This window comes from Albidovulum salinarum (assembly GCF_025673475.1).
GTDB lineage: Bacteria > Pseudomonadota > Alphaproteobacteria > Rhodobacterales > Rhodobacteraceae > Albidovulum > Albidovulum salinarum.
In genome coordinates this window covers 167,871-279,339 of record NZ_JAOVQO010000001.1, presented here as the reverse complement: position 1 = coordinate 279,339, position 111,469 = coordinate 167,871, and the positions used below count along the sequence as shown (strand labels likewise).

Annotated in this window: 106 protein-coding genes, 1 tRNA gene and 1 pseudogene (2 of these 108 only partly in view); 40 read left to right on the top strand and 68 right to left on the bottom strand. The window is 66.5% G+C overall.

Translation table 11 applies throughout. The features are described from left to right. The 4 genes in view from OEZ60_RS01365 to OEZ60_RS01350 are tightly spaced (at most 5 nt apart) and all read left to right on the top strand, a layout consistent with a single transcriptional unit that may run on beyond the window. Window positions 1-447, top strand: partial view of a dihydrodipicolinate synthase family protein gene (locus OEZ60_RS01365; protein ID WP_263332460.1) — the 3' end only. The gene continues 456 nt to the left of window position 1, outside the view; only the last 447 of its 903 coding nucleotides appear in the window; its start codon lies beyond the left edge, outside the window; its stop codon occupies window positions 445-447. A 5-nt stretch (window positions 448-452) separates the two neighbouring features. Further along, window positions 453-1,952: an aldehyde dehydrogenase gene (locus OEZ60_RS01360; protein WP_263332458.1), complete on the top strand. Its 1,500-nt coding sequence runs from the start codon at window positions 453-455 to the stop codon at window positions 1,950-1,952. Next, window positions 1,952-2,713 (top strand): NAD(P)-binding domain-containing protein, encoded by a 762-nt coding sequence (locus OEZ60_RS01355; protein WP_263332455.1) that lies wholly within the window; start codon window positions 1,952-1,954, stop codon window positions 2,711-2,713. Before OEZ60_RS01360 ends, OEZ60_RS01355 begins: the two co-directional genes overlap by 1 nt. Further along, entirely contained in the window at window positions 2,710-4,050 is a 1,341-nt protein-coding gene (locus OEZ60_RS01350) for an NAD(P)/FAD-dependent oxidoreductase (RefSeq protein ID WP_263332453.1), read from the top strand. Before OEZ60_RS01355 ends, OEZ60_RS01350 begins: the two co-directional genes overlap by 4 nt. Window positions 4,051-4,053: 3 nt before the next feature. Here OEZ60_RS01350 and OEZ60_RS01345 read toward each other — a convergent pair whose 3' ends face one another. The 9 genes from OEZ60_RS01345 to OEZ60_RS01305 all read right to left on the bottom strand — a co-directional run bounded on the left by OEZ60_RS01345 (window position 4,054) and on the right by OEZ60_RS01305 (window position 16,021). After that, entirely contained in the window at window positions 4,054-6,081 is a 2,028-nt protein-coding gene (locus tag OEZ60_RS01345) for an oxidoreductase (RefSeq protein ID WP_263332451.1), read from the bottom strand. A gap of 219 nt (window positions 6,082-6,300) precedes the next feature. After that, complete coding sequence (locus OEZ60_RS01340; protein WP_263332449.1) at window positions 6,301-7,032, bottom strand: SDR family NAD(P)-dependent oxidoreductase; 732 nt, start codon at window positions 7,030-7,032, stop codon at window positions 6,301-6,303. Further along, window positions 7,029-7,760: an SDR family NAD(P)-dependent oxidoreductase gene (locus tag OEZ60_RS01335; RefSeq protein WP_263332447.1), complete on the bottom strand. Its 732-nt coding sequence runs from the start codon at window positions 7,758-7,760 to the stop codon at window positions 7,029-7,031. Before OEZ60_RS01335 ends, OEZ60_RS01340 begins: the two co-directional genes overlap by 4 nt. Window positions 7,761-7,769: 9 nt before the next feature. Beyond that, window positions 7,770-8,876: a mandelate racemase/muconate lactonizing enzyme family protein gene (locus OEZ60_RS01330; RefSeq protein ID WP_263332445.1), complete on the bottom strand. Its 1,107-nt coding sequence runs from the start codon at window positions 8,874-8,876 to the stop codon at window positions 7,770-7,772. 52 nt (window positions 8,877-8,928) lie between these two features. Next, window positions 8,929-10,482, bottom strand: coding sequence for a trimethylamine methyltransferase family protein (locus OEZ60_RS01325; protein WP_263332443.1), 1,554 nt, complete (start codon window positions 10,480-10,482; stop codon window positions 8,929-8,931). Window positions 10,483-10,613: 131 nt separating this feature from the next. Next, a complete protein-coding gene (locus tag OEZ60_RS01320; protein WP_263332441.1) occupies window positions 10,614-12,545 on the bottom strand; it encodes an elongation factor G in 1,932 nt (643 codons plus the stop codon). Between the two features lie 209 nt (window positions 12,546-12,754). Beyond that, on the bottom strand, window positions 12,755-13,531 hold the full coding sequence (locus OEZ60_RS01315; protein ID WP_263332438.1) for an enoyl-CoA hydratase-related protein: 777 nt from the start codon (window positions 13,529-13,531) through the stop codon (window positions 12,755-12,757). Between the two features lie 71 nt (window positions 13,532-13,602). Next, on the bottom strand, window positions 13,603-14,055 hold the full coding sequence (locus tag OEZ60_RS01310) for a cytochrome c-type biogenesis protein (protein ID WP_263332436.1): 453 nt from the start codon (window positions 14,053-14,055) through the stop codon (window positions 13,603-13,605). Window positions 14,056-14,059: 4 nt separating this feature from the next. After that, a complete protein-coding gene (locus OEZ60_RS01305) occupies window positions 14,060-16,021 on the bottom strand; it encodes a heme lyase CcmF/NrfE family subunit (RefSeq protein WP_263332716.1) in 1,962 nt (653 codons plus the stop codon). 215 nt (window positions 16,022-16,236) lie between these two features. On the opposite strand from OEZ60_RS01305, the gene OEZ60_RS01300 reads away from it, so the two are divergent. Beyond that, window positions 16,237-16,695, top strand: coding sequence for a DUF2852 domain-containing protein (locus tag OEZ60_RS01300; protein ID WP_263332434.1), 459 nt, complete (start codon window positions 16,237-16,239; stop codon window positions 16,693-16,695). 162 nt (window positions 16,696-16,857) lie between these two features. Then, window positions 16,858-17,700 (top strand): arginyltransferase, encoded by an 843-nt coding sequence (locus OEZ60_RS01295; protein ID WP_263332432.1) that lies wholly within the window; start codon window positions 16,858-16,860, stop codon window positions 17,698-17,700. A 287-nt stretch (window positions 17,701-17,987) separates the two neighbouring features. Here the strand turns inward: OEZ60_RS01295 and OEZ60_RS01290 are convergent, their stop codons facing one another. From OEZ60_RS01290 to OEZ60_RS01275, 4 genes are all read right to left on the bottom strand, one after another. Next, a complete protein-coding gene (locus OEZ60_RS01290; RefSeq protein ID WP_263332430.1) occupies window positions 17,988-19,220 on the bottom strand; it encodes an HlyD family secretion protein in 1,233 nt (410 codons plus the stop codon). Between the two features lie 12 nt (window positions 19,221-19,232). Next, window positions 19,233-19,640 (bottom strand): hypothetical protein, encoded by a 408-nt coding sequence (locus OEZ60_RS01285; RefSeq protein WP_263332428.1) that lies wholly within the window; start codon window positions 19,638-19,640, stop codon window positions 19,233-19,235. 284 nt (window positions 19,641-19,924) lie between these two features. Then, a complete protein-coding gene (locus OEZ60_RS01280; protein WP_263332426.1) occupies window positions 19,925-20,446 on the bottom strand; it encodes a hypothetical protein in 522 nt (173 codons plus the stop codon). After that, complete coding sequence (locus OEZ60_RS01275) at window positions 20,446-21,183, bottom strand: helix-turn-helix transcriptional regulator (protein WP_263332424.1); 738 nt, start codon at window positions 21,181-21,183, stop codon at window positions 20,446-20,448. The genes OEZ60_RS01280 and OEZ60_RS01275 overlap by 1 nt, the downstream gene beginning before the upstream one ends. 712 nt (window positions 21,184-21,895) lie before the next feature. Between OEZ60_RS01275 and OEZ60_RS01270 the strand changes: the two genes are divergently transcribed. The 4 genes from OEZ60_RS01270 to OEZ60_RS01255 all read left to right on the top strand — a co-directional run bounded on the left by OEZ60_RS01270 (window position 21,896) and on the right by OEZ60_RS01255 (window position 29,547). Then, window positions 21,896-24,031: a hypothetical protein gene (locus OEZ60_RS01270; RefSeq protein ID WP_263332421.1), complete on the top strand. Its 2,136-nt coding sequence runs from the start codon at window positions 21,896-21,898 to the stop codon at window positions 24,029-24,031. A gap of 108 nt (window positions 24,032-24,139) precedes the next feature. Beyond that, window positions 24,140-26,224, top strand: a complete 2,085-nt coding sequence (locus tag OEZ60_RS01265) for a hypothetical protein (RefSeq protein ID WP_263332419.1) — start codon at window positions 24,140-24,142, stop codon at window positions 26,222-26,224. A gap of 32 nt (window positions 26,225-26,256) precedes the next feature. Further along, window positions 26,257-28,176 carry a type I secretion system permease/ATPase gene (locus OEZ60_RS01260; RefSeq protein WP_411709774.1) on the top strand — a complete coding sequence of 640 codons (1,920 nt, stop codon included), beginning with the start codon at window positions 26,257-26,259 and terminating at the stop codon, window positions 28,174-28,176. Between the two features lie 15 nt (window positions 28,177-28,191). Then, window positions 28,192-29,547, top strand: a complete 1,356-nt coding sequence (locus tag OEZ60_RS01255) for an HlyD family type I secretion periplasmic adaptor subunit (RefSeq protein ID WP_263332416.1) — start codon at window positions 28,192-28,194, stop codon at window positions 29,545-29,547. A 14-nt stretch (window positions 29,548-29,561) separates the two neighbouring features. On the opposite strand, the gene OEZ60_RS01250 is transcribed toward OEZ60_RS01255, so the two are convergent. The 3 genes from OEZ60_RS01250 to dksA form a co-directional block, all read right to left on the bottom strand. Next, window positions 29,562-30,974, bottom strand: coding sequence for an efflux transporter outer membrane subunit (locus OEZ60_RS01250; protein WP_263332414.1), 1,413 nt, complete (start codon window positions 30,972-30,974; stop codon window positions 29,562-29,564). 271 nt (window positions 30,975-31,245) lie between these two features. Then, complete coding sequence (locus tag OEZ60_RS01245; protein WP_263332412.1) at window positions 31,246-32,421, bottom strand: FAD-dependent oxidoreductase; 1,176 nt, start codon at window positions 32,419-32,421, stop codon at window positions 31,246-31,248. Between the two features lie 78 nt (window positions 32,422-32,499). After that, window positions 32,500-32,922: an RNA polymerase-binding protein DksA gene (gene dksA, locus OEZ60_RS01240; RefSeq protein ID WP_263332715.1), complete on the bottom strand. Its 423-nt coding sequence runs from the start codon at window positions 32,920-32,922 to the stop codon at window positions 32,500-32,502. Between the two features lie 213 nt (window positions 32,923-33,135). Between dksA and OEZ60_RS01235 the strand changes: the two genes are divergently transcribed. From OEZ60_RS01235 to OEZ60_RS01210, 6 genes are all read left to right on the top strand, one after another. After that, on the top strand, window positions 33,136-33,975 hold the full coding sequence (locus tag OEZ60_RS01235) for an AAA family ATPase (protein WP_263332409.1): 840 nt from the start codon (window positions 33,136-33,138) through the stop codon (window positions 33,973-33,975). Between the two features lie 224 nt (window positions 33,976-34,199). Next, window positions 34,200-35,558 (top strand): DUF2927 domain-containing protein, encoded by a 1,359-nt coding sequence (locus OEZ60_RS01230; protein ID WP_263332407.1) that lies wholly within the window; start codon window positions 34,200-34,202, stop codon window positions 35,556-35,558. Then, the gene (locus OEZ60_RS01225) at window positions 35,555-35,719 is read left to right on the top strand and encodes a hypothetical protein (protein ID WP_263332405.1); all 165 of its coding nucleotides are present in this window, start codon (window positions 35,555-35,557) and stop codon (window positions 35,717-35,719) included. The genes OEZ60_RS01230 and OEZ60_RS01225 overlap by 4 nt, the downstream gene beginning before the upstream one ends. A 6-nt stretch (window positions 35,720-35,725) precedes the next feature. Continuing rightward, complete coding sequence (locus OEZ60_RS01220) at window positions 35,726-36,907, top strand: vWA domain-containing protein (protein WP_263332403.1); 1,182 nt, start codon at window positions 35,726-35,728, stop codon at window positions 36,905-36,907. Window positions 36,908-36,981: 74 nt separating this feature from the next. Further along, window positions 36,982-37,869, top strand: coding sequence for a lipase family alpha/beta hydrolase (locus OEZ60_RS01215; RefSeq protein WP_263332400.1), 888 nt, complete (start codon window positions 36,982-36,984; stop codon window positions 37,867-37,869). Window positions 37,870-37,926: 57 nt separating this feature from the next. Next, on the top strand, window positions 37,927-38,613 hold the full coding sequence (locus tag OEZ60_RS01210; protein WP_263332397.1) for a M48 family metallopeptidase: 687 nt from the start codon (window positions 37,927-37,929) through the stop codon (window positions 38,611-38,613). A 19-nt stretch (window positions 38,614-38,632) separates the two neighbouring features. On the opposite strand, the gene der is transcribed toward OEZ60_RS01210, so the two are convergent. The 4 genes from der to OEZ60_RS01190 all read right to left on the bottom strand — a co-directional run bounded on the left by der (window position 38,633) and on the right by OEZ60_RS01190 (window position 44,241). Next, the gene (gene der, locus OEZ60_RS01205; protein ID WP_263332395.1) at window positions 38,633-40,090 is read right to left on the bottom strand and encodes a ribosome biogenesis GTPase Der; all 1,458 of its coding nucleotides are present in this window, start codon (window positions 40,088-40,090) and stop codon (window positions 38,633-38,635) included. A 47-nt stretch (window positions 40,091-40,137) separates the two neighbouring features. Continuing rightward, window positions 40,138-41,457 (bottom strand): outer membrane protein assembly factor BamB family protein, encoded by a 1,320-nt coding sequence (locus OEZ60_RS01200; protein ID WP_263332713.1) that lies wholly within the window; start codon window positions 41,455-41,457, stop codon window positions 40,138-40,140. Window positions 41,458-41,519: 62 nt separating this feature from the next. Next, entirely contained in the window at window positions 41,520-42,188 is a 669-nt protein-coding gene (locus OEZ60_RS01195; protein ID WP_263332393.1) for a tetratricopeptide repeat protein, read from the bottom strand. Window positions 42,189-42,330: 142 nt separating this feature from the next. After that, a complete protein-coding gene (locus tag OEZ60_RS01190) occupies window positions 42,331-44,241 on the bottom strand; it encodes an ABCB family ABC transporter ATP-binding protein/permease (RefSeq protein WP_263332391.1) in 1,911 nt (636 codons plus the stop codon). 99 nt (window positions 44,242-44,340) lie between these two features. Here OEZ60_RS01190 and OEZ60_RS01185 point away from each other — a divergent pair, with 99 nt between their 5' ends. Then, complete coding sequence (locus tag OEZ60_RS01185) at window positions 44,341-44,685, top strand: ArsR/SmtB family transcription factor (protein WP_263332389.1); 345 nt, start codon at window positions 44,341-44,343, stop codon at window positions 44,683-44,685. Window positions 44,686-44,690: 5 nt separating this feature from the next. Here OEZ60_RS01185 and OEZ60_RS01180 read toward each other — a convergent pair whose 3' ends face one another. Beyond that, the gene (locus OEZ60_RS01180; RefSeq protein WP_263332387.1) at window positions 44,691-45,926 is read right to left on the bottom strand and encodes a LysM peptidoglycan-binding domain-containing protein; all 1,236 of its coding nucleotides are present in this window, start codon (window positions 45,924-45,926) and stop codon (window positions 44,691-44,693) included. Window positions 45,927-46,019: 93 nt separating this feature from the next. On the opposite strand from OEZ60_RS01180, the gene OEZ60_RS01175 reads away from it, so the two are divergent. Continuing rightward, a complete protein-coding gene (locus OEZ60_RS01175; RefSeq protein ID WP_263332385.1) occupies window positions 46,020-46,586 on the top strand; it encodes an LOG family protein in 567 nt (188 codons plus the stop codon). Here the strand turns inward: OEZ60_RS01175 and rarD are convergent. From rarD to OEZ60_RS01135, 8 genes are all read right to left on the bottom strand, one after another. Further along, window positions 46,583-47,488, bottom strand: a complete 906-nt coding sequence (gene rarD, locus OEZ60_RS01170; RefSeq protein ID WP_263332383.1) for an EamA family transporter RarD — start codon at window positions 47,486-47,488, stop codon at window positions 46,583-46,585. The genes OEZ60_RS01175 and rarD overlap by 4 nt on opposite strands. Next, the gene (locus OEZ60_RS01165) at window positions 47,485-48,354 is read right to left on the bottom strand and encodes a metallophosphoesterase (protein ID WP_263332381.1); all 870 of its coding nucleotides are present in this window, start codon (window positions 48,352-48,354) and stop codon (window positions 47,485-47,487) included. Before OEZ60_RS01165 ends, rarD begins: the two co-directional genes overlap by 4 nt. A 22-nt stretch (window positions 48,355-48,376) precedes the next feature. Then, entirely contained in the window at window positions 48,377-48,976 is a 600-nt protein-coding gene (locus OEZ60_RS01160; protein ID WP_263332379.1) for a superoxide dismutase, read from the bottom strand. A 48-nt stretch (window positions 48,977-49,024) separates the two neighbouring features. Further along, window positions 49,025-49,147 (bottom strand): hypothetical protein, encoded by a 123-nt coding sequence (locus OEZ60_RS01155; protein WP_263332377.1) that lies wholly within the window; start codon window positions 49,145-49,147, stop codon window positions 49,025-49,027. A gap of 1 nt (window position 49,148) precedes the next feature. Further along, on the bottom strand, window positions 49,149-49,997 hold the full coding sequence (locus tag OEZ60_RS01150) for a putative rhamnosyl transferase (protein WP_263332375.1): 849 nt from the start codon (window positions 49,995-49,997) through the stop codon (window positions 49,149-49,151). 52 nt (window positions 49,998-50,049) lie between these two features. Further along, on the bottom strand, window positions 50,050-51,027 hold the full coding sequence (locus OEZ60_RS01145) for a glycosyltransferase family 61 protein (protein WP_263332373.1): 978 nt from the start codon (window positions 51,025-51,027) through the stop codon (window positions 50,050-50,052). Between the two features lie 359 nt (window positions 51,028-51,386). Further along, window positions 51,387-52,223, bottom strand: a complete 837-nt coding sequence (locus OEZ60_RS01140; protein WP_263332372.1) for an alkaline phosphatase family protein — start codon at window positions 52,221-52,223, stop codon at window positions 51,387-51,389. A gap of 406 nt (window positions 52,224-52,629) precedes the next feature. Next, window positions 52,630-52,706 (bottom strand) — tRNA-Arg (locus OEZ60_RS01135). Window positions 52,707-52,920: 214 nt separating this feature from the next. Between OEZ60_RS01135 and OEZ60_RS01130 the strand changes: the two genes are divergently transcribed. Next, on the top strand, window positions 52,921-55,104 hold the full coding sequence (locus tag OEZ60_RS01130; protein ID WP_263332370.1) for a S8 family peptidase: 2,184 nt from the start codon (window positions 52,921-52,923) through the stop codon (window positions 55,102-55,104). Window positions 55,105-55,134: 30 nt separating this feature from the next. Here OEZ60_RS01130 and OEZ60_RS01125 read toward each other — a convergent pair whose 3' ends face one another. From OEZ60_RS01125 to iscR, 11 genes are all read right to left on the bottom strand, one after another. Further along, complete coding sequence (locus tag OEZ60_RS01125; protein WP_263332366.1) at window positions 55,135-56,355, bottom strand: cysteine desulfurase; 1,221 nt, start codon at window positions 56,353-56,355, stop codon at window positions 55,135-55,137. Between the two features lie 2 nt (window positions 56,356-56,357). Next, complete coding sequence (locus OEZ60_RS01120; RefSeq protein ID WP_263332364.1) at window positions 56,358-56,954, bottom strand: Yip1 family protein; 597 nt, start codon at window positions 56,952-56,954, stop codon at window positions 56,358-56,360. Then, the gene (locus OEZ60_RS01115; protein WP_263332362.1) at window positions 56,951-57,439 is read right to left on the bottom strand and encodes a YIP1 family protein; all 489 of its coding nucleotides are present in this window, start codon (window positions 57,437-57,439) and stop codon (window positions 56,951-56,953) included. Before OEZ60_RS01115 ends, OEZ60_RS01120 begins: the two co-directional genes overlap by 4 nt. Then, window positions 57,439-58,743: a SufB/SufD family protein gene (locus OEZ60_RS01110; RefSeq protein ID WP_263332358.1), complete on the bottom strand. Its 1,305-nt coding sequence runs from the start codon at window positions 58,741-58,743 to the stop codon at window positions 57,439-57,441. Before OEZ60_RS01110 ends, OEZ60_RS01115 begins: the two co-directional genes overlap by 1 nt. After that, complete coding sequence (gene sufC / locus OEZ60_RS01105) at window positions 58,743-59,498, bottom strand: Fe-S cluster assembly ATPase SufC (protein ID WP_263332356.1); 756 nt, start codon at window positions 59,496-59,498, stop codon at window positions 58,743-58,745. The genes OEZ60_RS01110 and sufC overlap by 1 nt, the downstream gene beginning before the upstream one ends. Window positions 59,499-59,574: 76 nt before the next feature. After that, window positions 59,575-60,090: a hypothetical protein gene (locus tag OEZ60_RS01100; protein WP_263332354.1), complete on the bottom strand. Its 516-nt coding sequence runs from the start codon at window positions 60,088-60,090 to the stop codon at window positions 59,575-59,577. 207 nt (window positions 60,091-60,297) lie between these two features. After that, window positions 60,298-60,618 carry a hypothetical protein gene (locus OEZ60_RS01095; protein ID WP_263332352.1) on the bottom strand — a complete coding sequence of 107 codons (321 nt, stop codon included), beginning with the start codon at window positions 60,616-60,618 and terminating at the stop codon, window positions 60,298-60,300. Then, window positions 60,615-60,791, bottom strand: a complete 177-nt coding sequence (locus OEZ60_RS01090; protein WP_263332350.1) for a YbjQ family protein — start codon at window positions 60,789-60,791, stop codon at window positions 60,615-60,617. The genes OEZ60_RS01095 and OEZ60_RS01090 overlap by 4 nt, the downstream gene beginning before the upstream one ends. 49 nt (window positions 60,792-60,840) lie before the next feature. Beyond that, on the bottom strand, window positions 60,841-62,376 hold the full coding sequence (gene sufB, locus OEZ60_RS01085) for a Fe-S cluster assembly protein SufB (RefSeq protein WP_263332348.1): 1,536 nt from the start codon (window positions 62,374-62,376) through the stop codon (window positions 60,841-60,843). Window positions 62,377-62,417: 41 nt separating this feature from the next. Then, window positions 62,418-63,518 (bottom strand): cysteine desulfurase family protein, encoded by a 1,101-nt coding sequence (locus tag OEZ60_RS01080; RefSeq protein ID WP_263332346.1) that lies wholly within the window; start codon window positions 63,516-63,518, stop codon window positions 62,418-62,420. After that, window positions 63,515-63,973, bottom strand: a complete 459-nt coding sequence (iscR, locus tag OEZ60_RS01075) for a Fe-S cluster assembly transcriptional regulator IscR (protein WP_263332343.1) — start codon at window positions 63,971-63,973, stop codon at window positions 63,515-63,517. Before iscR ends, OEZ60_RS01080 begins: the two co-directional genes overlap by 4 nt. 172 nt (window positions 63,974-64,145) lie before the next feature. On the opposite strand from iscR, the gene OEZ60_RS01070 reads away from it, so the two are divergent. The 8 genes from OEZ60_RS01070 (at window position 64,146) to typA (ending at window position 70,648) form a co-directional block, all read left to right on the top strand. Continuing rightward, a complete protein-coding gene (locus tag OEZ60_RS01070; RefSeq protein ID WP_263332341.1) occupies window positions 64,146-64,805 on the top strand; it encodes an alpha/beta hydrolase in 660 nt (219 codons plus the stop codon). Window positions 64,806-64,809: 4 nt separating this feature from the next. Continuing rightward, window positions 64,810-65,040, top strand: coding sequence for a hypothetical protein (locus OEZ60_RS01065; protein ID WP_263332339.1), 231 nt, complete (start codon window positions 64,810-64,812; stop codon window positions 65,038-65,040). Continuing rightward, window positions 65,037-65,630 (top strand): HD domain-containing protein, encoded by a 594-nt coding sequence (locus tag OEZ60_RS01060; RefSeq protein WP_263332337.1) that lies wholly within the window; start codon window positions 65,037-65,039, stop codon window positions 65,628-65,630. The genes OEZ60_RS01065 and OEZ60_RS01060 overlap by 4 nt, the downstream gene beginning before the upstream one ends. 81 nt (window positions 65,631-65,711) lie before the next feature. Then, window positions 65,712-66,050, top strand: a complete 339-nt coding sequence (locus tag OEZ60_RS01055; protein ID WP_263332335.1) for a hypothetical protein — start codon at window positions 65,712-65,714, stop codon at window positions 66,048-66,050. Between the two features lie 55 nt (window positions 66,051-66,105). Beyond that, a complete protein-coding gene (locus OEZ60_RS01050) occupies window positions 66,106-66,642 on the top strand; it encodes a YcnI family protein (RefSeq protein ID WP_263332332.1) in 537 nt (178 codons plus the stop codon). A 136-nt stretch (window positions 66,643-66,778) separates the two neighbouring features. After that, window positions 66,779-67,990: an NADP-dependent isocitrate dehydrogenase gene (locus OEZ60_RS01045; RefSeq protein WP_263332330.1), complete on the top strand. Its 1,212-nt coding sequence runs from the start codon at window positions 66,779-66,781 to the stop codon at window positions 67,988-67,990. 172 nt (window positions 67,991-68,162) lie between these two features. Further along, entirely contained in the window at window positions 68,163-68,765 is a 603-nt protein-coding gene (locus OEZ60_RS01040; protein ID WP_263332328.1) for a YitT family protein, read from the top strand. Window positions 68,766-68,830: 65 nt separating this feature from the next. Next, window positions 68,831-70,648: a translational GTPase TypA gene (gene typA / locus OEZ60_RS01035; protein WP_263332326.1), complete on the top strand. Its 1,818-nt coding sequence runs from the start codon at window positions 68,831-68,833 to the stop codon at window positions 70,646-70,648. A 159-nt stretch (window positions 70,649-70,807) separates the two neighbouring features. Here the strand turns inward: typA and OEZ60_RS01030 are convergent, their stop codons facing one another. Further along, complete coding sequence (locus OEZ60_RS01030) at window positions 70,808-71,605, bottom strand: helix-turn-helix domain-containing protein (protein WP_263332324.1); 798 nt, start codon at window positions 71,603-71,605, stop codon at window positions 70,808-70,810. A 78-nt stretch (window positions 71,606-71,683) separates the two neighbouring features. Between OEZ60_RS01030 and OEZ60_RS01025 the strand changes: the two genes are divergently transcribed. After that, window positions 71,684-71,998: a hypothetical protein gene (locus OEZ60_RS01025; protein WP_263332321.1), complete on the top strand. Its 315-nt coding sequence runs from the start codon at window positions 71,684-71,686 to the stop codon at window positions 71,996-71,998. A gap of 5 nt (window positions 71,999-72,003) precedes the next feature. Here the strand turns inward: OEZ60_RS01025 and OEZ60_RS01020 are convergent, their stop codons facing one another. Then, complete coding sequence (locus OEZ60_RS01020; RefSeq protein ID WP_263332319.1) at window positions 72,004-72,423, bottom strand: OsmC family protein; 420 nt, start codon at window positions 72,421-72,423, stop codon at window positions 72,004-72,006. Window positions 72,424-72,590: 167 nt separating this feature from the next. On the opposite strand from OEZ60_RS01020, the gene queC reads away from it, so the two are divergent. The 3 genes from queC to queE are packed head-to-tail and all read left to right on the top strand — an operon-like array spanning window position 72,591 to window position 74,358. Then, complete coding sequence (queC, locus tag OEZ60_RS01015; protein WP_263332317.1) at window positions 72,591-73,289, top strand: 7-cyano-7-deazaguanine synthase QueC; 699 nt, start codon at window positions 72,591-72,593, stop codon at window positions 73,287-73,289. After that, complete coding sequence (queD, locus tag OEZ60_RS01010; RefSeq protein ID WP_263332315.1) at window positions 73,289-73,645, top strand: 6-carboxytetrahydropterin synthase QueD; 357 nt, start codon at window positions 73,289-73,291, stop codon at window positions 73,643-73,645. Before queC ends, queD begins: the two co-directional genes overlap by 1 nt. Further along, window positions 73,642-74,358 (top strand): 7-carboxy-7-deazaguanine synthase QueE, encoded by a 717-nt coding sequence (gene queE, locus OEZ60_RS01005; protein ID WP_263332313.1) that lies wholly within the window; start codon window positions 73,642-73,644, stop codon window positions 74,356-74,358. The genes queD and queE overlap by 4 nt, the downstream gene beginning before the upstream one ends. A gap of 289 nt (window positions 74,359-74,647) precedes the next feature. On the opposite strand, the gene OEZ60_RS01000 is transcribed toward queE, so the two are convergent. The 6 genes from OEZ60_RS01000 to OEZ60_RS00975 are packed head-to-tail and all read right to left on the bottom strand — an operon-like array spanning window position 74,648 to window position 82,518. After that, window positions 74,648-75,502, bottom strand: coding sequence for a crotonase/enoyl-CoA hydratase family protein (locus tag OEZ60_RS01000; RefSeq protein ID WP_263332311.1), 855 nt, complete (start codon window positions 75,500-75,502; stop codon window positions 74,648-74,650). Between the two features lie 2 nt (window positions 75,503-75,504). After that, a complete protein-coding gene (locus OEZ60_RS00995; protein ID WP_263332309.1) occupies window positions 75,505-76,938 on the bottom strand; it encodes an aldehyde dehydrogenase family protein in 1,434 nt (477 codons plus the stop codon). Window positions 76,939-76,953: 15 nt separating this feature from the next. Then, a complete protein-coding gene (locus tag OEZ60_RS00990; RefSeq protein WP_263332307.1) occupies window positions 76,954-78,564 on the bottom strand; it encodes a class I adenylate-forming enzyme family protein in 1,611 nt (536 codons plus the stop codon). Then, window positions 78,554-79,345 (bottom strand): crotonase/enoyl-CoA hydratase family protein, encoded by a 792-nt coding sequence (locus tag OEZ60_RS00985; RefSeq protein WP_263332305.1) that lies wholly within the window; start codon window positions 79,343-79,345, stop codon window positions 78,554-78,556. Before OEZ60_RS00985 ends, OEZ60_RS00990 begins: the two co-directional genes overlap by 11 nt. Further along, entirely contained in the window at window positions 79,342-80,955 is a 1,614-nt protein-coding gene (locus OEZ60_RS00980; protein ID WP_263332303.1) for a class I adenylate-forming enzyme family protein, read from the bottom strand. The genes OEZ60_RS00985 and OEZ60_RS00980 overlap by 4 nt, the downstream gene beginning before the upstream one ends. 18 nt (window positions 80,956-80,973) lie before the next feature. Next, window positions 80,974-82,518 (bottom strand): trimethylamine methyltransferase family protein, encoded by a 1,545-nt coding sequence (locus tag OEZ60_RS00975; protein WP_263332300.1) that lies wholly within the window; start codon window positions 82,516-82,518, stop codon window positions 80,974-80,976. A 208-nt stretch (window positions 82,519-82,726) separates the two neighbouring features. Here OEZ60_RS00975 and OEZ60_RS00970 point away from each other — a divergent pair, with 208 nt between their 5' ends. After that, on the top strand, window positions 82,727-83,569 hold the full coding sequence (locus OEZ60_RS00970; protein ID WP_263332298.1) for a LysR substrate-binding domain-containing protein: 843 nt from the start codon (window positions 82,727-82,729) through the stop codon (window positions 83,567-83,569). Window positions 83,570-83,743: 174 nt separating this feature from the next. Here OEZ60_RS00970 and OEZ60_RS00965 read toward each other — a convergent pair. Together OEZ60_RS00965 and OEZ60_RS00960 are read right to left on the bottom strand one after the other, a co-directional pair. After that, window positions 83,744-84,769, bottom strand: a pseudogene (locus OEZ60_RS00965) (IS1595 family transposase). Between the two features lie 201 nt (window positions 84,770-84,970). Continuing rightward, window positions 84,971-85,252 carry an usg protein gene (locus OEZ60_RS00960; protein WP_263332297.1) on the bottom strand — a complete coding sequence of 94 codons (282 nt, stop codon included), beginning with the start codon at window positions 85,250-85,252 and terminating at the stop codon, window positions 84,971-84,973. 201 nt (window positions 85,253-85,453) lie between these two features. Here OEZ60_RS00960 and gyrA point away from each other — a divergent pair, with 201 nt between their 5' ends. The 6 genes from gyrA to gluQRS all read left to right on the top strand — a co-directional run bounded on the left by gyrA (window position 85,454) and on the right by gluQRS (window position 92,324). Further along, a complete protein-coding gene (gyrA, locus tag OEZ60_RS00955; RefSeq protein ID WP_263332295.1) occupies window positions 85,454-88,183 on the top strand; it encodes a DNA gyrase subunit A in 2,730 nt (909 codons plus the stop codon). 192 nt (window positions 88,184-88,375) lie between these two features. Then, window positions 88,376-88,555: a hypothetical protein gene (locus tag OEZ60_RS00950; protein ID WP_263332294.1), complete on the top strand. Its 180-nt coding sequence runs from the start codon at window positions 88,376-88,378 to the stop codon at window positions 88,553-88,555. Between the two features lie 222 nt (window positions 88,556-88,777). Beyond that, window positions 88,778-89,488: a porin gene (locus tag OEZ60_RS00945; RefSeq protein ID WP_263332292.1), complete on the top strand. Its 711-nt coding sequence runs from the start codon at window positions 88,778-88,780 to the stop codon at window positions 89,486-89,488. Window positions 89,489-89,653: 165 nt separating this feature from the next. After that, complete coding sequence (locus OEZ60_RS00940; protein ID WP_263332290.1) at window positions 89,654-90,055, top strand: DoxX family protein; 402 nt, start codon at window positions 89,654-89,656, stop codon at window positions 90,053-90,055. Window positions 90,056-90,135: 80 nt separating this feature from the next. After that, window positions 90,136-91,476 (top strand): methylenetetrahydrofolate--tRNA-(uracil(54)-C(5))-methyltransferase (FADH(2)-oxidizing) TrmFO, encoded by a 1,341-nt coding sequence (gene trmFO / locus OEZ60_RS00935; protein WP_263332288.1) that lies wholly within the window; start codon window positions 90,136-90,138, stop codon window positions 91,474-91,476. Continuing rightward, window positions 91,476-92,324, top strand: a complete 849-nt coding sequence (gene gluQRS / locus OEZ60_RS00930; RefSeq protein WP_263332287.1) for a tRNA glutamyl-Q(34) synthetase GluQRS — start codon at window positions 91,476-91,478, stop codon at window positions 92,322-92,324. Before trmFO ends, gluQRS begins: the two co-directional genes overlap by 1 nt. 59 nt (window positions 92,325-92,383) lie before the next feature. Here gluQRS and hisI read toward each other — a convergent pair whose 3' ends face one another. Next, window positions 92,384-92,743 carry a phosphoribosyl-AMP cyclohydrolase gene (gene hisI / locus OEZ60_RS00925; RefSeq protein WP_263332285.1) on the bottom strand — a complete coding sequence of 120 codons (360 nt, stop codon included), beginning with the start codon at window positions 92,741-92,743 and terminating at the stop codon, window positions 92,384-92,386. Window positions 92,744-92,818: 75 nt separating this feature from the next. On the opposite strand from hisI, the gene OEZ60_RS00920 reads away from it, so the two are divergent. After that, the gene (locus tag OEZ60_RS00920) at window positions 92,819-93,262 is read left to right on the top strand and encodes an iron-sulfur cluster assembly scaffold protein (protein ID WP_263332283.1); all 444 of its coding nucleotides are present in this window, start codon (window positions 92,819-92,821) and stop codon (window positions 93,260-93,262) included. Window positions 93,263-93,427: 165 nt separating this feature from the next. On the opposite strand, the gene OEZ60_RS00915 is transcribed toward OEZ60_RS00920, so the two are convergent. The 5 genes from OEZ60_RS00915 to sciP all read right to left on the bottom strand — a co-directional run bounded on the left by OEZ60_RS00915 (window position 93,428) and on the right by sciP (window position 99,097). After that, window positions 93,428-93,550 (bottom strand): hypothetical protein, encoded by a 123-nt coding sequence (locus OEZ60_RS00915; RefSeq protein WP_263332280.1) that lies wholly within the window; start codon window positions 93,548-93,550, stop codon window positions 93,428-93,430. A gap of 105 nt (window positions 93,551-93,655) precedes the next feature. Next, entirely contained in the window at window positions 93,656-95,743 is a 2,088-nt protein-coding gene (gene recG / locus OEZ60_RS00910) for an ATP-dependent DNA helicase RecG (protein WP_263332278.1), read from the bottom strand. Further along, window positions 95,740-97,908 (bottom strand): NAD-dependent DNA ligase LigA, encoded by a 2,169-nt coding sequence (ligA, locus tag OEZ60_RS00905; protein ID WP_263332276.1) that lies wholly within the window; start codon window positions 97,906-97,908, stop codon window positions 95,740-95,742. Before ligA ends, recG begins: the two co-directional genes overlap by 4 nt. A 102-nt stretch (window positions 97,909-98,010) precedes the next feature. Beyond that, window positions 98,011-98,724 (bottom strand): response regulator transcription factor CtrA, encoded by a 714-nt coding sequence (ctrA, locus tag OEZ60_RS00900; RefSeq protein ID WP_263332274.1) that lies wholly within the window; start codon window positions 98,722-98,724, stop codon window positions 98,011-98,013. Between the two features lie 85 nt (window positions 98,725-98,809). Beyond that, on the bottom strand, window positions 98,810-99,097 hold the full coding sequence (sciP, locus tag OEZ60_RS00895) for a CtrA inhibitor SciP (protein ID WP_263332272.1): 288 nt from the start codon (window positions 99,095-99,097) through the stop codon (window positions 98,810-98,812). Between the two features lie 119 nt (window positions 99,098-99,216). On the opposite strand from sciP, the gene mnmA reads away from it, so the two are divergent. Next, the gene (gene mnmA / locus OEZ60_RS00890; RefSeq protein WP_263332270.1) at window positions 99,217-100,359 is read left to right on the top strand and encodes a tRNA 2-thiouridine(34) synthase MnmA; all 1,143 of its coding nucleotides are present in this window, start codon (window positions 99,217-99,219) and stop codon (window positions 100,357-100,359) included. Between the two features lie 97 nt (window positions 100,360-100,456). Here mnmA and lpxB read toward each other — a convergent pair whose 3' ends face one another. The 12 genes from lpxB to frr all read right to left on the bottom strand — a co-directional run. Beyond that, window positions 100,457-101,599 carry a lipid-A-disaccharide synthase gene (gene lpxB / locus OEZ60_RS00885; RefSeq protein WP_263332268.1) on the bottom strand — a complete coding sequence of 381 codons (1,143 nt, stop codon included), beginning with the start codon at window positions 101,597-101,599 and terminating at the stop codon, window positions 100,457-100,459. After that, window positions 101,596-102,420: an LpxI family protein gene (locus OEZ60_RS00880; RefSeq protein ID WP_263332265.1), complete on the bottom strand. Its 825-nt coding sequence runs from the start codon at window positions 102,418-102,420 to the stop codon at window positions 101,596-101,598. The genes lpxB and OEZ60_RS00880 overlap by 4 nt, the downstream gene beginning before the upstream one ends. Next, window positions 102,417-103,211 (bottom strand): acyl-ACP--UDP-N-acetylglucosamine O-acyltransferase, encoded by a 795-nt coding sequence (lpxA, locus tag OEZ60_RS00875; protein WP_263332263.1) that lies wholly within the window; start codon window positions 103,209-103,211, stop codon window positions 102,417-102,419. The genes OEZ60_RS00880 and lpxA overlap by 4 nt, the downstream gene beginning before the upstream one ends. Before the next feature lies 1 nt (window position 103,212). Further along, a complete protein-coding gene (fabZ, locus tag OEZ60_RS00870) occupies window positions 103,213-103,671 on the bottom strand; it encodes a 3-hydroxyacyl-ACP dehydratase FabZ (protein ID WP_263332261.1) in 459 nt (152 codons plus the stop codon). A gap of 76 nt (window positions 103,672-103,747) precedes the next feature. After that, window positions 103,748-104,344, bottom strand: a complete 597-nt coding sequence (locus OEZ60_RS00865; protein ID WP_263332259.1) for an OmpH/Skp family outer membrane protein — start codon at window positions 104,342-104,344, stop codon at window positions 103,748-103,750. Beyond that, entirely contained in the window at window positions 104,344-106,671 is a 2,328-nt protein-coding gene (bamA, locus tag OEZ60_RS00860) for an outer membrane protein assembly factor BamA (protein ID WP_411709771.1), read from the bottom strand. Before bamA ends, OEZ60_RS00865 begins: the two co-directional genes overlap by 1 nt. Window positions 106,672-106,807: 136 nt before the next feature. Next, window positions 106,808-106,936, bottom strand: a complete 129-nt coding sequence (locus OEZ60_RS00855; RefSeq protein WP_263332255.1) for a hypothetical protein — start codon at window positions 106,934-106,936, stop codon at window positions 106,808-106,810. A gap of 147 nt (window positions 106,937-107,083) precedes the next feature. Then, window positions 107,084-108,421, bottom strand: a complete 1,338-nt coding sequence (gene rseP / locus OEZ60_RS00850; RefSeq protein WP_263332253.1) for an RIP metalloprotease RseP — start codon at window positions 108,419-108,421, stop codon at window positions 107,084-107,086. A gap of 3 nt (window positions 108,422-108,424) precedes the next feature. Next, on the bottom strand, window positions 108,425-109,606 hold the full coding sequence (gene dxr, locus OEZ60_RS00845; protein WP_263332251.1) for a 1-deoxy-D-xylulose-5-phosphate reductoisomerase: 1,182 nt from the start codon (window positions 109,604-109,606) through the stop codon (window positions 108,425-108,427). A 3-nt stretch (window positions 109,607-109,609) separates the two neighbouring features. Next, a complete protein-coding gene (locus tag OEZ60_RS00840) occupies window positions 109,610-110,410 on the bottom strand; it encodes a phosphatidate cytidylyltransferase (RefSeq protein WP_263332249.1) in 801 nt (266 codons plus the stop codon). Continuing rightward, window positions 110,407-111,135, bottom strand: coding sequence for a polyprenyl diphosphate synthase (uppS, locus tag OEZ60_RS00835; RefSeq protein WP_263332247.1), 729 nt, complete (start codon window positions 111,133-111,135; stop codon window positions 110,407-110,409). Before uppS ends, OEZ60_RS00840 begins: the two co-directional genes overlap by 4 nt. A 33-nt stretch (window positions 111,136-111,168) precedes the next feature. After that, on the bottom strand, window positions 111,169-111,469 hold the 3' portion of the coding sequence (frr, locus tag OEZ60_RS00830) for a ribosome recycling factor (RefSeq protein ID WP_263332245.1). The gene runs 263 nt beyond the window's last position; 301 of the gene's 564 nt are visible here — the last part of the coding sequence; the start codon falls outside the window, past its right edge — the gene reads right to left on this strand; the stop codon is at window positions 111,169-111,171.

Below are 111,469 nucleotides of genomic sequence, written 5' to 3'. Positions count from 1 at the left end.
TGCCGCAGCCGCAACATTGTGGCGATCAAGGAAAGCTCGGGCGACATCAACCGGGTCCACCTTCTGGCCCGCGACTATCCGCATATCCAGATGTCCTGCGGCATGGACGACCAGGCGCTGGAATTCTTCGCCTGGGGTGCCAGGAGCTGGGTCTGCGGCGGCTCGAACTTCCTGCCCGCCGAGCACGTCGCGCTATGGCGTGCCTGCGCGGTCGAGGGCGATTTCGACAAGGGCCGCCGGATCATGTCGGCGATGATGCCGCTGATGCGCGTCCTTGAGCAGGGCGGCAAGTTCATCCAGTGCATCAAGCACGGGGTCGAGATGGAAGGCCGCTATGCCGGGCCGCCGCGCCCGCCGCTGAAGGCGCTCAACAAGGATGACAAGCGGCAGTTGGAACAGGTGGTGCGGGTCCTGAAGCGCACCGTGGCCGAGATCGAAGCGGAGTAACAGCGATGAGCGACCTTCTGACCACCGAGGAATACAAGGCCATCGCCGCCGGCCTCACCCTGCCGACGCAGGCCTTCATCGACGGCAGCTTCCGCCCGGCGAAATCCGGCAAGACCTTCGACACCGTGAACCCCGCGACCGGCGCCGTGCTCGCCAAGGTCGCCGCCTGCGATGCGGCGGACGTGGATTTCGCCGTCGAGAAGGCGCGCGACGCCTTCGAGGACGGCCGCTGGTCGCGCCTTCATCCGGGTGAGCGCAAACAGGTTCTCATCCGCCTCGCCAAGCTCATCAAGCGCAACGCGCGGGAGCTGGCGGTGATGGAAAGCCTCGACAGCGGCAAGACCATCTACGACTGCGAGACGGTGGACGTGCCTGAGACGATCCACTGCCTGACCTGGCATGCCGAGCTCATCGACAAGATCTATGACCAGGTCTCGCCCGCCTCGGACAACCACATCGCGATGGTGGTGCGCGAGCCCGTCGGCGTCGTCGGCCTCGTCCTGCCGTGGAACTTTCCGCTCCTGATGCTCGCCTGGAAGATCGGCCCGGCGCTCGCCTCCGGCTGCTCGGTCATCGTGAAACCGGCCGAGGAAACCTCGCTGACCGCGCTCCGAATCGCCGAACTCGCGATGGAGGCGGGGGTGCCGGCGGGCGTTCTCAACGTCGTCCCGGGCAGCGGACCGGAGGTGGGCGAACCCCTCGGCCGGCACATGGACGTGGACGCGCTCTCCTTCACCGGCTCGACCGAGACCGGGCGTCGCTTCCTGCGCTACGCGGCGGAATCGAACCTCAAGGAAGTCACGCTCGAGATGGGCGGCAAGAACCCCGCCGTGGTGCTCGATGATGCCGAGAACCTCGACCGGATCGCCGCGCATGTCGTCAACGGCGCCTTCTGGAACATGGGCGAGAACTGCTCGGCCTCCTCGCGACTGATCGTGCAGAAGGGGGTGAAGGACGCGCTTCTGAAGCGCATCCTCGCCCATGCCCGCGAATGGCCGATGGGCGACCCGCTTGATCCCGTGAACCGGGTCGGCGCGCTGGTCTCGCCCGCGCATTTCGACAAGGTCTGCTCTTACCTCGGCAAGGGGCCAAAGGTGCTGATGGGCGGCAAGGCCGAGGACGGCTTCGTCGAGCCGACGATCCTCGACATCGACGACCGCAGGGCGGTCCAGGTGCGCGAGGAGATCTTCGGGCCGGTCCTTTCCGTCCTCACGGTCGACAGCGCCGACGAGGCGATCGCGCTTGCGAACGACACCGAATACGGGCTCGCCGCCTCGATCTTCACCTCGAACATCAAGCGGGCGCTGCGCGGCGCGCGGGCGATCCGGGCGGGGACGGTGACGGTCAACTCGTTCGGCGAGGGCGATATCTCCACCCCCTTCGGCGGCTTCAAGTCGAGCGGCTTCGGCGGGCGCGACAACGGCATCCAGGCGCATGACCAGTACACCCAAATCAAGACGATCTGGATCGACCTCTCCGACGACCGGGACGAGGCGGTCGACTGATGGCGCGCATCGGTTTCATCGGTACCGGCGAGATCGCGGCCGCGATGGTGCGCGGCCTCGCCGGTCAGGGGCACGAGATCCTCGTCTCCGAACGGAATGCCGACATGGCAGCGCGGCTCGCGACCGAGGTCGCGGGCGTCCGGATCGCCTCAAACGAGGAGGTCGTGGCCGGATCGGACACCGTCTTCCTGTGCCTCCTCGCGCGGGTTGCGGAGACGGTGCTGCCCGGCCTGCGCTTCCGCGAGGATCAGGCGGTGATCTCGGTCATGGTCGACGTGGCCCTCGCCCGACTCAAGGCGCTCTGCGCGCCCGCGACCGAGATCTCGATCACCATCCCCCTGCCCCCGATCGCCACCGGCGGCTGCCCGCTGCCGGTCTATCCCGCCTCGCCCGCGCTCGAGGCGCTTTACGGCGCGCGAAACATGGTCTTTGCGGTCCGCGACGAGACCGCGCTCAACGCCCATTTCGGCGCCACCGCGCTCTGCTCGCCGCTTCTGGAACAGATGCTGACCACCGCGACCTGGCTGGCCGGATTCACTGGCGATGCCGATCGGGCGGAAAAATACGTCAGCGCGGTGATCCGCGGCTATCTGCCGGAGCGGCCCGAGGGCGGGATGCTGGCCGAAGCCCTGCGCAACCTCTCGACCGAGGGAGGGCTCAACGCCACGCTCCGTACGGCGATGGCACCCGCGAATGCCGACCTCAGGTCGGGCCTCGACGGCTTCCGCGCGCGGCTCGGCCTCGACAGGGGCGAGGCATGAGCAAGTTCCACGCGCGGCGGCTGCCGGTTCAGCTCGGCCCGGCCGCCTGGAACGCGATCCTTGGCCAACAAGGTGCCCCCCGGCCGCTCGACGGCGACCGCACCGCCGATTTCGTGGTCGTCGGCGCGGGCTTTGCCGGCCTGTCGGCGGCTCGGCGTCTGACCGAGCTGCAACCCGGCGCGCGGATCGCGATCCTCGAGGCGGGCCGGGTCGCCGAAGGCGCGGCGGGCCGCAATTCCGGCTTCATGATCGACCTGCCGCACGACCTCGCCTCGGACGACTATGCCGGGTCGGGCGACGACCGGGCGATGATCGGCCTCAACCGCCAGGCCATCGCCTTCGCCCGCGCGGCGGTCGAGGATTACGGGATCGACCCCAACTATTTCGACCCCGCCGGCAAGGTGAACGGCGCAGCGAGCCCTGCCGCCGAGGCGCATAACCGCAGCTATGCCGGCCACCTCGCCTCGCTCGGCGAGACGAGCGAGATGCTCGACCCGGCCCAGATGCACGAGCTGACCGGCTCGCGGCACTACCTTTCGGGCCTCTACACGCCGGGCACGGTGATGCTGCAACCGGCGGGCTATATCCGCGGCCTCGCGGCGGGGCTTTCGGCGCGGGGCGTCGATGTCTTCGAGGAAAGCCCGGTCACGGGCTTCGCGCCCGAAGGCGGTGGCTGGCGCGTCAGGACCGCGAAGGGCAGCATCAGCACCCCCCGCGTGATCCTGACCGTCAACGGCCATCTCGAAAGCTTCGGCGTCGAGCGCGGTCGGCTCATGCAGCTCTTCCTCTACGCGGTGATGACGCCGGAACTCGACCGCGCCGCACTCGACCGGCTCGGCGGGCGTCCGCGCTGGGGTGTCACGCCCTCGGACCCGATGGGCACGACCGTCCGCCGGATCGACACCGGCCAGGGCGGCAACCGTATCGTCACCCGCACCTGCGCGACGCTGAGGCCGAACACCGTGCCGCGCCAGTCCGACCTGACCCGCGCGGCGAAGGTCATGCGGCGGAAGTTCGACGAACGCTTCCCGCAACTCGCCGGCCTGCGGATGGAACACGCCTGGGCCGGCCATCTCTGCCTGACGCTGAACGGCGTCGCGGTGATGCGCGAGATCGATCTCGGCGTTTATTCTGGTTGCGTCCAGAACGGACTTGGCGTTGCGCGCGGCACGCTCACGGGGATCGGCGCGGCGGAACTCGCCTGCGGACAGCGGAGCGCGATCACCGATCACTTCACTGCCGAGGCGAGGCCGAAGCGCCTGCCGCCCCGGCCGTTCCAGGAGATCGGCGCCAACGCGGTCCTGCGCTGGAAGGAATGGCGCGCCGCGAAGGAGTGAGGCTCAGAGCTCCTTGCAGACCCGGAGCGCGTCGAGGACGGCGGCATGGATGTTGCGCCCGGCCACCGCATCGCCGATCCGGGCGAGCAGGTAGCGGCCATCGGCATTGACGCGCCGGAACGGATCGGTTCCGGCGATCAGCGCGTCAGGATCGAGCTGGCCGAGATTGGCCGAGCCCGGCTTCAGCGCGTGATAGAGCGCGTCCATCGGGACAAGCCCCTGCTCCACCACCACATGATCGACGAGCCGGGTTTCCGTGGCGCCGGTCAGCACATGGCGCAGCGTCGCGCGCCGCCGCGCCCCCTCGACCTCGACGGCGACAAGCTCGGTGAGGCAGGTGAAGCGCACCCCGTCCTTCGCCAGTTGCCGGAGCGCCACCGCAGAGGTGGTAGGCCCGAGATCGTGGAGCGGCGTCCGGTCGGGCGTCACCCATTCGACCTTGCAACCCGCCTCGGCAAGGTGATCGGCGGTGACGGCGGCCGGATGGTCGCCGGCCTCGTCGGTCATCAGCACCTCGCCCGACGGTCGGATCGCGCCCGAAAGCACGTCCCAGCTCGACACCGTGAGGTCGCCGCCCGGAATCGCGGGCGGTACCGGCCAGCCGCCGGTGGCGACAATGACGGCATTGGGCGCCGCCGCCAGCACGTCCTCGGCCTCGGCGTACGCGTTCAACCGAACATCGACGCCGAGCCGCGTGACCTCGGCGATGAGCCAGTCGGCAATGCCCCAGACCTGCCGTCTGACGCGCCCCTTCGCGGCGAGCGCGAGCTGACCGCCGAGCCGGTCGGCGGCCTCGAAGAGCACCACCTCGTGGCCGCGCGCAGCCGCCACGCGGGCGGCCTCCAAGCCACCCGGCCCGCCGCCGACCACGACGACCTTGCAGGCCGCATCGGCCTTGGCAATGACATGCGGCATCACCGCCTCGCGCCCCGTCGCGGCATTGTGACCGCAGACCGCGGGTTTGCCCTGGTTGACCCGGTCGACGCAGTATCCGAGGCCGACGCAGGGACGGATCCGCTCCTCGTCACCGCGCGCGAGCTTCGCCACCAGATGCGGATCGGCCATATGGGCGCGGGTCATGCCGACGAGATCGACATGGCCCTCGGCCACGGCATGGCGGGCCGTCGCGATATCGGCGATACCGCCCGCGTGGAAGACCGGCAGGCCGGTCGCCTGCCGGATGCGCCCGGCGATCGGCAGATGCGGCGCCGAGGGCATCCCCATCGGCGGCACCCAGCCGGCGAGGCCGAGATCGTCATAGGGCGCGCCCGCGAGCACGTTGATGAAATCGACGGCACCCGCCTCGGCCAGCATCCGCGCGACGGCGACGCAGTCATCGGCCGAAAGGCCCCGCTCGGCAAGCTCGTCGCCGGTCAGGCGGATGCCGAGGATCATCTCCGGCCCGACCTCGGCGCGGATCGCGCCGAGCGCTTCCAGCGTCAGCCGCAGCCGGTTTTCCAAGGGGCCGCCGTAGCGGTCCTCGCGGTCGTTGACCAAAGGCGAGAGGAACTGGCCGAGAAGATGCGAATGCGACAGGATCTCGATCCCGTCGAAGCCGCCCTCCTTGCAGCGCCGTGCGGCGGCGGCGAAGTCGCCGGTGACGCGGACGATGTCCTCGGCCTCCATCACCTTTGGGAAGGCCCGATGCGCCCGCTCGCGCCGCCCCGAGGGGCCGATGACCGGCAGCCAGTTTCCGTCGTCCCAGGCGGTGCGGCGGCCCATATGGGTGATCTGGCACATCACGGCGGCGCCCTGCGCCTTCACGCCAGAGGTCAGGCGCCGGAACCACGGCACGATGCTGTCATCGCCGGCATAGAGCTGACCAAAGACCGAAGGGCTGTCGGGCGCGATATTGGTCGAGCCGCCGATCATCGTCATGCCGATGCCGCCCTTCGCCTTCTCCTCGTGGTAGAGCCGGTAGCGGTCGCGGGGATGGCCGTCCTCGACGAAGTTCGGCGCGTGGGCCGTCGAGATGATCCGGTTGCGGATCGTGAGGTGGCGAAGCCGGTAGGGTTCGAGAAGCGGGTCCATCAGGGTTCCTTGCGGAAAGGGTTGACCGGGATGCCGGGGCACGATCGGACCGGAAGGCACCACGCCGGCGCCGGGCGCCTCCCCTCCCCCTCGTGGGGAGGGGATGGGGGTGTAGGGCGGCTCCGGAGTGGGTTCTTCCGATCCGATCCCGTCTATCCCGCGATGCCCGCCGACGGTGGCCTCTGAGCGACACCGAAAGTCGGGTAGCGCCAGCGGTGATCAAGGCAGACTCAGTTTCGCCATCCGCCCGCCGTCGACGGTCCAGACCTGCCCGGTGACGAAACCCGCCTCGCCCGAAGCGAGCCAGGCGACGATGGCCGCGACCTCCTCGGGGCGGCCGGTGCGGCCGACCGGATGGATGCGGCCGATCTCGCGGCGGAAGGCAGCGGGGTCGGGTATCTTTTCGATGAAATCAACGTTGAGATCGGTATCGATCCAGCCCGGCGCGACCGCGTTGCAGCGGATGCCCTCGGCCCCATGATCCACCGCCACCGCGCGGGTCAGGCCATGCAACCCGGCCTTGGAGGCGCAATAGGCGGCGTGCGTCGGGTTCGACCCCAGCCCCTCAATCGAGCCGATATTGACGATGGCGCCCTTGGCCGCCCTCAGATGCGGCAGCGCCGCCCTGATCATGAGGAAGGGTGCGGTGAGGTTCACGGCCAGCGTGCGCTGCCAGTCGGCGAGCGACATCTCCTCGACGCGGGCCTCCTGCATCACACCGGCATTGTTGACCAGCACGTCGAGCCGCCCGGCCCTCTCGACCACCTCGCCCACGACCCGCGCCGGGCAGGCGGAATCGGCGAAGTCCGCTGCGATCCCTTCGAATTCCGCATCCGGCCCGCGCTGCGCCGTGAAGACCCGCGCGCCCTCCTCAGCCAACCGCCTGGCGATAGCTTGCCCGATCCCGCTGCGCCCCCCGGTGACGAGCGCGACCTTGCCCTGAAACCTCATGCCACGGCCTTCCCGCCGTTCACCTCGACCAGCGCGCCGCACATGTAGCGCGCCGCGTCCGAGGCAAGGAACAGGACCACGTCGGCAATGTCCTCGGGCTCGGCGATGCGGCCCAGGGGCACGGTCTTGCCGAGCTCGGCGACCGCCGTATCGGGGTCGAAGCCGCGCTTGGCGAAGCCGGTGCGCAGCATCGGCGTGTTGACCTCGTTCGGGCAGACCGCGTTGATGCGGATGCCCTGATGGGCGTGGTCCATGCCCATGCATTGCGTCAAGGACGCGATCGCCGCCTTGGTCATGCAATAGACCGCGTGGTTCGGGCCGGGACGCAGCCCCCAGCAGGAGGCGGTGTTGACGATCGCACCGCCCCCCGCTTCCTCCATGATCGGGATCGCGGCGCGGGCGATGCGGAACGGGGCCTCCACATTGACGCCGAGCGAGAGCGTCCAGTCGGCGTCCGTCGTCTCGGTCACCCTGCCGCGGGTGATGACGCCCGCATTGTTCACCACGATGTCGAGCCCGCCGAGCGCCGCCCGCGCGGCCTCCGGCAGCGCGTCGGCATAGGCGGGATCGAGGAGGTCGCCCGGCAGGTGCGCCTCAGCCTCGACGCCCGACACGTCGCGGTCGGCGACGGCGACCTTGGCGCCCTCGGCGCGGAGCGCCCGCACGATGGCGGCACCGATGCCACCGGCCGCCCCGGTCACGAGCGCGCGTCTTCCGTTGAATCTCATGGGTCATCCTCACGTATAGCTGGCGACGGGCGTACCGAAGCGGCTCTCGTCGGGGGTGATGCCAAGACCCGGACCCTCCGGCAGGCGGATATGGCCGCCCTCGATCCGGATGCCATTCGCGGGATCGTAGTGTCCCTCGATGTAGGGTGCCGCGAGCCAGACGCCCTCGCACAGCCGCGGCAGGACGGTCGCGCCGATATGGGTGCAGGCGGCGGCGATGATGTCGCCGCCCCAGGCGTCGTCGCAGGTATGCGGCAGCGACCGCGCCTCGCAGATGTCGCGGAAGGTGGCCATCGCGGACAGCCCGCCGATCCGTGTCACCTTCATCCCGAACCCGTCGCAGAGCCCCTGCCCCACGACACGCAAAACGGTGGCCAGATCCTCGCCGTTCTCGTCGATATAGACGGCGTGGTGCAGCTGGCCCCGGATCGCCGCGATCTCCTCGATCGTGTTGCAGGGCTGCTCCATGATGAAGGGAATGTCGGGGCATTCGCGGCTGAGCCTCAGCGCGTCCCGCGTCGTCAGCCCTCGGTTGCCGTCGACCGCGAGCCGGACCTTGCCGCCGACGCGCTCCCAGACCTTGCGCACGGTCTCGATATCGATCTCGACCGGGCGGCCTCCGATCTTGACCTGAAGCCTCGGATAGCCCTCGGCCACCTTCTCAGCGGCGATGCGGGCGATGTCGTCGGGCGCGCCGACGCCGGTCGCGTAGTAGGAGGGCACCCGCTCGGTCACCGCGCCGCCGAGGAGGTCAGCGACGCGGGCGCCGTAATGCTTGCCCATGAGGTCGTAAGCCGCGATGTCGATCGCCGCCTTGGCATAGCGGTGGCCGTTCAATAGCCCGTCCATCCGGCGGCGGAGCGCGACGGGCGTCAGGGGATCGGCCCCGATCAGGCCCGGCGCCATCTCGGCGAGCGCGGCGCGGGCTCCAAGGGCATGATGCGGCTGGTAGGTCGGGCCGACCGGGCAGGTCTCGCCCCAGCCGATAAGCCCGGTATCGGTCACGAGCTTCACGAGCGTGGTGTCGAGCGCCCAGACCTCGGCATTGGCCATCGTGTAGGGGCCGTTCCGAACCGGCAGGTCGTGCTGATAGACGTGGATTTCGGAGATCTTCATGGATGCCTCGAAAAGAACGGCCGTCGCGGGTGCGACGGCCAGTCAGGGAGCGTCAGTATTCGGTGTTGAGCGCATCTTCCGCCGGGACCTCGCGCTCCCGCCGGGCGATGTAGTCGCGCAAGGCCTCGTCGATGCCGGCGTCGAGCTTCGGCTCCTCGTAGTCGCGCAGGAGCTTCTTTGCGTAGTCGAGCGCTCTTGCGGTGATTTCGACAGACCCTTCCGCCTGCCACTGCTCGATCGAGTTGTTGTCGAAGAGCTTCGGCATGAAGAAGGCGCGCTCAAAGTTTTCGAGCGTATGCGGATGGCCGAGGTAATGGCCGCCGGGACCGACATCGCGCACCGCCTGCAAGGCTTCGTCGAAATCGTCCCAGCGCGGCCCCTCGGCCATGCGGTAGCCCATCGCGCACATCTCGGCATCGACCACGAACTTGGCGACCGAACAGTGCATCCCGGCCTCGTTCCAGCCCGCCGAATGCCAGATGTAGTTGCAGCCCGCATGCAGGACCGCGTTCATCGTCATCGCACTTTCGTAGCCCGCTTGCGCGTCGAAGGTCTTGGCCCCGCCGAGATTGTTCGAGCTCCGCCACGGCACGCCGTAGAACCGCGCCATCTGGCCGATCATGAAGTTCATGAGGCTGATCTCCGGCGTCCCGGCCATCGGCGCGCCCGACTTCATCGACACCGTCGAGAGGTAGTGGCCGTAAATCGCCGGTGCCCCCTTGCGGATCACCTGCGTATAGGCGAGCGCCGACAGGGCCTCGGCATTGAGCTGCGCGACGGCGGGAGCGACCGAGGCCGGCGTGTTCGCGCCGCCGAGGACGAAGGGAGAGCAGAGGACCGGCTGGCGCCGCTTCACGAAGGCGCGCATGGCGCTGAGCATCGTCTCGTCCCAGACGAGCGGCGAGTTGCCGTTGCAGTTGCCGGTGACGACCGGCGTCTCCTCCATCACGTCGCGGCCGAACAGGATCTCGCACATGTCCATCACGTCCTCGGCGTTCTTGCCCGAGGTCGTCATGCCCATGAAGGTCTTGTCGGAATGCTTCATCGACGAATAGGTGATGTGGAGGTGGCGGTGGCTCACCTTCATGTCCATCGGCTCGACGATGTGATGCGCGGTCGAATGCAAGGCGGGCGACATATGCGCGAGCTTGTGGAACATGTTGAGGTCGGCCATCGTCGGCCAGCGCCGCACATCGTCGAGGTCGCGCAGGAACGGCGCCCCGGTCATCGGCACGAAGATCGAATGCTTGCCGCCGAACGGCAGGCTGCGCTCGGGGTTCCGCGCCCGGTAGGTCCAGTCCGAGGGGATCGAGGAGATCAGCTCTCGCACGAGGCCGCGGTCGAGATGCACCCGCTCGCCGCGCACATCGGCACCGGCGCGCTTCCAGTCCTCAAGTGCGATGTCGTCGCGGAAGATGACGCCGACCTCTTCGAGGATCGCCATCGAGGCGTCGTCGATCCGTTCGACCTGGTCCTGATCCATCGGCTCGCAGAGCGGCAGCCCGCGCTTCAGCGCCGGCAGCATCCCGAGATCCGGGGCCGAGCGCAGCGCCTTGCGCGCGCCGCGCCCGCCCGCGCGCGCCTTACGATCGTTGCTGTCAGCCATGCCTGCCCCTCGTGGTGAAACTCTCGGCCACAGAAAGCCCCGGACCGACCCGGATCGGCAGTCACTTATTCGAAGCAATCCCGCCAAAATGCGACGCGGGATGCGGGCGGCGTCCTGGCGCCGCCCCGCGCTCAGGCCTCGGCCGTGGCGTGTTCGCGGCTGATCCGCTCGGCCTCCTTGCCGTAGATCTCCTCGTAGTGGTCGAACTCGGTCTCGTGCCAGGCGGTGCCCTGGGTGGCCGAGCCGAGCGCCATCACCAGATCCTCCTCGGCCGAGGCGGGCAGCAACGCGCGGAAGATGTCCCAGCCGCGGAAATCAGGATCGCCGTCGAACCCGAGCACCTGACCCTTGAGCGAGGAGATCATCGACACCATTGCCCCGGAATAGACCGAGGGCACATGGATCGATACCCGCTCGATCGGCTGCAACAGCACCGGCCCCGCCTTGGTCAGCGCCTCGCGGAGCGCCATCCGGCCCGCGGTGCGGAACGCGAAGTCCGAACTGTCCACCGAATGATGCTTGCCGTCGGTGAGCGTCACCGCGAGATCAGTGACCGGGAACCCAAGCGGCCCCTTGTCGAGCGCCTCGCGCGCGCCCTCCTCGACCGCGGGAATGTAGTTCCTCGGCACCGCGCCGCCCTTCACCACCTCCTCGAACTGGAAGCCGTCGCCGCGCCCCGCGGGCCGCACCGTGATCGCCACGTCGGCGAACTGGCCCGCGCCGCCGGACTGTTTCCGATGTCGGTAATGCTCTTCAGTGCTGGATGAGATTGTTTCCAGATAGCGCGGATCCGGCACCTCGGTCGCCACCTCGATCCCGAAGTCGTCGGCAAGCGTGGCAAGTGTCTGGCGCTCGTGCATCACGCCCTGCAGGTTCAAGAGCGCATGCCCGCTCAACGGATCCTGTCCAAGCCGGAGCATCGGATCGGCTTCGGCGAGCCGCGAGAGCGCCGCCGACAGCCGCACCTCGTCGCGCTCGTGCGCAGGCGTCACGATCCGCGCAAGCGGCGGCGGGCAGCCCTTGGCCCAGTCCGGCACCGGCTCTGCCGCCGCGGCGGTGAAGATGCGCCCGGAATCGAGCTGGTCGGACTTGACCGAGATCCCGACCTCGCCGGGTTCCAGATGGTCGAGCCCGGCCTTGCCGCCGAGCCCGGCGAGCCCGCCAAGACCGTCGCCGCCAAGCTGCTTGCCGGCCGCGACGCCACCGTCGAGCGCGCGCAGCATCACGCATTTGCCGAGATGCTTGCGGATCTGGGCGTGAAAGCCGACCGCGAGCGCCTTGTCCGCGCCGAGCCGGGCCTTCAGGGCCGAGACGTCGGGTGCCTCGTGCCGCAGGGCCTTCATCAGCCGGTGAATGCCGTTCTTGTGGCTCGCCGAGCCGAGGAACGCGGGGATCACGGCGCGGTCCTGGGTCTCGCGCCGGGCAATCTCGAACAGCGCGCCTGTCGCCGGCTCGCGGTCCTCGATCAGTTCCTCCAGAAGCGCGTCGTCGTAATCCGACATCTGCTCCAGAAGTTCCGCCCGCGCCTCATGCTCGCGATCGGCCTCGGATTTCGGCATCTCGATCAGCTGCGAGCTCTGCCCCTCGCGGTAGCGCCAGGCCCGCTCGGAGATGAGGTCGACCGCACCGACGATCTCGCCGCCCTCGCGGATCGGGATCTGGCGCAGGACGATCGGATGGCCTGAGTAGGTCTGCAAGGCCGCGACGATGTCACGGACGCGGCCCTTGGGCGTGTCCATGCGGTTGATGAAAAGAAAGCAGGGCAGATTGGCGGCCTCGACAGCGCGAAGCCAGGGCGCGGCGAGCACCGCCTCGTCGGGATCGGGCGCCACGCAGAGCACCGCGGCATCGGCGGCAAGGAGCGCCGCCCCGCCCATCCGCGCGAATTCCGGACCGCCCGCGACGTCGATCGCGCACCAGTCCTCGCCCATGAAACCAAACCGCGTGAGGTTGAGATGACCGGCCGTCTCGGACCGGGGATGGCCGTCCTCAAGCGCCGCAAGCGCCCGGACTAGCTCGGTTTTCCCCGATTGAGACGGCCCAAGTACCGTGATGCAGCGCATGATGATCCCCTTTCGGCACGCAGGCGGGCGCAATCCGTGACTGGCCCCCGTGCCCTCGGGCCATGCGCCCTGATGGATCAACTCTCGGTCTCTGAACGCGCCGGGTCAAGGTCGGATCGCGCCCGCCCTTTCACCTTGCCGAAAATATCCCCGCCGGAGGCCGGCACGCGCTCTGCCTCCGCGCGACACCGAAAACCGGGTGCCGGGAATCAGCGCCCCCGAAACCGCGCCGGGCGCTTTTCGAGGAAGGCCGCGACGCCCTCGGCGAAATCCGCCGTCCGCCCGCATTCGCCCTGCAGCCGCGCCTCGAGCGCGAGCTGGGCATCGAGATCGTTGCCGAGACTGGCCCTGAGCGCCTGCTTCACCCGGACGAAAGCCTCGGTCGGCCCGGCCGCCAGCGCCTCGGCCCGCGCCTTCCACCGCGCCTCGAACGCGTCGTCAGGAACCGCCTCCCAGATCATGCCCCAGTCGGCCGCCTGCCGCGCGGTGACCTTCTCGGCGAAAAGCGCTGCCCCCATCGCCCGAGCCATCCCGACCAAACGCGGTAGGGCGAAGGTCCCGCCGGCATCGGGAATGAGCCCGATCCGGGTGAAGGCCTGGATGAAGCTCGCGCTTTCCGCCGCGATCACGACGTCGGCCGCGAGCGCGAGATTGGCCCCCGCCCCAGCCGCGGCGCCGTTAACCGCCGCGATCACCGGCACCCGCGCGGCGAGGATCGCACGCAACATCGGCTCGTACTCCTCGGCCAGCGTCCGCTCGAGGTCGAAGTCGCTCCCGGCCGCCCGGTCGCCCAAGTCCTGCCCCGAACAGAAGGCCCGGCCTGAGCCGGTCAGCACGATCACCCGCACCGTCCCGTCCGCCCGCCCCACCGCATCGGTGATCTCGGCCCGCATCGTCGTGTTGAGCGCGTTCATCACCGCGGGCCGGTCGAGCGTGACAACGGCGACGCCGTCCGCCTCAGTGTACCGGATCGTCTGATAGCCCATTGTCCCGCTCCTGCCGCCGCATCCGCCCGCAGCATAGCCCGCTCGCGCGCCGCGCAAAGCGCGACGGCGCGTCACTTGTCGAGGATTTCCTTGAGCCGCTTCTTCTCGGCCTCGCTGAGCGGATCCGGCGCCGCCTCGGCAACGGGCTTGCGGCGGCGCAGATAGACCGCCGCGGTGCCGAGCGCGATGACAAGCATCGCCGGCCCGGCAATCCAGAGGATCAGGTTCTCGCCCGACGCGGTGGGCTGTAGGAGCACGTATTCGCCGTAGCGGTCGACCAGATAGGCGATGACCTCCGCGTCGCTGTCCCCGGCGACGAGCCGCTCGCGCACGAGAAGCCTGAGGTCGCGCGCGAGCCCCGCGTTCGACTCGTCGATGTTCTCGTTGCGGCAGACTAGGCAGCGCAGACCTTGGCTGAGGTCCCGCGCCCGCGCCTCGAGCGCCGGGTCGTCGAGGATCTCGTCGGGCTGGACCGCGAAGACCGGCGTGGCGAGCAACGCGAGAAGAAGCAGGAGCCGGCGCATCACGTCACTCCGCAGGTGCGGCGAGCGCACCGCGTGCCTTCCGCGCCCCGGCCGCGACCCGGTAGCGCCGATCGCTGAGGCTCAGGATGCCGCCGAGCGCCATCAGGATCGCCCCGCCCCAGATCCAGTTTGCGAAGGGCTTGATATAGGTCCGCACCGCCCAGCCGCCGTCCGCCTGCTCGTCGCCGATCACGAGGTAGATGTCGCGCCAGACGCCGTTGGAGATCGCGGCCTCGGTGGTCGGCATCGCCGCGACCGGATAGACCCGCTTCTCGGGGTGGAGCACCGCGACCTGCCGCCCCTCCCGCGAGACGATCATCGTCGCCATGGTCGAGAGGTAGTTCGGCCCCTCGACCTTCTCGACCCGGTCCAGCGCGATGTCGAAGCCGCCGACCGCGAAGCTCTCGCCGACCTTCGCCACCCGGATGTCCTCGACATCCCAGGCCATCAGGCAGGCGATGCCGATGAAGACGATGCCGAGCCCCGAATGCGCCGCGGCCTTGCCCCAGTCAGCCCGCGGCAATCGGCCGAGCCGCGCCACCTGGTGGCCCGCGCGTTGCCAGAGCTCCGCCGCCGCCCCGGCGATCAGCCAGACGCCGAGCGCCACGCCCACCGGCGCGAGGGCGGTGCGTTCGGTCTGAACCGCGAAGGCAAGCGCACCGAGTGCGAGCGCGAGGATCAGCGCCGGGTAGAGCGGCCGCATCGACCGCTCGAGCCGCGCCCGTTTCCACGGCATGATCGCGCCAAGCGGCAACAGGATCGCGAGCACGATCATGAACGGCGTGAAGGCCTGGTTGAAGAACGGCGCGCCGACCGACAGCTTGCGGTCGAAGGCCAGTTCCGCGATCAGCGGCCAGAGCGTGCCGACGAAGACCACGAAGGCCGCGACCGCGAGAAGCACGTTGTTGAGGACGAGCGCCGATTCCCGGCTGACCATCGCGAAGACGCCCTTGGCCTCCATCGCGCCCGCCCGAGCCGCGTAGAGCGTGAGCGCGCCACCGATGAAGACGGCGAGGATCGCGAGGATGAAGATCCCGCGCTCGGGGTCGTTGGCGAAGGCGTGCACGCTCGTGATGATGCCCGAGCGCACGATGAACGTGCCGATGAGCGAGAAGCCGAAGGCGAGGATCGCGAGGAGGATCGTCCAGGCCTTCAGCGTCTCGCGCTTCTCGACCACGATGGCGGAGTGGAGCAACGCGGCCGCGATGAGCCAGGGCATGAAGGACGCGTTCTCGACCGGATCCCAGAACCAGAACCCGCCCCAGCCGAGCTCGTAATAGGCCCACCAAGAGCCGAGCGCGATGCCGATGGTCAGGAACATCCAGGCCGCGAGCGTCCAGGGCCGGACCCAGCGCGCCCAGGCCGCATCGACGCGGCCCTCGATCAGCGCCGCGACCGCGAAGGAGAAGGCCATCGAGAGCCCGACATAGCCGAGATAGAGGAACGGCGGATGGAAGGCCAAGCCCGGATCCTGCAGGAGCGGATTGAGATCCTGGCCGTCGAAGGGCGGCTCGGCGAGCCTCAGGAACGGGTTCGAGGTGAAGAGGATGAAGGCGAGGAAGGCCAAGCCGATCATCGCCTGGACGCTGAGGACCCGCGCTTTCAGCCGTTCGGGCAGCCCGCCGCCGAACCATGCCGCCGTGGCGCCGAACCCCGCAAGGATCAGCACCCAGAGCAGCATCGAGCCCTCGTGGTTGCCCCAGACGCCCGAGACCTTGTAGAGCATCGGCTTCAGCGTGTGGGAATTCTCGACGACAAGGCGAAGCGAGAAGTCCGACGTCACGAAGGCCCAGGTCAGCGCCGCGAACGAGATCGCGATGCAGAGGAACTGCGCCGTAGCCGCCGGTCCCGCCAGCGCCATCCAGCCGCGCCAGTCCTTGTGGGCGCCGACAAGCGGAATCACGACCTGAACGGCCGCCAGCATCAGCGCGAGGATAAGGGTGAAATGGCCAAGCTCGACGATCATGGCGCGGAGCATACCGGCTCGCGCGGGCGGGGCCAATGGGCTGCGCTCCAATGTCGCGGGTATATTCTGCGCCATCGCCGGCGCCCGCCCCGGGCGCAGCGGGGCCACGGGCCGGACAAATGTAAATTTCTTTTACATGGCATCTTGACGCAGCTCCGCCGGGTTCCGATCTAGATCAATGTGAAAGGAATTCACATAACCCGACGGAGGACCCAATGACCACCATCGCCGCCTGGCCCGGACGGGCCGAAGCCTGGCTCGACGAGCGCGGCAAGGGCGCCTGGATCGCCGCCATGGTGCTCGGCTTCATCTTCTTCTGGCCGATCGGCCTCGCCCTTCTCGCCTATATGATCTGGAGCAAGCGCATGTTTTCCAAGTCCTGCGGCTGGAGCCGCCACGACGCCCATTCCCACATGGCCCGCAGCCGGTGCCGCCAGCACGGTTTCCGGTCCTCCGGCAACACCGCGTTCGACGCCTACAAGGCCGACACGCTCGACCGGCTCGAACGCGAGCAGGAGGAGTTCGAAGCCTTCCTCAAGCGCCTGCGCGAAAGCAAGGACAAGGCCGAGTTCGACCAATATCTCGACGAACGCGCCCGCACCGCCAGCGAAGAACGCGACGAGACGGGCGGGAAGGACAGCGGTCAGGAGCCCGAGCGCCCCGGACGCTACTGAGCCCTGCGGACGATGCTTGAAGAGTGGCCCGGAGCGATCCGGGCCACCCCTCTTGTGAATACATGCCACTAGGCAAAACTCGGGGCTTGGCGGAAAAGCCGGTCCTTGTTACCTTCCTGACGTCAACCGATCTTTCAGACCCGCACCGGCGGGGGGTCGATAATGCGCCATACGCTGCCCATCGCGCCCCAGTTCTATGTGACGGCACCCCAGCCCTGCCCCTACCTCGGGGGACGGTCGGAGCGAAAACTGTTCACCGCGCTGCAAGGCGACAATGCCGAGAGACTGAACGACGCTCTGTCGAAACAGGGGTTCCGACGGTCGCAGAACGTGCTCTACCGACCGTCCTGCGCCGAATGCACGGCCTGCCTCTCGGCGCGGATCCGGGTCGCGGATTTCCAGCCCAGCAAGAGCCAGCGCCGGACACTGCGCCGCAACGCCCATCTGCGGCGCGACGCGACGAGCCCCTGGGCGTCCGAGGACCAGTACGCGCTCTTCCGCCGCTATCTCGACAGCCGCCACGCCGATGGCGGCATGGCCGACATGGACATCTTCGAGTTCGCCGCGATGATCGAGGAGACGCCGGTCCGCAGCCGCGTCGTCGAGTATTCGGCGCCGCCAGACGAACCTGGCGACCGGCGCAAGCTCACCGCGGTCTGCCTGACGGACGTGCTCGATGACGGCCTGTCGATGGTCTACAGCTTCTACGATCCGGATCGCGCCGGCGACAGCCTCGGCACCTACATCATTCTCGACCATGTCGAGATCGCCCGCCGGTCCAGCCTGCCCTATGTCTACCTCGGCTACTGGGTCCCCGGCAGCCGAAAGATGGGCTACAAGGCCGGCTTCGGCGCGCTCGAGATCTACAAGAACGGGCGCTGGCAGGATATCGGCGACCCCGCCGATCATACCGGCGAGACCCATCCCCTCGCGGTCGATCCGATCGCCGAGCAGGTTGCCCGGATCGCGTTGCCCGAGGCGCGCACGGCCAAGAGCGGCCTGTAAGCGGCACAACCAACCCCTATAGGAATCGACCTGGTCGCCGGCAGACCGGAGCATCCGCACGGCCTCGGCGCGATGACAGGCTCAGAAGACCTTCCCCGGAATGCATTCCGTCCCGGCAGGCTCCGCCGAGCCTCGGCAATGCGCACCAGATCCTGCTTCTTCCTGCAAACACCAATCCCCGGGGCTTACGGCCCTCAGGCCGCGGCCCGCCACTTCATCGAGGCCGATCTTGGGCGGGCGCTCATACGCGTGTGCCCGGTCCAGCCGGATAATTGGCACCGCCCCCGTCAGTGCCCGGAGAACACCAGAGTTTGCACCGGCACGATCAGCGCCTGGATCCTGAGAACCGCCGCATGCACGACGGCCGTCGCGTCAACGGCGTGGTAGAAGATCCATGTTCCGAAGCCGAGGCCGCCCTCGTCCAGCCGGTCGTGGAAGCTCGTGTAGGCATTGACGATGCACTTGCTGCCCGGCGGCACATCGTCGGCGCTGCCGGGATAGAGCGGCTCCATGGCCACCGTCACCGTTCCCGGCCGCGCGGCTTCCGTCGCGTCCACGAGCCGGTCCGTCGGCCGGAACTGGCCCGAAGCGATGACGTCCTGCACCGAGACCACCACGGTCGGGATGATCGTGAAGGGTTTCGACAAACACAGGATCTCGCCAACCATTCCCGGTTTGATCACCTGTGCCGAGACCTGATCGAAGCCCGCCTGGAACCTGCCCGTGCCCGAAGCCTTCGGCACGAGGATCCCGGCCGGGCGGAGCACTGCGCTGACATAGTCCCCCGGCTGAAGGATGAACTGCTGAACGGTCCCGGACACGCCTGCGGTGACGACCAGCTTGTCGAGCGTCACCTGCGCCTGCGCCAGCGCCGATTCCGCGGTTGCCTTCTGCGCCGGCAGGAGCGTCGATATCTTGGTCTGAACCGACGCACGGCTGGATTCTGCGACCGTCAGGGCCGCCTCTCGGCCGTCCACGAGGTTCTGCTGGCGCTCGATCTCGCGCTCGCTCACGACCGAGGAGTTGCGCGCCTGCAGCTCCAGATTGCGGTTCAGTTCGTCCGTTGCCTGGGTCAGCGCGCTCCGCGCCTGCGCGACGGAGCCTTCGGCGGCGGCGAGTTCCGACTGGGCCATCACCATCGCGGCGTCGATCTCGGCAACCTGCGCCTTCGCGGTCTCGTAGGATGCGCGCGCGAGTTCGTCGTCCAGCCGGAACAGGGGGTCTCCAGCCTCGACCTCCTGCAGGTTCTCGACATAGACCTCGGCAACCCTGCCGCCGGTCTCGGGCAGGATCGTCACCGTGCGGAAGAAGGACGCGCCGTTCGACGTCGTCGGGTGGTAGTAGAAGATCATGGTCAAAAGCGAGATTGTCAGCACGGCACAGGCCGTGATCCCCCAGCGCAGTTCGTACCAGATCGAGAAGAGTGTCAGCTCCCTGCCCCACCTCTTGCCCTGAACCCGGCTGCGGTAGAGGTAGTCGGGAAAAATCGTGACGAGCGAGCAGAGCAGAAACTCGAGCATTCCGGTCTCTCCTCAGGCCTGTTCGGACGCTGCGGCATCGGCGGCCACCGCCGGGGCCTCGGGGGCATTCTTGGCCGCACCCTTCGACAGTTCGCGCAAGGAGCCCGCGATCGAGTTCAGCGGTTCGGTGAAGTTCGGCAACTGGATAGCCGCCAGGAGCAGGGCACCGACCCAGAAGATATGGTTATGAGTGAACAGCGCCAGGAGCGCCATGACCCCGATCAGCTGAAGCTGCGTGCTGTTGGCATGTTCGGCCATCTTTTCGGGCAGCGCGTGCAGCTTGAAGTAGAAGTTGCCGACAAGAAGCACGATCACCACCAGCGAAACGACGATGACGTTGTAAAGAAAGTCCGAACTCCCCGGCGCCGTGATGAAGGGAGGAAGGTGGTGCGGCGCAAGTTCGTGAAGATCCGTACTCATCATTCCTCCGTCAGCTGTTCGCGCGACAGCGAGGCGCGAGGCGCCGCTGCCTGAAAAGAACTAAATCCCATGCGCTTGGGTTTGTCCACTCCGGTGCGACCCGGACGCCGCGCGCCGCCGCCCGGCGCATCCATGGTGTCGTACCTGCAGCCCGCGGCACGGCTGATCCGCACGCCCCGACGCCTTTTGGGCGGCGCTGGAGACGCTGGGCATGGTCGATGCGCCGCCGCGGCGCCGACCCGAACTCCGGGATTTCGATGAAAGCGCCCGTCGGCCGAAGCCGGTCAGATCGGATAGCCGTGCCGCTGCGCGAGCCGCCAGATCTCGCGGTTGAGTTCCGCGATCGCCTCGATCGCGGCATCGACCGTCTCCAGCTCGGCGCTGTTGATCGGATCGGTCTTGCCGTACCGGATCGCGTCCTTGCGATCCGAGATCCGCATCAGGATGGTCTTCGGCGATCCGCCATCCGCATCGAAGGAATAGATGCAGTGATTGTACTTGTTGCGCAGAGCCGAGATCCGGGAGAAGCGCTCTGTGACGCCGAGCACGTCTTTGCGTTCGGCTTCCGGGGTACGCTCCATCTTGGCCAGCCGCCCGACTAGATCGAGCCGCGCCCGTGTCGTGTTGAGCGTGAGGAAGATGATCAGCGCCGTATCCTTGTCGATCCGCGCCAGCCCCGCGATCAGGTGGATGAGTAAGCTCTCGGTGTTGGACCAGGTGTAATTGAGCTTGCCGACCCTGAGCAGTATCTCGTCAAGCTGCGGCGCGTCGGCCGTCGATGCCGGCGTCTGGTGGGGTCCCGCCATCACCGCTGACCGAAGTACCTGGCGACCGCCTCCGTCCGGTTTTGAACCCCCAATTTGGTAATCACATGGTGGATATGCAGCTTGATCGTGTGCTGCGACAGATCGAGCTTGGACGCGATCAGCTTGTTGGGAAGTCCTTTGGCAAGGAGTGTGAGCACCTGTTTCTCGCGCGGGGTCAGGCCAGCGTCGGACGCGGCGCCGGACCGGGCCGCCGTGCCGATCCGGTCATTGGCGACGGCCTCCGCCGGTTCCTCGGCGCGCAGCAATTCGGCGGGGACGTAGCGACCGCCGCTCAGGAGAAGCCGGAGCACGGATATCCAGAGATCGAACCGGATGTCGATCGGCAGATAGCTCTCGATCCAGTCGAAACCGGACGCCAGATCGATTATGCGCCGTGCGGCCTCCTCGGAACGATACGCCAGGACGACAACGGCCGAGCCGAAGCCGCCGCGCTCCCCGAAGGTTGCCCCGTCGTCTTGGGATATCGTGGCTTCGTCAACGACAACCAGACGCACCGCCGCCTTGCGAACCGGAGGCAGCGCATCGAAATCGGCCAGCGTCTCCAGACGCTCGAGCCCGCTGTCGCCTACTTCCATCGACGTTGCGCGAACCAGACATTCCGAAAAGCTGTGTCTGGAACCTATGATGGCCAGTTCGGCCACCGCTTCACTGCCCCGCGCTGGAATATCCCGTTCCACGTTTCCGGAAACGACTGCATCAAATCGATCAATCAACATATTCGTCCCCCTACGTAAAGACACCCGGCAGGGCAAATAACCCAACATTACCAATGCCCTCGACGCCGTGAACGGCATCCGTAGACAAAACGCACACAGTAAATCTGTGACGGCGGCCTCGACTATACGCGCTTGGGGGCCAGAATTAAACCTTAACCATTGGAATATGTGACTAGCTCCAAGGATTTATCCCGGCCCTGTTGGGTATCTCCGTCTATTTCAATGTATTACAGACCGAACCTGATTGCCGTAGCGATCTTTCCGCTTCGACCGGGTAGCTCGGTACCGCTTCGCCGCGTCTGAACCCTGCCCGATCGGCGCCACAAGCATTAGACCCCGCGGTGATTCGATACCTCAGGTTGATTGAGCGACGTAGCGTCCGGCTACGCAAGTCGTTAGAAACACGGCCATTCCGTCTCCCGCGGCACCGCTAGTCCGATTTGCCAGCTACCCCAAAAGTGGTTTTCGCGTGACCATTTTCAGGCATCACTTGGCAATTTCTGCCGATGTGTGCCGGCTCCGGGACGTCGAACGTTCTCCCGGGGGCGATGTTTCGCAGGAACACATTTGAGCCGGTCATTGATGGAAAGGAGAGCACGAGACCACCGGTCCAGGCGTTTCCCTGTCAGCGAAATCCAATAAGGAAACCGTGCCGGACCATACCGCTTGAGAGATGAACGGCGGTGATCCGGCCACCAACCGGAGAATTGTCATGAGCAACAGAAACTGGTGGCCTTTCAACTTCGAGCTTGAGAATGAGGTCGACAACTCCGTCGACTCCGAAGCCGAGAACGACTCCTACCTCGATTCCCGCACCGAGTCGGAGAACGAGGCCTTGGCCGACGCGCAGGCCGATTCCTCGGCCGAGGGTGAGGTCGAAGGCGAGACCGAAGCCGAAGCCGAGGGCGGCGAGGAAGAGGGCGAAGGCGAAGCCGAGGCTACGACCGACGGTCAGGCCCAGGCCGATTCCGCGGCGGATGCCGGTGCGCAGAACGACGCCGAGGCCAAAGCCAAAAGCGACAACTACGCCAACAACGCCGCGACCAATGACACCGACGTCACGACCGATATCACCAACGACGTCGATCTCGCCATCGACTGGAACCAGACCGATGACGACGTGATCGACATCTCCGCCGAAGCTGAAGAGGGCGGGACTGTGGACATCGACGATGTGGCCGCCTTCAACGGCGACATCACGCTCGACAACTTCCTCAACGGTTCGCTTGGTGCCGCGGGCAACGACTCCGCCAATGTGTTCGTCCAGTCGAACAACATGACCGACAACGACCAGCTCGACAACGCCGAGGTTTCGAATTCCGGCGCGTTCTATGCCGGCGGCATGGCGCTTGGCGGTTATGCCACGTCCGGCGACGGCATCAGCACCGAGCCGGAAGGCGGAGACGGCGGCAGCTATGCGCAGGCCGATGGTGGCGGCGGCGGACACGCATTCTCGATCGGTGGTGAAGCCGAGTCTGACGGCGGTGATGGCGGTGATGGCGAAGGCACGACCGCTTCCGCAGCCGAAGCGGCGGGCGGCCAGGCTGACGGCGGCAGCGCCAGTACCGCCAACGACGTCGAAGCCGAAGGCGAGGGCGGAGAGGCGAACGGCGCCTCCGGTACCGGCCTCGGCGTCGGCCTTGGCGTCGGCGCGGGTCTCGGCGGCGACGGCGGCTCCGGCGATGCCGAGAACGCGGTCACGGCCGAAGGCGAAGGCGGCGACGCGAGCGGCGGCGATGCGGCCGGTCTCGGTGTCGGTCTCGGCGGCGGCGAAGGCGGCGAAACCGGTGACAGCAGCGCGGCTGGTCTTGGTGTCGGCCTCGGCGAAGGCGAAGGCGGCGATACCGGCGACAGCAATGCGGCTGGCCTTGGTGCCGGTCTCGGTGGCGGCTTCGGCGGCAACACCGAGGGTGGCGACGCGGCCGGACTGGGCCTTGGCGCCGGTCAGGGCACCGGAACCGGTGGTGACGGCGGTGCCGGCGACGGCGAAGGCGAGATCGAAGCCTCCGGCGGCGAAGGCGAAGTCGAAGACGCCGAAGCCGAGGGCACCGGCACAGGCGGCGACGCCGGTGACGGCGCGGGCCTTGGCGCCGGGCTGGGAGCCGGCTCGGGCACGGGCGGCGATTCCGGCGATGCGAACGGGCTCGGCGCCGGCTTTGGCAGCGGTGACGGCACCTCCGGCGATACCGGCGATGCGAACGCACTCGGTGCCGGCTTTGGCAGCGGTGACGGCACCTCCGGCGATACCGGCGACGCGAACGCGCTCGGCATAGGCCTTGGCGCGGGCAATGGCGAAGCCGGTGACGGCGGCAGCTCCGACGGTGCCGGCCTCGGCCTCGGCTTTGCCCAAGGCGACGGCGGCGACGCGGGCGATGGCGCGGGCCTCGGCCTCGGCGCCGGTAACGGCGAAGGCGAAGGCGGCGACGGCGGGTTCGCGGACGGTCTGGCCGCAGCCTGGGGCGAAGCGGATGCCGAGGGCGGCCATGGCGGCTTCGCCGGCGGCCTCGCGGCGGCCTACGGCGAGACCAACGCTTCCGGCGGCGGCGGCGGCGGTGGCGGCACCGCGACGGTCGGTGACTCCATGGCCAATGGCGGCATGGGCGGCATGGGCGGCATGGCCACGAACGGCGATGGCGGCGTCGCGAACGGCGGCGTCTGGGGGTCCAACAACGGTGACGACGGTTATGTGAACGGGACCTCGTCCGCCTCTGCCGATGCGGCGATCGACACCGCGGCGTTCAACATGGACATCGTCCAGGGCGCCAACATCATGGGTAACTCGATCGACATGACTGTGGTCGGCGGCAACCTGTCTTCGACGTTCATCGGCGACGACGACATGAGCTGATCGCCCGGCGCGACAGACCAGGGCCTGCGCGGATTAGCCGCGCAGGCCCGCCACACGACATAAGGTCAACGCGACGACCGGAAACCACGCTAGACGAGGTCCAGGACGATGCGCTATTTCGACAATGCGACCGAGATCATTTCTCACTTTATTGGTTTGTTTCATTTGAGCGTTGAAGAGGCCCGGCTTCGGGCCGAGTACGATGAATTCCGGGCCCTGAAGAGACTGAACGACGGCCCCGAAGACCTCTCCGTCATCAATCCCAAGATCATCGACGACTTCGAGCCTGACGAGTTCAACGGCAAGATCCGCTTCAAGGCGAAGTCCGAGGATGCGCCGGATACGCGGTCAGCAGTCCCGTCGCCCGACGTCGATGCCGGGTTCGCGGAGCCGGGCTTGCTCTCTCCGCCGGTCTCCGGGTTCGCCTCCCCCCTGCCGGCGGGAGCAAGCCATACTGTCAGCATCAGCTTCGGCGGCGGCGACCGCAGCGGCGGCGGCCCAATCGATGTCGTCTTCAAGATCCCGGCGCCGAGTTCGGTTGCGGTCGTCATCCATCAGTCGAACGTCCTTCACGACAGTGACCAGTGGAATACGGACGCCTTCCAGGGGCCGATCGTCAGCAAGGAAGTTCTCGAGGCAGCACTGGAGAAACTTGTCGATGCCGGCAAGGCCTTGCAGATCTTCAGCCCGGCCGTGCTGCCGGACGGCGAGGTGAGCTACTCCGACATGGCCCATTCGCTGGTCAAGTTCATCGAAGAAGTCGAGGTCCCCGAGGTCGAGGGCGCCCAGATCACTCTCTTGAAAGGCGACGACGCTTACGGCCTGCATGTCAACGGCGAGGAAGTAACAGAGCTTCCCAGTTGGCAGGACCACATTCCCGCCTATCTCGCTCCGCCGCCGGCGGAGGGCGCCGGAGAGGGCGCGGATGCGAACGCGGATGAGAGCCTCGACGAGAACTTGGCGGCGAGCGCGGAGGGAACGACGCCGGTCACCGGCCCGGCCGAGGACGAAGGCCCGGCGCATCAGGCGGTGCATGGCGGCAACCTGCTCGTCAATGAGGTTGTGCTGTCGGCGAGCTGGCTCTACGCGCCGGTGATGCTGGTAGGCGGCGACAGCGTATCGCTTCACATGATCAGCCAGATCAACGTCTGGAACGACGATCACGTCTCCTTCTCGGCGGATGCCGACGAGGCCGGCGACAGCGCGCTCACGACCGCGTGGAACGTCGCCAGCCTGATCCGCGAATCCGCGCCCGCCGAGCAAGATAAGGATCCGGTCGACGCGAAGTTCCCCGAGCACTGGGCGATTACCCGGATCGAGGGCGATGTGATTAACGTGAGTTGGATCAAACAGTTCAACTTCGTCGTCGACAACGACGTGACCGCAATGACCTTCTCGGGTTCGGAGTCGAATTTTGTTTTCGGCGGCAACGAGATCACCAACAGCGTGTCGCTCTACGAACTCGGCTTCCAGTACGACCTGATCGTGGTCGGCGGCCATCTGATCAACCTGGCGATGATCAACCAGATGAACGTGCTTCTCGATACCGACGCCGTCACGCTCGACAATCACGGCGGCGTCGTCGGAAGCGGTGGCAATCTTTTGTGGAACGAGGCAGCAATCTACGAACTCGGCAGCGACACGATCATGCCGCTGGACGCGATGCAGAAGCAGTTCATCACCATGCTCGGCGAGGGGGCCAACGGTGTTCCGGGCTGGCTGTTGAAGAACGAGGCCTTCAGCGGCGACACGATGCTCAGCGTGCTCTACATCGACGGCAACCTGATCAACTCGCAGAGCGTCGAACAGACCAACGTTCTCGGCGACGCCGACCAGGTCGAACTGCTCGCCGGCGAATTGCTCGCTTCGGCAGGTGACGATGGCGTGACGGTGACGACCGGATCGAACGCGCTGCTCAACCTGGCGTCGATCGAGGAATACGGAACCGATTCCACCGTTCATGTCGGGGGCGAGCATTACTCGGACGCCCTGCTCTACCAGGCGGAACTGATCTCGCTCGAGGATCCGATGTCGGGCGAGTCCGACCTTGCGAGCGAAGCTGTCGCGTTCCTCGCCGAAGGTATGATCGAGGACCAGTACGGCAATGACGACGGGCACCCGTCCGATGGCCACGGCAACGGCCACGGCAACGACGCCAGTTCGGCCGATGTCATGCAGACGATGCTTGCCTGAAGTCATTTTCAAAGGATCTGATCGTGAAAGACATTCCAAACGGTCCCGGCGAGGACGACGAAAGCACGGGACATATCCCGAACTTCCAGAGCCGCCGTACGGGCCTCGGCACCACGATCGAAGGCAAGGCGGGGGGTGACCGTTCGGGAGGCACGGTCAACGGCACGGGACAGCCGACGGCCAACGCCGGCGGCGGAGGGATGAACGGGAACAGGTTCCACAAGCGCCTGGGGCCGACCGATTTTTCCAAGAGCCTCGCGGCCGGAAAATGGGCCGTCCGCCGAAACCTCGCGGCTGTCATGCTGTTCACCTGCATGACCAACCTTCTGATCCTCGCGATCCCGGTCTACCTCTTCCAGATTTCCGACAGGGTGCTCACGAGCCGCTCGGTCGACACTCTGATCATGCTGACGGCGGTCATCGTCGGCGCCGTCGTGCTCCAGGCCGTGTTCGACGCCGTGCGGCGGTTCATCCTGATGCGCACGGCGGTGGAGGTCGCGGTGCGCCTTGGCTCGCCGATCCTGGCCGCCGCGGCGCGTGCCTCGCTGCACGGGACCGGACGCGAGTACCAGACCCTCGGCGACCTCCAGCAACTGCGCGGCTTTCTCGTGTCCGGCACGCTCCTGTCTTTTCTCGACATTCCCTTCGCACCGCTCTTCATCCTTGCGATCTTCCTCGTGCATCCGCATCTCGGCGCGATCGTGGTGACGACCGCGCTGATTCTGGTCGTGATCGCCTTGATCAACCAGCGCCTGACCTCGCGCCCCTTCGCCGAGGCGAATGTCGCGCAGAGCAAGGCGAACCAGCATCTCGACTCGATGTCGCGCAACTCGCAGATCATCAATGCGCTTGCGATGATCCCCGAGGCGGTCGAGATCTGGGGCAAGGACACGGCGGCCTCGCTGTCTGCGCAGGTGCGCGCGCAGGACCGCAACGTCATCACCGCCTCGATGTCGCGGGCAGTGCGGCTGCTGACCCAGGTCGGCATGCTAGGCTGGGGCGCCTACCTCGCGATCCAGGGCCACATCACCGGCGGCATGGTGATCGCCGCCTCGATCATCGCCGGCCGCGCATTGGCGCCGATCGAGGGCGCGATCGAGGGCTGGAACAGCTTCCTCCTCTCCCGCGCCGCGTTCGACCGGATCACGGCCCTGCTCAAGTCCTCGCCACTGAACGTCGACCGCCTGCTTCTGCCGAACCCCGAGGGCCGGCTCGACGTCGAGCGGCTGCTCTATGTTCCCGGCGGCACCAAGCGGGTCGTCCTCAACTCGATCAGCTTCTCGCTCGATCCCGGCGGCTCGCTCGCGATTATCGGCAATTCGGGCGCCGGCAAGACCACGCTTGGCAAGATGCTGGTGGGGTCGATCCTGCCCACTTCCGGCAGCGTCCGGCTCGACCTGATGGACCTGCGCAACTGGGACCAGCGCCAGTTCGGCGAGAGCATCGGCTACCTGCCGCAGGACGTGCAGCTCTTTCCCGGCACGATCAAGAACAACATCGCGCGGATGCGCTCGGACGCGACGGACGAGCAGATCTACGAGGCCGCCGTGCTCGCCGATGTGCATGACATGATCGCCACTTTCCCGCAGGGCTACGAGACGGTCGTCTCCGCCGACGGCTCGCCGCTCTCGGGCGGCCAGAAGCAGCGGATCGCGCTTGCCAGGGCGTTCTTCGGCAACCCGCGCCTCGTCGTCCTCGACGAGCCCAACTCCAACCTCGACAACGCCGGCGACAAGGCGCTGGCGCGGGCGATGGACCATGCGCGGCGCAACAGCATCACCGTGGTGGTCGTGACGCAGAAACCCTCGCTCCTGCAATCGGTGGAGAAGGTGATGCTGCTGACCGACGGGCGCGTGAACCTCTTTGGCACCCGCGAGGAGGTCATGCAGGCGATCTCCGCGCGCCGCAACGCCAAGCCCGCGAATCCCACGATCGCGCAGAAACGCCAGTAAGGAGTCGCAACGACCATGGGCACCCAGCTCGTTGTTCCGCAGAACCCCAACTACCACGCGGAGGAATGGTATTCCGAAGTTCCGCGCTCGGTCTCGCGCCACACGATCATCGGGGTCGCGCTGATCATCATCGCGATCGGCGGATTCGGTTTCTGGGCGATCACCGCGCCGCTCGCGGCGGCCGTGATCGCGCAAGGCAGCTTCGTCGCGACCGGCCACAACAAGATCATCCAGCACCTCGAAGGCGGGATCATCGAGGAAATCCTCGTCTCCGAAGGCGACGCGGTCGTCAAGGGGCAGCCCCTGATCCACCTCGAACAGACTGCAGCGCTGGCCAACCAGCGGGAACTGATGCTGCGCCGCGCCCGGCTCGAAGCGGTCAACGCGCGGCTGATGTCCGAATTCAACGGCGCCGAGCGGATCACCTTCCCGTCCTTCTTGCTGGACAAGGGCCAGGATCCCGAAATCATCGAGATCATGGACAACCAGCGCCTCAATTTCCAGACATCGCGCACCAAGCTCGAAAGTGACGTCATCCTGCTCAAGACCAATATTTCGGCACTGGACAGCCGCGTCACCGGCTACGCGACGCACGAGGACGCGCTCCGGCGGCAGCATATTCTCCTGCAGGAGGATTTCGTCGCGAAATCCAGCCTCCTAGAGCAGGGGTTGATCCGCAAGACCGAAGTCAACGCGATCGAGCGCGCGATGATCGATGCCGAAGGCCAGCTCGGCCGGCTCTCGGCCGACCAGGCCGAAACCCAGTCACTCAAGGAGAAGTACGAGCAGCAGATCGACTTGACCTACAACGAGTACCGCCAGGCCGCGCTCGACGAGATGCAGGCGATCCAGGCCGAGCTCGACAGCGTGCGCGAGCAGTCCTACAACGCGGTGGACGTGCTGCGGCGCTCGGTGATCAGCGCACCCGTCTCGGGAACGGTCGTGCGGATGCACTACTTCACTTCCGGCGGCGTCATCGAGGGCGGCAAGGCGATCGCCGAGATCCTGCCCAAGAACGCCCCCCTCATCATTGAGGCGCAGGTGCCGCGCAACGATATCGACGATGTGCGCCTTGGCCAGATGGCAACGGTGCGGCTCGTCTCGCTGAACCAGCGCACGACGCCGGTCCTCAAGGGCGAGGTCTACTATGTTTCGGCGGACTCGCTCCCGGTCGACGCCAGCAACAACCTGCGCGAGGTCTATGTGGCGCGCGTGAAGCTTCCGGCCTCCGAGCTGGAGCGTGTCAAGAGCTTCACGCCGACCCCGGGCATGCCGGCCGAGATCATGATCGAAACCGCCGAGCGGACCTTCTTCGAATACCTGGTGAAGCCCATCGTCGACTCGATGAGCCGCGCGTTCCGCGAACAGTAACTGCCGACGAGGACCTATTCCGAACCTGCGCTGGCAACCACGGTTGGCGAGCCGCTGCCCTGCACCGTTGCCCCCAGGCTCGAATTGAGCGCAACGAAAGCGAGGGCCTGTGCACGCAGGTTCGCCGCCAGCGCAATCTCCGCATCGCTGAGGTTTTCTTCGTCATCGAGCAGCTCGTTCAGCGTCGCCCCATTGAGCGCGATCATGCCACGCGTAAGGTCCACTGCCTCGCCGTAAAGCTCGACGGCATTGCGGGCCTGCTCGGTCGCGGCACGGCTCTGGGCGTAATCGGACAGCGCATCCTCGACTTCGCGGATCGCGTTGATCACCGTGGAAGTCCAGTTTGTATGGGCCTGCCTCGCCCGCGACTCCTGGGCTGCGACGCGGGCGCGCCCGGTCTGCAACGGCAGGGTCGGAAGTGCGATCGCGGGGCCGAAGAAGTACTCCGGTCCCGTATTGCCGCCCACCCGCGCGAGACTGATCGCCCCGCCGAGCGACAGCTTCGGATAGAGATCCGCGCGCGCCACACCGGTTTCGGCCACCGCCGCGTAATAAAGGCGCTCGGCGATCCGGATGTCGGGACGGTTGCGCACCAGATCGGCCGGAATGCCGACCCCGGTCGACATCCGCGGCATCGGTTGGCGGGCCCCGGCGTCCAGATTGACATCGAGCCGGCCGGGCGTCGTGCCGAGCAGGGTCGCGATCTGGTTCTTCTGGCCCTGAATGCGGGCGCGGATCCCCGGCACCGTCGCGCGCGCCTCGGCGAGGCGCGCCTGGGCCCTGACCAGATCGAGCTTGGTGGCGGCATCCTTGTCGAGCAGGGACTCCGTCAGTTCGAGCGTCTCCTCGCGCGATGTGACTTCCTTCTGACGGACGACCAGCGCACGCTGGTTGAATCGAAGATCGACATAGGCGTTGGCGAGGTTGAAGAGCAGCAGCAGCCGCGCCGCATCCACCTCGGCATCGGCCACCTCGACGCGGGCCCGGCTGGCTTCCTTGCGCAGGCGCTGCTCGCCGAAGGGATCGAGCATCCAGCTCAGGCCGAGCGACGCGTCGGCCCGGGTCTCCGGCGTGTCGGCGACCTCCTTCTGCCGGACCACCGAGGCATCGCTGTTCGCCGTCACCTGGGTCGGCACGGCGGCAAGGTCGGCCTTCGCCTCCCGCACCCTCTCGGTGGCGATCGCGAGGCTGAGGCTGCCGGCCAGGGCCCGCTGAACGAGCGAATTGAGGGTCGGATCCTTAAGCCCTTCCCACCAGGCGACGTTGTTCAAAAGGACCGGCGCGGTATCTTTGTGCCCGGTATAGGTCGATGCGAAGAAAAACTTGGGTGCCTGATATGGCGTCTCGACCGAACACCCCGTCAACAACAAGGACGCCACCGCAACCGACGCAACGCAAGATGCGTCCCGCAAGGGCTTGCCTGCCATTTGCTATCCTTTCGATAACTTTTTTTCTTAGACTGCTCTGCTTTTCAGGGAAGTCTGCGGCAGATTATTTCTTTAAACAAGCACAACTGGAGGTTCAGTGCGCGCTGTAACCCGGATGCATCACTGCGCCGGAATGTCGTCAGCCATTTCCGGAACGGGCGGCACATCAGCTTTGGTTTGGCTTCCGGCCGGATTCGCCCGGATGGTTCAGACCCACCTCGGGAGAGCGAAAGGACACGCGCCGATTGCGCGCTGCATCACGCAGCTTTCACTACCGGGGGGCGCCAACCACGTCGTGTCCGTAAAGCCACTCGAACCGGCCAAGCACACGGTCCGGGGCGAACTTGCCGAGCGCCCGCAATCCCAGATGCGCGACATCGCGCCTGAGGCCCGACAGGTGATAGTTCCGCGCGTTGGCATTGGCGGCGTCGACGATGCGGCGGCATCGCCCCTCGCGTGCTCGTTGGTAGTCCGCGAATGCGGTTTCGGGTCCGGCGCCGGCATCCAGCGTCTCGGCGAGAACCCATGCATCCTCCAGCGCCATGTTCGCGCCCTGCGCGAGGAACGGCAGCGTCGGATGGGCGGCATCGCCAAGGATCGCCGCGCCGTGTCCGTGCCAGCGGGCTGCCACCGGGTGGCGGAACAACCCCCAGAGATTGGGCCGCTCGATCCGATCGAGCCAGCCCCGGACTTCGGGCACGAACTCCTCGAAAGCGATCCGCAGCGCCAGCGGGTCGTCGGTCAACGACCAGCTCTCCTCGGCCCAGCGGCGGCGCTCCTCGACCGCGACGATGTTCCGGAGCCGCCCGCCCCGCAAGGGATAGGTCACGAGGTGCCGGCCGGAGCCCATGAAGACCTGCGCGACCGGCGCGATGCCGGGCTCGGCCGGCAGGGTCGCGCGCCACGCCACCTGATGGGTGAAGAAAGGCGCCACCGTTCCGTTGAGCGCCGCCCGGACCTTCGAATGCAACCCGTCCGCGCCGATCAGGATCTCGGCCTCGAACTCCTCCCCGAGCGTGGTCACGAGACGCGGCGGATGCGCACCCAGCCGGACCTCGTCGACCTGTTTCAGGAGCCGGATCGTCACGCCCGCGTCCCGCGCGCCCTCCTGGAGCACATCAATGAGATCGGCCCTGTGCAGGAACAGGAAGTCGTTGCCCGTCCCCGCCCGCGACAGGTCCATCCGCAGCACGACCGCGCCGCTCTCGCCGTCGCGAAGCTCGACCGCCTCAGCGCGCTGCCCGGCCTTTCCGAGCGCCGCGCCAAGGCCGAGCGCGGATATGACCCGCGCGCCGTTCGGGGAAATCTGTAGGCCCGCCCCGACCTCGCGGATCTCCGGCGCCTGTTCGAGCACCGTCACCTCCGCCCCGCGGAGCGCCAGGGCGCGAGCGACGGACAGGCCGGCCACGCCGGCCCCGAGCACCGTGACTTTCCGCCCCTTCAACATACCCGCACCCCCGAAAAAGAACGGCACCGGAGCCTTGCGACCACGGTGCCGGAAATCCCTGCCCCTGCGCGCAGCGGCTCAATCGTCGCGATGCACGCGCTCGCGCCGCTCGTGCTTTTCCTGCGCCTCGAGCGTCATCGTCGCGATCGGCCGCGCGTCAAGTCGCTTCAGCGAGATCGGCTCGCCGGTCATCTCGCAATAGCCGTACTCGCCGCTGTCGATCCGTCGCAGCGCCGAATCGATCTTGGTGACGAGCTTGCGCTGGCGGTCGCGGGTCCGAAGCTCCAGCGCCCGATCGGTCTCCTCGCTGGCGCGGTCGGCGATGTCCGGGACGTTCCGGGCACTGTCCTGAAGACCTTCGAGCGTCTCGGCGGACTGCTCGAGCAGTTCTTCCTTCCACGTCTGCAGTTTCCGGCGGAAATATTCGAGCTGACGCTCGTTCATAAAGGGCTCGTCTTCGGCCGGACGGTAATCGTTGGGAAGAAAGACCTCGGGTTTCATCTCTGCTCCCTTCTGCCGGCCGGAATCTGAATTCGGCTTGTTCATGTGCATCCGGCTCTCCTCGGGCGCTCCCATAACGCAACCGGCGGGGGTTGTCACTAGGCCTAACCCGGCCTTGCGGCAAATTGATGGCGCCGCTAAGACTCCCGGGACACACCTGCTGCAAAATGACGGAAACCCGGGTCAAACCCGCTTCAAAGTGACGGAAATCCAGTGAAATTCGCCGGCACCGAACAATATGTCGCAACCGCCGACCTGACGGTCGCCGTCAATGCCTCGGTGACGCTCGAACGGCCGCTCCTCGTGAAGGGCGAACCCGGCACCGGCAAGACCGAGCTTGCCCGTCAGGTCGCGCTCTCGCTCGGGCTGCCGATCGTCGAATGGCACGTGAAGTCAACGACGAAGGCGGCGCAGGGGCTTTACGAATACGATGCCGTGAGCCGGCTCCGCGACAGCCAACTCGGCGACGAGCGGGTCCATGACGTGAGCAACTACATCCGCAAGGGCAAGCTCTGGCAGGCCTTCGAGGCCGAGACCAAGGTCGTGCTCCTGATTGACGAGATCGACAAGGCGGACATCGAGTTTCCCAACGACCTCCTGCAGGAACTCGACCGGATGGAGTTCCACGTCTACGAGACCGGCGACACGATCCGCGCGAAGCACCGCCCGGTCATCGTCATCACCTCGAACAACGAGAAGGAACTGCCCGACGCGTTCCTCAGGCGCTGCTTCTTCCACTACATCCGCTTCCCCGAGGCCGAGACGCTGAAGCAGATCGTCGAGGTCCACTATCCGGGCATCAAGGAGCACCTGCTCGCGACCGCGCTGACGCAGTTCTACGAGATCCGCGAGACGCCGGGATTGAAAAAGAAGCCCTCGACCTCCGAGGTGCTCGACTGGCTGAAACTGATCCTCGCCGAGGATCTCTCGCCCGAGGACCTCAAGCGGGATCCGGCGAGCCTCTTGCCGAAGCTGCATGGAGCCCTTCTGAAGAACGAGCAGGACGTGCAGCTATTCGAGCGGCTCGCGTTCATGGCGCGGGGACGGAGCTGAGGCGGCGCCCGGGTTTTACCCACGGAGCCGGTCCGAAAAGTTGCCCCTTCCCTCTCGCGCTGTAACGAAGGCTCGGCTAACCTTCTCATGAGAAGCGGAAGGAGCGAGTGGCGATGCCCGACATTCTGACGATCCGGCCGGTCGCGGCCGGCGATGAGCAGGCGCGTCGCGTTCCGCCCCATCGTCGTCCGGCCCCGGCCCTTTCACACGAACGGACCTGAGCGTTGCGCCTCCTGCTTTGCGCCCTGCTTCTGGCCGCAACCGCCTGCACCCCCGTCCCGCCCCCGCCGGTCACGGCCCGCATGGTGCTGCCGGATCTGCCGCCGATGCGCCGCTTCGCCGGCCCCTCCGTGACACCGCCGCGCCGCGCCAATGCGGACATGGCGGAAGATTTCATGGACCTTTCGTTCCGGCTCGAAAGCGGACGCGAGCTTGCCGTCTTCACGCGCTTCGAAGGCCCCGTACGCGTGCGGATGATCGGTGCCGTGCCTCCGAGCGCGCCGGAAGACCTGCGCCGGCTCCTCAGCCGGCTGCGGAACGAGGCCGGGATCGACATCATCCAGTCTGCCGATCCCGACAGCGAGGTCTCGATCGAATTCCTGCCGCTGCGCACGATGCAGCGCATGGTTCCCCAGGCCGCCTGTTTCGTGGCGCCCCGCGTCGGCTCGTCGCGCGAGTACCGCCGCGCCCGGCGTGCCATGATCGACTGGTACACCCTCACCTCGCGTGAACGCGCAGTGATCTTCATCCCGAGCGACACCGCCCCGCAGGAGGTCCGCGACTGCCTGCACGAGGAACTCGCCCAGGCGCTCGGCCCGCTGAACGACCTCTACCGGCTGCCGGACTCCGTCTTCAACGACGACAACATCCACACCGTGCTGACCGGTTTCGACATACTCATGCTGCGCGCCTATTACGCACCCGAACTGCGCAACGGGATGACTGCCCGCGACGTGGCCGTGCGCCTGCCCGCGCTCCTCGCCCGGCTCAACCCGCGCGGCGAGGCCGTGCGGCCGCGGCGCCCTGAAATCACCCCGCGCGCCTATGCCGACGCGATCGAGACCGCGCTCGGCCCCGGCACCTCCGAGTCGCGCCGCCGCTCGGCCGCGGTCACGGCGATGAACATCGCCCGCGCCAACGGCTGGAAGGATGCGCGCGCCGGCTTCACCTGGCTCGCACTCGGCCGGCTGTCGCTCGGTTACGACGCGGAAGTCGCGGAATTCGCCTTCCGTCAGGCCGCCGCGATCTATCACAGCCAACCCGGCCTCGCACTGCACGCCGCCCATGCCGACATGCAGCTTGCCGCCTTCGCCCTCTCGCAGGGCCGCGCGAACGAGACCATCGCGCTCGCGGACGCCTCCATTCCTGCGGTCTCCGCGGCCGAGAACGCCGCCCTCCTCGCCCATTTCCTGATGGTCAAGGCCGAGGCGCTCGACATGCTCGGACGCAGCGGCGAGGCACGGCAGGTCAGGCTCGACAGCCTCGGCTGGGCGCGCTATGGCTTCGCCTCCGATACCGAGGTCTGGGGGAGGCTGATGAACATCGCCGCACTCTCCCCGGTCCAGAGAGCGAGACATCCATGATCTTCTTCGCCGCCACCCTTCTCGGCGCCCTCACCGGCTGGCTGCGCGCGACGCGCCGCGGCGGCGACCGGCTCGACAAGCTGCAGTATGCCGCGGTTCACGCGATCATCTTCGCCATCGCCGGGCTCTTCGTCACCATCGCCGTCCACCGCCTGTCCTGATCCCGCATGTTCCTTCGCTTCTTCGAGACACTCCGCAAGACCGGCATCCCGGTCACCTTGCGCGAGTATCTCGGCTTTCTCGAAGGCATGGCCTCGGGCCTCGTCACCTACGACATCGAAGGCTTCTACTACCTCGCCCGCACCGCGATGGTGAAGGACGAGCGCCATCTCGACCGCTTCGACCGCGCCTTCTCGGAGGCCTTCAAGGGGCTCGAGGCGATCTCGGTCGAACAGGTGCTGGAGGCAATCGACCTTCCGGTCGAATGGCTGGAGAAACTCGCCGAAAAGACGCTGAGTGAAGAAGAGAAGGCGCAGATCGAAGCCCTGGGCGGGTTCGAGAAGCTGATGGAGACGCTGAAGAAGCGGCTCGAGGAACAGAAGGGCCGCCATCAGGGCGGTTCGAAATGGATCGGCACCGCCGGCACCTCTCCCTTCGGCGCCTATGGCTACAACCCCGAAGGCGTCCGGATCGGCCAGAAGGAAAGCCGCCACCAGCGCGCGGTGAAGGTCTGGGACCGGCGCGATTTCCGGAATCTCGACGACACGGTCGAGCTTGGAACCCGCAACATCAAGGTGGCGCTGAAACGGCTCCGCCGCTGGGCGCGCACGGGGGCGGCAGAGGAACTGGACCTCGCGGGCACGATCCGCGCCACCGCCGAACACGGCTACCTCGACGTCAAGACCCGGCCGGAACGGCACAATGCGGTGAAGGTGCTGCTCTTTCTCGATGTCGGCGGCTCGATGGATCCGCATATCCGCGTCGTCGAGGAACTATTCTCGGCCGCCCGCGCCGAGTTCAAGCATCTCGAGTACTACTACTTCCACAACTGCCTCTACGAGGGCGTCTGGCGCGACAACCGCCGCCGCTGGGACCAGCAGACCCCGACCTGGGAGGTGCTTCGGACCTATGGCGGCGACTACAAGGCGATCTTCGTCGGCGACGCCTCGATGTCACCCTACGAGATCGCCTATCCCGGCGGCGCGAACGAGCACTGGAACGCCGAGGCCGGTCAGGTCTGGCTGGCCCGCGCGCGCGAGCACTGGCCCTCCAATGTCTGGCTCAATCCCCTGCCCGAGCGGCACTGGCAATACACCCAGTCGGTCGGCATGGTCCGCCAGATCTTCGAGGGCCGGATGTTCCCGCTGACGCTCGAAGGGATCGGACGGGCGATGAAGGCGATGACCTGACCCGGCCGAGGCGGTCCCGCTTGATCTGAATCGCCCGATGCCGGAGGCTGGACCTCCGTTCCCGATCCGGCGCCATGCTCCTTCGCTTCATCCTTGCCTTCCTCGTGATCACCCTCACCGGCTGCGGCGCCCCCACGCTGCCACCGCGCGGAGCAGAGTCCCCCCTGGCCTACGACCGCGCCGAGGTCGCGCGGGCGCCCAGGCTCGCGATCCTCGTGCCCGGCGCCTTCGCCTCGGTGTCGATCTTCGCCGCTGCCGACCGCTGGCGCGATGCCGGCTACGCGCTCGTCTACTACCGCTTTCCCGGCCTCGACGGCCTGCCGCTCGATCACGCGCTGAGGATCGAGACGGCGGCCGACACCATCGCCGAGTTCGCGCGAGAGCATCCCGGCAAGAAGATCCGGCTTTTCGGCTATTCCGCCGGCGGGCCGATCGTCATCGAGGCGGCCCGCCGCCTTGAGGGCTACGACGTCCGCGCCGCCGCCCTGGCCCCGTCGCCGGATCACGCGGGCGGTATCCGGACCACGCTGCGCGGAACGCTCGACCTGCTCGGCGCTGCGAGACGTGCCGGAACATTCGACCGCGACGCGGTCTGGGAGGAATACTACCGTGTCCTCCTCTTCGGCCGCGCGGGGCTTGCCGATCCCGAGCTTGCCGAACTCTCGCGCAGGATCGCGGCGGAACAGCGCGGAAAGATCCTCGTCCCCGACCGGGAAATGGCGCGCGCACACACCCGCGACCTGCGCCAATGGAGACTAGAGCCGGTGCCGGACTGGCTCCAGCCGCGCGTTCGCATCTATCTCGGCCGCGAGGACCCGATCTTCTCGCTCGACCAGACCCTCGCCGTGGCGCAGAAGGCCGGCGACGGCGGGGTCTACGCCTATCCCCGACAAGGGCATCTGATGTTCCTGACCGGACCCCGCGTTTTCGACGACGTGCTGGCCTTCTTCGAGGATCCCTGAGAAGAGGACACCCTGGCGCCCTTTCCAACCACACCGTCCCGCCCCCATATATAACCCATGCTGAAGCTGACCCCGATCCTCCTTGCGCTGCTTTACGGCGTCGTGATCTACCGCTTCTCCGCCTGGCGGACGGCGCGGACGCTCGACGCGCAATCGACGCCGCTCGCAGATCCGCAGCTTCTCGCCGTGACCGCCCGCCTCGCAACCGCGCTCGGCATCCAGCGCGTCCCGGTCCATCTGTACGAGATCGCGCCTGTGAATGGCCTCGCCGCACCGGACGGCCGCATCTTCCTCACGCGGGGCTTTTACCAGAAGTTCCGCGAGGGCGCGGTTACAGCCGAGGAAATGGCGAGCGTCATCGCCCACGAACTCGGCCATGTAGCACTTGGCCACGCAAGGCGCCGGATGATCGACTTTTCCGGCCAGAACGCGATCCGGGTCGTGCTGGCGACGGTTCTCGGCCGGTTCCTGCCCGGGATCGGCATCTATGTCGCGGGGTTCCTCACCTCGCTGCTCGCCGCTCGGCTGAGCCGTCAAGACGAATACGAAGCCGACGAATGGGCCTCGGCGCTGCTCGTCAAGGCGGGGATCGGCACCGGCCCGCAGAAGTCGCTGTTCTCGAAGCTCGAAACCCTCACCGGCATGGGCGGCAGCGCCCCGGCATGGATGATGAGCCATCCGAAATCCGCCGACCGCATCGCCGCGATCGAGGCCAACGAGGTTAAATGGGGCGTGACGCGCTGAGAGCGCGCCACCTGCGCCATCACTTCTTTACCGGGTTCCCGACGTGCTTTCTCAGCCGCGACGGCGTGTGGAACTTCTTGTCCTTGTAGGGGTTCTTGTCGCCCTGATCGCGGAACGTCAGCCGGACCGGCGTTCCCGGCATGTCAAAATCGGCCCGCAACCCGTTGACAAGATAGCGCGAATAGCTGTCGGGTAGCTGGTCGGCATGGTAGCACATGACGACGAATGCGGGCGGCCGCGTCTTCACCTGGGTCATGTACCTGAGCTTGATCCGACGCCCGCCCGGCGCCGGGGGCGGATGCGCCTCCGTCATCGCGCCGAGCCACTGGTTGAGCTTCGCCGTCGTTATCCGGCGGTTCCAGACGTCATAGGCCTTCAGGATCGCGTTGTGGAGCCGGTCGAGCCCCTTGCCGGTCTTGGCCGAGACCGTGACCAGCGGCGCACCCTTGAGCTGCGGCAAAAGTCGCTCGAACGCCTCGCGCAACTCCTTCAGCTTCTCGGTCTTGTCCTCTTCGAGGTCCCACTTGTTGGCGGCCAGCACCACCGCACGGCCCTCGGTCTCGGCGAAGTCGGCGATCCGCAGGTCCTGCTGCTCGAACGGGATGCCGACGTCGAGGAGCACGACCACGACCTCGGCGAAACGGACGGCGCGGAGACCGTCTGCAACGGAAAGCTTTTCAAGCTTTTCAGTAACTTTCGCTTTCTTCCTCATGCCGGCGGTATCGAAGATCCGCATCGGCGTGCCCATGAAGTCGGCGCTGACCGAGATCGCGTCGCGGGTGATCCCGGCTTCCGGGCCGGTGAGCAGGCGCTCTTCGCCGATGATCTTGTTGATCAGCGTCGACTTGCCGGCGTTCGGCCGCCCGATCACGGCGATCTGCAAGGGTTTCTCGCGGGTCGGCTTGCGCGGGCCCTCGTCGGCCTCGTCGTCGCTGACGTCGACATCGACCTCGGGCGCGTCCACCGCGGCGCGGGCTGCGAACTCCTCGGCCAGCGGACGGAGCATGTGGTAAAGCTCGTCCATCCCCTCGCCATGTTCGGCCGAGAGCCGCAGGGGCTCGCCGAGGCCGAGCGCATAGGCCTCGATCACGCCGGCGTCGGCCGCCCTGCCCTCGGCCTTGTTGGCGGCGAGGATCACATGGGCGTTCTTCTTCCTCAGGATCTCGGCGAAGACCTGGTCGGTCGGCGTGACCCCGGCCCGCGCGTCGATCACGAAGAGGCAGATATCGGCCATCTCGACCGCGCGCTCGGTCAGCCGCCGCATCCGGCCCTGAAGGCTGTCGTCGGCCACGTCCTCGAGCCCGGCGCTGTCGATCGCGATGAAGCGCAGGTCACCGAGCCGCGCCTCGCCCTCGCGCAGATCGCGGGTGACGCCCGGCTGGTCATCGACGAGCGCGAGCTTCTTGCCCACGAGCCGGTTGAACAGCGTGGACTTGCCGACATTGGGGCGCCCGACAATGGCGAGGGTGAAGCTCATATGCGTATCCTTGAGGGCCGAAGCCGCCCTCTTACACAAGCTTTCGCCTAGCGGAAAGCCTGAAGCGTGCCCGATTTGCTCACCACGTAGAGCACGCCGCCAGCCACCGCCGGCGCCGAGGCCGCGCCGCCCGGCAGTTCCACCGTCCGGACAAGCGCCCCCGAGGCGGGATCGAAGCTGCGGATCAAGCCGTCGGAGGAGGCGACGACCAGCCGGCCACCGGCAAGAACCGGGCCGTAATGGGCAACGATGTCACGGCGCCGCTTGTCGCGGTCCTTGGTGAAATAGGGCATGTCGACGCGCCAGACCTCGGCGCCGGTCGCCGCGTCGAGCCGCATCAGCTGATCCTCGTCGTTGACGAAGAAGACAGCGCCCCCGGCGACCGCGACGGGGCTCGTCGCGCCATCGCGGGCCGACCAGAGCGTGAGACCGGTATCGGCATTGACCGCCGCCAGCCGGCCGGCCGAGGTGCCGGCATAGACGACGCCGTCCGCGATCACCGGATCGCCGGTCAGGTCCGCGAACGAGGCATAGGCACGGCCGCGTCTTTGACCCGCGACATTGGCGCTCCAGAGACCGACGCCGCTGTCCTTCGCGGCCGCGACCATCTGACCCGAAGTGAAGGGGAAGATCGCCTGCCGCGCATCGACTGCCGGCGCGGCGGCTCCCAACACGCCGGCATTCGAGGGCGTACCGGGCAGCACCCATTCGACCTTGCCGTCCGACGCGCGCACGGCCCAGGCCGAGGCGTCGCGCGCAACGACGTAGACGCGCCCGTCCGAGACCGCCGGCGCGCCGCCGACCGCGGCGTCGAAACGCTGGCGCCAGACGACCGCGCCGCTCGCCGGATCGAGCGCCAGAAGCTCGCCATAGCCGCTCGTCGCGAAGACCCGACCCTCGCCATAGGCGAGACCGCCGCCCGAGGCGTCGCCGCTCCGCTCGGACGGCGGCGTCAGGTCGGCCTGCCACAGCGTCGCGCCATTGGTGCCGGTCGCGGTCACGGTCGCCCTGGAGTCGAGCGTGAAGATCCGCCCCGCTGCGACGATCGGATCGGCGGTGATGCGGTTCCTGCGGCCGTCGCCCTCACCGACCCGCGCGCTCCAGAACGGCGCCGGCGACGCCGAGAGCGCGACATGCCCGATCCGGTGGGTGGTCGCGCCGCCGCGATGGGTCCACTCCGCGTTCCGCTGCATCGCCGGCAGCGAGATCGGCGCCGCGACGGCCGCTGCCGGCGCAAGCTGCGCGGCATCGGCTCCGATGGCGGCGGCCCGCACGTCCTGACGCTCGCCTTCGAGGATCACCTCGGGGTCCGTGCAGGCCGAAACCAGCACGAGAATGCCTGCCGCACCAATCGCTCGGGAAATCATCACCTGCCTGCCTCTTCGTTCGTTGCATCCCCGGCGGCGCGCGACGGCGCACCGCCCGCCCGTCAGGCCGCTTCGGGATCGCCGCCCAGAATTACAATCAACTGCGTCACGCGCCGGCGCAAGCCCGCGGTCACGTCCGGTTCCTCGAGGATCCGCCGCAGAAGCTCCAACGCCTCGTCGTCCTTCGCGTCGGCCATCAGCACCAGCGCCTGCTGCTCCAGCGCCAGAACCCGGAACGGCGCACCGGGCTGGGCGAGTTCCTCGAGCGCCGCGTCGCGCTCGGCCGCATCCATCTCGGCGCCCGCCAGGATCACCGCCTTGAGCCGGGCGAGATTGCGGTAGCCGGCCGAAACCTCGGGATCTGCCGCCAGCGCCTCGAACCGGTCGCGCGCGCCGTCGCGATCGCCCGACCGCAGCGCCTCGTGCGCGGCGAGGAGGGTCACTATCGCGCGCTGCCCGGCGCCATCGCCGACGCCGTCCGCACCGATCGTCTCCAGCGCCGCGAGCCGCGCCGCGGCATCGTCGGATTCGAGCGCGGCCACGATACTGTCGCCGAAGCCTTGCGCGGCGGTCTTGTGGCGCGCCTTCTGCCACTCGGTATACCCTGCGCCGCCGACGATCAGCACGACGAGCGCGATGCCGATCCAGCCGTATTTGCGCATCAGCGCAAAGAGCTTGTCGCGGCGGACCTCCTCGGTCACCTCGTCGATGAAACTGTCGGTTTCGCTCACGCCGATCTCCCTCGTGCCTAGGCCCGCGACGGGCCCGGTCTGCGGCCCGTCTTACACGCAAGCCCGAGCCCTTGCCAAGCCCGGAGCCGCCGCCGCAACGCCCGCGCGCTGATCCCTGCGCGCGGGTCCAGGAGATCCGGTCTCAGTTCTTCGGCGCGTAGTGCCACTGGCGATCGGGCGGCAAGTCGGTGACAAGCACGTCCTCGGCACCGGCGGCCAGCCTTTCGGCCGGCGCCGCCGCCGCGTCGTCCTCCTCGGCGGACTGGCGCGCCCACATCGCCGCATAGCGGCCGCCCCTGGCGAGCAGGTCGTCGTGCCGCCCGATCTCGGCGATCTCGCCCTTTTCGAGCACCACGATCCGGTCGGCATCGGCAATCGTCGAGAGCCGGTGCGCGATGGTGATCACCGTGCGGCCCCTGCCCATCGCCTTCAGGCTTTCCTGGATGTCGCGTTCGGTCTGGGTGTCGAGGGCCGACGTCGCCTCGTCGAGAAGCAGGATCGGCGGGTTCTTCAGGAGCGTCCGGGCGATCCCGACGCGCTGCTTCTCGCCGCCCGAGAGCTTCAGGCCGCGCTCGCCGACCTTGGTTTCGTAGCCTTCCGGTAGCGACATGATGAAGTCGTGGATCTTCGCGGCCTTTGCCGCCGCGATCAGCTCCTCGCGGCTGGCCTCGGGGCGACCGTAGGCGATGTTGTAAAGGACCGTGTCGTTGAAGAGCACGGTGTCCTGCGGCACGACGCCGATCAGCGCGTGCAGCGAATCCTGGGTGACGTCGCGCAGATCCTGCCCGTCGATCCGGAGCGCCCCGCCGGTGACGTCATAGAACCGGAAGAGGAGCCGCCCGATGGTCGACTTGCCCGAGCCCGACGGCCCGACGATCGCCACGGTCTCGCCGGCCCCGATGGACAGGCTGATGCCCTTGAGGATCGGCCGGGCCGCGTCATAGCCGAACTTCACCCGGTCGAGCGTGACCTCGCCGCCCTTCACCGAAAGCGGCTTTGCGCCGGGCCTGTCGGTGACCTCGGCGGGTTGTTCGAGAAGGTCGAACATCTCGCCCATGTCGACCAGCGCCTGGCGGATCTCGCGGTAGACGGTGCCGAGAAAGTTCAGCGGCATGGTGATCTGGATCATGTAGGCGTTGACCATGACGAAATCGCCCACCGTCAGCGTTCCCGACTGCACCCCGAAGGCGGCCATGACCATCACGATCACCAGCCCCGCGGTGATCAGCAGAGCCTGGCCGAAATTCAGGAGCGAGAGCGACTGACCGGTCTTGATGGCAGCACCTTCATAGCCGCGCATCGCCTCGTCGTAGCGGTGCGCCTCGCGTGCCTCGGCGCCGAAATACTTCACCGTCTCGAAGTTCAGGAGGCTATCGATCGCCTTCTGGTTCGCGTCGGTGTCCTGTTCGTTCATCTTTCGGCGGATCTTCACCCGCCATTCGGTGATCTTGAACGTGTAGGTGACATAGAGCGTGATCGTGACCAGCACGACGGCCGCGTAACGCCAGTCGAACAGCAGCGCGAAGATCACCGTCACCATGCTGAGTTCTAGGATCAGCGGACCGACCGACAGGAGCATGAAGCGCAGCAGGAACTCGACCCCCTTCACGCCGCGCTCGATCACCCGGCTCAGGCCGCCGGTCTTGCGGGTGATGTGGTAGCGCATCGACAGGCGATGGATATGGGTGAAGGTCTCGAGCGCGAGCTTCCTCAGCGCCCTTTGCCCCACGCGCACGAAGATCACGTCCCTGAGCTCGTTGAACCCGATCGTGCCGATCCGCGCCATCCCGTAGGCCACCGTGAGCCCGATCGCCCCCATCGCGAGCAGCCAGGCGTCGCCCCGCCCCTCGCCCGAAAGCGAATCCACGGCCGCCTTGTAGAAGAACGGCGTCAGCACCGAGACGATCTTGGCGACGACCAGCGCGCTCAGCGACAGAACAACGCGCCGCTTCACCCAGAACTGGTCCTCGGGCCAGAGATAGGGCGTCACGCGTTTCAGCGTTCGCGCGCTGCGACGCCAGCCCTCCTTCGTCGTTCCCTGGTTGCCAGCCATCCGGTCACCGCCTCTCGCGCCGCGTGCCTAACCCGGTTGATCGCAACGGCGGTCTCGGGTATCAAGATCATATTTCAACGTTTCATGAGTAGTTGAACAGTGGAGCAGAGTAAAGCCCTGAACGCGCTGTCGGCGCTGGCCAACGGGACCCGGCTGGAACTCGTGCGCGCCCTGATCGGAACGGGTGCCGAGGGGCTCGCGGCAGGCGATATCGCGCGACGCCTCGACGTTTCCGCGTCGCGGCTGTCGTTCCACCTCTCGGCGCTGGAACAGGCCGGGCTGATCACGTCGCGCCGGGAATCGCGCCATGTCTTCTACATGGCGGACGCCGGGGTGATCGGACAGGTCATCGCCTATCTGCTCAACGACTGCTGCTGCGCGCATCCCGAGATCCGCGCCTGCTGCACGCCGGAGACTGAAGGAAGCCTGCCACCGGGTCTCTGAGCAGGCTATTCGGCCGGCGCCGGCACGGTGAATATCTGGCCGGGATAGATGAGGTCCGGATCGCGGATCTGCTCCTTGTTCGCCTCGTAGACCTTCACATAGAGGATACCACTGCCATAGTTCTCGCGCGCGATCCGCCAGAGCGTGAAGCCCGGCTGCACGGTGACGATCGAGGCTTGCGTCGCCGGTGTACGCGGCGCGTCGCCCTCTGTCGCCACGGCGGTCGGGGCGGTTCCTCCTGCCGGAGCGGCGCCAGTGTCCGGAGCAGTCACGGACCCGTCGACCGTCGCACTCCCGTTCGCGGCCGCGGTGGAAAGCTCGGGAACTGCGTTGGTACGAAGCGCTGCGGCGACCGTTTCGGCCGCCTCGCGCAGAAACGGAGTCTCGAAGCGCGCGGTGACCTTGCCGCCCCCGTCGATCTGGTCGATCCGCATCGTATAGAGCCCCGGAGACAGATCCGAGAGTTCGGCCGTCCAGCGTCCGCCAGTTTCGACCGGAACCGTCAGGATCTCGCGGTTGTCGAGATAGACCCGGGCAAAGCTGCCGGAAGCGCCATGTCCGGCCACGCGGACGGCACCGGACGGCGCGTAGCCGATCGTGTCGATCACGATATCGCCGGGCGATACCGGCGAAGACTGCCGGCGCACGCCCTCGGAATCGACGATCAGCACATCCGGCTGGTCAGCCACTTCTGCCTCCGGTTGGGCGGGGGTTTCCTCCTCCGGTGCTGCTTCGACGACTTGGTCCGGTTCGCCAAATGGTTCGACGACCACCGCCGCCTCCGAAGCGACAACGCTGCCGTCTTTCTGAGACGTCTCCAACGTCAGGACACGCGGCTCGTCGCTCGGTGGCAACGAAAGCAGGGCCGCGAAGCTCCCTTTCGAGTCCGCGACCGCGGTCTGGGCTTCAGCGCCGTCGATACGGATCGTAACCGACGCCCCCGCTTCGGCGCGCCCGGCCACGAGCAGCGATCCCCCCGCATCGACCCGCACCGTGTCGAAAGACGGTACCGACGGCGATTCCGCCGCCGGTTTGGGCGGCTCCGGCGCGTTTGGCGCCTGCACGGCTGGAGCCGGCTGGGATACCGTCGCCGTCTCTTCGTCCGGCGACCCGGTCGGCAACCCGACCGGTGGCAGCAGAAAATGGCCGATCACTGCCGCCAAGGCGAGCCCGCCGAGCACACCGCCGACCCACTTCAATGCAGCGGCGCCGTCGCTCCGGGCTACCGACTTGTCTTCCATGCATTTCCCCTCAGATGCGCATCCTTCCGTCGCGCTTGAGCGACCATAGCAACGCCGTTATCAGGGGTCAAAGCAACCCTGCGCGAGGATCCCATGTCCAGAACCCGGCATTCCGTCTGCGTCTACTGCGGCTCGCGCGTCGGCGCCCGTCCGGCCTACCCTGAGGCCGCGCGCGCAACCGGGTCGATGCTCGCGGCGAACGGCTGGCGGCTGGTCTACGGAGCGGGCGATGTCGGCCTGATGGGCGAGGTCGCCCGCGCCGCCCAAAGCGCCGGAGGCGAGACCTTCGGCGTGATCCCTACGCACCTTTTGTCGCTCGAAGTGGGCAAGCGCGATCTCTCGACCTTCGTCGTCACCGAGACGATGCACGAACGCAAGAAGGTCATGTTCATGAACGCCGACGCCGTCGTGGTTCTGCCCGGCGGCGGCGGATCGCTCGACGAGTTCTTCGAGGTGCTCACCTGGCGCCAGCTCGGGCTCCACGCGAAGCCGATCGTCCTCCTGAACACCCAGGGCTATTGGGACCGGCTCGTCGCGCTCATCGACGCGATCGTCGACGAGGGATTCGCAGACGCCTCGCTGCGGGGCTTCGTCGAGGTGGCCTCGACGGTCGAGGCGCTCGAGGCGGTGCTGCGGCGCGGCTTCGCCACGCGCGGCTAGACCGCGACCGGCACCTGCCGGCGCCGGCGCTCCTGCCGCAGCGCGCTCAGCGAATAGACGGCAAGCGCGGTCCAGATCAGCGGGAAGGCGATCATGTGCCAGAGCGTCACCGGCTCGGCGAAAATCAACGCGGCGACGGCAAACTGCAGCGTCGGGTTGAGGTACTGGACGAGGCCCACGGTCGCCATCCGCACCCGCTTGGTGGCGTAGGAAAAGAGCATCAGCGGGCCTCCTGTCAGGATGCCCGACAGCGCGAGGATCACGCTGTCGTGCCAGTTGGCGCCGAAGGCACCGCCGCCCCTGCCCCAATGCCCCGAATGGACGCCCCAGAGCCAGAGCGCGGCCACGGGCGCGAGTAGCGTCACCTCGGCCGCGACCGACACGACCGGCCCCGCCTCGATCCGGCGCTTGAGCAGGCCGTAGATCCCGAATGTCGTGGCGAGAAAAAGCGCGATCCAGGGGGCGGCGCCGAGCCCGCCGGTCAGCACCGTGACCGCCAGCGCGGCCAGCGCCACCGCCGCCCACTGACCCCGGCTGAGCGTTTCGCCGAAAATCACGCGGCCGATCATCACCGCGACCAGCGGGAAGATGTAGTAGCCGAGCGAGGCCTCGATCGCGCGGCCGTTCTGGATCGACCAGATGAAGCCGAACCAGTTGGCCGAAATCATCAGCGCGGCGACAGCGACCAGGAGGACGGACCGCCCGGCAACGAGCGCGGGCAGAAGCCGGAGCCTGCCCTGGACGGCAAGGACGGCCAGAAAGAATACCAGCGACCAGAGCGTGCGATGGGCCAGCACCTCGGGCGGAGGAACATGGGCCACCGCCTTGTAGAAGATCCCCGACAGGCCCCAGACCGTACAGGCCAGGACCATCGCCAGAACGCCCTTGACCGCCTCGCTCATGCGCTGATCTCCACCATCGTGATCTCCGGCACGACGCCGAGGCGCACCGGCAGGATCGAGCAGCCGATCCCACCCGAGACGACGAGGTCGCGGCCCTCTTCGCGGACATGGCCATAGGCGAAGCGGTTGCCGTAGGCGGAGGGCACGAGCGGCGAATAGCCAAAGCACCGGACCTGCCCGCCATGCGTATGGCCCGACAGCGTGAGCGCGATCCGCTCCGGCACGCGCGGAAATATATCCGGCTCATGCGCGAGCAGGATCGCCGGTTCGTCACCTTCGATCTGGGCGAGCGTGCCGTCGAGATCGTCGACGCCCGTATATCGGCCCGGCCCGTCGACCAGCGCCAGCTGGTCGCCAAGCCCGGCGAGCCAGAAATCCCCGGCCGGCCGGACGATCTTCAGCGCGTGGTTCTCCAGCACCGGGATGCCGTTCGCTTCGAGCGCGGTGCCCGCGAGAACCGGCCCGGCGCGGCGGCGCTGGGCGCTCCGGTCATCCCACCAGTCGTGGTTGCCGAGGATCCCGTAGACACCGAGCGGCGCGGAGAGCCGGCCAAGCGCGGCGGCCGTCTCGGCCACCGGGACCTCTTTCGTGACGAAGCGGTGTCCAGCCGCGAGGTCGCCGAGCACGACGACGAGATCGGCGCCAAGCGCATTGGTGCGCGCGACGATCCGCCTGAGCCGGCGCAGCGGCACGAAGGGCTCGCCCATGTGAAGGTCCGCCACGACGGCGATCCTCAGCGGCGCCCCGCGCCAGCCCTCGGGCCTCACCTGCCAGCGCCGCACCCGGAGCCGCAGCGCCGGCTCGACAAAGAAGGCATAGGCGGAGGCGAAAAGGCCCGCCAGGAATACCCCCAGCAGGCCCCTCAATACGCCGCGCCGCGAGATCACCTCAGAGACGCGAGGCGACGTTTTCCCAGTTCACGAGCTTGTCGAGGAAGTTCGTGAGATAGGCGGGGCGCTTGTTGCGGAAGTCGATGTAGTAGCTGTGCTCCCACACGTCGCAGCCCAGAAGCGCGGTCTGGCCGAAGCAGAGCGGGTTCACGCCGTTCTCGGTCTTGGTGACCTTGAGGCTACCGTCCTTGTCCTTGACGAGCCAGCACCAGCCCGAGCCGAACTGGCCCGCACCGGCGGCGGCGAAATCGTCCTTGAACTTCTGGACCGAACCGAAAGCCTCGGTGATCGCCTTTTCCAGCTCGCCCGGCATCGCCTTGCCGCCCGGCCCCATCATCTCCCAGAACTGGTTGTGATTCCAATGCTGCGAGGCGTTGTTGAAGATGCCGTTCTGCGCGACCGCACCGGCCTGGTAGGTGCCGGTGATGATGTCCTCGAGCGACTTGCCCTCCCACTCGGTCCCGGCAATCAGCTTGTTGCCGTTGTCGACATAGGCCTTGTGGTGCAGGTCGTGGTGATACTCGAGCGTCTCCTTCGACATGCCGAGCGCGGCGAGCGCGTCGTGGGCGTAGGGAAGATCGGGAAGTGTGAAGGCCATGGTTCTGTTCCTTTCGCGCGGAAATTTGCCCGCCCAGTAGAAACGCCTTCAAGCCTCAAAGGTCAATGGCTTGACGGCCTCAAACCCACGAATCCCGGCCGCCTTGATATGCCAGAGCCGGCAGATAAAGGCGGCGGCCAAGAACTTCGTGCTACGCTGGAACGCGGCCATTTCACGTTGGTTCCACCACGAACTGGTCAAGCCGACAAAGCGCCAGCCCCTCATCGTCGAGAAAATCGAAATGCCGCTCCCTCACGCGGCGCAGTTCAGCGACCGAGGCGGGTACCATGCCACGCTTCTTAAGGATGCGCGCCTCGTGGCGTGGCGTGTCGTTATCGCCGCGATGCGTGACGATGTTCGGAAAATGTGGATCAGTCACCGATACCATGCGGGACGGGATCTGGTAGTGCCCCCAATCGAACACCGTCCGGTCACGATGGCGAGTCATGGCGCCCGCCGAGAAGAAGGGGCTATACCAATTGTAGATACCTTCGGTCGGGCCATCGGTTACACAATAGTACTGCTGAGCGAAGCTTATCGCGAAGTTCTGGTTTTCCCACATCGCCGTGGCGTGACGCCGGGCGCGACGGATAAAATCCTTCGAAACGCAGTCGTCGTCGTCCAACCGAAACTGAAGCGTGTCGCCCGGCGCGATTGCCAGTTCCGCCAAGGTCTCCCGGATCACGTCGGAGATATGCGTTGGCGGCACGAACCTCAGGACGACCGCTTTCACGCCGGCGCATATGCGGACTAGACGCTCCCTATAGTCGGCGGGCAGCCGGTCCGAGGCCACGACGAGGAACCGAAAGTCCTGATCGCTCTGGGCTGCGAGCGATTTCAGCGTCAGATGCTCGAATGTAGCAAGCCGGTTCTCCATCCGATCCGGCGCGAAGAGTTCGCGAGCCTTCTCTTCATAGATCTCCTCGAGCTTGTCATCCGGCTGGTTCCTGTAGGCCTTCCAATCACCGCGCCCCAGCATCGAGAACCGGCAGACGCCCAATATGTTCATGTTGTCGTGCATCTTATGATTCCCCTACTGCTAGACCAACGTAGCATTTCGTGGTGCAGGACACTCAGGTGTTCACTTGCGAGGCACGGCGTTTCAAGTTCGTCTTTGCTTTTGTAGCGGCCATATCAACTGCTTCGGCCAACTGAGCCTTTGTCGGAGCACACCAAACGTCGGACTTTTTAATGAACCCGCCTGCGCCAAGACATCTCCCCACCTCGGAGAAGTCCAATTCTCCCCAGGTCTGGTGATTTGCAAAATTCTGTGTCTCGGGCATCCAATCTGCCGCCAAGGCGTTGATGATTACTGGCGGATGCCCCATGAATGACTCCAATTGGGTGGCAATCGCGGTGAACGCTTCGGAATTACGGCGCAAGACAATTGCCGCGCGCTGATCTTCGCGCGCCACGAATCCAAAAAGATGGAAAGCCGATCCATCTAGGCCGACGACATGTTTCGCCGCCTTGTAGAGTGCTAGCTGACGCGGCAGTGAAAGACGTTGCGGATGGATCACGGTGTATCCCAACGCCTCCATATTTGCTTCCAGACATGCCTCGCTCAGCACGCCGCCCTGCCCGCCGAATTGTGTTCGGGAAATGTACAGCTTTTCCGGCCCATCGGGCTCTATCGAAGCCGCCATGACGTTTAGCAAGTCCTTGAATTCCGGCGTAGCGCGGGAAATTCGACCAAGCCCGAAACCCTGACCGGGAACGATCAGTTCGTCGACCTCGACCGGGTCTGTTACAATCCGAGCGGGGATCCCGATATCTAGGAGTTCGTAGAGTGCAGACTGGTAGCCCTTAAAATCGGTCAGTGCATCATGGCGCGGAACGAACAGAACACTCTCAGCGTCAACTCTTCCGCGAATCCACAACCGCGAGATCGTTTCCATCAGGAAATGGCCGAAATTTCCGAAGAACAAGCCGCCCCAGATATGACGTCCGGACCACTTCTCAACCGGAACGGGCCGTTCGCTCAGGGGTTGCGTAAATCGCTTACCAAACCGCCACAAAGCGGCATGCGCATAGTCGAAATCGCCATCCATCACGCCACATTGCTGAAGGTATTGCGATCTCGACGGAGGGCAAACAAGCGCACTGCTCACGGAAGTATAATCCCGCGACCATCCAGCTTCGGGCAAAGGTTCCGACATGCCTGCTCCATTCATCTGCTCGCAGGTATGTCTAGCGGTCTCAACCATTCAAGGCAACGACAACCGGCCGGCAACACAACCTGTCCGGTCAGCCTGACCAAATCCCTCAGCCAGGAAGCGATTCCCGGACCGCTCAGGTGCGGCAGGTCTTACCCTCGGCGAGCGCATCGAGGTCGGCCGGGCACAGTTCCAACTGCACGCTTTCGCTCCTTCGATCCAGCGCTCTTGCGGACATCGTGACAGATCCCGGCTCACACCAGGAACGGCTCGTCGCGCATCGTCTCCGGTATCTCCACGCCGAGGCGCGCGAGGATTGTCGGCGCGAGCTGGGTCTGGTTCAGGAGCGTATCCGGCGCGGGTCCTTCGGCCGGGCCGAAGTAATAGAGCGCGAAGTCGCGCTGCACGTCCTCGGCCCCGCCGTGATGGCCGCGTTTGGACTGGCCGTGGTCGGCGGTCACGATGACCTCGTAGCCCGCCTTGCGCCAACGCTCGACATAGGGCGCGAGCTGGCCGTCGAGCTTGAAGCAGGCGAGGTCCATCTGGATGCAGTCGTGGCCGAAGCGGTGACCCATGCTGTCCAGGGTGCAGGTATGGAGCATGCCGTAGTCGATCCCGTGCCTCTCGGCCAGCATGGTGAGCGTCGCGAAGAGGTCGGCGTCGCAGGGCGTCATCTGGTTGTCGTGGCCATAGCCGGTCATCGTGTGGAAGCGGCCGTGGCTGATCGGACCCTGCCCCGGCTCGTCGTATTCGATGTCACGGACCGGATCGAAGGGCGCGCGATTGAAAAACTCCGACCAGAAGCTGTGGGCCACGGCGCCGGTGCGGCCTCCGGCCTTTGCCACCTCGGAGAAGACGTCCGGCTCGGCCACCCTGAAGATCGACTCATTCGATGTCACCCGGTGCACCTGGGGGCTGACCCCGGTATGAATCGAGGCATAGCAGGAGGCCGAGGTGGACGGCATGACCGACCGCATCCGCCAGACCCGCGCCTCGCCTGAGGCGACCCAGCCCTCCAGATTGCCGAAGAAGCCGCGCCAGTTGGCATAGGGCACGCCGTCGATGATGATGAGGAGAAGCTTTCGATCCAAGATATCCGCCCTTTCCCGCCGCGGCGCCGCGCCGCAATCCCGCGTAATCTTTGCCTTGTGCGTGCCGCGAGCATTGCCGAAAGCGGCATCCGCGAGTCGGCCTTCGACCGCGGACGGTCCCGGCGCCCGGAAACCGTGGCCGATGGCGACGAAACCTGGACGGAGGCAACGGCACAGCGCCCGTGCTCTCGGAACGGGCATGTCTAGTATGGCCCGCCGGTCAGGCGAACAGCGATGGGTTTAAGGCTCATCTCTGGCGCGCCTCGGCAGTTTCGCTGCGGCGCCACTGACAGCAGGTAGCGCCCCACTTTACACTGCGGCACGCGCCGATGCGCGCCATCGCACCGGACGCACGCGCCGCCACGCCATGATAGGATATCAAGCTTCTGTAATCACTTTGGGATTTTGGCGCACCCGACAGGATTCGAACCTGTGACCTCTGCCTTCGGAGGGCAGCACTCTATCCAGCTGAGCTACGGGTGCGCGGTCCTCGCCTCTATAGCGACAAGTTTCCCGTCCCGCAATGGGGGCTTTGCATGGCCCGTTCGAGATCGAGGGCAGCCGGGCACCGCAAGCTGCGGCATGTCCGCCGCACCGCCGTTCTAACTGAAGCTGAAGGAGCATTCGGCCCTCGCTCCAGCGTCTTTCCCGGTTAGAGAATGGGAAGATGGCAGACCGAGAGCTGGAATCACCACGCATGGCCGAACGCCTCCATTGCTGCATTCGCGCGTCCCTCGCCAAGCGACTTCGCCCCGGCCGCAAAGAAACTCCCTGTCGGCCGGTCCTGTTTCTTGGCATTGGCGCGGTTCTGGTTCTGACCGCGTGCAAGGGAGGCGAAAGCGCCGCCACGCTGCCGATCCCGGTGCCGGGCGGGGCGGGAACGCTCGGCTCCTACTTCGTGCAATCCTTCGAACCCTACGAGGCCGCAGCGGCGGCACTCCGGGACACAACGGCGCGCTACCTCTTCCAGAAGAACGAATGGCGGTTCAGCGCCGTTCCGGGCCCCACCTTTTCCAGCTATCCCCTGGCGTCGGCCCGCACCGAATACGCCCATGCCGTCGGCTTGACGGGCGCGGGGCAGACGATCTCCATCGTTGACGAGGGTTTCCGGCAAACGCACGACACGATCGCCGGCAGGACAGTCGCCACATCGGGCGCGTTGCCGGTTGCGGATCATGGGACCGCCGTGGCCTCGGTCGCCGCGGGCTCGTCGTCGAGGATGATCGGTGTCGCGCCGGGCGCGAACCTCGCGCTCGGCAGTTCCGGCTCGGCTTCCTCGGTGACGGCGGCGACCCGCACGGCCCTGCGGCTCGGCGCCGTCGCCCAGAACAATTCCTGGGGCTTTCCGGTGCCAGCCACGGCGGAAAGTTTCAACACCGTCTTCGGCACTTCGGACGGTGCCGCCTACCTTGCCGCACTCGACGCCTACGCTGCCAGAGGCGTCGTCGTCTTCGCCCTGTCGAACGACAAGGCCGCGACCACCTCCGAGCTCATGGAGGGTCTGCCCGCCCTGCGGCCAAGCCTGGAGACGGGCTGGCTCGCGGTCGGAAACGCAACCCCGGCATTCGACGCCGCCAGCGTCCAGTCGGCGCAGATGCAATCCGCCTCCTGTCTCAACGCCGCCCGATGGTGCCTTGTCGCCGACGGAAGCTGGAACGCCGCCACCGCGGCCTCGAACAGTTCATACGGTTTCACGGTCGGCTCCTCGTTCGCCGCACCCCAGGTCGCCGGGGCGCTGGCGATCCTGGCCGAGGCATTCCCGAACCTGACACCGCATCAGTTGCGGCTGCGCCTGCTCGCCTCGGCCGACAATGGCTTCTTCGCGCCGGACGGATCGGTCGAACTCGTGCCCGGCTTCGTGCATGGCTACAGCGACGTCTACGGGCATGGCTTTCTCGACGTCAGGGCGGCCCTGCTGCCGATCGGCACAACCAGCATGAGCCTGCCCGGCGGCGTCGAGGTCAAGACCACCGGGCCGGTGATCGTCGCGGGAGCGGCCATCGGGGACGCCGTCGAGCGCAGCCTCGGCGTGATCGAGGTCGAGGTCACGGACAGCCTCGCGGGCGGGTTCCGGATGCCTGCCGGGGCGCTGACCGCAAGCTCGGTGCCGCGGCCCATGGCCGAGGGACTTCTGGCACGGGCGACCTCCGACGACCTTTCGGCCCGGCGCGCCGCCGCCGCGCAGGCACTGACGGAACCGTTCCGCGCGTTCAACGGCCGGACGCTCGATTTCACAAGCCCCGATGGCAGCCTGTCCGGCGCGCTCCTGATCCCGGCGAGCGGCGACGCGGACGCCGGATACGGGATCAGCGCCAAACACGCGCTGATCGACGGGCCGGTCGGGCTCGACATCGGCGTGAAGATCGCGCACGACCGCGGCGCGCTCGGGCTCGGCGCCGCGGATGACGGGCTTCCGGCAAGCGACCTCGTCGCCCTCCAGCTCGGCTTGACGGGCGAGAGCGCGAGTGGCGGGTTCATCTCGCTCTCCTGCGAGACCGGCATCGCCGATCTCGGTGCCCCGGCCTATCTGTCAGGCGTCTCGGCGGCGCGGTTCTCAAGCCTCGACCTCGATCTCGGCCAGCGCGAGGTCTTCGCCTCCGGCGACCGGCTGAGCTTCCGCGCTTCCTTGCCGATGGCGGTGACCTCGGGGCGCGCCGAAATGGTTCTGCCAGTGGTCCGCAGCGCCGGACGCTCCGCATTCGAACCGGTGGCGCTCGACCTCGCGCCCTCCGAGCGGCAGGTCGACCTCGCGATCAGCTACCAGCGGCCGTTGGCGCCCGGACTGGAGTTCCTCGCCGAGCTCGCTTACGCGGAAAACTACGGCAACCGCGCGGGCGTTTCGGATACGGCCGGCGTGCTGGCGATCACCTTCTCGTTCTGATCGCCGGGGCGGCCCCTGCCCCGTCTCCCTTCAGGCGAAAAGCTCGTGGCAAAGCTCCAGCGCCTCGACCAGCGAATCGACCTCGGCGCGGGTGTTGTAGAGCCCGAACGAGGCGCGGCAGGTCGCGGTGACGCCGTAGAACTCCAGCAGCGGCATCGCGCAATGGGTGCCGGCGCGCACCGCGACGCCCTTCTTGTCGAGGACGGTCGAGATGTCGTGGGCATGCGCCGCCCCTTCCAGCGTGAAGGAGAAGATCGCCCCCTTGCCGGGCGCGGTGCCTTGCAGGTTGAGCCAGTTCAGCCCCTTGAACCGGCTCAGCGCGTAGTCGCGCAGATCCGCCTCATGCGCGGCGACATTCGCCATGCCGAGGCCCATGAGATATTCCAGCGCGACCCCCATGCCGATCTGCTGGACGATGCCGGGCGTCCCGGCTTCGAACTTCATCGGCGGGTCGTTGTAGGTCACCGCATCCCGGTAGACGTCGCGGATCATGTCGCCACCGCCGAGGAAGGGACGCATCTCGGCCATCCGCTCCTTCGCGATCCAGATCGCGCCCGACCCGGTCGGCCCGTAAAGCTTGTGGCCGGTGATCGCGTAGAAGTCGCAGCCGATCTCGGCGACCGACACCGGCCGGTGCACCGCGCCCTGCGAGCCGTCGACGAGGACCGGCACGCCCTTCTCGCGCGCGCCGCGGCAGATCGCGGCGACATCGACGAGGGTTCCGGTCACGTTCGACATCTGGGTGACTGCGACGAGCTTCGTCCGGGGGCCGATCGCGGCGATGACCTTCTCGGGGTCGAGCGTGCCGTCCGGCTCCGGCTCCACCCATTTCAGCACCACGCCCTGACGCTCGCGCAGGAAGTGCCACGGCACGATGTTGGCGTGATGTTCGAGCACCGACAGCACGATCTCGTCGCCGGGCTGCATCCTGGGCGCGGCCCAGGCATAGGAGACGAGGTTGATCCCTTCGGTCGTGCCGGAGGTGAAGACGATCTCCTCGGAATCGGGCGCGCCGAGGAAGCGGGCGACGATGGCGCGCACCCCCTCGTATTTCTCGGTGGCGAGGTTCGACAGGTGGTGCAGGCCGCGATGGACGTTGGCATATTCCATCTCGTAGGCCTGCGTGATCGCCTCGATCACGACGCGCGGCTTCTGCGCCGAGGCTCCGTTGTCGAGGTAGACGAGCGGCTTGCCGTTCACCTCGCGCGAGAGGATCGGAAAATCGGCGCGGATCTTGGCGACGTCGTACATGGTCAGACCTTCTCGATCGGAGGGAGGACGCCCAGCATCGCGAGCAGGACGGCAAGAACGGCGACAATGACGAAGAAGCTCGCCACCATCCCGACGAAGACCTTGGCGAGATCGCGAAAGCCGTGCAGCGCGGCGGTGAAATGCGCCAGAAGCCAGAGGAACATCCCCAGCGCCGCGAAGGCGATGAGCGTGGCGAGCGGCGGTGCTACGAACATCACGAGCATCTGCACGGCCTGCGCCAAGGTCAGCAGGAACTCGAGCCAGACGACCAGCAGCAGCGCATCCGCGAAGACGCCCTGCCCGCCGAAGATGCGACCGACGAACGCCATCGCCCCGGCGATGATCACCAGCGACAGGATCTGGAACGCCACCCCGAGCCAGGGGTCGGCGAGAACGGCGAAGACCGCGGCCTGCTGGTCGGAGGGCATGAAGAGAAGCGCGATCCGGGTCTCCAGAAGCGCCACCACCGCAACCAGCAGGAGCCCGAGCCAGCGCGCCTCCATCGGCAGGTCGAAATCGATCAGCCGCCGCGCGGCCTCGCGTGGACGGCGCAGCGTGTGCGCCACCAGGTCGACGATAACGGGGCCGATCGCCGTCATGACTTCGCTCCGCTTTCCGAGACGGCCAGCCCGCTCAACCAGAACCACAGGAAGACCACGAAAACGATCCCGCCCACCACGCCGGCCTGCAGCCCCGGCCCGATGAAGCCCGCGACCATGCCCTGCAGCAGCATCAGCGGCGACACCGCGAGAAGCGCCCAGAAGAGCGCGATCCGGGCGCCGAAGTAATCCCCGCTGCCGCCGAACATGCGCGCCACGAGATGACCGAGCGCCGCGACCAGGTAGAAGGCCGGCAAGAGCGCCATGACCGCGAGGAAGGACGCCACCATCCTCTGGACGAGCGGCACTTCCGGCGCGAAATGCGCGGCCCGGCTGAGACCGGGCCACTGCGCGATGTAGATCACGACGAGCGCCGCGATCAGATATGCGAGCGCACGGGCCTCGTGGCGCTCACCGGCCAGAAGCCGGCGCATCACCCTGCGCGGCCCCCGGTAGGTGGCGACGATGTCGTCGGTGACGGCCATCACTTCTTCCGGCGCTGGAGCCAGGCTTCGAGCCGCTCGACGATCTCGGCGGCGAGCGTCTCGTCCTCGATCTCCGCGATCGCGTCGGCAAGGAAGGACAGGACCAGAAGTGCCGTCGCATCCTGCTTCCCGACCCCGCGCGAGCGCAGATAGAACAGCGCCGTCTCGTCGATCGCGCCGGTCGTGGACCCGTGCGAGCATTTCACGTCGTCGGCATAGATCTCCAGTTCCGGCTTGGCGAGGAACTGGCTGTCGTCGTCGAGAAGCAGCGACTGGCTGATCTGGTAGCCGTCGGTCTTCTGCGCGCCGGGCTTGACGAGGATCTTGCCCTGGAAGACGCCGACCGCGCCGTTCTTCAGCACCTTCTTGAACACCTGCCGGCTTTCGCAGCGTTCGGCGTCATGGGTGACGAAGATCGTGTCGTCGTGATGGAACCGGCCGTAGCTGCCATCGCCGAGGGCCGCACCCGCGACATGGGCCACGGCATCGTCTCCGGTGATCTCGATCACGCATTCGTTGCGCGTCATCTGGCCGTTGACGGTGAGCGTGAAGCTCTTGAACGAGGCTTCGTCGGCAACGCGGGCGAAGATATGCGTGATCGCCCGTCGCTCGTGGTCACGGCCCTGGGCGCGGACATGGTGGAACCGGCCGCCCGCGGCGACATCGACCTCCATCACCTTGTTGAACCGCGCCGCCGCCGGCCCGGTTTCGAGGAGCGTCAGCTCCGCCCCCGGCTCGATCTTCACGCAGTGATGAAGGATCGCGTCGGAAGCCTCTGATTCGTGGCGGTAAACGAGGTGCACCGGTTTTGCGGCCTGCGCCGTCGCCCGGATCAGGACACCATCGGTCGCCGCCGCGGTGTTGAGCGCCGCGAAGGGCCGGACGACCGGCGACTGGCCCTTCGCCTCGAGCGCGCCGTAAAGCTCCTGCGCCCAGTGGATATCGGAGGCGCCGGCCTCCGCCAGCCGCGCGATCTCCACGCCCGCTAGCACCGGATCGTCGGAGACCTCGGCGTCAAAGACGCCGTCGACGAATACCAGCTTCACGCAATCGACACCGCCGAAAAGCTGCGACTCCTTCGGATCGAACAGCGCGGCCTTCGCCGCCTCGGTCGCGTTCAACACGGCCGGATCGGTGAATTTCCAGTACTCGTCCCGCCGCCCCGGCAGGCCCATCTCTCTCAGCCGCGCCAGCGCGTTGGCGCGGGCATGGGCGGTGAATCCGCCTTTCGGCAAGTCGAGCGCGGCGAGCCGCGCCTCGGTCGCGGCCACGCGCGCCTCATCCTTCCGCATAGGGGACGCCATCAGGCCAGCTCCGCCAGGATGTCGGCATAGCCGTTCTTCTCGACCTCGAGTGCAAGCTCGGGCCCGCCGGTCTTCACGATCCGCCCGGCCGCCATGATGTGGACCACGTCGGGCTGGATATGGTCGAGAAGCCGCTGGTAATGGGTGATGACAAGGAAGGCCCTTCCTTCGTCGCGCAGCGCGTTGACCCCGTCGGAGACGAGTTTCATAGCATCGACGTCAAGCCCGGAGTCGGTCTCGTCGAGGATGCACATGCGCGGCTCCAGAACCGCCATCTGCAGGATCTCGTTGCGCTTCTTCTCACCGCCCGAGAAACCGACGTTCACCGGGCGCTTCAGCATGTCGGCGTCGATCTTCAGCGCCTTGGCCTTCTCGCGCACGAGCTTGAGGAACTCCGCCGCGCTGACCTCGTCTTCCCCGCGCGCCTTGCGCTGGGAATTGAGCGCGGTCCGGAGGAAGGTCATGTTGCCGACGCCCGGGATCTCCACCGGGTACTGGAAGGCGAGGAAAAGACCGGCCGCGGCGCGCTCCTCCGGCTCCATCTCTAGGAGATCCTCGCCGTCGAGCGTCGCGCTGCCGCCGGTCACCTCGTAGCCATCCCGGCCCGAGAGCACGTAGGACAGCGTCGACTTGCCGGACCCGTTCGGCCCCATGATCGCATGGACCTTGCCGGCCTCGACGGTCAGATCGACACCCTTGAGGATCTGCTTGTCCTCTTCCTCGAGCTTGACCTGCAGGTTCTTGATATTCAGCATCTTTTCCTCTTTCAAACGGCAAAGGCGGCCCGCGGGCGCGAGGCCCGGGCCGCAAGGGTTTCGGATGGGTGTCGGTTCAGCCGGTGGGCGTGAGTCGGTAGTCCTTGCCCTGCTCGGCCAGCGATGCGGCGTATTCCGGCGAGAAGATCTGCGACCAGACCTCCGGCGCGTTCGCGGCGACCGCAATCTCGCCGTAGTGCATCAGCAAGCACCCGGCCAGAAGCGCCATGATGCGGGGCCGGGTCGAGAGGGGAAGGAAGAGGAAGAAAAGCGCCGCCAGCACGAAGGCGAAGAGCGCCATGCCGCGCTCGCCGAGATCGTAGAAGGCCGGCGGCAATCCCTCGGTCTTCGCCAGGTGGAAATAGGAGACCCGCCCGGCCAGAACTGCCGTCATGCCGCACAGAAAGGCAATCGAGATCAAGACGGTGCCGCTGAAGCTCCGCTGCGGCTGCTTGGCGAGACGCGCGGCGATCTTGTTGTAGTGACGCTGCGTGTGATGCCCGATCACGTCCGCATGTTCGAACTGGCAGCCGCGGTTGATCCGGTTGAGCCGTTCCGCGAACGCGGCCTTCTGGTCGATCACCGCGTTCATCTCTCGCCTCCGCACTGCACAGCTTCAAGAGCCACGCTGGGGAGGAGATGCGGCCGAATTCGGGTTCAGAACGTGGGTTTTTCGCGGCAAGACCGCCATCAATCCGCCGCAATGCGCCGCCGGCGCGCGGTTCGGTCGCGTTTTCCATTGCTGGCGCGGCGTTTCCACCGCCTGCGGGTCGGATCAAGGCGCGCATCGGTTTCGGTCCTAGACCCCGCCCAGAACCATCGCTGCGGCAACACGCCGCACGAAGGCTGCCATGCCGTCGGGGCCGGACGCCCGGTCCTTGAGGTGGATCGAGATGTCGGGCCGGATTGCCGCGATGATCCCGATGAGGTCGCCGCGAATCCCGTCGTCGAGTCCCGCGCCCATGATCACACAGGAGATCTCCGGCTCGGTCTCGAGTTGGCGCACGACCTCGCCGTGATCATGCGCGCCGAGCCAGCGGATCGGCATGTCTTCGAGTTCATCCGCCAGATGGCCGACGATTCCGGGAAGTTTTCCAACAAGAAGAACGACAGGTTTCATTTCGGTATCCCCGCGGTTCGTGATGCCGAGATCATCGGCATGCCGTTGATTGCCTCGTCGTCGAGACGGGCGCCGGTAGTCGCGTTGACTCCGAAGAACGCCTCGCCGGCGGCCGTGCCATGATACACGGCGATGGAGCGCCATTCGATCGAAGGCATGGTCGTGGCAATCATCGCAACGCGTCCCGTCGAACTGGCCGGCAATCCTCGAAGCGAATCCGGATCACCCCACGCTCCCTTCCAGCGAGATCGCGACGAGGCTCTGCGCCTCCATCGCGAATTCCATCGGCAGCGCCTGCAACACCTCGCGACAGAAGCCGTTGACGACGAGCGCCACCGCCTCCTCCTCGTCCATGCCGCGCGAGCGGCAGTAGAAGAGCTGGTCGTCATCGACCTTCGAGGTCGTCGCCTCGTGCTCGACGCGGGACGAGTTGTTCTTCACCTCGATGTAGGGAACCGTGTGCGCCCCGCACTTGTCGCCGATCAGAAGCGAGTCGCACTGCGTGTAGTTGCGCGAGTTCTTCGCCTTCGGGTGCATCGAGACGAGCCCGCGATAGGTGTTCTGCGCCTTGCCGGCGGAAATCCCTTTGGAAACAATGCGCGACCGAGAGTTCTTGCCAAGATGGATCATCTTGGTGCCGGTATCCGCCTGCTGCATGTTGTTGGCGATGGCGATCGAATAGAACTCGCCCTGGCTGTCGTCGCCCCTGAGGATGCAGGAGGGATACTTCCAGGTGATCGCCGATCCGGTTTCGACCTGCGTCCACATCACCTTCGCCCGGTCGCCCCGGCAATCGGCGCGCTTGGTGACGAAGTTGTAGATACCGCCCCGGCCTTCCTCGTCGCCGGGGAACCAGTTCTGCACCGTCGAATACTTCACCTCGGCATCTTCGAGGATGACGATCTCGACCACCGCCGCATGAAGCTGCGCGGTGTCGCGCTTCGGCGCGGTGCAGCCTTCGAGGTAGCTCACATAGCTCCCCCTGTCGGCAATGATCAGCGTCCGCTCGAACTGGCCGGTGTTCTCGGCATTGATGCGGAAATAGGTCGACAGTTCCATCGGGCAGCGGGTGTTCGGCGGGATGTAGACGAAGGAGCCGTCCGAGAAGACCGCCGAGTTCAGCGTCGCGAAGAAGTTGTCGGATTGCGGCACGACGCTGCCGAGGTACTTCTTGACCAGCTCCGGATGCTCCCGGATCGCCTCCGAGATCGAGCAGAAGATCACGCCCGCCTTCTTCAGCTCGTCCTTGAAGGTGGTGCCGAGCGAGACCGAGTCGAAGACCGCGTCGACGGCCACCTTGCGGGCCTCTGCCGGCGCTTCGTCGGCGCCTTCGACCCCGGCGAGGATCATCTGCTCTTTCAGCGGAATCCCCAGCTTCTCATAGGTGGCGAGCAGCTTCGGATCGACCTCGTCGAGCGATTTCGGTTTCTCGGCCATGCTCTTCGGCTTGGCGTAGTAGTACTGCGACTGGTAGTCGATCTCGGGATAGTGGAGCATCGCCCAGCGGGGCTCCTCCATCTCCTGCCAGCGCCGGAACGCGGCGAGGCGCCACTCGGTCATCCATTCCGGCTCTTCGTTCTTCGCCGAGATCAGCCGCACGATGTCTTCGTTCACGCCGATCGGCGCGAATTCCATCTCGATCTCGGTTTCCCAGCCGTACTTGTAGGCGCCCATGTTCTGGACCGTCTCGACCGTCTCGCGGTCGACGCCTTCACGCACTTCCAATTCGGCCTCAACCCGATCCTGATCCAATGCCATCGCCTTTTCTTTCGTCCTGTCCATAACTTGCCAGCGCCCCCTCACGCCGCCCTTGCGCGGAAGCGCGCGTGTGCCGCGGCCCAGACCTCGGTGAAACGGTCCACATCCTCGGGCCGCGTCTCGGGCCCGAGCGAGACGCGGAGCCCCGAAGCCGCCGCCACGTCGTCATATCCCATCGCCGTCAGGACCCGGCTCGCCTTGACCTTGCCGCTCGAACAGGCCGAGCCGGCCGAGACCGCGAACCCGGCAAGGTCCATCTGCATCACCTGGGTCTCACCCTTCCAGCCGGGTGTCACGAAACACGCGGTGTTGGGTAGCCGCGCTCCGTCCCGTCCGACAAAGATAGTCTTCGGCGCCGCATCGGCAATGCGGGCTTCCATCCGGTCGCGCAACGCGGCGACAGCCTGCCAGCGCCCCGCATCGAGGTCACGCATCGCCGCCTCAACCGCGGCTCCGAAGCCCGCGATCCCGGCCACGTTCTCGGTGCCCGAGCGCCGCCCCAGCTCCTGCCCTCCACCAAGGCTGAGCGGCTCTATGTCGAGCCCCTCGCGGACGATCAGCGCGCCCACGCCCTTCGGCCCTCCGAGCTTGTGCGCCGAAAGCACCGCCAACGAAGCTTCCGACCAGGCGAAGGCCCAGGGGATGCGGCCCACCACCTGCGTCACATCAAGCAGCAGGCTCGAACAGCGTCTTGCGCCATAGGGAAAGAAACCGTCCGCATCGCGTTGGGGCGGCTCAGTGATCGCTCCGGTCTCGGAGTTGGCAAGCCCCATGGCAAGCACATTCGCCCCGCTTTCCGCATGCGTGAGATCGAAGTGCGACCAGAGAGCGTCATGCGCGATGTCGTCGACGCAGACCGCACCGTGCGGAAACACCTGCCGCAGAATACCGGCCGCCTCTGTCGCGCCGGAGGTGAAGACCACTTCCCTCGGCTTGGCCCCGACCGCTACCGCCACCTGCTCCCGGGCACGCTCCACCACCGCTTTCGCCGCCCGCCCTTCGGCATGCACCGAGGATGGGTTGCCCACGACGTCGAGCGCAGCCACCAGGGCCTCCCTCGCCTCGGGCCTGAGCGGCGCCGAAGCGTTCCAGTCCAGATAGACGCGTCCGGTCACCGAACCCTCACTCTGAAAACCGCTCATTCGTCCACCACCTGGAACAATGCCGGCACCGCCGGGCAGGGTTTCAGCGTGTTGCCGATCACGTCGGAAAGCCGGGTCTGGTGCAGGAACACATAGACATGCGCCGAGAGTCCCTCCCAGAGGCGGTTTGTCATCGACTGCGCGCGGCTGCCCGACACCCCGCCCGAAGCGCCCGCGCCGGTATGGAGCGCGCTCACCGTCTCGTCCACCGCTTCGAGAACCTCGCTGACGCGGATGTCGGCAGGATCGCGCGCCAGCTTGTAGCCGCCCCCCGGGCCGCGCACCGATTCGACCAGGCCCGCGCGCCGCAGCTTTACGAAGAGCTGTTCGAGATAGGGCAGCGAGATGTCCTGACGCTGCGCGATCTCGGCGAGCGAGGTGAGCTGATCCTCCCGCACCGTCGCAAGGTCGGCAAGCGCCACCATCGCATAGCGTCCCTTGGTTGAGAGTTTCATCGTGCGAGCTCCGCAAAGAGATTGACGACAGGCGGAAGGCCGCTTAACTCCATTCCACCCGGTCACCGGCATCCGCCGGTATTTAGAACAGTTCTAGGGTGCCTGAGCAAAATCGTCAAGAATGGCTTGCCCAGAATTGACGCGACGGGCCCCCGCAGAGAGAAGACAGGCGATGCCAGAAGTCATTTTCGCCGGCCCGGAAGGCCGCCTCGAGGGACGCTACCATCCGCAGAAACAGCCCGACGCGCCGATAGCGATCATCCTGCATCCGCATCCCCAGTTCGGCGGCACGATGAATAACCGCGTCGTGCATCGTCTGCACTACGCGTTCTACGAGCTTGGCTTCACCGTCCTGCGCTTCAACTTCCGCGGCGTCGGCCGCAGCCAGGGCGAGTACGACCAGGGCATCGGCGAGCTTTCCGACGCGGCCTCGGCGCTCGACTATCTGCAGGCGATGAACCCCAATTCCAAGCATTGCTGGGTCGCGGGTTTCTCGTTCGGCGCCTGGATCGGCATGCAGCTTCTCATGCGCCGGCCCGAGATCACCGGGTTCATCAGCGTGTCGCCGCCGGCCAACATGTACGACTTCTCGTTCCTCGCGCCCTGCCCCTCCTCGGGCCTGATCATCAACGGTACTGCCGACCGGGTGGCGCCGCCGAAGGATACCGCCGCGCTCGTGTCCAAGCTCCGCGAGCAGAAGGGCATCACCATCACCCACGAGCAGATCGAGGGCGCAGGGCATTTCTTCGAGAACGAGGAAGAGCAGATGGCGCCGATGATCTCGACCGTGCAGGCCTATGTCCGCCGACGGCTCGGCGAGCAGACGCGGTAAGCCGATGCATACGACGGAAGAGCTCGGGATTGCGCTTGCCGCAGACGTGCTCGCGGCGGTCGAGGAGACCGGCGACGAAGCGCTGGTGACCGAGGTCAACAAGATCGTCGAAGCCGCCTCCTCGGCCTTGCAGGAGGCCTATATGGCCGCGATCCGGGCACAGCGCGCCGACGCCAAGGCGCGCCTGTTCCTCGAGGCGCGGCTCAGGAAGGCGCTGGCGGCACGAAAGGGATGAGTGCCCGGCTCGATGCCCAGTTCGCCTTCCTGATGGAGGCGGACAAGCTCAAGCAGGTGATCCGCGCCACAACGCTTGCCGACGGCTCGCGACGCGAGAACTCGGGCGAACACAGCTGGCATCTGGCACTGTATGCTCTTGTGCTCGCCGATCACGCCGGTCCCGGCGTGACCATCGACCGGGTGGTGAAGATGCTGCTCCTGCACGATCTGGTGGAGATCGACGTGGGCGACGTGCCGATCCATTCCGCGAATGGCGAGGCGCATGGCTCGGCCGAAGTGGCCGCGGCCGAGGCCCGCGCCGCCGACCGGATCTTCGGCCTGCTGCCGGCCGACCTCGGCACCGAGCTCCGCGCGCTCTGGGAAGAGTTCGAGGCGGCGGTCACGCCCGATGCGATCTTCGCCAAGTCGCTCGACCGGGTGCAGCCGGTCCTGCACAACCTCGCCTCGGGCGGCGGCAGCTGGACCGAATACGAGGTGACTTTCGAACAGCTTGAAGCCCGTGTCGGCGCCAAGGTCGCGCGCGGCGCGCCGTCGATCTGGACCTATGTTCGGGCGCGGCTTCAGGCCTTCTTCCCCGATCTGTCGTAGCTGCCTGCGACAGAAAGGCGCTGGACATTCCCGGGCGTTTGGCGTGAGTGGCATGCAATAGAGCAGCCCGGAAAAACCTCCTTGTTTCATCGTCTTGTCCGCATTCTTCTGCTTGTCGGACTTGCCACCGGGCCGCTTGCGGCCGGGCGGATGGCGGTGGATCTCGCGCGCACGGCGCTCGTGCCGTCGCCGGTTGCCGCCATCGGCGAGGTCTGTGGCGACGGCCCCTCGGGAACCGGCACCCATGCGCATTGCGACTATTGCCAGATCGCGACGCCCGGCATGCTCACGGCGCCCGCAATTCCCCTTCGGCAGGCGCGCCGCCGGATCACCCCGACCCGCCGCGCGACCGCACGGCGCCTCGTCAGCCCTCGACGCTGGCACCGTCCCCCGTCGAACGCACCGCCACGGCATACCTGACGACATCCATCCCGCGCCACGGCGCGACCCAAAACTCAAGACATCAGGTACAGACATGAACGTCACCCGCATCACCGCGGCGGCCCTCGCGCTCGCCGCCCTCATCCCCGGCTCCGCCGCGCTCGCCCATGCCAGCTTCGAGACACCTGAGGCCGCGGCCGGCACCACCTACAAGGCCGTGCTGCGCATCCCGCATGGCTGCGAGGGCCAGGCGACCGAGAAGGTCCATGTCCGGCTTCCGGAGGGCGTCTTCTCGGTCAAGCCGATGCCCAAGGCCGGCTGGGGGCTGGAGACCGTCAAGGCGAGCCATGCCAAGACCTACATGAATCATGGCAAGCCGGTGAGCGAGGGCGTCACCGAGATCACCTGGACGGGCGTGCTGCCCGACGAGTGGTTCGACGAGTTCAGCTTCCGCGGCACGATCGACCCCGAGCTGGACCCCGGCACGACACTCTATTTCGTCGTCACCCAGACCTGTGCCGACGGCGAAGTCTCGTGGTCGGAGCTGCCCGACCCCGCCAATCCCGAAGCGAAGCTCGACCATCCGGCCGTCGGGCTGACGATTTCGGCCCCCGAGCACAAGGGGCACTGACCCGCCAGGCCGGGCAGCCCCTGCCCGGCCATCAGATTTCTTTCAAATTTCGGTATACCACCGCATACCATCTTTCCAGACCCCGTGATTTCCGCTATGTCACCGGCAACGAGTCAGTCCTCAAGCGGAGAAGAGAATGTCGAAGATCAAGGTTGAAAACCCCGTCGTCGAACTCGACGGCGACGAGATGACCCGGATCATCTGGGACTTCATCAAGAAAAAGCTGATCCTGCCCTATCTCGACATCGATCTGAAATACTACGATCTCGGCATCGAGGAGCGCGACCGCACCGACGACCAGATCACCATCGATGCCGCGAATGCGATCAAGCAGCATGGCGTCGGCGTGAAATGCGCGACGATCACGCCGGACGAGCAGCGCGTCGAGGAATTCGGGCTGAAGCAGATGTGGAGGAGCCCGAACGGCACGATCCGCAACATCCTTGGCGGCGTGATCTTCCGCGAACCGATCATCTGCCAGAACGTGCCCCGCCTCGTGCCGGGCTGGACCCAGCCGATCGTCGTCGGCCGCCATGCCTTCGGCGACCAGTACCGCGCCACCGACTTCCGCTTTCCCGGCAAGGGCAAGCTGACGATCAAGTTCGTCGGCGACGACGGCGAGGTCATCGAGAAGGAAGTCTTCGACGCCCCCGGCGCCGGCGTGACGATGGCGATGTACAACCTCGACCAGTCGATCATCGACTTCGCGCGGGCCTCGATGAACTACGGTCTCGTCAAGGGCTGGCCGGTGTATCTGTCCACCAAGAACACCATCCTCAAGGCCTATGACGGCCGTTTCAAGGATCTCTTCCAGAAGGTCTTCGACGAGGAATTCGCCGACAAGTTCAAGGCCGCCGGCATCACCTACGAGCATCGCCTGATCGACGACATGGTGGCCTCGGCGCTGAAATGGTCGGGCGGCTATGTCTGGGCCTGCAAGAACTACGACGGCGACGTGCAGTCGGACACCGTGGCGCAGGGCTTCGGTTCGCTCGGCCTCATGACCTCGGTGCTGATGACGCCGGACGGAAAGACCGTTGAAGCCGAGGCGGCGCATGGCACGGTGACGCGGCACTACCGCCAGCACCAGGCCGGCAAGGAGACCTCGACGAACTCGATCGCCTCGATCTACGCCTGGACCGGGGGCCTCAAGCACCGCGCCAAGCTCGACGGCAACGCGGCGCTGCAGAAATTCGCCGAGACGCTGGAGAAGGTGACGGTGCAGACGGTGGAGGACGGGTTCATGACCAAGGACCTCGCGCTCCTGGTCGGGCCGGACCAGAAGTGGCTCACCACGATGGGCTATCTCGAGAAGGTCGACGAATACCTGAACAAGGCGCTGGCCTGAAGGGTTTCGCCCCGGATGAAATCCGGGGCGATCCGGGGGGGGGCGCTGCCCCCCGCGCCCCCCGGGGTATTTTGGCAATGAAGAAGACGGGCGCGGGCGTCCGGACCGTCGGGTCAGCCCTGCGACACCGTGAGCACTGGACCGACCGCGCGCGCGGACGCATTCCGGGGCAATGACCGACTCCACGCATCACAGCGCGATCGACGACGCCCAGGGCATCCTCTTCGGGGCCGGCATGGCGGCGTTCGGGATCACGATCCTGACCCATCTCGGCCTTGTCACCGGCCAGACCGCGGGGTTGGCGGTGCTGATCTCCTATGCGACGGGCTGGGGGTTCGGACCGGTCTTCTTCGCGATCAACCTGCCGTTCTACTGGCTCGGCTACCGTCGCATGGGCGGGCGCTTCGTCGTCAAGACCTTCGTCGCGGTGGCGCTGATGTCGGGGCTCGCCATGGTCCTGCCGCGCTGGCTGAGTTTCGCCGCCCTCGACCCGGTGCTCGGCGCGGTCCTCTTCGGCGCGATCTCCGGCGCGGCGCTCCTGGCGCTCTTCCGGCATGGCGCGAGCCTCGGCGGCGTCGGCATCGTCGCGCTCTATCTCCAGGACCGGACCGGGTTCCGTGCCGGCTGGACCCAGCTTGCCTTCGACGTCTGCGTCTTCGCCGCCGCGCTGACGCTCCGGGACGCGGGAACCGTCGCGATCTCGGCGCTCGGGGCGCTGGTGGTGAACCTCGTGATCGCCGTCAATCACCGTCGCGACCGCTACATCGCGGCTTGATTGGCACTGGCCATCGGGCCGGTTTTCCTCTATCGGGGCGCCAACCTCAGGAATTGGCGGACCCCATGGACCTTCGCAACATCGCGATCATCGCACACGTTGACCACGGCAAGACCACGCTCGTGGACGAGCTTCTCAAGCAATCCGGCGCCTTCCGGGAGAACCAGCAGGTCTCCGAAAGGGCGATGGATTCCAACGATATCGAGCGCGAACGCGGCATCACCATCCTCGCCAAATGCACCTCGGTCGAACATGGCGGCACCCGGATCAACATCGTCGACACGCCCGGCCACGCCGATTTCGGCGGCGAGGTCGAGCGGATCCTCAACATGGTCGACGGCGTGGTGCTTCTGGTCGACGCCGCCGAAGGGCCGATGCCGCAGACGAAGTTCGTGACCTCGAAGGCGCTGGCGCTGGGGCTTCGCCCGATCGTGGTGCTGAACAAGGTCGACAAGCCCGATGCTGAGCCCGACCGGGCGTTGAACGAGGTCTTCGACCTCTTCGCCAACCTCGGCGCCGACGACGCGCAACTCGACTTCCCGCATCTCTATGCCTCGGGCCGCGCCGGCTGGGCGGACGCGGAATTGGACGGGCCGCGCAAGGATCTGTCCGCGCTCTTCGATCTCATCGTGAAACATGTCCCCGCGCCGCGCCAGATCGCCGACGCTGAAAAGCCGTTCCGGATGCTCGCGACGACGCTTTCCGCCGATCCGTTCATCGGCCGCATCCTCACTGGCCGGGTGGAATCCGGCACGCTCAAGGTCGGCGACCAGGTCAAGGCGCTCAGCCGCAAGGGCGAGCGGATCGAGCAGTTCCGCGTGACCAAGATCCTTGCCTTCCGCGGTCTCGCCCAGACCCCGATCGATGCGGCGCAGGCGGGCGACATCGTCACCGTCGCCGGCATGACCAAGGCCACCGTCGCCGACACGCTCTGCGATCCGGCGATCGACGTGCCGCTGCCCGCGCAGCCGATCGACCCGCCGACGATCTCGGTCACCTTCGGCATCAATGACAGCCCCTTGGCCGGCAAGGACGGCAACAAGGTCCAGTCGCGGGTGATCCGCGAGCGGCTGATGAAGGAGGCCGAGTCCAACGTCGCGATCAAGATCGAGGACACGCCGGGCGGCGAGGCCTTCATCGTCTCGGGTCGTGGCGAACTCCAGATGGGCGTTCTCATCGAGAACATGCGCCGCGAGGGCTTCGAGCTCTCGATCTCGCGCCCGCGCGTGATCTTCCGCGAGGAGAACGGCGTGCGGATGGAGCCGATCGAGGAGGTCATCGTCGATGTCGACGACGAGTACTCCGGCGTCGTGATCGAGAAGCTCACCGGACAGCGCAAGGGCGATCTCGTCGAGATGAAGCCCGCCGGCGTCGGCAAGACCCGGATCGTCGCTCATGTGCCCTCGCGCGGGCTCATCGGCTATCACGGCCAGTTCCTGACCGACACCCGCGGCACCGGCGTTCTCAACCGCATCTTCCACGGCTGGGCGCCGCACAAGGGCGCGATCGAAGGCCGCCGCGTGGGCGTGCTGATTTCCATGGAGAACGGCGTTTCGGTCGCCTATGCGCTCTGGAACCTCGAGGAGCGCGGCAAGCTCTTCATCGGTGCGCAGGAGCAGGTCTACGAGGGCATGATCATCGGCGAGCACAGCCGCGATAACGACCTCGAGGTGAACCCCCTGAAGGGCAAGAAGCTGACCAATATCCGTGCCTCGGGCACGGACGAGGCGGTGCGTCTGACGCCGCCGGTGCGGATGAGCCTCGAAGAGGCCATCGCCTATGTCGAGGACGACGAGCTCGTCGAGGTCACGCCGAAGATCGTGCGGCTGAGGAAACGCTTCCTCGACCCGCACGAGCGCAAGCGCCAGGCCAAGGCCGGCTGAGGCATCCCTCCTGAAGCGGTACCGCACGGCTGTAGCGTCGTGCGGTTTCACCTGATTTTCTGATCGCGCATGTGCCTTCCGGGCCAGATCCCTCCAGGCGGCCGGTATGACCCTCCTCGCGACGGGTTCGGCGCGAGGAGGATGCTGGCGCAATGAGCGCTAATCCGATCTCGCGCGAAACTTCCCCGGCGGCACGCCAAGCCTGCTGCGGCAGTCAAAGGCGAAGCTCGACGGGCTCGCGTAGCCGAGATCGAGCGCCACTTCTGTCACGCTCGCGCCCTTCTCCAGCCGCTCGAGCGCATTCGCAAGAAGCAGGTTCGTGCGCCACTGCGTGTAGGTCATGCCGGTTTCGGCCCGAAAGAGCCGTGCGAGCGTGCGCGGGCTCGCGCCAGCGGCCTTCGCCAGATCCTCGATGCTTTCGTTTGCCTCGGGTGCCGCGATCACCCGCTCCATCGCCCGCGCGAGCCGCGGCTCCTTCGAGACCGGCAGCGGCAGCGGCGCGAACTCCATCGCGGCCAGTTCGTCGAGCATCACCCGCGCGAGCCGCGCTTCCGGCCCTTCGGGCGGATAGGCGTTGCCGTAGTCCACGGTCCGCGACAGGAGGGCGTCGAGCAGCGGGCTGACCTTGACGGTGCCCGCGCGGGCAGGCAGCAGTCCGGCATGGGCCGGCTCGACGAAGAGGATGCGGGCCATGACCGAACCGTGCGAATAGACCTCGTGATGCATGCCGGGCGGGATCCAGATCGCGAGGCCCGCAGGCACGAGCCAGGTCCCCTCGCCCGTAAGCACCCAGTAAGCGCCGCTCCTGGGCTGGATGATATGGCCGCGCGCAGGGGCATGGGCGGCCGCGCGGTGCGCCCCCTCGGCGCGCCAGCCGTAGGACAGGACCGGCCGCACCGCATCGACGAGGTCGCCGAAATCGGGAAGGTCCAGGTCTGGCAGTTTCTCGACGCTCATTGGCACGGTCCGGATACCGCGCCGCTCGCGGTCGGCGCAGGATGCCCCTGAACGGATTTACGGGATGGAGCCGACCAGATGACCACGGGCACCGGTCGATCTGTGCATGTCGTGACGCTGGAGTGCAAGGACGCCGAGAACGCGGCCCGTTGCCTCGGCGCCCTCGCCGCCTATGGCAGGCCCGATGCCGAAGCGTTCGGCTGCGTCTCCTACGACTTCGGCCTGAAGGAGGGAACGGAGGACACGGTCCATCTCGTCGAACGCTGGAACGGCTGGGACGATCTCGACGCGCTTCTCGCCGAGAAGGTCGTCCCCGCGCTGCCGCTCTACAACGAGATGCTCCGTCGGCCGTTCGATCCGGCGACGGATACCATGCGGATCCGCCTGACGTGACGCCATCAATCCGTGGTGTCGATCACCTCGAAATCATGCGTGAGCTCCGCGGTCTTGGCCATCATCGCCGAGGCCGAGCAGTATTTCTCCACCGAGAGCTCGATCGCCCGTTCGACCTTCTTCGGGTCGAGCCCCCGGCCCTTGACGATGAAATGCATGTGGATGCGGGTGAAGACCTTCGGTTCGGTCTCGGCCCGGTCGGCTTCGAGCTCGACCACGCAATCCTCGACCCGCTGGCGGCCCTTCTCGAGGATCGAGACCACGTCATAGGCCGAACAGCCGCCGGTGCCGATCAGCACCAGCTCCATCGGGCTCGGCCCCGGCTTGGCGCCCTCACCGTGCGCTGTGCCGAAGGCGATCTTGTGACCGGTCGTCACCTCGCCGACGAAGGTGCGGGCCTCGGCCCATTTCACGCGCGCTTTCATGTCGTCTCCCATACGGAATCGGCGGCATCATGCGTCGCCTCCGGCGCACCTGCAAGGGCAGCGACCGGCTTCCCTTCGGACCCGACACCTGCTAGGAAGCCGCCGCTCCGGGGCGAACCCGGGGCACCGGTCGCAGCCTACCCGGTTCGCTAAAACAAGGGTCCGAAATGAAGACTGTCGTCATCTGCTCTGGCGGGCTCGATTCCGTATCGCTCGCCCACATGGTCGCGGCCGAGCACGAGCTCGTCCGCCTCGTCTCCTTCGATTACGGCCAAAGGCACCGGAAGGAGCTCGACTTCGCCGCGAAATGCGCCGCCAGGCTTGGCGTACCTCACGACCTCATCGACATGCGCGCGATCGGCGCACATCTCTCCGGCTCGGCGCTGACCGATGATGTCGACGTGCCCGACGGGCACTACGCCGAGGAGACGATGCGGATCACCGTGGTGCCGAACCGCAACGCGATCATGCTCGCCATCGCCTTTGGCATCGCCGCCGCCCAGAAGGCCGATGCGGTGGCGACCGCCGTCCATGGTGGCGATCACTTCATCTATCCCGACTGCCGCCCCGGCTTCGTCTCAGCGTTCGAGGAAATGCAGCGCCACGCGCTCGACGGCTATGCCGCGGTGCGCCTCTTCACACCCTTCGTGCATCTGCCGAAATCGGCGATCGTCACGGCGGGCGCGAAGCATGGCACGCCATTTGCCGAAACCTGGTCCTGCTACAAGGGGGCCGAGACCCATTGCGGCCGCTGCGGCACCTGTGTCGAGCGGCGCGAGGCCTTCCATCTCGCCGGCGTCGCGGACCCCACGATCTACGCAGATTCCGATTTCTGGAAAGTCGCAGTCGCGGCGGCGGGGCGCTGATGTACAGGATCACCAAGGAATTCGCCTTCTCGGCCTCGCACCAGCTGAAGCACCTGCCCGGGGACCATCCCTGCGCGCGGCTTCATGGCCACAATTATGTCGTCGAGGTCGAGCTTGCCGCCGCCGAGCTGGATGCGAACGGCTTCGTGCGCGACTACCGCGAGCTCGCGCCCCTGAAGGCGCATATCGACGAGACCCTCGACCACCGCCATCTCAACGATGTCTTCGGCGACGACCGCGTGACTTCGGAGCACATCGCGCGCGCGCTGTTCGACTGGGCCCGCGCGCGCTGGCCGGAAGTCAGCGCGGTAAGGGTCAGCGAAACCCCGAAGACCTGGGCCGAGTACCGGCCGTGACGTTGCGCATCGCAGAGATCTTCGGCCCGACCATCCAGGGCGAAGGCGCGCTGATCGGTGCGCCAACGGTCTTCGTCCGCGCCGGCGGCTGCGATTACCGCTGTGCCTGGTGCGACAGCCTCCATGCGGTCGAGAGCCGGTTTCGGAATGAATGGGCGCCGATGACGGCGGCGGAGGTCTGGGCGCGGGTGACGGCACTTTCCGGCGGCCGGCCGCTCACGGTCTCGCTCTCGGGCGGTAATCCGGCAATCCAGGATTTCGCGCCGCTGATCGCGATGGGAAAGGCCGAAGGCTACCGCTTCGCGCTGGAGACGCAGGGCTCGGTCGCCCAGGATTGGTTCGCCGCGCTCGACATGCTGATCCTCAGCCCCAAGCCGCCCTCGTCCGGCGAGGTGGTGGACTGGGTGCGGTTCGATGCCTGCGTGACGGCCGCGGACACGGCCGCGGCGGTGATGAAGATCGTGATCTTCGACGAGGCCGACTATCTCTGGGCCCGCGAGGCGGCGGAGCGCCACCCCGACCTGCCGCTCTATCTCCAGCCCGGCAACCATACCCCGCCCCCGCCCGAGGAGGAGGATGCAACCATCGACATGGACGGGGTTCTTGCGCGCATGGAGTGGCTGGTGGAGCGGACGCTGGCCGACGGATGGTTCCGCCCGCGCATCCTGCCACAGCTGCATGTGCTGATCTGGGGTAACAAGCGCGGCGTCTGATCCCGGCAACGCGCCGACCGCCACCAAGGGCGCCACAAAAATCTTCAAAGATTTTCCCTATTGTCCACGAGAAAAAGCAAGTGTTATGCCCCCCCGGACAACAGCTTCGCGGTCCTTCGGACTTTCACTGCGGTTGGCGGACGGCCGATTGTGGCGCACCTTGGATATTCAATTCGGCAAGACGGCGGTTAGCGGGCCGTCACCGCACTGATCGCATTAAGGACCGATTCCAAGTGCTCAGATTACCCGCCTCTCAGCTAAGAACGAGCAAAACGCTCTTTGGAAAAGCTCAGCGGCTTGCGTCAAACGGCTCGTTCGCGGTCCAGTCGTAGGTGCCCTCGTCACGCTCCCGGACCGCCTGCTTCCAGCCGACCTCCTCGACGCGCGCCTTGAAGGTCAGCCCCTCGGGCGAGTGACGGCTGATGCCATCGAAGACCGTCGCCAGCCGCTGGGTCTGGGTGATCGTGGCCTCCATCGCCTGGTTGATCACCAACTTCTGCATGGCCAGCTGGTTGATCGGCACCGTCGCCATGCGGGCGGCGAGTGCCTCGACCTCCGAATCCAGCCGGTCGTCAGGCACGGATTTCAGCACCAGCCCCATCTCGGCCGCCTCGGGCCCCGCAATCCTGTCGCCGGTGAACATCATCCGCTTGGCCTTCTCAGGCCCGAGCCGGTAGACCCACATCGCGGTCGTCGGACAACCCCAGACACGGGTCGGCATGTAGCCGATCTCGGCGGTGTCGCCCATGATCGTGATGTCGGCGCAGAGCGCGATGTCGGAGCCGCCCGCGACGGCGAACCCATGCACCTTGCAGATCACCGGCTTCATCGCCCGGAAAAGCGACATGAACGCCTGCGTGTTGGCCCACATGAACTGGTAGTCCTGCATCGGGTCCCAGGGCATCTCCTGCACCACCTTGTTCGGCCCCTTTCCTTGCGCGTAGTGGGCAAGGTCGTAGCCCGCGCAGAACACCTTGCCGGCGCCGGACAGCACCATCACATGGACGCCCCGGTCGGCATCGGCGCGGGCCACCGCATCGGCCAGTTCGCGCGGCAGGTCATCGTCGATGGCGTTCAATACGTCGGGGCGGTTTAATGTGATCCGCCCGATCCGGCCGTCGCGGTCGAAAAGAACCTTCGCCATGCCTACTCCCAGTCGCTGACGGCCTTGACCTCGAGGAATTCCTCGAGCCCCCAGACCCCGCCTTCGCGGCCGTTTCCGGACTGCTTCATGCCGCCGAAGGGCGAGCCGGCGCCGCCAAGCTTTCCGTTCATCTCGACCATGCCCGAACGCAGCTGCCGCGCCACCCGACGCGCGCGCGCCTTGTCGGCGGTCTGAATGTAGTTCGTGAGGCCGTAGGGCGTGCCGTTGGCCAGTCGGATGGCTTCTTCCTCGCTGTCGAAGGGGGTGATCGACAGGACCGGCCCGAAGATCTCCTCGTGCCAGATGGTCATCTCGGGGGTGACATCGGCAAACACCGTAGGCCGCACGAAATGGCCCCGTTTGAGCCCGTCGGGGCGGCCCATGCCGCCGGCCACGAGCGTTGCGCCCTCGTCGATGCCTTTCTTGATCAAGTATTGGATCTTGTTGAACTGCGTCTCCGACACGACCGGCCCGATCTGGCGCCCCTCGATCTCGGCCGGTCCGACCTCGGTCTTCTCGGCGACCGTCTGGGCGGTCGCCACCGCCTGATCGTAGAGCGGCCGCTCGACCAGCATCCGGGTCGGCGCGTTGCAGGACTGGCCGGAATTGTTGAAGCAGTGCCGGACGCCGCGCATGACCGCCTTGTCGTCGGCATCGGCGAAGATGATGTTGGCACCCTTGCCGCCAAGTTCGAGGCTGACCCGCTTAACGGTGTCGGCAGCCGCCTTGGTGATTGCCACGCCCGCGCGGGTGGAGCCGGTGAAGCTGACCACGTCAATGTCCGGGTGGGCGGAAAGCAGGCTGCCCACCCCGGCGCCGTCACCGTTCACGAGGTTGAAGACGCCGGGAGGGAAGCCTGCGGCGTCGATCATCTCGGCCAGAAGCATCGCGGAAAGCGGCGACAGCTCGGAGGGTTTCAGCACCATCGTGCAGCCCACCGCGAGCGCCGGGGCGACCTTCAGCATCACCTGGTTCATCGGCCAGTTCCAGGGTGTGATCAGCGCGCAGACGCCGATCGGCTCATGCAGGATCACGTCGCCGGGCGCGTGGTCACCGAGGCTGCGCTCGAACTCGAACGCCTTCAGCGCGCGGATCGTCGTTTTCAGATGCCCGGCCCCCGCGCCGACCTGCGCTGTGCGGGCAAGCGTGACCGGCGCGCCCATCTCTGCGCTGATCGCCTGCGCCGTCTCCTCGGCGCGGGTCTTGTAGGCTTCCATCAGCCGTTCCATCGCCGCGACGCGGGCCTCTCTCGACGTTGCGGCCCAGACTGGGAACGCGGCCTTGGCTGCGGCGACCGCAGCATCGGTATCGGCTTGCCCACCAAGCGAGATCGTCGCGATCACCTCCTCGGTCGAGGGGTTGCGGACCGGCATGTCGCGGCCGTCGCGCGGCGCGACCCATTTGCCGTTGATGTAGAAGTTGCGGGCATCCTGCATTGGCTGCCTCCTCGGTCAGAGTTCGGGGTAATCGCCCGCGACGAACCGGTCGCGGAGCACGAATTTCTGGATCTTGCCCGAGCCGGTCAGCGGGAACGCGTCGACCTGGCACCAGACATTGGGCGTCTTCTGCGGCGACATCTCGGCCCGGCAGTGGGCGTGCAGCGCCGCCTTGTCCAATGGGCCGCCCGTGGAACGGATGAAGGCACCGATCACCTCGCCCCATTTCGGATCGGGCAGGCCGACGACGGCGACCTCGGCCACCTGCGGGTGATTGAGCAGCACGTTCTCGATCTCGGCCGGGAAATGGTTCTCGCCGCCCCTGATGATCATGTCCTTCACGCGGCCGGTTACGGTGACATAGCCGCGCGCATCCATCCGCCCGAGATCGCCAGTATGGAGCCAACCCATCGCATCGACAGTTGCGGCGGTTGCCTGCGGGTTGGCGTGGTATTCGAGCATGACGCAAGGGCCCCGCGCGCAAATCTCGCCGACCTCGCCTACCGGCAGGACGCGATTGTCCTCGACCCGGCGGATCGAGACCTCAGTCTGCGGCAGGGGCTGGCCGGTGGTTCCGCAGATATCCTCGATCGTGTCGTCGATATGGTGCTGGGTGATGACCGGGCAGTGCTCGGTCTGGCCGTAGAGCGTGGAGAAGCCGCTGCCGAAGGTCTTTTGCACCCGCCGCACCAACTCCGGCGCCACCATTGAACCGCCGCAGCTGACGAGTTTCAGGCTGGAGAGGTCGCGCGGCCGTTCCTCTTGCGCATCGAGAAGCGCTACGATCATCGTGGGCACGCCAAGAATGATGTCGGCGCGGGTCCGGGCGATCTGGTCGAGCACGACGTCCGGATCGAAGCGGCTGACCAGCACCATGCGGCAGCCCGCCTGAAGGCAGCCAAGCGTGACCATGCCGCAGCCGGAGGTGTGGAACATCGGCATGATATTGACCCAGGCGGTGTCCTCGGTGACCCCGCAGCGCGTCGCATAAAAGCGCGCGTTGTTGACGAGGCCACGGTGGCTCAGCACCGCGCCCTTCGGAAAACCGGTGGTCCCGGATGTGTACTGGATCATCGCCGCATCGCCCGGCGCGACCTTCGGCAGATGCGCGGGCCGCTGGCCATGAGCGAAGAGCGCGTCGCTCTCCATGTCGGTCACTTCGCGGATCGCCGGGAGGCTGGCCGCCACCTCGGCCCCGATCCGCGCCAACGGATTGCCGCGGAACGCCGCGACCAGGAGGAGCCCGACCGCACCCGATTGTTCCAGCACATAGGCCAGTTCCTTCGCTTGAAGCGCGGGATTTGCGGTCACCAGCACCAGCCCGGCAAGGGCAGCGGCCAGCTCGACCAGCACCCATTCGGGAATGTTCGGCGACCAGACTACCACCCGTTCCCCCGGCGCGAAGCGGGTGGAGAGCGCCGTGGCCAGCCGCTCGGCCTCGGTCAGAAGCTCTCCGTAGGTCCAGCGCCGTCCCGTGGTGCCGTCCTGCCGCACCTCGAGCAGTGCTTTGGCCTTGGGCCGCGCTTGGGCGACTTTACGCAGGAGGTTCCCGATGGTGACCTCGCGCGTTGCCATGTCGGTCTGCGCAGGAACGTGGGGAGTGGTCAGGGTCAGGTCATACGTCACTGAAATCGCCCCCACGCCCCTTGCCGCCGGCGAAACGGGCTGCCCCCTCGACCCCCTTTCCGACTTCGGCCTTGCTGCCCCGCCATTCCTGCCTAAGCGCCTCACGTTCGCTCAGCCCGTGCTGGGCCAGCGTCGAGCGGCGGTCGGCGCGCATGCAGCTTTGCGGGAAGCGGGTGATCTCATGGGCCAGCGCCTCGGCCCGGGCGCGCGCCTCGCCCTCGGGCACCACGTATTCGCAAAGCCCGATCCGCAACGCCTCGTCCGCATCCACGCGGCGTCCGGTCAGGATCAGGTCCATCGCCCGACCCTCACCCACCAGGCGCGGCAGACGGACGGTGCCGCCGTCGATCAGGGGAATGCCCCAGCGGCGGCAATAGACGCCCATGTAGGCGGTTTCCTCCATCACCCGGATGTCGGCCCAGAGCGCGAGTTCCATCCCCCCCGCCACGGCCGGCCCGGCGATGGCGGCGATCACCGGCTTCGACAGGTCGAGCCGGCTTGGCCCCATCGCCGCCATGGGCGGCTCACCTTCGTCGGGGAAGTCGAACGCGTCGAGCACCTCGGCCCCGGCAAGAGATGCGGCATGTATCAGGTCCCAGCCTGAACAGAACGCCCCGCCCTCGCCCCAGAAGACGGCAACACTCGCGGTGTCGTCGGCGTCGAAGTCGCGGAAAGCGTCGTAGAGCGCGGTCGCGCTGGCCGGGTCCATCGCCCCCCGCGCCTCGGGTCGGAAGTGGATCACCGTCCAGACAGGGCCGTCCTTTTCAATCCGTACCGTCATTCAAGAAGCTCCCCGTAGTTTCCTGCGAGGAACTTTTCCAGAATGGCAAATTTCTGCACCTTTCCTGACCCGGTCAGCGGGAAATCCTGAACTCGGACCCAGATTGACGGGGTTTTCTGGGCGGACAAATGCGCCCGGCAATGGCTGCGTAGGCCGGCCATGTCGGGTGGTGCCTCGGACAGGATGAATGCCGCGATCACCTCGCCCCACTTCTCGTCCGGCAGGCCCACGACAGCCGCCTGGATGACTTCGGGGTGTGTCACCAACACCGCCTCTATCTCGGCTGGGAAGTGGTTTTCGCCGCCGCGGATGATCATGTCCTTTACCCTGCCCGTGACCCGGACAAAGCCCTGTGCATCCATCGTGCCCAGATCGCCCGTGTGCAGCCAGCCTTCCGCGTCGATGGCCGCGGCAGTGGCCTCCGGATTGTCGTTGTAGCCGATCATCACCGCGTAGGAGCGCGCGCAGATCTCGCCCACTTCTCCGATCGGCATCACTCGGTTGTCTTTGGTGGACCGGATCGAGACCTCGGTCCGCGGCAGCGGCTGACCCGCCGTTTCGACGATCTGTTCAAGTGTCGCCCCGACCGGGTTTAGGCAGATCATCGGGCTATGTTCGGTCTGACCAAAAGCGGAAAGCAAGTGGCAGCCCAGACGATCCCGCACGCGTCGCACCAGATCTGGCGGGACAGGGGCTCCGCCGGTGGTAATTACCTTCAGTGAGGACATGTCGCGAGGCTTTCGTCCCAACGTCTCCAGGAGGTTGAAGAGCATGGTCGGCACCGCAAAGCAGGTGGTGACCCCCTGCTCCTCGATCAGTCGTGCGAAGACGTCGGCGTCAAATCGCTGGATAAGCAACATCCTGCACGCGGCTTGAAGGCACCCGAGCGCCCCTGTCGCGCAGCCCGCCGTGTGAAAGAGCGGCATGAAGTTCGCCCAGACGGAATGCGGACCGACCTGCGCTCGGTTGCAAAAAAGTCGGGCGTTGTTCACAAGGTTCTTGTGGCTCAGCACCGCGCCCTTGGGAAAGCCGGTCGTGCCGCTGGTATACTGGATCTGCGCCGCGTCACCGGGGCGCACATCCGGCAGGTTCGCGGCGCGGGGCCCTCCCGAATGAAGGACGTGTTCGTCCTCCAGATCGACGACCTCGCGAATACGGGCATTGCCGCGGGTGGCGTCCTGAGCGATCTCAGCCATTGGGTTGCCGCGGAATTCACGCACCATAAACAAGCCGACTGCGCCGGATTGTTCCAGCACATAGGCCAGTTCACGCGCCTGGAAGGACTGATTGGCAGTGACCAGAACCAGGCCCGCCAGCCCACAGGCATATTCCATTAAGATCCACTCAGGGATGTTCGGCGCCCAGACCACAACCCGCTCGCCCGGTGCGTACCGGGTGGATAGGTCTTGCGCCAGCCGCTCCGCCCCGGTCAGAAGCTCGGCATAGGTCCAGCGCCGTCCCGTGGTGCCGTCCTGCCGCACCTCGACCAGAGCCTCGGCCTGCCCGTGCCTGGCCGCTACGTCGCGCAGGAGGCCGCCAATGCTTATGTCGAGGATCTCGGCATCGGTGGTCGCGGGGAAATGGGCCAGTTTCAGATTGATATCATGCATCACCGATTCCGCCCTTCCTCAGTACCACTCATCCGGCATCTCTGACTTGCGGCGGGCGACGAAGGCTGCAACCTCCTCGGCAACCGCGGCGTCGATCGGCGGGCGTTCATAGGCCGCGAGCATGTCCTTCCATTTGCGATTGGCGCGCCGAGCCATGTCGAGGCTGCCCTTTTCGGCCCAGTGCTCGTAGGGACCGGTATCGGCGAGGTCCGACATGTAGTTCGCCGCCTTGAAGTTCCGCTGCGTATGGTCGACGCCGAGGAAGTTCTCGCCCAGGGCGGTCTCGCGATAGGCGTCGCGACCCATCTGGTTGTCATCGAGCACGAGCCCCTGCATCTGCCGACCGAGCGCGCCGATATGGTCGAGGTCCATCACGTATTTCTCGTAGCTCGTCGCCATGCCGCCCTCGATCCAGCCGGCGGCGTGCAGGATCAAGTTGGTGCCCGCCATGATCCCGGCGTTCAGCGCGTTGACCGACTCCATCATCGCCTGCGCATCCGGCGCCTTGGAGCCGGTATACCTGCCGCCCGCGCGGATCGGCACGCCGACACGTCGGGCCAACTGACAGGTGGCGAAGGTGGAGAGATTGGCCTCGGGCGTGCCGTAGGTCGGCGCTCCGGTGCGCAGGTCGAGCGTGGTCAGGAAGCTGCCATAGACGATCGGCGCGCCTTGCCTGAAGATCTGATAGAGCGCGATGCCGGCCATGCATTCCGCATGGACCTGCGCGATGGCGGCGGGCTGCGTCACCGGCGACATCGCGCCGGCCATCATGAAGGGCGACATGAGCGTGGCCTGCCCCGCTTCGGCGAAGGCCTTCATGACACCCGTGGTGATGTGATCGAAGCTGAGCGGCGAGTTGACGTTCACCACCGCCATGACCACGCAGTCCCGAGCCATGCGCCCGGCGCCGAAGGCGATCTCCGCCATCTTCAGGGAATCCAGCGCCCGCTCCGGCGCCGAGGATGTGCCACAGAACGGCTTGTCGGAAAGCGTGACCAGCGCCTCCACCATGTCGAGGTGGCGCTTGTTCAAAGGCAGGTCCTCGGGCTCGCAGACCGAGCCGCCGGAATGATGGATCCATGGGCTCACATGGCCGAGCTTCACGAAGTTGCGGAAGTCCTCGATCGAGCCCTTGCGGCGACCGCGGTCGAGATCGGTCACCATTGGCGGGCCGAAGGTGGGTGCGGTGACGACATTCATGCCGCCGATCCGGACATCGCGCGCGGGGTTGCGCGCGTGGATGGTGAACTCCGACGGGGCTGTCCTGCAAAGGGAGCGGACGTGGCCGGGATCGAACCGCACCCTCGTGCCATCGACCGTCGCCCCCACTTGCCGCAGGAGGTCCAGCGTGGCCGGATCGTCGATGATGCGGATGCCGACTTCCTTGAGGATCCAGTCGGCCTGCTCCTCCAGCCGAACCAGTCCCTCCTCGCCCAAGAGTTCATAGGCGGGTATCTTCCGCGTGAAATAGGCCGGCGCGGAACATGGCTGGGACGCGGGCGAGCCGCGCCGTCTGCTCCGCCCGCCGACCTGCCGGTCGGATCGACCGGGCGCGGATGCCATCGAGGGAGTTTCGGCCGAGCCTTGCGTCATCTGGTCGTTCCCGATTTTCGAATGGTTACGGCTCCTGGATCTGAGCTTTTTCCCGTTCAGTCATCATTTTTGGCAACATGACCAATCCATGCGGGTCAGGCAAACGCAATGAGTTGCACAAGTCGTTCGAATATTTTAGACAACAGAAATGCGGTTCCGATCCTATGACGCCCTTCCCGTGTTCGACATGGTCGCACGACACCTCAGCATCACCGCTGCGGCGGACGTGTTGAACCAGTCGAAGGGATCGATCAGTTACCAGATCTCCAAGCTGGAAAACGAGTTGGGCTTCCTGCTGTTCGAGCGGGCCAACGCCCGCCTTGCGCTGACCGAAGCCGGTCGCCGTCTCTGGCATGTGTCGCAGTCGGCCCTGTCGCAGATCGACCGCGAAGTCGCCGAGCTTCGCGGTGGCGGACCAGATTCGGTCACCATCGGCGCGCTGACCTATTTCGCGTCGCGTTGGCTCTCGCCGCGCCTGACACGCTTCTTCGAGGCGCATCCGGGCCTGAGCCTTCGAATCGAGCCGATCAATTCGGTCGACGAGCTTCGGACCAGAAGGGTCGACCTGGCGATCCTCTGGGGGGTCGGGGAGTGGACGGACCTTACGCATGAACTGCTCTTCGCCTGCCCGGCGGTGCCGACGGCAAACCGGCCGGTCGCAGAGAAGGTCCGAGAAATCGGAATAGAGCAGGCGGTGCGATCCATTCCGCTACTTGGCGACAGTTCGGGCGACGCGGGGTGGCGCGCGTGGCACGAAGCTGCCGGGCTTCCCTACCAGCCCAGCCGCGCCAGCCTCGTGCTGCAGGATTCGGGCAGCCGCGTCCAGGCCGTCATAGATGGCCAGGGACTTGCCCTGTGGGACCGGCTGATCGCGCCGGAACTCGAAGCCGGAACACTGATGACCGTCGCGGACCACTGGCTCACGACCGCCGGTTACCACATCATCCTGCCGCAAACGCCATTGAACCACGGCGCCCAGAGATTCCTCACCTGGATCCGGTCCGAAGCAACTGCTGATTGATTACCTTGGGCAAAGACGCTTCGGAAGATTCTGGGTGTATGACCCGCTGAGTTCGAATGAAGCTTCTTGGTCGCCCATACGCGTGGCAATGTCAGCTGGGCACGCATCGCGATCTATCAGACCCAATACAGCATTCTGTATGATCGACTTGAAATCGTCATTCATTGATCGAACTCACGGCCAGCGAAGGCCCCAAGCAGGCGTGCGACGCAACTCGCGGCCCACGGCGCAACATAGCAGGCCGCGCATCTGGTCGACTAACGGGATTGGTTTCCACAAGGTCGTTGTATCGGCCGATGTCAGCCCTGACGAGGCTTTCTGCTTCCGCATTTTCGTCTCCGGCACTCGGTGGTTCCAGCGCCAGATGATCTCGTCGAGATAGCGTTGAAGATGCTTTCGTCCCAGACGATGATACACGCCGACCAATGCGCGCTGCACGACTGCGTTTATAGCCTCTACGGTGTTGATGTGCGCCCCTGTCCTGCGGTCGGCATACTGGCGCTTGTTGTGCTGCACGGTCAGGTGACCAGCGAAGGCCGCGCCGATCTGCTTGTAGCTGGAGTTCTTGTCCGTGATCAGCACCGACGTCGCGTCGATCCAGTCCTGCATGATGGGCTTCATCGTCCGCCCTTGTGCGTTCGGTATCAAGACGGCCCGGGCCTGCCCATTGCGTGCCGCAGCCACCAATGCGATGGGCTCGCCAGTTCCGCGTCCGCGCTTGTTCTTCACGCCATGGCGGAACTTGGGCTTGCCACCGACAAAGACCTCGTCGACTTCGACCACGCCTGATAGGCGGCCAGCGACCTGGTCCCGGTCATCCATGAGCTCGCGGATGGCGTGGCCGATCTTCCAGGCAGTTTTCTGGTTCACCCCGAGGAGGCGCGCCATGACGACAGGCGAGATGCCTTTAGATGAGGTCAGCACGAGGAACATTGCGGCAATCCAGATGCGAAGGTCGAGCTTCGTCGCGTGAAGGGGCGTTTTCGTCGTGACGGTGAACTGTCGACGACACTCCTTTTCAGCGCATTGGCAAAGCCCGGGGCGCACGGATCTCCCTTGGATTGGCTCCGATCTCAGACTGCCACAGTGGGGGCAGAAGCGGTCATTGTCCTAGACCGCGTCCTCCAGGAAGCGCCTCGCGTGATGCTGGGTGGGCATCTTCTTCCAGACATCGCGGACAGACTTCAACTCGGTGATCATGTGTGTGCCTTTCTGCCGGGGAACCCAGAATATTGGCCCCTTTCAAAAAACCCGAAGTGACTACGTAATGGCTCTGTCCGAACCGCCCCGAGGCAACCGGGGCTCGACGTTCACAGACGTCGTGCTTCGTTTGGTGGATAACTGGGAAGATTCTTGCCAAGAAAACTCCAATTTTCTTGGCCCTCGCAGGAGCAGTTCCGCTCAGTGAAGCCGGAACTCGCCGACGACGTTTCGCCACTCGCCGGGCCCGATCAGCTTGCGGTGGCAAAACCGCACCGAATGCAGCGGCCCCTCGATCTGCTCCTGCCAGAATTCGATGAACCGAAACAGCTCCGGGTAATCCGGGGCGAGGTCATATTCCTGCCAGATGAAGCTGTTGAGTACATGCCGGTAGTCCGGCATCCGGTAGTAAAGTTCCGCCGTCGTGAGCCCGTAGCCCTTCAGCATCAGCTCCGTTTCGGCGCCCGGTTCGCTCGCGCGCATGGTTGCCTCCGTCACTGCCTTCCAACACCATGCTACACGAGTCGCGGTTAACGACAATGAAAACAATATGTTATGATTGTGTTACCGGCACGGCCCGAAACCGGGCGCGCCGCCATTGCACCCAATGGATGGCATGGAGTATAGTCTCGCGCAACAATATCTAGGCCGATCGCACGGCGACAAGAAAGAGGGCGAGCATCCGTGAACGACACGCCGGAAACTCCTGAAAATGCTGATGGATTCCCGAAGCGCCCCGCTTACGACGGCCCCTCGGTCGACATCGCGGAGGAGATGAAGACCGCCTATCTCGACTACGCGATGAGCGTAATCGTGAGCCGTGCGATTCCGGACCTGCGAGACGGGCTAAAACCGGTACACCGACGCATCCTCTACGCGATGCACGAGACCGGCAACACGCACGACAAGCCCTACCGCAAGTCCGCCCGCCCCGTCGGCGACGTGATGGGTAAGTACCACCCGCATGGCGACGCGGCGATCTACGACGCGCTTGTGCGGATGGCGCAGGACTTTTCCATGTCGCTGCCGCTTCTCGACGGCCAGGGCAACTTCGGCTCGATGGACGGCGACAACGCGGCGGCCATGCGCTACACCGAGGTCCGCATGGACAAGCCCGCCGCCTCGCTTCTCGCCGATATCGAGAAGGAGACGGTGGGTTTCCAGGACAACTACGACGGCAAGGACAAGGAACCGACGGTCCTGCCAGCGCGCTTCCCCAACATGCTTGTCAACGGCGCGGGCGGCATCGCGGTCGGCATGGCGACCAACATCCCGCCGCATAATCTCGGCGAGGTCATAGACGGCACGCTGGCGCTGATCGAGAACCCGGACCTGTCGATGGAAGCGTTGATGGAGATCATCCCGGCGCCGGATTTCCCGACCGGCGGCATGATCCTCGGCCGTTCGGGCGCGCGGAAAGCCTACCTGGAGGGCCGCGGCTCGGTCATCGTCCGCGCCAAGACCCGCGTCGAGGAGATCAGGAAGGACCGCTACGCCATCGTTCTTGATGAGATTCCCTACCAGGTCAACAAGGCCTCGATGATCGAGAAGATCGCCGAGATGGTCCGCGACAAGAAGATCGAGGGCATCGCCCATGTGCAGGACGAGAGCGACCGCGTCGGCGTCCGGGTGGTGATTGAACTGAAGCGTGACGCCACGCCGGAAGTGGTGCTGAACCAGCTCTTCCGCTTCACGCCGATGCAGACCTCCTTCGGCTGCAACATGCTCGCGCTGAACGGCGGCCGTCCGGAGACGCTCAGCTTGCGTGATTTCCTCACGCATTTCATCAGCTTCCGTGAGGAAGTTGTGGCGCGCCGCACCGCCTATGAGCTCCGGAAGGCGCGCGAGCGCAGCCATATCCTCTGCGGCCTAGCCGTGGCGGTCTCGAATGTCGACGAGGTCGTCGCCACGATCCGCTCGTCGGCGGATCCGGCGGAGGCGCGCGAAAAGCTGATGACGCGGCGATGGCCGGCGCACGAGATCGTCGAATACATCCGACTGATCGACGATCCCACCCACCCGATCAACGAGGACGGGACCTACAACCTCTCCGAGACGCAGGCCCGCGCGATCCTCGACCTGCGCCTCCAGCGCCTGACCGCGATGGGCGTGAAGGAAGTCACGGACGAACTTCAGGAACTCGCCGCAAAGATCCGGGATTATTTGGATATCCTGGGATCGCGCGAACGGATCATGGCGATCATCTCGGACGAATTGCGCGAGGTGAAGGAGGCTTTCGCCGTCCCCCGTCGCACCGAGATCGTCGACTGGGCCGGCGACATGGACGACGAGGACCTGATCGAGCGCGAGGACATGGTCGTGACGATCACCTCCGGCGGCTACATCAAGCGCACGCCCTTGGCCGATTTCCGTGCACAACGGCGCGGCGGCAAGGGCCTCAGCGGCATGGCCACCAAGGAAGATGACGTCGTCACCACCCTCTTTGTCGCCAACACGCATACCCAGCTTCTGTTCTTCACCACCGACGGCATGGTCTACAAGCTCAAGACCTGGCGCCTGCCCTTGGGCGGCCGCACCGCAAAGGGCAAGGCGATCATCAATATCCTGCCGATCCCGGTGGGCGTTTCGATCGCGGCGATCATGCCCGTGGACGTGCCCGAGGAGGAATGGGAAGCTCTGCAGATCTTCTTCGCGACCTCCGAGGGCGATGTCCGCCGGAACGCGCTCTCCGACTTCACCAATGTCATGCGCAACGGCAAGATCGCGATGAAGCTTCCCGGTGAAGTTTCCCTCGTAAATGCCCGTATCTGTGATGAAAACGACGACGTTATGCTGGTGACGGCGCTCGGTCGCGCGATCCGCTTCCCGACCACCGAGGTCCGAGTCTTCAAGGGTCGCGATTCTACGGGCGTGCGCGGCATCCGCCTTGCCGCCGGCGACAGTGTCGTCTCGATGTCGGTCATCCGCCATTTCGAGGCCGATCCAGCCGAACGCGCCGCCTATCTGAAGCAGCGCCGCCTGATGGCTGGCGCGCTCGAAGACGAGACCGAGGAAGACGACGAGGAAGCCGTGGCCGTCGGCCAGCTTTCGCCCGAACGCTATGCCGAGATGTCGGCGGCCGAGGATCTGATCCTGACGATCACCACCTCAGGCCTCGGCAAGCTCTCGTCGAGCCACGACTACCCGGTGCGAGGTCGTGGCGGTCAGGGCGTCAAGGCGATCTCGTCGGGTTCGCGCGGCGGTACGCTTGTGGCCTGCTTCCCGGTCGAGACCGACGACCAGATCATGCTCGCGACCTCGACCGGCCAGTCGATCCGCTGCCCGATCGAGGGCATCAGCTTCCGCTCGCGTTCGGCAGGGGGCGTCAAGGTCTTCGACACGGCAAAGGGCGAGGAAGTCGTCTCGGTTGCACGGATTGCCGATCAGGGCGACGAGGATGGCGCTGCGGACTGATCCGGCTCGGCGCGCGTCGGGATGCCGGACGCCGCGCGTCGGGGTCGGTGCCGATTGCCCCGCTGGAGGCGGCGGCAGGGTTCGTCAGAATCGGGCCGCGATCGTTGTCAGCAGATTGCCGCCGATCCTCCGCATATCCGCCACATTTGAGCGGAAACCTGCCTCTATTGGGGACGAGTCGGGAGAGTTATCATGAGTCTGTCGGACATCTTTGCGCAACCCGGCGGGCTCGTCTCGTGGCTTCCGTCCTGGCTCCGTTTTCGGCCCATGGCACTTGACGATCTGGAACCGGACGACGACGCCGTCGAGGATCACCGCAGCGCCGCCGAGCGGGAATATCTGCGCGACATCGATATCGAAGTGGACTTCTGACAGTCGCGGCACCCGGCGTCACAGCTCTTGGACATCGGAGATGCGGGCCTGTCGGTCCGCCTGCATGAACCGGCCGTGTGGTTGGTTTGTTTTATGGTCCACATGTGCCTTTTTTGCTTCGCGGGCAGCAACTTTTCGCGCTCCCGTTGCGGTGACCCGCTCCGTATGAGACGGATATCGAAGGCAAGTTTGCGCCAATAAATCAAAACCATGGAGCAGAAGATGAAATCCGTTTTCGCGTTCGCCATCGTGGCGAGCACCCTTGCATTTACTCCCGCCATGGCCGTCGAGGTCACCGGCGGCGATCTCGCCTTCAGCTATTCCACCTTCACGGATGACACCGATGTCTCGAAGCTCGCCGTGACCGGCGCTGTCGAGATCGGCTTCACGCCGAACTTCGGAGTGCAGTTTGACGCGGGCGCGCATGCCTTCAACCTCATCGACGAGACCGGGACCAACCTCACGCTGCACGGCATCTACCATGCTAACGACCAGGTCTCGTTCGGCGGCTTCTATGGCAACGACCGGCTCTTCGGAGACAACCAGGACTTCTACGGTCTCGAGGCCGGATTCGATCTCGGCGCCGCCAATGCCGAGGCCTATCTCGCGCATGCCGACGACGCCGGCTTCCATGTCAACATCACCGGTCTCTCCGGCAGCTACGGCTTCGACCACGGCTTCACGCTGGGCGGTTCGCTCCAGCATGCCAATTTCGATGGCGGCCTCGATGTCACCCGGTTCGGCGCGACCGGCAGCTACGCCGTCAGCCCGACGTTCGACGTCTATGCGGAACTCGGGACCGTCAAGGCCGGCGCCTTCGGTTTCTCAAACAGCGAGCCCTATGTCGGCATCGGCGCGGCGATGACCTTCGGCGCCGAGCGCGGTGCAACCTTCGGTCGCCGCGGCCTGTTCGAACTTCTGCCGGGCCTCTGATCGCGAATGCCCCCGCCGTCAGCCTGCGGCGGGGGCGTCACCTCCGGTCTTTGAATGACGTGTGCGCAGTTGCACAAAAACTGTTCCCTTGACGGTATTTTTTTCGATACCTGCACAGGCTAGATCTGCTGCAACGCCGCATCCGCGGCCGATTGGAGACAGATCATGACTGACCACCACCCCCTCGCCTCGCTCGTCGCCCGCCTCCTGTTGAGCGTCGTCTTCATCACCGCTGGCTATGGCAAGCTCGGCGATGTCGCCGGATTCGCCGGCTACATGCAATCCGGAGGCGTGCCCGCCTTCCTCGCCTGGCCGGTCATCGGGCTCGAACTGCTCGGCGGCATCGCAATCCTCGCCGGCTTCCAGACCCGCCTTACGGCGCTGGCGCTCGCCGGCTTCAGCATCGCCGCGGCCCTGCTGTTTCACTTCGTACCCGCCGATCAGATGCAGATGATCATGTTCATGAAGAACCTCGGCCTCGCCGGTGGTTTCCTGATTCTCGCCGCGCATGGCGCTGGCGCCTGGTCGGTCGACGAGCTGGTGGCAGGCCGCAAGGCGCTCGCCTGAACCGCCGATCTCAAAGGTTTCCGGGGGCAGCGACGCGGCTGCCCCTTTTCCTTTGCGCGCATTCGGCCTAAATCCCCGCCATGGTCGAGACACTTCACATCATCGGCGGCGGCATGGCCGGATCCGAAGCGGCATGGCAGGCGGCAAGCCTCGGCGTGCCGGTCACCATCCACGAGATGCGGCCCAAGGTCGGCACCTTCGCCCACCGGACCGGGATGCTGGCGGAGATGGTCTGCTCGAACTCGTTCCGCTCGGACGATGACGAACGGAACGCCGTCGGTCTCCTCCACTGGGAGATGCGCGCGGCCGGCGGTCTGATCATGGAGATGGCCGACCACCACCGCCTTCCCGCGGGCGGCGCGCTCGCGGTCGACCGCGATCCCTTCGCCGAGAGCGTCACCGGACGGCTCCGCGACCATCCGCTGATTAGCGTTTCCGAGGAGGAGGTTGCAGAGCTTCCCTCATCCGGGAAATGGATAATTGCCACCGGCCCCCTCACCTCCGGCCGGCTGGCCGAGGCGATCCGCGCCGAGACCGGGGCCGAGGCGCTCGCCTTCTTCGACGCGATCGCGCCGATCGTCTATGCCGAGAGCGTCGACATGTCGGTCGCCTGGATGCAGTCGCGCTACGACAAGGGCGAGACCGAGGACGAGCGCACCGCCTACATGAACTGCCCGATGTCGCGGGACCAGTACGAGGCCTTCATCGACGCGCTGCTCGCCGCCGACAAGACCGAGTTCCACGAGGGTGAGACGGCGATCTATTTCGACGGCTGCCTGCCGATCGAGGTCATGGCCGAACGCGGCCGCGAGACGCTGCGCTTCGGGCCGATGAAGCCCGTGGGGCTGACGAACGCGCATCGCCCCGACGTGAAGCCCTATGCGGTCGTCCAACTCCGCCGCGACAATGCACTCGGCACGCTCTACAACATCGTCGGCTTCCAGACCAAGATGAAGTACGGCGCACAAACAGAGGTTTTCAAACGCATTCCTGGCCTTGAAAACGCCAGCTTCGCGCGCCTCGGCGGCATTCACCGCAACACCTTCATCAACTCGCCGACGTTGCTCGACGCGCGAATGCGGCTGAAATCGCGGCCGCATATCCGCTTCGCCGGCCAGATCACCGGCGTCGAGGGTTATGTCGAAAGCGCGGCTATGGGGCTTCTCGCTGGCCGCATGGCGGCGGCGGAGATCCTCGGCCGCGATCTTCCGCCACCCGCGCCGGACACCGCGATGGGCGCGCTCGTCACCCACATCACCGGCGGGGCAGAAGCAAAGACCTTCCAGCCGATGAACGTGAACTTCGGCCTCTTCCCGCCGATCGACGCCAAGGGCGGGCGCCGCGGCCGCAAGGACCGCTACAAGGCCTATACCGACCGGGCGAAAACCGCTTTCCGGGAATGGCTTGATGGCCAAGGCTGATGCGCACACGCTTCGCGCCCTCGCCGACCGGCCCCCTGCATCTCGGCCACGCCTATTCCGCCATCCTCGCCCATGACATGGCGCGAGCGGCGGGCGGCACCTTTCTTCTCCGGATCGAGGATACCGATACCGCCCGCGCCCGCCCGGAATGGGAAGCGCTGATCTACGAGGATCTGCACTGGCTGGGCCTCGACTGGCCCGAACCGGTCCTGCGGCAATCCGACCACCTCGCCCGCTACGACGCGGCGCTCGATGATCTTGGCCGCCGCGGGCTCATCTTTCCCTGCAGTTGCACCCGCGCCGATATCCGCGCGGCGCTCGCGGCCCCGCAGGAAGGGGCGATGCCCACCGAGGGCCCCTATCCCGGCACCTGCCGGCACCGGCTGCTCTCGGACCGGCGCGACGGCGACGCGCTCAGGCTCGACCTCGGCAGGGCCGTCGCCGCGCTCGGCGAGGACGGTCCGATCGGCGGCTTCACCGAGACCGGGCCGAACCATCCCGGACACCACCCGCTGTCCGCCGCCGGTCTAGCCGCGCTCCATGGCGACGCAGTCCTCGGCCGCAAGGAGATCGGCACCGTCTCCTATGCGCTCGCCTCGGTGCTCGACGATGCCACACAGGGCATCACCCACATCATTCGCGGCGCCGACCTTTACGAGATCACCTTCCTTCAGGTCCTGCTGCAGCGCCTCCTCGACCTGCCGACACCGGTCTACCACCACCACCGCCTGATCCGCGACGAGAACGGCAAGCGGCTCGCCAAGCGCGACGACGCCCGCGCGATCCGCACCTATCGGGACGACGGCGTGCGCCCCGAGGAAATCCGCCGCATGGTCGGCCTCGCCTGACAGGGACTTCTTCATTGCCAAAATACCCCCGCCGGAGGCATCCTCCGGCCGGGCCTGGCTCAGACCTCCGGCGTCATCAGCTCGGTCTCCGCCCCGTCCCGGATCCCGGTATAGAAGCACGAGCGCCGATTGGTGTGGCAGGCCGGCCCCGCCTGCTCGACCAGCACCAGCAGGCAATCGCGGTCGCAGTCGAGCCGCATCTCGACAAGCCGCTGCACGTGTCCCGAGCTCTCGCCCTTCACCCAGAAGGCCTGGCGCGAGCGCGACCAATAGGTCACGCGCCCCGTCTCCAGCGTCCTTGCCACTGCCTCGGCGTTCATCCAGGCCAGCATCAGGACCTCGCCCGAGCGATGATCCTGCGCGATCGCCGGGATCAGGCCACGGCCGTCATAGACCAGGGTTGCGGGATCGAAACGCATCGTGCCACCTTTGCATTGCCAGCCGTTCGGCCTATCTAGGGGGGAATGCCGACCGAGGAAAGCCCGAGCAAGCCCATGAGCGAAACCGACCTGATCAAGCTCTATTCTCAGCGCATCCTCGCGCTCGCGGCCGACATTCCGCACATGCGGCGCCTCGACACCCCGACCGCGACCGTGCGCAAGCGTTCGCCGCTCTGCGGCTCCACCGTGACCGTCGATATCGTCGTCGGCGACGGCCGGATCACCGACTACGGTCAGGACGTGAAGGCCTGCGCGCTCGGCCAGGCCTCGGCGGCGCTCTCGGGCGCGGCGATGATCGGCCGCACGCGGGCGGAGGTCGAACGCGCCCGCGACGAGCTTCGGGCGATGCTGAAGGATGGCGGACCGGTCCCATCCGCCCCCTTCACGGGTTACGAGGCACTGCTGCCCGCGCGCGAGTTCAAGAACCGACACGCCTCGATCCTCTTGGCACTCGAGGCGACGGCCGAGGCGATGGCCCAGGCCGAAGCCGCGGCCTGAGACACCCCCGAACGCTCCCTGCCCGGATCAAGAAAAAAAACCGCCGCGATCCTCACGGATGCGGCGGCAGGAGGCGATTTCCGGTGTCCGGGCGCGTGGGCTTGGGGAGCCGCGGGTTCGGGGACAGGCGCGTTTCCGGGCGGAGAACCGCGAGGCAGTAAGGGGTCAGATCAGGCTGGGCAGGTGCAGCCCGACAAGCAGCATCACGACGAGCGAGCAAAGGCCCGCCATGTCCTGCACCAGCGTTCCGCGGGCGCGCATCAGGACGGATTTCAGATCGGTCTTCATCGGGCAACTCCCTCGAATGCGTCTCTGTTGCCTATTTGTTCTCATATTGCGCGCGCGATGTAAAGAACTTTTTAGGAACATTTAAGAACGCATGAAGAACTAATGTTAACCGACCGTGATGAGTCTGATCGCGCGGTCCTGCTCCATCAGCCAAAGCAGCACCCGCGCCGCCTGGCCGCGCGACGAGGTCAGGCCCGGATCGCCGTGCAGGAGCTTGCGCGCATCGCTCTGCGCCACCGCCATCAGCGCCGCCTGGCGTTCGAGATCGGCGATGCGGAACTTCGGCAGGCCGGATTGCGCTGTGCCGATGAGGTCGCCCGCGCCCCGCATCGCGAGATCCTCCTCGGCGATGCGGAACCCGTCCTCGGTCTCGCGCAGAATCGAGAGCCGCCGCTCGGCTCCCTCGCCGAGGGGCGGCTGGTACATCAGGAGACAGGTCGATTCGGCCGATCCGCGCCCGACCCGGCCCCGGAGCTGGTGAAGCTGGGCGAGGCCGAAGATCTCGGCCCGCTCGATCACCATGATCGACGCATTCGGGACGTTCACGCCGACCTCGATCACCGTCGTCGCGACGAGAACCTTGGTCCGGCCGGCGACGAAATCGGCCATCTCGGCGTCCTTGTCCGCCGCCGCCATCTGGCCGTGGACGAGTCCCACCACGCCCTCCCCCAAGGCCGCACGCAGGACCTTGAACCGTTCCTCGGCGGCGGTGAGATCGACGACTTCGCTCTCCTCCACGAGCGGGCAGACCCAGTAGGCCTGCCGCCCCTCGGCCACCGCCTGCCGCAGATGGCCGACCACCTCGTCATACCGCCCGGCCGAGACCAGCGCGGTCTTCACCGGTTTGCGCCCCGGCGGCTTCTCGTCAAGCACCGAGACATCCATGTCACCGTATTGCGCAAGGCTCAGGGACCGCGGGATCGGCGTCGCGGTCATCACCAGCACATCCGCCGTCAGCCCCTTGGCGCCCAATTCCATCCGCTGGGCGACGCCAAAACGGTGCTGCTCGTCGACGATGGCGAGGCGGAGGTCGTGGAACACGACATCCTTCTGGAACACCGCATGGGTGCCGACGAGGATCTGGATCCGCCCCTCGGCGAGCGCCGTGAGTTTCGCCGCGCGCTCCGCGCCCTTGTCGCGGCCGGTCAGGATCTCCAGCACCACGCCAGCATCCTCGGCCAGGGGCCGCAGGCCCTCCAGATGCTGGCGCGCGAGGATCTCGGTCGGGGCCATCATCACCCCCTGCCCGCCCGCCTCGACCGCAACGAGAAGCGCCATGAATGCCACCAGCGTCTTGCCCGAGCCGACATCGCCCTGCAGGAGCCGGCTCATCCGCTTGTCGGAGCCCATGTCCTCGGCGATCTCGCGGATTGCCCGCTCCTGCGCGCCCGTAGGCTGGTAGGGCAGCGCGGCCAGCACCTTGCGCTGGTAACGGCCGGTCGCGTGGCTCGCCCGGCCCTTCCCGCGCCGCAGCGAGGCGCGGGCGAGCGCGAGCGTGAGCTGGTGCGCGAAGAGTTCGTCATAGCCGAGCCGCTGCCGTGCCGGCGCCTCGGGTATGAGGTCGGCCAGATGTGACGGTGCATGCGCGGCGCGAACCGCGGCAGCCCAACCGGGCCAGCCCTCGCGTGCCTTCAGCGCCGGATCGATCCAGTCGGCCAGCTCCGGCAACCGCGCCAGAGCCGCAGCGACGGCCCTCTGTATCAGCCTCTGGGTGACGCCCGCGGTCAGCGGATAGACCGGCTCGAACGCCGGCAGTTCGCCCGCCTCCTCGGGGCGCAGGATGTGGTCGGGATGGACGATCTGGGCGATCCCGTCGAAAATCTCGGCCTTACCCGAAACGATCCGCCGCTGCCCTGTCGGCAGCTGCTTTTGCAGGAAGTCGCCGCGGGCATGAAAGAAGACGAGTTGGAACTCCGTCTCGGCGTCGCGAACGAAGACCCGGGCCGGCGCTCCCTTGCGACGCGCCGGGACATGGGCACCGACCTCGACCTCGACCGTCACCACCGCCGGAAGCTGTGCGGCACGGATCGTCGGCAGGAGGCGCCGGTCGACACCGGAATGGGGCAAAGTGAAGAGGAGGTCGCGCGGCTTTTCGACCCCCATCTGCGCGAAATGCTTCGCGGTCTTGGCGCCGACGCCCTCCAGCGTCTCCAGCTCTGCAAAGAGCGGAAAGAGGACGGCCGGACGGCTCATGCACCGATGAGCCTCAGCCAGGCATCCTCGTCGATCATCTCGATACCCAAGGCCTCGGCCTGTTTCGCCTTCGACCCCGCGCCGGGCCCGGCGACGACGAGGTCGGTCTTGGCCGAGACCGAGCCCGCGACCTTGGCTCCCATCGCCTCCGCCCGCGCCTTGGCCTCTGCGCGGGTCATCTTCTCGAGCGTGCCGGTGAAGACCACAGTCTTGCCCGCAACCGGGCTGCCCTCGGTCTGCGGCCGCGCGACTTCCTGCACGTCGAGCTCGGCGACGAGACGGTCGATCGACGCGCGCTCGGCCTCCTGATGGAAGGCGTTCACGACCGAGGCAGCGAGCACACCGCCGACCCCGTCGATCGCGATGAGGTCGGCCCATTCCGGCCCCTCGCCGATCCGTGCCTCGGTCATCGCGGCCTCGAAGGCGGCCCAGGTGCCGTAGTGCCGCGCGAGGAGCTTCGCCGCACTTTCGCCGACGTGGCGGATGCCGAGCGCGAAGATCAGCCGGTCGAGCGGTACTTTTCGTCGATCTTCAATGGCCTGGAAGAGATTGTTCACCGATTTCTCGCCAAAGCCGTCGCGGTTTTTAAGTTTGGCGAGATTGGCGCCGTCGCGCTTGGCCAGCGTGAAGATATCGGCAGGCTCACGGATCGGCAGCGCGAGGTCGGCGTAGAACATCTCGACCTGCCTGGCACCGAGCCCCTCGATGTCGAACGCCCCGCGCGAGACGAAATGCTTCAGCTTTTCAACGGCCTGCGCCGGACAGATGAGACCGCCGCTGCAGCGGCGCACCGCGTCGCCCTCCTCGCGCACCGCCTCCGATCCGCATTCGGGGCAGGCTGTCGGAAAGTCGTAGGGCACAGCGTCGGCCGGGCGTTTCGTGAGGTCGACATCGGCGATCTTGGGAATCACGTCACCGGCGCGGTAGACCTGGACCCAGTCGCCGACGCGGATGTCCTTTGCCTCCCGGATCGGATTGCCTTTGGCGTCGCGCCCGGCGATGTAATCCTCGTTGTGCAATGTCGCGTTCGAGACGACGACGCCGCCGACGGTGACCGGGGTCAGCCGCGCGACCGGGCTCAGGGCGCCGGTGCGGCCGACCTGGATGTCGATCGCCTCGAGCCGGGTCCAGGCGAGCTCGGCCGGGAACTTGTGGGCGATCGCCCAGCGTGGGGTCGTGGAACGGAAGCCGAGTCGCCGTTGTAGCGCGAGGTCGTCGACCTTGTAGACGACGCCATCGATGTCGTAGCCGAGCGTCGCGCGTTTCTGCTCGATCTCGCGATAGGCGGCGAGAAGCGCATCGGGGCCGTCGCAGCGCCGCGTCAGAGGGTTGGTAGCGAAACCGAGCTCTCCAAGGCGGTGGACCGCGTCCATCTGGGTCTCAGCCAGAGGTTCGGAATGCGCGCCCCAGGCATAGGCGAAGAACCGCAAGGGTCGCGCAGCGGTGATCGTTGCGTCAAGCTGACGCAACGATCCGGCGGCGGCATTGCGCGGATTGGCGAAGGTCTTGCCGCCGGTCTCAAGCTGGCGCGCGTTGAGTGCCGTGAAGTCGGCATGACTCATATAGACCTCGCCGCGCACCTCGAGGAGGTACGGGGCGCCCCCGATACCTTGCGGAATGTCGCCGATCGTGCGCGCGTTCTCGGTCACATTCTCGCCGGTCTCGCCGTCGCCGCGGGTCGCGGCCTGCACCAGCCGCCCCCCCTCGTAGCGCAGCGACAGCGACAGTCCGTCGATCTTCGGCTCCGCCGTATAGGCGAGCGCTGCATCGGGTCCGAGGTTCAGATACTTGCGGATTCGGTCGTCGAACTCGGCGATCTCCTCGGCCGCGAAGGCGTTCTCGAGGCTGAGCATGCGGACCGAGTGACGCACCTTGGCGAAGGTCTCGGATGGGGTGGCGCCGATCTGCGCCGTCGGGCTCTCGGCGCCGCCGAGGTCGGGAAACCGCGCCTCGATTGCCAGGAGCCGCTGCTTCAGCGCGTCATACGCGGCATCCGATATCTCTGGCGCGTCCTCGGCGTGATAGGCGCGGTTAGCCCGGGCCACCGCATCGGCGAGGCGCTGCCATTCGGCCGCCGCGGCAGCGGCGGTGAGCGCCTCGACCGGCGTGTCGGCATGACCGCCGGCCTGCTCCGCGTCTGCAGAAGATCGCTTCCCGGCCGTCATCAACACCTCTCCCCGAACCGTTCCCGCAAGTGTTAGGGTGCCGGCCGGGAGAGGTCCAGTCCTAGCCGCGCGCCGAACAGCCCCGGCGCATCGACCCTGTCGTCAGGCGCCGAGGGCGAGCCTGCGGCCAGCCTCGTTCAGCGCGGGTTCGCGCAACACATAGCCACGCCCCCAGACCGTCTCGATATAGTTCTCGCCCCCGGTGGCCTCGGCGAGCTTCTTCCGGAGCTTGCAGATGAAGACGTCGATGATCTTCAGCTCCGGCTCGTCCATGCCGCCGTAGAGATGGTTGAGGAACATCTCCTTGGTCAGGGTCGTGCCCTTCCGCAGCGAGAGCAACTCCAGCATCTGGTACTCCTTGCCGGTCAGATGCACCGTCTGCCCCTCGACCTCGACCGTCTTGGCGTCGAGATTGACGCCGATCTTGCCGGTGCGGATGATCGACTGCGCGTGTCCCTTGGACCGGCGGATGATCGCATGGATACGCGCGACAAGCTCCTCGCGGTGGAAGGGCTTGGTCATGTAATCGTCGGCACCGAATCCGAAGCCGCGGATCTTGTTCTCGGTATCATCCGCGCCCGTGAGGATCAGGATCGGCGTATCGACCTTCGCCAGGCGAAGCTGGCGCAGCACCTCGTGCCCGTTCATGTCCGGCAGGTTCAGATCGAGCAGGATCAGGTCGTAGTCGTAGAGCTTCGCCAGGTCGATCCCCTCCTCGCCGAGATCCGTGCAATAGACGTTGAGATTGGCATGGGTCAGCATCAGCTCGATGCTGCGCGAGGTTGTCGGGTCATCCTCCACCAACAGGATTCGCATCTGGCGCACTCCGCTTCAATCCTTCGATCACCGAAACACTGCCGCAGAATGGTTAATCACGCGTTACCGTAGCGGTGCGAACCGATCAATCTACCCAAGGTTGACGGTATTTCTGGATCGCCGTGACTTTCAAGCCCTTTTCCCCGTGCCGCTCCACAGCGGCGCGCCACAATTCGAACTCCTCCTCGCTAAGCTGGTAGCGTTCCAGCGCCTCTTTCAGCGGCAAGAGCCCGTAGCTGACCGCCCTGACCACCTTGGACTTGCGGCTGGCGACCCAGCGCCGCGTCTCGGGCGCGGGCAGATCGGCCCGCGTCATTACCGTGCCATCGGGCAGGGTTACGGCCCTTGGCCCGTCGATCTTCTTCAAGTACATGTCTCACCCCTCGGTCTTCACCCGCCACAAGCCTGTGCCGACGGGCTTAACGCGCGGTGAAACCGTGACTTGAGAGTAGCGACGATTTTCCTATATTCCTCCCGACCTCCGGAGGCGCCATGGCACTTGACACCCACCCCCTGAACTCGCTCGGCCTACCGAAGCGCCCCGCCGACACGCGGGTCGTCGTCGCCATGTCGGGCGGCGTCGACAGTTCCGTCGTCGCGGCGATGCTGGCCGAGGAGGGTTACGACGTGGTCGGCGTGACGCTGCAGCTCTATGACCACGGCGCGGCACTCGCGAAGAAAGGTGCCTGCTGTGCTGGTCAGGACATCCACGATGCCCGCCGGGTCGCCGAGGCGATGGGTTTTCCGCACTACGTCCTCGACTACGAGAACATGTTCCGCGAGGCGGTGATCGACGAGTTCGCCGATGCCTATCTCGCCGGCGCGACGCCGGTTCCCTGCATCCGCTGCAACGAGCGCGTGAAATTCAAGGATCTCCTTGCCACCGCGAAGGACCTCGACGCCGACTGCATGGCGACGGGGCATTACATCCAGCGAAAGATCGGGCCGAACGGGCCGGAACTGCATGCCGCGGCCGATCCGAACCGCGACCAGAGCTATTTTCTGTTCTCGACGACTCCGGAACAGCTCGCCTATCTGCGCTTCCCGCTCGGCCATCTCGCGTCCAAGGCCGAGACCCGGGCGCTCGCGGCGAAATACGGGTTGAGCGTCGCCGACAAGCCCGACAGCCAGGACATCTGCTTCGTGCCGAACGGCAATTACGCGAGCGTGATCGAGAAGCTGCGCCCCGGCGCGGCCGATCCGGGCGAGATCGTCGATCTCGAGGGCAACGTCCTTGGCGAGCACCGCGGCGTGATCCATTACACGATCGGCCAGCGGCGCGGCCTCGGCATCGGCGGGCTGGCCGATCCGCTCTATGTCGTGAAGCTCGATCCCGAGACCCGCCGGGTGGTGGTCGGCCCGAAGGAGGCGCTCTCGACCCGGATCGTGCCAGTGCGCGAGATCAACTGGCTCGGCGACGGCGCCTTCGAGGCGGAGGCCGAGCGGGTCGTGAATGTCCGCATCCGCTCGACGCGGCCGCCACGGCCGGCGGTAATCCGGCCACTGTCAGCGACCGAAGCGGCGGTGGAACTCCTCGACCCCGAGGAGGGCGTCAGCCCCGGTCAGGCCTGTGTATTCTACGAACCGGGCACGAGCCGCATCCTTGGCGGCGGCTGGATCTGGCGCGGCAACTGATACAATTCATCTTGCCCCAAATATCCCGCGCGGAGCGTCCGGCGGCTGCCGCGGGAGCCTCCTGCGGGGATATTTGGAGCAAGATGAATGAATGAGGTCAGAGATGCGCGAGGACGGAGCGCGCGGCGCGCAGGCCCGGCGCCTCGCCGCCGCGGCCAAGGCGCTCCATCGTTGTCTCCATCGCGACGACCTGCGCCGCGCGGGCCTCCGCGTCATCGACAAGCCGGCCGAGCGCGTTGGCGATCGGGCCGGGCTGACAGGCGGGACCGAGGAATTCCGGGATCGCGCGAGTCTCGGTCACGATGTTGACGAGCGTCACCGTGTCGATCAGCGCCGCACGCTTCATCATCCACCAGGTCAGGCGGTTGAAGTCATGCGCGATCACCATCGGAACCCGGTTCGCGGCGAGTTCGAGGCTGACGGTGCCGGAGGCGGCAAGCGCGAGATCGGCAGCAGCGAAGGCCGCGCGCTTGTCGGCAGTCTCCTCGAGGACGAGCGGAACGACTTTCCAGCGCGCGGTCATCTCGCGCACGAGAGCGGCCACACCGCGTACCGTCGGGATCACCACGCGCAAGCTGGGCTCGCGGTCGCGGAGCCGGGCGATCGCCTCCTCGAAGCGCGGCGCGAGCCGGGTGACCTCGCCCCGACGTGATCCGGGAAGGCACAGCAGGAGCGGCTGGTCGGCGCCGATCATGTGGGTCTCGCGGAGCCGCGACGCGGCCTCGGCGGACGCGACCGGTTCGGCGACGACCGGGTGACCGACGAAGTCGCAGGTCATGCCTGCTGCCTCCATGTAGGGCGGCTCGAAGGGGAAGAGCGCGAGCACATGGTCGACGACGGGCGCCATTTTCGCGGCCCGTCCCGGACGCCAAGCCCAGACCGTGGGCGCGACATAGTGCATGGTTCGAAGCGCCGGATGCGCGGCACGCGCTGCCTTCGCGACCCGCAGGCAGAAATCCGGGCTGTCGATGGTGACGAGCGCATCGGGCCGGATCCGGGTGACCTCGTCGGCGGTTTCAGCAATGCGGCGTTTCAGATGTCTATATTTCGGCAGCACCTCGATCAGGCCCATGACCGAGAGTTCCTCCATCGGGAAGAGGCTGTGGAAGCCCTCGGCCTCCATCTTCGCGCCACCGACACCGTGGAACGTGGCCCCCGGCGCCAGTTCCTTCAGCCCCGCCATGAGCGCGGCGCCGAGAGCGTCGCCCGAGGCCTCTCCGGCGACAAGGAAGATCTTCACGACTCTCGTGCCCAGAGGAAGAGGTTGGCCGCCTCAGCCTCGGCCACCATCTCCGCGCGGTCGAGGCAGATCACGCCGCCCGCTTCCCAGGCGATGCCGGCGAGGCCCGCACGGGCCACCGCGCGTACCGTCGCGGGGCCGAGCGTCGGCAGGTCGATGCGCCGATCCTGCCCGGACTTCGGTGCCTTGTAGAAGGTGCCCCTCGCCTTGGCCGGATCACGGCGCAACCCGGCCGCGTGTTCCGCCACGAAGGCGAGCATCGCGTCGGTCCCCGGCAAGGTCTCGACCGCGAGGCAGAGACCCTGCGCCACGACCGCTCCCTGCCCCAGATCAAGCGGGGCGAGCCCGGCGACGATCTCGGCGGCGCGGGCCGCGTCCTTGCGGTCGTCCTCGGACGGCGCGCCCGCGAGAAGCCCCGGCCCCGGCACCAGATCGGGCGCGACCGCCTCGGCGCCGACGACCTCGAAATCCCAGTCCTCGAAGATCGCGATGACCTCGCGCAGGAGCGCGTCATCGCCCTTCTGCACCGCGCCAAGGAGGCGCGGCAGGAGCGTCACGGTCTTGGGGTCTATGAGCCCCGGCTCCAGCCGCGGCCGCCGGATCGCGCCGGCGAAGACCACGCGGTCCACGCGCTCATCCGCAAGCCGGTCGAGGAACGGCGCGAGCCGTTCGACCCGGAACCGCACCGGATCGGCATCGGCCACTTCGGAAGGAAAGCCGTCCAGTTCGGCGACGAAGTGATCCTCGCCGCTCTGGCGCAGCGCATTGAGAAGATGGACGGGCAATCCGCCCTGCCCGGCGATGAGCGCGGTCTTCGTCATCTCGGCGCGAGGAACGAGCGGTCGGAGGGGCCGAGGATGAAGTCGAGGACTTCCTGCACGAGCGGGCTGTCGGTTCCGCTTTCGGCACGCGCGCGCGCGGTATCGCGGAAGGTCCCCTGGCCGAGCGCCGAGACGAGATCCCGCAGCGCCGCAATATCGGCGCGTCCGGCGCCGCGGCGCTTGAGACCCACGAGGTTGAGCCCGTCGAGCACGCCACGCGGCCCCTGGACAAGCCCGTGCGGGATCACATCCGCGGTGACCATCGTCACTGCGCCGATCATCGCGCCGCGGCCGATGCGGACGAACTGGTGGACGCCGGACAGGCCGCCGACGATGACCTCGTCCTCGAGAATGCAATGCCCGGCCAAAGCGGCGTTGTTGACGAGGATCACCCGGTTGCCGATCTGGCAGTCGTGCGCGACATGGGCGCCGGCCATGAACAGGCCGTCATCGCCCACTCGCGTCACGCCGCCGCCGCCGGCGGTGCCGGTGTTCATCGTGACGTGCTCGCGGATCCGGTTGCGTGCCCCGATCACTAGCTGCGTCGCCTCGCCCTTGAACTTGAGATCCTGCGGCACCTCGCCGAGCGTTGCGAAGGGAAACACCACCGTCTCGTCGCCGATCTCGGTCCGGCCGGTGATCACCGCATGACTCTTGACCTCGACGCCACGGCCGAGCGTCACCTCAGGACCGATGATGCAGAACGGCCCGATGCGGCAGCCTTCGCCGATCGTTGCGCCGTGCTCGACGATCGCGGCGGGGTGGATATGGGCGTTCGCGGCGATCGTCATCTCAGTCCCGGACGTCGAGCATTGCCGTGATTTCGGCCTCGCAAGCGAGCTGGCCCTCGACCTTGGCGGCGCCGTGGAACTTCCAGATCTTTCCGCCGCCGCGTTTCACGGTCATGTGCAGCTCCAGCACGTCGCCCGGCACCACCTTGCGGCGGAATTTGCAGCTGTCGATCGACATGAAATAGACCAGAAGGTCGCGCCCGATCAGGTCGAGCGAAATGCCGACCAGAACCGCCGCCGACTGCGCCATCGCCTCGATGATCGTGACGCCGGGCATGATCGGGGTCTGCGGGAAGTGGCCCTGGAAATGCGGCTCGTTGAAGGTCACGTTCTTGACGCCGACGCAGCCTTCATTGGCCACGATGTCCTTGACCTTGTCGATCAGCAGGAACGGGTAGCGATGAGGAATGATCCGCTGGATCAGGTGGATATCGGCCTCGGTGATCGCTTCGCCGGTCATTGTGTCTCTCCCCCCGCGCGGCTGGACTGGTCCGGCCTTGCTAACAAGTCGGCCTTTCACTGGCAAGCACGACCGCTCAGTTGCCGTCCTGGGCCGTACCGTCGGACTCCGGCGCGTCCGGCACCGGCGCATCGGTCCCGGCGCCGATATCCGCGTCAACACGCGCGATCAGCTCGTCGGTGACGTCGATCACGTCGGCGGCAAGGAAGATCGCCCGGGAATCGAGGATCGCGACCGCGCCGCGGTTGCGCAATACGTCGCGCAATGCAGGGAAAGCAGCGGCGAAGAACCGCTGGCGTTCGAGTTCATGCAAACGGCCGATCTCGCGCGCCTTGGCGTCCTGCGTCCGGCGGATCTCGGTTACCTTCGCATCAAAAGCGTCGGCGGCGGCGCGAAACTCCTCGACCGCCATCGTCGGACGGCGGTCGGTCAACGCCCTCTCCTCGGCGGTCAGTTCGGCCTCGATGCGCCGGTTCTCCGCGCCGAGGTCGGTCGAGGCGGCCTCGATCCGCTGCGCGGCGCGCTTGCCCCAAAGCGACTCGGCGAAGAGGCGTTCCTGATCGAGCGTCAGGACAGGGCTTGCGACGGGTTCGGCATTCGCTTCCTGCGCCGGAGCAGGCTGGCCGCCCGCCGTCAGGAGTACCGCAAGGATCGCCGCCCGCAGCCTGCGCATCAGAACTGGGTCGAAACCGTCAGGTCGAAGTTCTGCTCCTGGTCGAAGTCTTCCTTCTGGAGCGCCTTGGAGAAGTTGAAGCGCAGAGGGCCGAGGACCGTGTCCCAGAAAACCGAGACGCCGATCGAGCTGCGCAGGCTCATGCTGTCGTCGATCGCGCCGCCAAGCGTATTGTCGAGCCCCCAGACCGAGCCAATATCGGCGAAGAGACCGCCGGTGATGCCGTATTCCTCCGGCAGGCCGAGCGGGAACTCGGCCTCGACCCGTGCCGCGGCGAAGAAGTTGCCGCCGAGCGCGTCCTGGTTCGGCACCGTCAGGTCGCGCGGGCCGTAGCCGTTCGGCTCGAAGCCGCGCACCTTGCCGTTGCCGCTGAAGCGGTCGATGACGCGGCTGTCGCCGCCCTGGGTGACGACGGCGCCACCCTCGAGTTCCGCCCTGAGGGTGATCTCCTCGCGGAACGCCTTCATCTGGTAGGTCGCGAGGCCCGTCGAGGTGATCGACTGGATGTCGCCGCCGACGCCCGCGAAGTCCTGGTCGAAGCGCAGCGAGAACGAGCGGTTCGGATCGATCCCGCCGATCCGGGTGTCGTAGCGGTAGCCGTAGCCGAGCGCCGAGGTAAGTTCGGAACCCCGCGCCTCGTCGGCCTTCAGGAGGCTGGAGGAGTTGGCGGAGACCTTGTAGACCTTGTCGTCCGAGATCTTGTAGCGCACCTCGAAGCGGCCGAGTTCGCTGACCGGGAACTCGAGCGATGGCGACATGCCGACCCGCTTGGTCGAATAGAACGAGTTGTCGTTCTCCGAGGTGCTGTAGAAGCCGGTGAAGCGGAACTTCAGATCGCGCCCGAGGAGCGCCGGCTCGACGAAGGTGAACGAGCTGTCGCGCGTATCGGCGCCGGCAGCGAGGTTGAGGCTGACGAACTGGCCGCGGCCGAGGAAGTTGTCTTCCGACAGGCCGATCCGGAAGCCGACACCGTCCGAGACGCTGTAGCTCGCGCCGAAGGTCAGCGAGCCGGTGGGCTTTTCCTCGACGTTGACGTCGACGATGACCTGGTCGGCCGCGGTGCCAGGACGGGCCTCGACGTCGGCGGTCTCGAAATAGCCGAGCGCCCGGGTCCGTTCGGCCCCCTCGCGGATCGCGCGCGGGTTGAACGGGTCGCCCTCGACGGTCTTGAACTGGCGCCGGATCACGCGGTCGAGCGTCGTGGCGTTGCCCTCGATGTCGATCCGCTCGACGAAGACGCGCGGCCCCTTGGTCAGCGCGAAGGTCACATCGAGCGTCTGATTGCGCTCGTTGCGGGTGATGCGCGGCTCGATATTCATGAAGTTGATGCCCTGACGAAGGGCGATCGCCTCCATCCGGCTGATCGTGGTGTCGATCGAGACCGGCGAATAGATCGCGCCGGAGCGGATCTTGACGACATCGGCATAGGCGGCCGCATCGACGCCTTCATACTCGCTGACAGTGGTGATGCGGTTGAACTTGTACTGCAGCCCCTCGCGCACGTTGAAGGTCAGGAAGAAAGCATCGCGCTCGCGCGAGAACTCGCGCGCGACCGACAGGATCTGGAAGTCGATATAGCCGCGCGAGCGGTAGAAGTCCGTCAGGAGCTGCTTGTCGAACTCGATCCGGTCGGCGACGTAGGTGTCGCGCTGGATGATGTTGCGCAGGAGACCCGCCTGCTTCGTCTCGAGCACCTGGCGCAGCCGCCGGTCGGAATAGGCGCGGTTGCCGGTGAAGCTCAGCCGCTCGATCTCGGTCACGCGGCCTTCGCGGATCTCGAAGACGAGATCGACGCGGTTGCTGCCGCGGTTGATGATCCGCGGCTCGACCCGCGCGGCGAGGCGCCCGGCCTGGGTATAGGCCTCGGTGATTGCGGCGGCGTCGGCCTCTGCCTGGGCGGCCGAGTAGACCCGGCGCGACTCGGACTTCACGACCTTTTCGAGATCCTCGTCCTTGAGTCGCTTGTTGCCCTCGAAGCTGATGACGTTGATCGTCGGATTCTCGGTCACCTTGATCACGAGCGTGCTGCCCGACGGGACGAGTTCCACGGTCGCGAAGAGACCAGAGGCCGTAAGGCGCTGCACCGCGTCGTTGAGAGCGGCATCGCTGACGGTTTCGCCCTGGGCGATTCCGGCAACCTTCACGACCGTGGCGGGATCGATCAGTTGGTTGCCTTCGACCACGACGTTCGAGAAGGCGTAACTCTGCGCCATCGCCTGACTGAAGAACAGGCCACAAGCCGCTGCAGCCGTTACCAAAAGCGTGGCCCGCACACGGCTCCGCTTGCTGCCGCCGACATTTGCTCCGCCGCGCCGCTCCGCCAACATGCTCTGCTCCCGGTATTCTTTGCCACTGTCCTCTGGCACGTCACTACCGGGAAAGGGGGGGCTTGTCAAAAGGCGCGACGCGGCCCCTTGGGGCCGCGTCGCACAAATCCGCGATGCTGTGACACGCCTGCGGCGGTCAGTGCATGTATGGGCTTTCGGGCGCTTGCATCCGGGCAATCTCCGAACCGATCATCGCGCCGCCGGCGAGGCCCGCGACGATGGCGAGGGGAATCAGGATCCGGTCCACACCGAGTTGGTAGACCATCGACACCCCCCGGGCTCCGCTTTCTATGAGTTGCATGATCAACGCCTCGCGCAGGTTATTTCCGCTCGCCAGAAGCCTAGGCGCCGAATATGGCAGCATTGCGGCGCCGCGCCAGCGACGAACGGTCGCGCCCTCCCTGGGCAAGGCTCAGCGGCAGAAGAGATCGTTCGAAAGGCCGAATACCGTCAGCGTCAGGACCAGAGCAAGCCCCGCGGCCATCGCGATATTCATGAACCGGTCCGAGGGTGGCCGCCCCCGCGCCCATTCGTAGGCATGGAACACCAGGTGCCCGCCGTCGAGGACCGGGATCGGAAAGAGGTTCAGGAGCCCGATCGCCGTCGAGAGCGCCGCGACAAGGCCGATGAAGGAGATGAGCCCCGCGCTCGCCGCCGCACCGGTGACCTGCGCGATCCCGACAGGACCGCTGAGGTTGCAGGTCGAGATGCTTCCCACGATCATGCTGCCAAGCGCGGTGAACGTGGTCTCGATGATGCCCCAGGTCTGCGAGATGCCGGTCAGCAAGGCTTCGCCGAGACCGGGACGGCGGGTCGCCGGGTCGAACATGAAGCCGCCCGATATGCCGATCTGGTAGCCGGTCTCGAATCCGCCATCCTCCGCGGTGACCGGGCGCGGGCGCGGGCTGAGCACCGTCTCGAATTCATCGCCGTCGCGCCAGACGGTCAGCGTGACCGGGTTGCCTCCACTCGCCTTGACCACGGCCTGCAGATCCAGGAAGCGCGGCGTCGGCGTGCCGTTCGCGGCCGTTATGACGTCGCCCACTTCAAGGCCGGCGTCGATCGCCGCACCGCGTGGAAGGACGCCCTGCACCAGCGTCGGGAACAGCGTCGGCCCGACCACGGTCAGTTCGCTCCCGTCGCGCAGCACCAGGTAGTCGACTGTGGCGGCGGCCGGCATTTTGTCGACGAGCCCCACAAGCGCCTCGTAGTCGGGTGTCGCGACCCCCTCTACCGCGAGGATCCGGTCGCCGGGCGCGAGGCCGTTTTCGACCGGTACCGGCCGGAGCGTCTCGATCTCGGGTGCGTCGGTCGCGATACCGCTGGCGAAGAGCAGGCCGCCGAACACGAGGATCGAGAGGATGAAGTTGAACAGCGGCCCGGCAAAGACCGTGGCCGCCCGCGCCCACAGGGGCGCGCCATGCATCGTGTGGCGCCGCTCGTCATCGGAGAGCTTCGCCATCGTGGTCTCGTCCGCGCCCGCCGAGGCGGCGTTGGCGTCGCCGAGGAACTTCACATAGCCGCCGAAGGGGAAAGCGGCGACCTGCCAGCGCGTGCCGCGCTTGTCGACCCGGCTCCACAGCCGCGGGCCGAAACCGATCGAGAAGACCTCGGCATGGATGCCCGACCAGCGGCCGACGATGTAATGGCCGTATTCATGCACCGAAACGATGATCGACAATGCGACGATGAACACCACCACCGTGTGAAGCGTGTCGCCGAAGCTGTTGATGAGGCCGGGAATATCCAATTCTCAAATCCTGCTGGTCTCTGCGATCACCACGCCCGCCACGCGGCGCGCTTCGCGATCCGTTTCAAGCACCATATCAAGGCTCGACGGGGTTTTGCCAACCCCGCCGGAGCCGGAAAGCCGCGACAGCACCTCCTCGACGACCCCGGCCATCGCCGTGAAGCCGATGCGACCGGCAATGAAGCCGTCCAGCGCCACTTCCTTCGCCGCGTTGAATGCCGCGCCGGCGAGGCCGCCCGCCGCCATCACATCGCGCGCGAGGCGCAGGGCGGGATAACGGGCCGGATCCGGCGCCGCGAAGGTCAGGCTGCCGATCTCGGCGAGGTTCAGCCGCGCCACTGGCAGGTGCGCGCGCGCCGGCCAGTTCAGCGCGTAGCCGATCGCGTGCCGCATGTCGGGCGCGCCAAGATGGCCGATCATGCCGCCATCACGGAAGGTCACCAGCGCATGGACGAGGGATTCGGGGTGGACGAGGATTTCGATCTGCTCGGGCGCCACGCCGAAGAACTCTCGCGTTTCAATCACTTCCAGCGCCTTGTTGAACATGGATGCGCTGTCGATCGTGATCCTTTGCCCCATCGCCCAGTTGGGATGGGTCGAGGCTTCCGCCACCGTCGCCCGCGCCAGCCGCTCGAGCGGCCAGTCGCGGAACGCACCTCCGCTCGCGGTGATGGTGATGCGTTCGACCGTCTCCATCTCCTCACCGACGAGCGCCTGGAAGACCGCGGAATGCTCGCTGTCCACCGGCAGGATCCGGGCGCCGTGGCGGCGCGCCTCGGCCATCAGCAGCGGCCCTGCGGTGACGAGGCTTTCCTTGTTGGCGAGCGCGAGCGTGCCGCCATGGGCGAGCGCCCGGAAGCCGGGCACGAGGCCCGCCGCGCCGACGATGCCGGACATCACCCAATCGGCCGGCCTGAGTGCCGCTTCGGCGACAGCTTCCGGCCCGGCGGTGGTCTCGATTCCGGTGCCGGCAAGGGCGTCGCGCAGCGCGGGCAGCGCCGCCTCTTCTGCGATCACCGCGACCTCGGGCCGAAGCGCGCGCGCCTGCTCGGCGAGCCGGCGCACATTGCGACCGCCGGTGAGTGCGACCACCCGGTAGGTTTCGGTCCCGCCCTGCCTGGTCAGAAGGTCGATCGTGCTTTCGCCGATCGACCCGGTCGAGCCGAAAACCGAGACGCTGCGCATGCGTCAGAACCGGACCACGGGCACGTCGACGACCTGCGCCACGAGGAGCATGAAGATCGCCGCGCCGAGGAGACCGTCGAAGCGGTCCATCAGGCCGCCGTGGCCGGGGATGAGGTTCGAGCTGTCCTTGACCCCTGCCCGCCGCTTGATCGCGCTTTCGGCGATGTCGCCGAGCTGCGAGAAGAAGGCCAGCAGCGCCGAAATCCAGAGAAGGTCGATCCCGGCGGTCGAAATCCCGAGGAAGATCAGTCCGACCGCCGCGGCCGCGATCCAGCCGGCCGCGGTTCCCGACCAGGTCTTCTTGGGGCTCACGCGCGGCCAGAACTTGGGCCCGCCGAGGATCCGGCCCGCGAAATAGCCGGCGATGTCGGTCACCACGACGACAAGGACGAGCCACATCAGCCAGAGCATCCCGTAACCGTCGCGGAAGGCGACGAGCCCGTAGCTCGCGACCATGATCATGAGAGAATAGAGACCGTATTCGAGCCGCATCGGCCGACGCGGCCGCAGGATCCCCACTAGGGAAGGCAGAAACAGCAGGGGCAGAAGGTACGGGCTTTCGTGACGCATCAGCACGACTGCAAGCGCGATCGCGGCGAGCGCACCGAGTGCTACGGCCTCCACCGGGCGGGCGCGATCGGTCATCGCCGCCAGTTCCCAGACCATCAGCGCGGCCGCGACCGTGGCCAGCGCCGCGAACCAGACCCCGCCGAGCCAGACCAAAGTCAGCCCGCCGACCGCCATGCCCGCGCCGGAGATCAGGCGCGGCGCGAGGTCGCCCCATTTGCCGGATGCGTCACTCATGCCGATAGCGCGCCGCCGAAGCGGCGCTCGCGTCGAATGAAGCGCGTCACGATCGCGTCGAGCTCGGCCGGCGTGAAGTCCGGCCAGAGCGTGTCGGTGAACTCGTACTCGGCATAGGCCGACTGCCAGAGCAGGTAGTTCGAGATCCGCGTCTCGCCGGAGGTGCGGATCACGAGGTCCGGGTCCGGCAGGTCATGGGTGTCGAGCCGCGCCGCTAGCGCCGCCTCGTCGATCGCCTCCGGCGCGAGGGTCCCGTCGGCGACATCCTTGGCGAGATTCCGCGCCGCGCGCACCAGTTCGTCGCGGCCGCCGTAGTTGATCGCGACCGTCAGGTGCAGGCGGTCGTTGCCGGCGGTCCGCTCCTCGATTCCCGCCATCAGTTTTTGCAGCTTCTTGTCGAGCCGCTCGCGGCCACCTATGAACCGCAGCCGCACGCCCTCGGCCGACAGCCGCTCTGCCTCGGACTGGATGTAGCGCGCGAAGATCGTCATCAGGCCGATGACCTCCTCGGTCGAGCGTTTCCAGTTCTCGGTCGAGAACGCGTAGAGGGTAAGATAGCGAATGCCGAGCCCCGGCGCGGCCTCGACGATCGAGCGCACCCGCTCGGCGCCGCGCCGATGGCCGACGAGCCGCGGCCAGCCGCGGTTCGTTGCCCAGCGGCCGTTGCCATCCATGATGATGGCCACATGCGCCGGTGCGCTGCCCGTGATGTCCTTCGCGGCCATCGGCCCTGCCCTTTCCGCCCCCCAAGCAGATCCTCAGACCTGCATGATCTCCGCCTGCTTTTCTTCGAGCGCCTTGTCGACGGAGGCGATGTGCTTGTCGGTCAGCGCCTGGACCTCGTCATGCCAGAACTTCTGGTCGTCCTCGCTCATCCCGTCGCCCTTGGCCTTCTTGATCTGGTCCATGCCGTCGCGGCGCACGTTGCGGATCGCGACGCGGGCATGTTCGGCATAGTTCGAGGCGACCTTGGTCAGCTCGCGCCGGCGCTCCTCGTTCAGCTCGGGGATCGGCAGCATGATGATCGTGCCGTTGAGCTGGGGGTTGATGCCGAGGCCG

What these genes read in the sequence shown, in the direction of transcription:
- OEZ60_RS01065 (WP_263332339.1), top strand. Translation starts at nt 64,810, where the DNA reads ATGCATACGACGGAAGAGCTCGGGATTGCGCTTGCCGCAGACGTGCTC.
- OEZ60_RS00915 (WP_263332280.1), bottom strand. Translation starts at nt 93,550, where the DNA reads ATGAAGACCGATCTGAAATCCGTCCTGATGCGCGCCCGCGGAACGCTG.
- OEZ60_RS01000 (WP_263332311.1), bottom strand. Translation starts at nt 75,502, where the DNA reads ATGGCGAAGGTTCTTTTCGACCGCGACGGCCGGATCGGGCGGATCACA.
- OEZ60_RS00920 (WP_263332283.1), top strand. Translation starts at nt 92,819, where the DNA reads ATGAGCGAAACCGACCTGATCAAGCTCTATTCTCAGCGCATCCTCGCG.
- queC (WP_263332317.1), top strand. Translation starts at nt 72,591, where the DNA reads ATGAAGACTGTCGTCATCTGCTCTGGCGGGCTCGATTCCGTATCGCTC.
- OEZ60_RS01315 (WP_263332438.1), bottom strand. Translation starts at nt 13,531, where the DNA reads ATGGGCTATCAGACGATCCGGTACACTGAGGCGGACGGCGTCGCCGTT.
- OEZ60_RS01215 (WP_263332400.1), top strand. Translation starts at nt 36,982, where the DNA reads ATGCTCCTTCGCTTCATCCTTGCCTTCCTCGTGATCACCCTCACCGGC.
- OEZ60_RS01210 (WP_263332397.1), top strand. Translation starts at nt 37,927, where the DNA reads ATGCTGAAGCTGACCCCGATCCTCCTTGCGCTGCTTTACGGCGTCGTG.
- OEZ60_RS01335 (WP_263332447.1), bottom strand. Translation starts at nt 7,760, where the DNA reads ATGAGATTCAACGGAAGACGCGCGCTCGTGACCGGGGCGGCCGGTGGC.
- OEZ60_RS01120 (WP_263332364.1), bottom strand. Translation starts at nt 56,954, where the DNA reads ATGACGGCGATCGGCCCCGTTATCGTCGACCTGGTGGCGCACACGCTG.
- OEZ60_RS01225 (WP_263332405.1), top strand. Translation starts at nt 35,555, where the DNA reads ATGATCTTCTTCGCCGCCACCCTTCTCGGCGCCCTCACCGGCTGGCTG.
- OEZ60_RS01190 (WP_263332391.1), bottom strand. Translation starts at nt 44,241, where the DNA reads ATGGCTGGCAACCAGGGAACGACGAAGGAGGGCTGGCGTCGCAGCGCG.
- OEZ60_RS00950 (WP_263332294.1), top strand. Translation starts at nt 88,376, where the DNA reads ATGAGTCTGTCGGACATCTTTGCGCAACCCGGCGGGCTCGTCTCGTGG.
- OEZ60_RS01110 (WP_263332358.1), bottom strand. Translation starts at nt 58,743, where the DNA reads ATGGCGTCCCCTATGCGGAAGGATGAGGCGCGCGTGGCCGCGACCGAG.
- typA (WP_263332326.1), top strand. Translation starts at nt 68,831, where the DNA reads ATGGACCTTCGCAACATCGCGATCATCGCACACGTTGACCACGGCAAG.
- sufC (WP_263332356.1), bottom strand. Translation starts at nt 59,498, where the DNA reads ATGCTGAATATCAAGAACCTGCAGGTCAAGCTCGAGGAAGAGGACAAG.
- ctrA (WP_263332274.1), bottom strand. Translation starts at nt 98,724, where the DNA reads ATGCGAATCCTGTTGGTGGAGGATGACCCGACAACCTCGCGCAGCATC.
- dksA (WP_263332715.1), bottom strand. Translation starts at nt 32,922, where the DNA reads ATGAAACCCGAGGTCTTTCTTCCCAACGATTACCGTCCGGCCGAAGAC.
- OEZ60_RS00840 (WP_263332249.1), bottom strand. Translation starts at nt 110,410, where the DNA reads ATGAGTGACGCATCCGGCAAATGGGGCGACCTCGCGCCGCGCCTGATC.
- OEZ60_RS01180 (WP_263332387.1), bottom strand. Translation starts at nt 45,926, where the DNA reads ATGGAAGACAAGTCGGTAGCCCGGAGCGACGGCGCCGCTGCATTGAAG.
- hisI (WP_263332285.1), bottom strand. Translation starts at nt 92,743, where the DNA reads ATGCGTTTCGATCCCGCAACCCTGGTCTATGACGGCCGTGGCCTGATC.
- OEZ60_RS01200 (WP_263332713.1), bottom strand. Translation starts at nt 41,457, where the DNA reads ATGATTTCCCGAGCGATTGGTGCGGCAGGCATTCTCGTGCTGGTTTCG.
- OEZ60_RS01360 (WP_263332458.1), top strand. Translation starts at nt 453, where the DNA reads ATGAGCGACCTTCTGACCACCGAGGAATACAAGGCCATCGCCGCCGGC.
- bamA (WP_411709771.1), bottom strand. Translation starts at nt 106,671, where the DNA reads ATGTTGGCGGAGCGGCGCGGCGGAGCAAATGTCGGCGGCAGCAAGCGG.
- OEZ60_RS01280 (WP_263332426.1), bottom strand. Translation starts at nt 20,446, where the DNA reads ATGGCGGGACCCCACCAGACGCCGGCATCGACGGCCGACGCGCCGCAG.
- OEZ60_RS01020 (WP_263332319.1), bottom strand. Translation starts at nt 72,423, where the DNA reads ATGAAAGCGCGCGTGAAATGGGCCGAGGCCCGCACCTTCGTCGGCGAG.
- OEZ60_RS01220 (WP_263332403.1), top strand. Translation starts at nt 35,726, where the DNA reads ATGTTCCTTCGCTTCTTCGAGACACTCCGCAAGACCGGCATCCCGGTC.
- OEZ60_RS00980 (WP_263332303.1), bottom strand. Translation starts at nt 80,955, where the DNA reads ATGCATGATATCAATCTGAAACTGGCCCATTTCCCCGCGACCACCGAT.
- OEZ60_RS01300 (WP_263332434.1), top strand. Translation starts at nt 16,237, where the DNA reads ATGACCACCATCGCCGCCTGGCCCGGACGGGCCGAAGCCTGGCTCGAC.
- OEZ60_RS00995 (WP_263332309.1), bottom strand. Translation starts at nt 76,938, where the DNA reads ATGCAGGATGCCCGCAACTTCTACATCAACGGCAAATGGGTCGCGCCG.
- OEZ60_RS01255 (WP_263332416.1), top strand. Translation starts at nt 28,192, where the DNA reads ATGGGCACCCAGCTCGTTGTTCCGCAGAACCCCAACTACCACGCGGAG.
- OEZ60_RS00865 (WP_263332259.1), bottom strand. Translation starts at nt 104,344, where the DNA reads ATGCGCAGGCTGCGGGCGGCGATCCTTGCGGTACTCCTGACGGCGGGC.
- OEZ60_RS01275 (WP_263332424.1), bottom strand. Translation starts at nt 21,183, where the DNA reads ATGTTGATTGATCGATTTGATGCAGTCGTTTCCGGAAACGTGGAACGG.
- sciP (WP_263332272.1), bottom strand. Translation starts at nt 99,097, where the DNA reads ATGTACTTGAAGAAGATCGACGGGCCAAGGGCCGTAACCCTGCCCGAT.
- der (WP_263332395.1), bottom strand. Translation starts at nt 40,090, where the DNA reads ATGAGCTTCACCCTCGCCATTGTCGGGCGCCCCAATGTCGGCAAGTCC.
- OEZ60_RS00975 (WP_263332300.1), bottom strand. Translation starts at nt 82,518, where the DNA reads ATGGCATCCGCGCCCGGTCGATCCGACCGGCAGGTCGGCGGGCGGAGC.
- OEZ60_RS01145 (WP_263332373.1), bottom strand. Translation starts at nt 51,027, where the DNA reads ATGGATGGCGATTTCGACTATGCGCATGCCGCTTTGTGGCGGTTTGGT.
- ligA (WP_263332276.1), bottom strand. Translation starts at nt 97,908, where the DNA reads ATGACGGCCGGGAAGCGATCTTCTGCAGACGCGGAGCAGGCCGGCGGT.
- OEZ60_RS01270 (WP_263332421.1), top strand. Translation starts at nt 21,896, where the DNA reads ATGAGCAACAGAAACTGGTGGCCTTTCAACTTCGAGCTTGAGAATGAG.
- OEZ60_RS01305 (WP_263332716.1), bottom strand. Translation starts at nt 16,021, where the DNA reads ATGATCGTCGAGCTTGGCCATTTCACCCTTATCCTCGCGCTGATGCTG.
- trmFO (WP_263332288.1), top strand. Translation starts at nt 90,136, where the DNA reads ATGGTCGAGACACTTCACATCATCGGCGGCGGCATGGCCGGATCCGAA.
- sufB (WP_263332348.1), bottom strand. Translation starts at nt 62,376, where the DNA reads ATGGCATTGGATCAGGATCGGGTTGAGGCCGAATTGGAAGTGCGTGAA.
- OEZ60_RS00945 (WP_263332292.1), top strand. Translation starts at nt 88,778, where the DNA reads ATGAAATCCGTTTTCGCGTTCGCCATCGTGGCGAGCACCCTTGCATTT.
- OEZ60_RS01350 (WP_263332453.1), top strand. Translation starts at nt 2,710, where the DNA reads ATGAGCAAGTTCCACGCGCGGCGGCTGCCGGTTCAGCTCGGCCCGGCC.
- OEZ60_RS00940 (WP_263332290.1), top strand. Translation starts at nt 89,654, where the DNA reads ATGACTGACCACCACCCCCTCGCCTCGCTCGTCGCCCGCCTCCTGTTG.
- OEZ60_RS01025 (WP_263332321.1), top strand. Translation starts at nt 71,684, where the DNA reads ATGACCACGGGCACCGGTCGATCTGTGCATGTCGTGACGCTGGAGTGC.
- OEZ60_RS01330 (WP_263332445.1), bottom strand. Translation starts at nt 8,876, where the DNA reads ATGAAGATCTCCGAAATCCACGTCTATCAGCACGACCTGCCGGTTCGG.
- OEZ60_RS01125 (WP_263332366.1), bottom strand. Translation starts at nt 56,355, where the DNA reads ATGTACGACGTCGCCAAGATCCGCGCCGATTTTCCGATCCTCTCGCGC.
- OEZ60_RS00960 (WP_263332297.1), bottom strand. Translation starts at nt 85,252, where the DNA reads ATGCGCGCGAGCGAACCGGGCGCCGAAACGGAGCTGATGCTGAAGGGC.
- OEZ60_RS01090 (WP_263332350.1), bottom strand. Translation starts at nt 60,791, where the DNA reads ATGATTGCCACGACCATGCCTTCGATCGAATGGCGCTCCATCGCCGTG.
- lpxA (WP_263332263.1), bottom strand. Translation starts at nt 103,211, where the DNA reads ATGACGATCGCCGCGAACGCCCATATCCACCCCGCCGCGATCGTCGAG.
- OEZ60_RS01115 (WP_263332362.1), bottom strand. Translation starts at nt 57,439, where the DNA reads ATGGCCGTCACCGACGACATCGTCGCCACCTACCGGGGGCCGCGCAGG.
- OEZ60_RS01175 (WP_263332385.1), top strand. Translation starts at nt 46,020, where the DNA reads ATGTCCAGAACCCGGCATTCCGTCTGCGTCTACTGCGGCTCGCGCGTC.
- OEZ60_RS01160 (WP_263332379.1), bottom strand. Translation starts at nt 48,976, where the DNA reads ATGGCCTTCACACTTCCCGATCTTCCCTACGCCCACGACGCGCTCGCC.
- OEZ60_RS01355 (WP_263332455.1), top strand. Translation starts at nt 1,952, where the DNA reads ATGGCGCGCATCGGTTTCATCGGTACCGGCGAGATCGCGGCCGCGATG.
- OEZ60_RS01045 (WP_263332330.1), top strand. Translation starts at nt 66,779, where the DNA reads ATGTCGAAGATCAAGGTTGAAAACCCCGTCGTCGAACTCGACGGCGAC.
- OEZ60_RS01265 (WP_263332419.1), top strand. Translation starts at nt 24,140, where the DNA reads ATGCGCTATTTCGACAATGCGACCGAGATCATTTCTCACTTTATTGGT.
- OEZ60_RS01030 (WP_263332324.1), bottom strand. Translation starts at nt 71,605, where the DNA reads ATGAGCGTCGAGAAACTGCCAGACCTGGACCTTCCCGATTTCGGCGAC.
- mnmA (WP_263332270.1), top strand. Translation starts at nt 99,217, where the DNA reads ATGGCACTTGACACCCACCCCCTGAACTCGCTCGGCCTACCGAAGCGC.
- OEZ60_RS01150 (WP_263332375.1), bottom strand. Translation starts at nt 49,997, where the DNA reads ATGCACGACAACATGAACATATTGGGCGTCTGCCGGTTCTCGATGCTG.
- OEZ60_RS01285 (WP_263332428.1), bottom strand. Translation starts at nt 19,640, where the DNA reads ATGAGTACGGATCTTCACGAACTTGCGCCGCACCACCTTCCTCCCTTC.
- OEZ60_RS01040 (WP_263332328.1), top strand. Translation starts at nt 68,163, where the DNA reads ATGACCGACTCCACGCATCACAGCGCGATCGACGACGCCCAGGGCATC.
- OEZ60_RS01060 (WP_263332337.1), top strand. Translation starts at nt 65,037, where the DNA reads ATGAGTGCCCGGCTCGATGCCCAGTTCGCCTTCCTGATGGAGGCGGAC.
- queD (WP_263332315.1), top strand. Translation starts at nt 73,289, where the DNA reads ATGTACAGGATCACCAAGGAATTCGCCTTCTCGGCCTCGCACCAGCTG.
- gluQRS (WP_263332287.1), top strand. Translation starts at nt 91,476, where the DNA reads ATGCGCACACGCTTCGCGCCCTCGCCGACCGGCCCCCTGCATCTCGGC.
- OEZ60_RS01340 (WP_263332449.1), bottom strand. Translation starts at nt 7,032, where the DNA reads ATGAGGTTTCAGGGCAAGGTCGCGCTCGTCACCGGGGGGCGCAGCGGG.
- OEZ60_RS01050 (WP_263332332.1), top strand. Translation starts at nt 66,106, where the DNA reads ATGAACGTCACCCGCATCACCGCGGCGGCCCTCGCGCTCGCCGCCCTC.
- uppS (WP_263332247.1), bottom strand. Translation starts at nt 111,135, where the DNA reads ATGGCCGCGAAGGACATCACGGGCAGCGCACCGGCGCATGTGGCCATC.
- rarD (WP_263332383.1), bottom strand. Translation starts at nt 47,488, where the DNA reads ATGAGCGAGGCGGTCAAGGGCGTTCTGGCGATGGTCCTGGCCTGTACG.
- dxr (WP_263332251.1), bottom strand. Translation starts at nt 109,606, where the DNA reads ATGCGCAGCGTCTCGGTTTTCGGCTCGACCGGGTCGATCGGCGAAAGC.
- OEZ60_RS01325 (WP_263332443.1), bottom strand. Translation starts at nt 10,482, where the DNA reads ATGGCTGACAGCAACGATCGTAAGGCGCGCGCGGGCGGGCGCGGCGCG.
- OEZ60_RS00880 (WP_263332265.1), bottom strand. Translation starts at nt 102,420, where the DNA reads ATGACGAAGACCGCGCTCATCGCCGGGCAGGGCGGATTGCCCGTCCAT.
- OEZ60_RS01345 (WP_263332451.1), bottom strand. Translation starts at nt 6,081, where the DNA reads ATGGACCCGCTTCTCGAACCCTACCGGCTTCGCCACCTCACGATCCGC.
- OEZ60_RS01295 (WP_263332432.1), top strand. Translation starts at nt 16,858, where the DNA reads ATGCGCCATACGCTGCCCATCGCGCCCCAGTTCTATGTGACGGCACCC.
- iscR (WP_263332343.1), bottom strand. Translation starts at nt 63,973, where the DNA reads ATGAAACTCTCAACCAAGGGACGCTATGCGATGGTGGCGCTTGCCGAC.
- OEZ60_RS01080 (WP_263332346.1), bottom strand. Translation starts at nt 63,518, where the DNA reads ATGAGCGGTTTTCAGAGTGAGGGTTCGGTGACCGGACGCGTCTATCTG.
- OEZ60_RS00985 (WP_263332305.1), bottom strand. Translation starts at nt 79,345, where the DNA reads ATGACGGTACGGATTGAAAAGGACGGCCCTGTCTGGACGGTGATCCAC.
- OEZ60_RS01310 (WP_263332436.1), bottom strand. Translation starts at nt 14,055, where the DNA reads ATGCGCCGGCTCCTGCTTCTTCTCGCGTTGCTCGCCACGCCGGTCTTC.
- OEZ60_RS01290 (WP_263332430.1), bottom strand. Translation starts at nt 19,220, where the DNA reads ATGCTCGAGTTTCTGCTCTGCTCGCTCGTCACGATTTTTCCCGACTAC.
- OEZ60_RS01245 (WP_263332412.1), bottom strand. Translation starts at nt 32,421, where the DNA reads ATGTTGAAGGGGCGGAAAGTCACGGTGCTCGGGGCCGGCGTGGCCGGC.
- OEZ60_RS01070 (WP_263332341.1), top strand. Translation starts at nt 64,146, where the DNA reads ATGCCAGAAGTCATTTTCGCCGGCCCGGAAGGCCGCCTCGAGGGACGC.
- OEZ60_RS01320 (WP_263332441.1), bottom strand. Translation starts at nt 12,545, where the DNA reads ATGCGCTGCATCACGGTACTTGGGCCGTCTCAATCGGGGAAAACCGAG.
- OEZ60_RS01095 (WP_263332352.1), bottom strand. Translation starts at nt 60,618, where the DNA reads ATGAAACCTGTCGTTCTTCTTGTTGGAAAACTTCCCGGAATCGTCGGC.
- OEZ60_RS01100 (WP_263332354.1), bottom strand. Translation starts at nt 60,090, where the DNA reads ATGAACGCGGTGATCGACCAGAAGGCCGCGTTCGCGGAACGGCTCAAC.
- OEZ60_RS01155 (WP_263332377.1), bottom strand. Translation starts at nt 49,147, where the DNA reads ATGGCCGCGTTCCAGCGTAGCACGAAGTTCTTGGCCGCCGCCTTTATC.
- recG (WP_263332278.1), bottom strand. Translation starts at nt 95,743, where the DNA reads ATGAGCCGTCCGGCCGTCCTCTTTCCGCTCTTTGCAGAGCTGGAGACG.
- fabZ (WP_263332261.1), bottom strand. Translation starts at nt 103,671, where the DNA reads ATGACCGGCGAAGCGATCACCGAGGCCGATATCCACCTGATCCAGCGG.
- OEZ60_RS01250 (WP_263332414.1), bottom strand. Translation starts at nt 30,974, where the DNA reads ATGGCAGGCAAGCCCTTGCGGGACGCATCTTGCGTTGCGTCGGTTGCG.
- OEZ60_RS00855 (WP_263332255.1), bottom strand. Translation starts at nt 106,936, where the DNA reads ATGGTCTACCAACTCGGTGTGGACCGGATCCTGATTCCCCTCGCCATC.
- OEZ60_RS01130 (WP_263332370.1), top strand. Translation starts at nt 52,921, where the DNA reads ATGGCCGAACGCCTCCATTGCTGCATTCGCGCGTCCCTCGCCAAGCGA.